The 82,108-nt window shown below is 56.2% G+C and carries 57 protein-coding genes, 5 tRNA genes and 2 rRNA genes (1 of these 64 only partly in view); 55 read left to right on the top strand and 9 right to left on the bottom strand.

The annotated features are described in order from the left end of the window. The 15 genes from BMW84_RS11320 to BMW84_RS11250 all read left to right on the top strand — a co-directional run. Window positions 1–117: ribosomal RNA gene (locus BMW84_RS11320) — 23S ribosomal RNA — on the top strand; the annotation flags it as partial. A 66-nt stretch (window positions 118–183) separates the two neighbouring features. Further along, a 5S ribosomal RNA gene (rrf, locus tag BMW84_RS11315) occupies window positions 184–300 on the top strand. A gap of 167 nt (window positions 301–467) precedes the next feature. Continuing rightward, window positions 468–541, top strand: a tRNA-Met gene (locus tag BMW84_RS11310). An 80-nt stretch (window positions 542–621) separates the two neighbouring features. Next, a tRNA-Asp gene (locus tag BMW84_RS11305) sits at window positions 622–698 on the top strand. A 41-nt stretch (window positions 699–739) separates the two neighbouring features. Further along, window positions 740–814 (top strand) — tRNA-Gly (locus BMW84_RS11300). A gap of 6 nt (window positions 815–820) precedes the next feature. Beyond that, a tRNA-Arg gene (locus BMW84_RS11295) sits at window positions 821–897 on the top strand. Between the two features lie 73 nt (window positions 898–970). Further along, a tRNA-Leu gene (locus BMW84_RS11290) sits at window positions 971–1,049 on the top strand. A 200-nt stretch (window positions 1,050–1,249) separates the two neighbouring features. Then, window positions 1,250–3,004 carry a sensor histidine kinase gene (locus tag BMW84_RS11285; protein ID WP_091067824.1) on the top strand — a complete coding sequence of 585 codons (1,755 nt, stop codon included), beginning with the start codon at window positions 1,250–1,252 and terminating at the stop codon, window positions 3,002–3,004. After that, a complete protein-coding gene (locus BMW84_RS11280; protein WP_091067820.1) occupies window positions 2,991–4,643 on the top strand; it encodes a response regulator in 1,653 nt (550 codons plus the stop codon). The genes BMW84_RS11285 and BMW84_RS11280 overlap by 14 nt, the downstream gene beginning before the upstream one ends. A 106-nt stretch (window positions 4,644–4,749) precedes the next feature. Further along, window positions 4,750–6,168 carry an ABC transporter substrate-binding protein gene (locus BMW84_RS11275; protein WP_091067817.1) on the top strand — a complete coding sequence of 473 codons (1,419 nt, stop codon included), beginning with the start codon at window positions 4,750–4,752 and terminating at the stop codon, window positions 6,166–6,168. Between the two features lie 73 nt (window positions 6,169–6,241). Continuing rightward, complete coding sequence (locus BMW84_RS11270) at window positions 6,242–7,141, top strand: carbohydrate ABC transporter permease (protein WP_091067814.1); 900 nt, start codon at window positions 6,242–6,244, stop codon at window positions 7,139–7,141. A 43-nt stretch (window positions 7,142–7,184) separates the two neighbouring features. Continuing rightward, complete coding sequence (locus BMW84_RS11265; RefSeq protein ID WP_091067812.1) at window positions 7,185–8,087, top strand: carbohydrate ABC transporter permease; 903 nt, start codon at window positions 7,185–7,187, stop codon at window positions 8,085–8,087. A gap of 31 nt (window positions 8,088–8,118) precedes the next feature. Beyond that, window positions 8,119–9,129: a glycoside hydrolase family 130 protein gene (locus BMW84_RS11260; RefSeq protein WP_091067810.1), complete on the top strand. Its 1,011-nt coding sequence runs from the start codon at window positions 8,119–8,121 to the stop codon at window positions 9,127–9,129. A 141-nt stretch (window positions 9,130–9,270) separates the two neighbouring features. Continuing rightward, window positions 9,271–10,644 (top strand): FAD-dependent oxidoreductase, encoded by a 1,374-nt coding sequence (locus BMW84_RS11255; RefSeq protein WP_091067807.1) that lies wholly within the window; start codon window positions 9,271–9,273, stop codon window positions 10,642–10,644. Between the two features lie 11 nt (window positions 10,645–10,655). Further along, the gene (locus BMW84_RS11250; RefSeq protein ID WP_254772923.1) at window positions 10,656–11,633 is read left to right on the top strand and encodes an SGNH/GDSL hydrolase family protein; all 978 of its coding nucleotides are present in this window, start codon (window positions 10,656–10,658) and stop codon (window positions 11,631–11,633) included. 57 nt (window positions 11,634–11,690) lie between these two features. Here the strand turns inward: BMW84_RS11250 and BMW84_RS11245 are convergent, their stop codons facing one another. Continuing rightward, complete coding sequence (locus BMW84_RS11245) at window positions 11,691–13,679, bottom strand: alpha-amylase family protein (protein ID WP_091067803.1); 1,989 nt, start codon at window positions 13,677–13,679, stop codon at window positions 11,691–11,693. A gap of 128 nt (window positions 13,680–13,807) precedes the next feature. Here BMW84_RS11245 and BMW84_RS11240 point away from each other — a divergent pair, with 128 nt between their 5' ends. Continuing rightward, the gene (locus BMW84_RS11240) at window positions 13,808–14,710 is read left to right on the top strand and encodes an AraC family transcriptional regulator (protein WP_091067801.1); all 903 of its coding nucleotides are present in this window, start codon (window positions 13,808–13,810) and stop codon (window positions 14,708–14,710) included. Here the strand turns inward: BMW84_RS11240 and BMW84_RS11235 are convergent. Next, the gene (locus tag BMW84_RS11235) at window positions 14,700–15,590 is read right to left on the bottom strand and encodes a helix-turn-helix domain-containing protein (protein ID WP_091067798.1); all 891 of its coding nucleotides are present in this window, start codon (window positions 15,588–15,590) and stop codon (window positions 14,700–14,702) included. The genes BMW84_RS11240 and BMW84_RS11235 overlap by 11 nt on opposite strands. A gap of 128 nt (window positions 15,591–15,718) precedes the next feature. Here BMW84_RS11235 and BMW84_RS11230 point away from each other — a divergent pair, with 128 nt between their 5' ends. The 9 genes from BMW84_RS11230 to BMW84_RS11190 all read left to right on the top strand — a co-directional run bounded on the left by BMW84_RS11230 (window position 15,719) and on the right by BMW84_RS11190 (window position 34,392). Continuing rightward, entirely contained in the window at window positions 15,719–16,483 is a 765-nt protein-coding gene (locus tag BMW84_RS11230; protein ID WP_091067796.1) for an SGNH/GDSL hydrolase family protein, read from the top strand. Between the two features lie 57 nt (window positions 16,484–16,540). Beyond that, the gene (locus BMW84_RS11225) at window positions 16,541–18,850 is read left to right on the top strand and encodes a helix-turn-helix domain-containing protein (RefSeq protein ID WP_091067794.1); all 2,310 of its coding nucleotides are present in this window, start codon (window positions 16,541–16,543) and stop codon (window positions 18,848–18,850) included. A gap of 268 nt (window positions 18,851–19,118) precedes the next feature. Beyond that, window positions 19,119–20,105, top strand: coding sequence for an ABC transporter permease (locus tag BMW84_RS11220; RefSeq protein ID WP_091067791.1), 987 nt, complete (start codon window positions 19,119–19,121; stop codon window positions 20,103–20,105). A 15-nt stretch (window positions 20,106–20,120) separates the two neighbouring features. Beyond that, a complete protein-coding gene (locus BMW84_RS11215; RefSeq protein WP_091067788.1) occupies window positions 20,121–21,005 on the top strand; it encodes a carbohydrate ABC transporter permease in 885 nt (294 codons plus the stop codon). A gap of 38 nt (window positions 21,006–21,043) precedes the next feature. After that, window positions 21,044–22,588 (top strand): ABC transporter substrate-binding protein, encoded by a 1,545-nt coding sequence (locus tag BMW84_RS11210; protein ID WP_091067786.1) that lies wholly within the window; start codon window positions 21,044–21,046, stop codon window positions 22,586–22,588. Window positions 22,589–22,694: 106 nt separating this feature from the next. Next, complete coding sequence (locus tag BMW84_RS11205; RefSeq protein ID WP_091068304.1) at window positions 22,695–26,468, top strand: Ig-like domain-containing protein; 3,774 nt, start codon at window positions 22,695–22,697, stop codon at window positions 26,466–26,468. 571 nt (window positions 26,469–27,039) lie between these two features. Next, window positions 27,040–27,714 (top strand): hypothetical protein, encoded by a 675-nt coding sequence (locus BMW84_RS11200; protein ID WP_091067783.1) that lies wholly within the window; start codon window positions 27,040–27,042, stop codon window positions 27,712–27,714. Continuing rightward, complete coding sequence (locus tag BMW84_RS11195; RefSeq protein WP_091067781.1) at window positions 27,707–31,966, top strand: glycoside hydrolase family 2 protein; 4,260 nt, start codon at window positions 27,707–27,709, stop codon at window positions 31,964–31,966. Before BMW84_RS11200 ends, BMW84_RS11195 begins: the two co-directional genes overlap by 8 nt. 32 nt (window positions 31,967–31,998) lie before the next feature. Next, on the top strand, window positions 31,999–34,392 hold the full coding sequence (locus BMW84_RS11190; protein WP_175498741.1) for a GH36-type glycosyl hydrolase domain-containing protein: 2,394 nt from the start codon (window positions 31,999–32,001) through the stop codon (window positions 34,390–34,392). 103 nt (window positions 34,393–34,495) lie between these two features. Here BMW84_RS11190 and BMW84_RS11185 read toward each other — a convergent pair whose 3' ends face one another. Continuing rightward, window positions 34,496–35,338 (bottom strand): helix-turn-helix transcriptional regulator, encoded by an 843-nt coding sequence (locus tag BMW84_RS11185; protein WP_091067777.1) that lies wholly within the window; start codon window positions 35,336–35,338, stop codon window positions 34,496–34,498. A gap of 173 nt (window positions 35,339–35,511) precedes the next feature. Next, a complete protein-coding gene (locus BMW84_RS11180; RefSeq protein ID WP_091067775.1) occupies window positions 35,512–36,642 on the bottom strand; it encodes a glycoside hydrolase family 88 protein in 1,131 nt (376 codons plus the stop codon). A 211-nt stretch (window positions 36,643–36,853) separates the two neighbouring features. On the opposite strand from BMW84_RS11180, the gene BMW84_RS11175 reads away from it, so the two are divergent. From BMW84_RS11175 to BMW84_RS11150, 6 genes are all read left to right on the top strand, one after another. After that, a complete protein-coding gene (locus tag BMW84_RS11175; RefSeq protein ID WP_091068301.1) occupies window positions 36,854–37,783 on the top strand; it encodes an ArsR/SmtB family transcription factor in 930 nt (309 codons plus the stop codon). 198 nt (window positions 37,784–37,981) lie between these two features. Then, the gene (locus BMW84_RS11170; RefSeq protein ID WP_254772922.1) at window positions 37,982–39,373 is read left to right on the top strand and encodes an ABC transporter substrate-binding protein; all 1,392 of its coding nucleotides are present in this window, start codon (window positions 37,982–37,984) and stop codon (window positions 39,371–39,373) included. A gap of 90 nt (window positions 39,374–39,463) precedes the next feature. Next, a complete protein-coding gene (locus tag BMW84_RS11165; RefSeq protein WP_091067773.1) occupies window positions 39,464–40,354 on the top strand; it encodes a carbohydrate ABC transporter permease in 891 nt (296 codons plus the stop codon). Then, entirely contained in the window at window positions 40,354–41,160 is an 807-nt protein-coding gene (locus BMW84_RS11160) for a carbohydrate ABC transporter permease (RefSeq protein WP_091067771.1), read from the top strand. Before BMW84_RS11165 ends, BMW84_RS11160 begins: the two co-directional genes overlap by 1 nt. Before the next feature lie 40 nt (window positions 41,161–41,200). Continuing rightward, window positions 41,201–43,645: a family 43 glycosylhydrolase gene (locus tag BMW84_RS11155; protein WP_175498740.1), complete on the top strand. Its 2,445-nt coding sequence runs from the start codon at window positions 41,201–41,203 to the stop codon at window positions 43,643–43,645. 29 nt (window positions 43,646–43,674) lie between these two features. Then, complete coding sequence (locus BMW84_RS11150) at window positions 43,675–45,435, top strand: glycoside hydrolase family 2 protein (RefSeq protein WP_091067766.1); 1,761 nt, start codon at window positions 43,675–43,677, stop codon at window positions 45,433–45,435. Window positions 45,436–46,753: 1,318 nt separating this feature from the next. Here BMW84_RS11150 and fabV read toward each other — a convergent pair. Next, window positions 46,754–47,938: an enoyl-ACP reductase FabV gene (fabV, locus tag BMW84_RS11145; RefSeq protein WP_091067763.1), complete on the bottom strand. Its 1,185-nt coding sequence runs from the start codon at window positions 47,936–47,938 to the stop codon at window positions 46,754–46,756. A 188-nt stretch (window positions 47,939–48,126) separates the two neighbouring features. Between fabV and BMW84_RS11140 the strand changes: the two genes are divergently transcribed. From BMW84_RS11140 to yajC, 11 genes are all read left to right on the top strand, one after another. Then, on the top strand, window positions 48,127–49,092 hold the full coding sequence (locus BMW84_RS11140; RefSeq protein WP_302848098.1) for an ornithine cyclodeaminase family protein: 966 nt from the start codon (window positions 48,127–48,129) through the stop codon (window positions 49,090–49,092). 15 nt (window positions 49,093–49,107) lie between these two features. After that, window positions 49,108–50,271 (top strand): dipeptidase, encoded by a 1,164-nt coding sequence (locus tag BMW84_RS11135; protein WP_091067759.1) that lies wholly within the window; start codon window positions 49,108–49,110, stop codon window positions 50,269–50,271. 12 nt (window positions 50,272–50,283) lie between these two features. Next, a complete protein-coding gene (locus tag BMW84_RS11130; protein ID WP_091067756.1) occupies window positions 50,284–52,413 on the top strand; it encodes a CocE/NonD family hydrolase in 2,130 nt (709 codons plus the stop codon). A gap of 52 nt (window positions 52,414–52,465) precedes the next feature. Beyond that, window positions 52,466–53,194, top strand: a complete 729-nt coding sequence (locus BMW84_RS11125) for a BofC C-terminal domain-containing protein (protein ID WP_091067752.1) — start codon at window positions 52,466–52,468, stop codon at window positions 53,192–53,194. Window positions 53,195–53,435: 241 nt separating this feature from the next. Continuing rightward, complete coding sequence (gene ruvC / locus BMW84_RS11120) at window positions 53,436–53,939, top strand: crossover junction endodeoxyribonuclease RuvC (RefSeq protein ID WP_091067749.1); 504 nt, start codon at window positions 53,436–53,438, stop codon at window positions 53,937–53,939. Then, complete coding sequence (gene ruvA / locus BMW84_RS11115; protein ID WP_091067748.1) at window positions 53,936–54,559, top strand: Holliday junction branch migration protein RuvA; 624 nt, start codon at window positions 53,936–53,938, stop codon at window positions 54,557–54,559. The genes ruvC and ruvA overlap by 4 nt, the downstream gene beginning before the upstream one ends. Window positions 54,560–54,588: 29 nt before the next feature. Then, window positions 54,589–55,596, top strand: coding sequence for a Holliday junction branch migration DNA helicase RuvB (gene ruvB / locus BMW84_RS11110; RefSeq protein ID WP_091067745.1), 1,008 nt, complete (start codon window positions 54,589–54,591; stop codon window positions 55,594–55,596). A 51-nt stretch (window positions 55,597–55,647) separates the two neighbouring features. Then, complete coding sequence (locus BMW84_RS11105) at window positions 55,648–57,747, top strand: SpoIID/LytB domain-containing protein (protein ID WP_091067742.1); 2,100 nt, start codon at window positions 55,648–55,650, stop codon at window positions 57,745–57,747. 9 nt (window positions 57,748–57,756) lie between these two features. Then, window positions 57,757–58,785, top strand: coding sequence for a tRNA preQ1(34) S-adenosylmethionine ribosyltransferase-isomerase QueA (gene queA, locus BMW84_RS11100; protein WP_091067741.1), 1,029 nt, complete (start codon window positions 57,757–57,759; stop codon window positions 58,783–58,785). 21 nt (window positions 58,786–58,806) lie between these two features. Further along, complete coding sequence (gene tgt, locus BMW84_RS11095; protein WP_091067738.1) at window positions 58,807–59,943, top strand: tRNA guanosine(34) transglycosylase Tgt; 1,137 nt, start codon at window positions 58,807–58,809, stop codon at window positions 59,941–59,943. Between the two features lie 48 nt (window positions 59,944–59,991). Next, on the top strand, window positions 59,992–60,303 hold the full coding sequence (gene yajC, locus BMW84_RS11090; protein ID WP_091067737.1) for a preprotein translocase subunit YajC: 312 nt from the start codon (window positions 59,992–59,994) through the stop codon (window positions 60,301–60,303). 114 nt (window positions 60,304–60,417) lie between these two features. On the opposite strand, the gene BMW84_RS11085 is transcribed toward yajC, so the two are convergent. Both BMW84_RS11085 and BMW84_RS11080 read right to left on the bottom strand, forming a co-directional pair. Then, a complete protein-coding gene (locus BMW84_RS11085; protein ID WP_254772921.1) occupies window positions 60,418–61,257 on the bottom strand; it encodes a phosphatase PAP2 family protein in 840 nt (279 codons plus the stop codon). 87 nt (window positions 61,258–61,344) lie between these two features. Next, a complete protein-coding gene (locus BMW84_RS11080) occupies window positions 61,345–61,737 on the bottom strand; it encodes a TIGR04086 family membrane protein (protein WP_091067734.1) in 393 nt (130 codons plus the stop codon). 201 nt (window positions 61,738–61,938) lie between these two features. Here BMW84_RS11080 and BMW84_RS11075 point away from each other — a divergent pair, with 201 nt between their 5' ends. Further along, the gene (locus tag BMW84_RS11075) at window positions 61,939–62,745 is read left to right on the top strand and encodes a YetF domain-containing protein (protein WP_091067733.1); all 807 of its coding nucleotides are present in this window, start codon (window positions 61,939–61,941) and stop codon (window positions 62,743–62,745) included. A gap of 9 nt (window positions 62,746–62,754) precedes the next feature. On the opposite strand, the gene spoVB is transcribed toward BMW84_RS11075, so the two are convergent. Continuing rightward, window positions 62,755–64,332: a stage V sporulation protein B gene (gene spoVB, locus BMW84_RS11070; protein ID WP_091067731.1), complete on the bottom strand. Its 1,578-nt coding sequence runs from the start codon at window positions 64,330–64,332 to the stop codon at window positions 62,755–62,757. A gap of 171 nt (window positions 64,333–64,503) precedes the next feature. On the opposite strand from spoVB, the gene BMW84_RS11065 reads away from it, so the two are divergent. The 6 genes from BMW84_RS11065 (at window position 64,504) to BMW84_RS11040 (ending at window position 71,304) form a co-directional block, all read left to right on the top strand. Continuing rightward, the gene (locus BMW84_RS11065) at window positions 64,504–64,755 is read left to right on the top strand and encodes a post-transcriptional regulator (RefSeq protein WP_091067728.1); all 252 of its coding nucleotides are present in this window, start codon (window positions 64,504–64,506) and stop codon (window positions 64,753–64,755) included. 184 nt (window positions 64,756–64,939) lie between these two features. Continuing rightward, entirely contained in the window at window positions 64,940–66,190 is a 1,251-nt protein-coding gene (secD, locus tag BMW84_RS11060) for a protein translocase subunit SecD (protein WP_091067727.1), read from the top strand. Continuing rightward, the gene (gene secF / locus BMW84_RS11055) at window positions 66,180–67,082 is read left to right on the top strand and encodes a protein translocase subunit SecF (RefSeq protein ID WP_091067724.1); all 903 of its coding nucleotides are present in this window, start codon (window positions 66,180–66,182) and stop codon (window positions 67,080–67,082) included. Before secD ends, secF begins: the two co-directional genes overlap by 11 nt. Window positions 67,083–67,204: 122 nt before the next feature. Next, a complete protein-coding gene (locus BMW84_RS11050) occupies window positions 67,205–68,167 on the top strand; it encodes a cation diffusion facilitator family transporter (protein WP_091067723.1) in 963 nt (320 codons plus the stop codon). A gap of 31 nt (window positions 68,168–68,198) precedes the next feature. Next, window positions 68,199–70,604 (top strand): single-stranded-DNA-specific exonuclease RecJ, encoded by a 2,406-nt coding sequence (gene recJ / locus BMW84_RS11045; RefSeq protein ID WP_091067720.1) that lies wholly within the window; start codon window positions 68,199–68,201, stop codon window positions 70,602–70,604. Window positions 70,605–70,785: 181 nt separating this feature from the next. Further along, window positions 70,786–71,304, top strand: coding sequence for an adenine phosphoribosyltransferase (locus BMW84_RS11040; protein ID WP_091067719.1), 519 nt, complete (start codon window positions 70,786–70,788; stop codon window positions 71,302–71,304). Between the two features lie 755 nt (window positions 71,305–72,059). Here BMW84_RS11040 and uraA read toward each other — a convergent pair. Next, window positions 72,060–73,364 (bottom strand): uracil permease, encoded by a 1,305-nt coding sequence (gene uraA / locus BMW84_RS11035; RefSeq protein ID WP_091067716.1) that lies wholly within the window; start codon window positions 73,362–73,364, stop codon window positions 72,060–72,062. A 379-nt stretch (window positions 73,365–73,743) separates the two neighbouring features. Between uraA and BMW84_RS11030 the strand changes: the two genes are divergently transcribed. The 6 genes from BMW84_RS11030 to aspS form a co-directional block, all read left to right on the top strand. Continuing rightward, window positions 73,744–75,924 carry a RelA/SpoT family protein gene (locus tag BMW84_RS11030; protein ID WP_091067714.1) on the top strand — a complete coding sequence of 727 codons (2,181 nt, stop codon included), beginning with the start codon at window positions 73,744–73,746 and terminating at the stop codon, window positions 75,922–75,924. 20 nt (window positions 75,925–75,944) lie between these two features. After that, the gene (gene dtd, locus BMW84_RS11025; protein ID WP_091067711.1) at window positions 75,945–76,388 is read left to right on the top strand and encodes a D-aminoacyl-tRNA deacylase; all 444 of its coding nucleotides are present in this window, start codon (window positions 75,945–75,947) and stop codon (window positions 76,386–76,388) included. A gap of 471 nt (window positions 76,389–76,859) precedes the next feature. Then, window positions 76,860–77,366: a type 1 glutamine amidotransferase domain-containing protein gene (locus BMW84_RS11020; RefSeq protein WP_091067708.1), complete on the top strand. Its 507-nt coding sequence runs from the start codon at window positions 76,860–76,862 to the stop codon at window positions 77,364–77,366. Between the two features lie 75 nt (window positions 77,367–77,441). Continuing rightward, complete coding sequence (locus tag BMW84_RS11015; RefSeq protein WP_091067706.1) at window positions 77,442–77,882, top strand: hypothetical protein; 441 nt, start codon at window positions 77,442–77,444, stop codon at window positions 77,880–77,882. A 1,246-nt stretch (window positions 77,883–79,128) separates the two neighbouring features. Next, window positions 79,129–80,355 (top strand): histidine--tRNA ligase, encoded by a 1,227-nt coding sequence (gene hisS / locus BMW84_RS11005; RefSeq protein ID WP_091068293.1) that lies wholly within the window; start codon window positions 79,129–79,131, stop codon window positions 80,353–80,355. Window positions 80,356–80,421: 66 nt separating this feature from the next. Beyond that, on the top strand, window positions 80,422–82,108 hold the 5' portion of the coding sequence (gene aspS, locus BMW84_RS11000; RefSeq protein WP_091067701.1) for an aspartate--tRNA ligase. 92 nt of this gene lie beyond the right edge of the window; only the first 1,687 of its 1,779 coding nucleotides appear in the window; its start codon is at window positions 80,422–80,424; the stop codon falls past the right edge of the window.

Here is an 82,108-nt window from a genome sequence, read left to right as displayed (position 1 = left end):
AAGATGAGATTTCCCAATTAGTAAGACCCCTTGAAGACGACGAGGTAGATAGGTTGGAGGTGGAAGTGCAGCAATGCATGGAGCTGACCAATACTAATCGGTCGAGGGCTTATCCAAAACATCTATGACGCAAGTTTCGTTTCGATCCAGTTTTCAGGCGATCAAGCCTGAATTGAATATCCGTTTGGTAACAATGGCGGAGGGGTTCCACGCGTACCCATCCCGAACACGACCGTTAAGCCCTCCAGCGCCGATGGTACTTGGACCGCAGGGTCCTGGGAGAGTAGGACGTTGCCAAGCACGAAGAGCCATTGCTGTTCACTCAGCAATGGCTTTTTGATTGATTTGCCTCAGCTGAGCTATTGAGGTAGATAAATAATAAATCATATGGAATACTTGCTTATTTGAGTAAAACATGGTATACTCATTGAGTTGCTTCTTCTGGAAGCTGAATTGGTATTAAACGACGCGGGGTGGAGCAGCTCGGTAGCTCGTCGGGCTCATAACCCGAAGGCCGCAGGTTCAAATCCTGCCCCCGCAATTAATCTCCAAAAAGTGAAGATATGCTTTGTAGCATAGTCCGAATACTTTCCGGGGGGCCCAATAACATTTTTCAAATGTGGAACCGTGGTGTAGAGGCCTAACATGCCTGCCTGTCACGCAGGAGATCGCGGGTTCGAATCCCGTCGGTTCCGCCATTATACAATTGCTTCGGAGATTTAAGAAATACATACCGTGTGCGGACGTGGCTCAGCGGTAGAGCATCGCCTTGCCAAGGCGAGGGTCGCGGGTTCGATTCCCGTCGTCCGCTCCATATTTTGCGCCCTTAGCTCAGCTGGATAGAGCGTTTGACTACGAATCAAAAGGTCGGGAGTTCGAATCTCTCAGGGCGCGCCATTATTACAATCTTTGAATGACAAATTGCCCTTGATCAGGGCTATTATTGTTTTTGGAGTAATAATTACATCATGCCGGCGTGGCGGAATGGCAGACGCGCTCGACTCAAAATCGAGTGGGAAACCGTGGAGGTTCGAGTCCTCTCGCCGGTATTTGATAAAAGGCTTATGAATTTGCGAATGACGCAAATTCATAAGCCTTTTTGCGTTTGGAACGAACGAAATGACGACATACGGTAAACCGACGGTCGGGATACGGTTATTTCACTGTCCTAAGCCGTACTTATTGTCGAATCGGAGTACGGAAGCCATAATGAAAGGGCAAAGATTTTTAATGGAAGGCGTGAAAAACGGTGGATTATCTTCTTAGGCAATCGTTCCGCAATAAACTCAAGATCGCTTTTCTGGTAGTCATCGTGCTCTCGGTGCTGATGACCGGGGGATTATCCTATTATATCTCGGCAGCTACGCTAGAAAAAAACGCACTGAAGCTTACGCAAGACACGGTGGCCCGATCCGCTCAAATCGTGGATGAGAAGCTGAACAAGCTGATGCTGATTATGATGACGTTTATGATCAGCCAGCCTTTCCATGACATGCTGAAGGATGCTGCCGCAGGGGATACCAGCAGATATTACATGCACTTGAATAATCTTGATAACGTTTTCTCTCAGGCGCGGATTGCCGAGCCGCTGATTCAATCCATTTATGTGACGACGCCGATCGGCGAGTTCTATCCTTCGTCCATGAACCGCAACCGCAACACCGCGTTCGAGGATACCTTTTTATATGACCGCATTGAACGGGAGAAAAAAAACATCTGGGTGGAAGGGCATAAGGATATGCTTTTTTCCGGAGGGGACCGGGTCATCTCGTTAATTCTGGAACCGATCTTTGACACACCCGTCAGCGGAGTCTATATCGTAGTGAATATTCGCGAAGATGGCTTCCGGAAGCTGGTGCAGGGTGACACCGGAGTAGGAGCATCCAGTTTTCTGCTGAACTCGGAAGGCGCTCCGGTCTATCCGGTGAAGGACCCGCTGGCCCGGCAGGCAGTGGAGGCGGGAAATCTGAGTAGCATGATGCTGCGTTCGGAGGGCAATCAATCCTTTGAGTTGAATGATCAGCTTTATTTGCTTAATTACGCCCACCTTGGCATTGCGGAATGGACGATTACTACCATCCGGTCACAGGCAGTTGTCCTGAAGGACATGGTGTATGTAAAATGGCTGATCGCCGGGATTGCCCTGACCGCTTTTGCCGTGACGACGCTGATTTCCGGAGCGCTTACGCGCTATCTGCTGAAGCCGCTGCAAGGACTGCTGAAGGTGATGAAGCGGGTGGAGAACAATGACCTGTCGGCCCGTTTTGAAAGCAACAGTGGTGATGAGCTGGGACAGGTGGGCTTCCGGTTTAACCGGATGCTGGAGCAGATCGTAGTGTTGATCGAAGAGGTTACGGAGGCGCAATCGCATAAGCGGGCTACGGAGATCAAGGCGCTGTCGGCTCAGATGGACCCGCATTTTCTGTACAACACTCTGAACACGATTTACTGGAAGCTGAATATGAAACAAGTCGAGCCTTCGCAAAAAATGGTTATGGCGCTCTCCCGCCTGTTTCAGCTCGGACTTAACAAGGGGCAGGAGATTACGACATTATCGAAAGAACTGGAGCATGTCCGTCAGTATCTGGAGCTGCAGTCCTACTGTTATGAAGGATTGTTTGACTTTGAGATTGAAGTTTGCGGGACGGATCTGCCGGCGCTTTCGATTCCGCGCATCATTCTGCAGCCGCTGGTAGAAAACAGCATTTTACACGGTTTCCGCGATTGGATGAACGGCGGGCGCATTCAAATCGAGATTGCCGGGGATGCGGAGCACTGGACGATTACCGTGCGCGATAACGGGAGCGGCATGGATGAGAATCAGGTGTGCGCGCTCTTTGGGAAGGAGCCGGAGAAAGGATACGCCGTATCCAATCTGATCCGGAGGCTCCAGCTTTATTACGGGGACCGCGTGGGGTTTCAAGTGAACAGCGCGCTAGGTCGCGGAACGGAAGTAATTCTATTTTTGCCTAAGAAGGGGGAGCATTCGAATGAGCCACTATGAAGCGGAGGCGGTCAGTCTCTGCATAATTGACGATATCAAAAGCGTCGTGGACGGGCTGACAGCGATGAACTGGGAGAAACAGGGGATTCGGGTTGCAGGCGTATCCAACAATGGGGAAGGGGGGCTTAGGCTCATTTATGAACTACGGCCGGATTTGGTCATTACCGATATCCGTATGCCGAGAATGGACGGACTAAGCATGCTGCGCGCTGTTTTGGAGGAACACCGTACCTGCAAGGTAATCCTTATCAGTGGCTATGCAGATTTCGAATATGCGCAACAGGCAGTTCAGCTGGGTGCGTTTGATTTTGTGGTAAAGCCTTTTTCGGAGGAGGATATCCTGTCGGCGGCACTGCGGGCGAAGGCGGAGATTATGGAAGAACGGTCCAAGCGCTTAAGCCTGAGAGATATGGAGATCAAGCTCCGCGAGAGCATGCCCGTGCTACGGCAGGAATACTTCGCGCTGCTTGTAAGCCATCGCACAACATGGGAAGAGGCTGCGGGACGATGGGCTTTTCTGAATATTGAGCTGGAGCCGCGCGGCTTCATCGTAATGCTGATTGAAATTGACCGTTTCCGGGAGCGGGTTGCCGAGCTGTCCATCCGGGAGATGGAGCTGATCCGTTTTTCGCTTCTGAACATTATGCAGGAGACCCTGGCCGGACGAACACGGAGCGTAGTTTTCCGCGCTCGCCATGACCGGTATCTGGCCGTTATGAACGATACGGAAGCGTTCAGCCCGATTGAAATTGCCGAGCAGTGCTGCCGGAATATCGAGCAGTATACCAAATTCACAGTTTCGGTTGGGGTTGGGGGCAGAGTGACGGAGATCAGCGAACTGCCGGATTCGTACCGCCAGGCTCACTTGGCGCTTGCCCATCACCTGTTTACCGAAGGCAACGCCGCCATTGTCTACAACGATATTCACCAGAGCGGAACCCAGGAGCCACTGGCGCTGGAATATAAGGATGAGCTGCTGCTCGCACTACGGTCCGGGAATGTCAGCCGAACGGAGTCGATCTTATCTGCAATTTCGGAGACGCTGCAAAGCCTGGTCTCACGGCAAAATCCGGATTACCTGCTCAGTTTATACGATGAGTTGGCCGCCTCCGCGATCCGTACCTTCTATGAGCTTGTCCCGTATCCGGATATACAACCACTAATCCAGAGATTCAAGGCAGCGCAAGGACCATCGGGGATGCCGCTTGCTTCCCTGCAACGCCAGCTGCTTGCCCTTTGCAAGGAGGGAGCCGGAATGGTGCACCGGAACAGTCTGTCCGAAGGACAGAAGGTGATTTATGAAGCCATCGACTATATCATGAGCCGGCTATCGGAGGAAATAACCGTGGGGCAATGCGCCGCGCATGTCCATCTCAGCGCCAGCTACTTTTCCAGTCTGTTCAAGCGGGTCACCGGGATGACGGTCACACAGTTTACGACCTCGGAACGCATCCAGAAAGCAAAGCAGCTGCTCGTCGAAGGGGCGCCGGTGCAGGAGGTGGCTTCCGCGGTCGGCTATGAGGAACGCCGGTATTTCAGCGAAATGTTCAAGAAGGTCACCGGCCAGACGCCATCTGAGTTCAGGGCAGGCTATCATCCGGACCGGCCGGAGGGAGAGGCGCCTGAGCAGAGACGATAGAATTCTGTCCCTGGAGAGTCAGTCTGCCGCACTCCTTTTCCGGAGGCGGGAGCCTATAATAAAAACGAGCTCACAATTACAAACGTCAATCAAAGGGGTAGAAGGTATGCAAAAAAAATGGTTGGGTCTCGGCCTGAGCATCATGCTGGCCGCAGGAATCGCCGGATGCGGCAGCAACAATAACAACAGCGGAAGCGCAGCGACGGAAGCTTCGGGCGGCGGTACGGCAGCTCCTACGGCAGAAACTGGCGGCAATACGGCCGCAGGCGAGGCAATACAGCTTAAATATTGGACCGACGACCGTCATGACCAGGAATATATCAAGGAATTGATCAACAAGTTCAATGAGACCAACAGTGACAACATTCAAGTGGAACTGACGGTGATGTCCGAGAACTACGCGCAAAGCGTCGATATCGCATTCTCCAGCAACCAGGCGCCGGATGTGCTGCGCCTGAAGAGCGGCAATACGGCCGAGTTTGTCAAAAAAGGCTATCTGGCCCCGATCGACGGTTATCTGACCGATGACATGAAAGCGAAATTCGGCAGCCTGGAGCTCGACAATGTCAACCGTTTTGACGGCAAGCTGTACTCATTGGCCAATACCGGCCTGACGCTGCGCCTTGTCTACAACAAGGATCTCTTTGCCAAGGCTGGTATCGAGAATCCTCCGGCATCGCTGCAGGAAATGGTCGACGACGCCAAAAAAATCACCGAGACCGGCAAATCGGAGGGCGTCTACGGCTTCGCGCTGAATTTCAAGAGTCCGAAATCGGCCTTTGACCGCTCCATCCGTGAGATTCTCTCCTTGAGCGGCTATCAGGGACTTGGCTTTGACATGAAGACAGGCCAATTCGACTTCGCGCCGTACTCGCAGGTCGTTGAATATTTCAAACAGATGTATAAAGACGGAAGCTTTCTCCCCGGCGCGGAAACGCTGGACATCGACCCGCTTCGCGCCCAATTCGCGGCCGGCAAAATCGGCATGTACCTCTCCTTCTCGACGGAGCCGGGCGTGTATAAGGATCAATTCCCGACGGAAATCAATTGGGCGGGCGCACTGGCCCCTACGCTGGACGGGCAGATCAAAGGAACTTCCGAAATCGTATCCGCCGGAACCTGGCTTGGCATCAGCGCCAAATCGGCCCATCAGGAGGCGGCCTGGAAATTTATGCAGTATATGTACGGCGACGAGGTGCTGAAGACTTATCATGAAAAAGGCTTCGGGATCGCTATTGTGCCAAGCATCGTGGAACAAGCCAAAAGTCCGGACATCAAAGGAATGGAGGGCTTCCTGGTCGGCGAGCACGACTCGCTCTGGCCGGCTTCGCCAAACGTTACGCCTGAAGGTTCCAACTACGCGGACGCATTCTTCAAGTATATGATCTCGGGCGGCGACCTGAAGGCGATCACGGAGGATCTGAATGCCAGATACAACGCTGCATTGTCCAAAGCGGCAGAAAAAGGCGAAGTCACCGTAACGCCGGACCCTGCTTTTGATCCGAGCAAACCGCAGGGCGAATAATAACTGGCAAGAATGGGGCTGCCGCGCGCTTCTTGCGGACGCCCCTTATCTTTTCCAGAAGGAGGAACGATTCATGAGTTTTAAATGGAAACGGCTGGGGGAGAATTCTCTGTTTCTGATCCCGAGCATCATCCTGACGGCCTCCCTAGGCATCTATCCTTTGTTCTGGATGCTGCGCTATATGTTCTATGACTATGCCGGCTACGGAGAAGCACTGTTCGTTGGACTAGACAATTTCCGCCGGCTCATGCGCGACGGCTTGTTCTGGGAATCGGTCGGCAACACCTTTATCTTTGCCGGCGGCAAGCTGTTGCTGACGCTGCCTTTGTCCTTGCTGCTGGCGGTCATTCTGAACGGCAGGCTTCGCGGAGGAAATCTGCTGCGGGGAATCTATTTTCTGCCGACGGTGATTAGCACCGCGGTCATCTCCGTTGTTTTTTATACCATTTTCAATTCCTATAACGGGATGGTTAACACACTTTTGATGAAGCTTCATCTGGTGTCGCAACCGATCGACTGGCTGGGTCCGAAGCATGCGATGCTCACGGTGATTCTGGTAGCGGTGTGGGGCGCGGTTGGCAACTATATGCTGCTCTTCCTGGCCGGACTGCAGAGCATTCCGCAGGATTTGTACGAAAGCGCGGCCATCGACGGCGCGAACGCCGGAAGACGGTTTTGGAATATTACCCTTCCGATGTTGGCCCCGGTTGCACAGATGGTCATTATGCTGGCAATTATCGCTTCCCTGAAAGGCTATGAGAGCATTATGGTCATCACGGAAGGGGGACCGATCGGCAAAACCGAGGTCATGTACCTTTATCTGTACAAACTGCTGTTTCCGGTATCCACAGGTTCGCCCGTCTCGCAGCAGGTTGGTTACGGCAGTGCCGTTGGCTTCGCGAGCGCGATCATCGTCGGTGCAATTACAGGCCTGTATTTCTTCCTGAGCCGAAAGATGAGCAAAGTGTATTAATAGCTGTAGCCTTAACGGCTGTAGGCGTAAAGGAGGTCCGGTAATGAACGGACAAGTGTTATCCCAATTGCCGAACAAGCAAGGAAAAATAGCGGCCCGTCCGCTTTCCGGCTATACCGGCAAACTCGTGGCCCGTACGGTTATGTGGTTGTTTTTGCTCGTAACGGCGGTCTTGACCTTATTCCCTCTGTTGATGACGGTATCCGGCTCACTCAAGACCGGGGCTGAAATGATGACCGGCGGCAGCCTGCTGCCCGCCAAGCTGCAATTCGCCAACTATGCGGAAGCCTGGAAGCAGGCCAATTTTGCACGCTATACCTGGAACAGCGCTTTTGTCAGCATCATGGTTACCGCAGGAACTTTGTTGGTCGCCTCCATGGCAGCTTATGTGGTGGACCGACGTGACTTTCCCGGTAAATCCCTGTATGTAGCAGTGCAGGCCTCGATGATGTTCATCTCCGTCGGTGCCATCGTGCTGCGTCCGCAGTTTGACCTGATGGTGGCGCTGCATCTGAACACCTCATTGTGGGGCGTCATTCTCATTCTGATCAGCGCGCATTCCAGCACGTTTTTTATGCTCCAGGGCTTCTTCAAAGCAATTCCCCGCGAGCTGGACGAAGCGGCGATGGTGGACGGCTCCGGGTTCATCCGCACCTTTTTTCGCATTATCCTCCCGCTCCTGACTCCTGGGCTGGGCGTAGCCGGATTGTTCGCCTTTCGCCATGCATGGAATGAATACATCCTGCCCCTGGTGTTCACGATGACCAATCCGAAGCTGCAAACGCTGACTGTCGGACTGGCGAATCTCCGCTACGGGTCTTCCGCGGCGATGCAGATCCATCTGATGATGGCGGGAGCCTGCCTGTCGATTCTGCCGATGCTCCTCGCTTATATTCTGGCGAACAAGACGTTTATCCAGGTGACGGCGGGCTCGGTTAAAGGGTAGTCCGATTCCAAATACAAGGAGTTTTATGCATATGAGCGATATTACTATAGGACCTTTGTTCTCCAGCACGGTAATCACCCGGCACTCCACAAATCCGATCCTGTCCCCTGGTGATGTGCCTTACGGTCCCGCGATGGTTTTCAATGCCGGAGTCGCCAAATTTAAAGGCAGATATGTGATGGTGTTCCGGAACGATTACGGCGATGACCGGAAGGGGATCGTTGCTCCTCATCATACAACCAATCTCGGTCTGGCTTTCAGCAATGACGGAATAAATTGGGAGGTGCAGCAGCAGCCGTGCTGGTCCTGGCATGATGAAGAAGTCATCCGCGTATATGATCCGCGTCTCACCGTGATCGGCGAGCAATGTTATATGTGTTTTGCCGTCGACACGAATCACGGCCTGCGCGGAGGCATCGCCGTAACGGAGGACTTCCACTCCTTCGAGGTGCTGAGCCTATCGCTGCCGGACAACCGCAACATGGTCCTGTTCCCGGAAAAAATCGGGGGCAATTATGTGCGGCTGGAGCGCCCGATGCCCGTATACAGCCGGGGCGGCAAAGACCGCTTCGACATGTGGATGAGCGATTCCCCTGATCTGAAATACTGGGGCAATGCCAAGCTGCTCTTGGCGGTGGAAGATGTGGCTTATGCTAACGACAAGGTGGGTCCGGGCGCCCCGCCCGTCAAAACGGACAAAGGCTGGCTGACTCTGTTCCATGCCGTGGATCTCGACCGCAGCCGTGGAAAAAACGGCTGGGAGGACAGCTGGAAGAAACGCTATACCACGGGCGTGATGCTGCTGGATCTGGCCGATCCCAGCCGAATCATCGGCAGGGCGGCGGCGCCGCTGCTTGCGCCGGAGGCTGCATATGAGATCAGCGGCGGCTTCCGCAATGACGTTATTTTTCCGGGCGGCATGATTCTGGAGGATTCCGGGGAAGTCAAAATCTATTACGGTGCCGCCGATACCGTCGAATGCCTCGCTACCGCGCATGTGGATGATCTGTTGCACCTGTGCCTGGAGAATAAGACGGAGTGAGCAGCGGGAAGGATCGAGGGGGAAGTTTGGAACGGGCGGAGCGTAAACGGCCGGAAGTCCAATCATTCCCCACAGTGACGATGGAGCAAGTTTGTTTTTTCATTCCGGCTTATCCAGCCTATATCTATCAAGGAGGTTTCTATGGATTACGGACATATTGATTTGCCGTCCGCGAGCATACCGGTATCCGCGGACGTGGATGTGCTGGTGATTGGCGGCGGCGCTTCAGGTATTGCCGCAGCGATCGCTGCGGCGAACGGGGGAGCGACAATCATGCTGGTGGAACAGAGAGGGTTTCTTGGCGGCATGGGTACCGTTGCACTCGTCCCGGCATTCTGTCCCTTTACAGATAAACAAAAGCCGATAATCCGCGGCCTCGGTCTTCAGCTGATGGAACGGATGAAGCAGGCATGCGATCCCTGTTACCGGGAGGAGTATCAGGAGGTGCTAGATTGGGTGCCGATCGACCCCGAAGTGCTCAAACGGGTTTATGACGATGCAATTCTGGAGAGCGGCGTGACGCCGCTGTATCATACCTTTGTCTATGATGTAGTTCTGTCCGAAGACCGCAAAACGATAAGAGGCGTAATTATAGTCAATAAAACAGGACGCTCCTTCATTTCCTGCCGGTATATTATCGATTGTACGGGCGACGGGGATATCGCCGCGCTCGCTGGGGCTCCTTTCCAGAAGGGCGGTGAAACGGGCGAACTGCAGCCCGGTAGCATGTGTTATCTGTTGGCGAATGTAGAGCGTCCGAGGTTCCGCCGATTCCTGGAGGACAGCGGGGATACCGGCCAGCTGCACAAAACGGTGGAGCAGGCGATCGCAGACGGCGCGCTGCCGGAGGGCCGCAAGTCCATTTCCGGCCTGGCCTGGATCAGCGATTATCTCGTCGGCGTCAACTTCGGCCACGTGTTCGGCGTCGACGGCACCCTTGCCGAGGATTTAACGAGGGGAGCAATTGAAGGACGCCGCACGGCGGAGCGGCAGCTGCAGTTCTTCCGCCGCTATGTGCCGGGCTTTGAGCATGCCCATATGGTGGCGAGTGGAGAGCAGCTTGGCATCCGGGAGACCCGGCGAATCGAAGGGGACTATATCCTGACGGTCGACGATTTTCTTGCCGCACGCTCTTTTCCCGATGATATTGCCCGCAATGCGTACTACATCGATATTCATCTCGCCAACAGCAAAAGCGACATGACCTTCAATCATTTGCCTCCGGGCGTCTCGCATGGCGTGCCTTACCGGATTATGCTGCCTCTCGGCATCGATAACCTGTGGGTGGCCGGCCGCTCCGTATCCTCGGACCGTGCGGTGCAAGGTTCCCTGCGGGTGATGCCGAACTGCTTCTCCATGGGCCAGGCCTCGGGCACGGCGGCTGCGCTGGCTCTGCAAAGCGGTACCGGCTCTCGCGGCATTTCCGTTGCCGAGCTTCAGCGGCGGCTGCTGGAGCAGGAGGTATGGCTGGGCGAGGATTTCACGCCGGCCGAGCAAGAAGGGAAAATGCCGTGAGGCAGCTTCCCTTGACAGAGGAGTGGTTTCACGGCGCCGTTTCGCTGGAGCGCCGGGAGGGCGGAATCAAGCCGTGGCGCATCCCATACATGGATTACGAACTGTATCCGCCTGAGGGAATCGAAGGCAAAGCGGAGATTTGCGCCGGCGTCCGCCTGCAGCTGCGCACGGATTCCACGGCGGTGGCGGTCGCGTTCGCGCCGCTTGCGGATGACGCCGCCATGGATTGCTTGGCCGGGGAGGAATGGTTTCAGACGGCAAACCTGCCCGCCGGAACAACGGAAGCCTTGTTCAGCGGACTTCCGGGCGGAATCAAGGTGCTGGAGATCTGGCTGCCGCAAAGCATAGGAATGACCGTCACCGGCCTGATGATCGACGATGAAGCTGCCGGGGTTCCGCTGCAGGACGACCGTCCCCGCTGGATCACTTACGGCAGCTCCATTACCCAGTGCGTCGCGGCTTCCAGCCCCTCGCGCGCCTGGCCGGTCATTGCCGCCGCGGCCTGCGGCTTTCAGTTGACCAATCTCGGCTTCTCCGGCAACTGCCATATGGAGCCGATGATCGGGCGGCTGATCCGCGATTTGCCGGCCGATTTCATCTCGATTTGCGCGGGCGTGAACATCTACGGCGCAGCCACCTTAAGCCCGCGAATGTTCAAGCCGCAGCTGATTGGCCTGCTCGAGACGATCCGCGACAAGCATCGGGATACCCCGCTGCTTGTCATTTCTCCGATCTACGGCACCGTCCGCGAAACAGAACCGAACCTGCTGGGCTTCACTCTGCCGATGATGCGCGAAGCCATCCGCGAGACTGTGGCGCTGCTGCGGGAGCGGGGGGACCGCCATATTTACTACCAGGACGGCCTCGACTGGTTCGGCCCGGACGATGCGGCTTTTCTGACGGACGGCCTGCATCCCGGAGCAGAAGGGTACGAACTGCTGGGCAGGCGATTCCGCGGAATGCGGGAAGCGGCGCTCGGAGCGGGATAATCCCCCAAAAAAAACAGGCTTACGAATTGCCCCTAAGCAATCGTAAGCCTGTTTTGCCTATTCCAGCTCAATCACGGCCATCTGGTGATTCTCCAAATATGGAACAACATAAGCGATCTCGCCCTCCTGACCCGCCGTGAATGGCAGCTCCGTCAGGGATGGGGCCAAATAGACGCGGCGGACAGAGGCGGCGTCGGCGGGAAGGCGCAGGCTGACGGGAATGTCCCGCAGCGGCACGAGATCTTCGATGACTTCGATGCGGCCTTTTAAGGCTGGAGCGGCATAAAGCAAATGGTTCACATACCGATTCTCCGTCTGCTGGTATTGCAGGGTTGTAATTCCCCGGGCTGGCAGGCCAGCGCGCAGGGCCGGCTGGGGAAGCAGCCTGGATAAGGCGTGGAGCACCATTTCTTTCGAAATGAGAGGCCCCGCTTCGGCATAATCGCTGAATACGTCCCAGGCGATATAGATTCCGCTGTCCGTTTCGATCATTCCCGGTCCATGATCCTCCCTGGCACTAGGCGTATGCTGATGCGAGCAGAAGGTGAATACATCGCGGTTGAAATAAGGATTTTCCACATGGCCCAGCGATTGTCCTTCTTGTGCCTCTACAAGCTGGCCCTCGCTGTACATGACGTAAGAGGCGGGCTGCAGAGCGCCGGGCGTGAAGTAGGGCCGGAAATAGGACGGACGATACGGGTTTGTTCCGATCCAAGAGAGGCCCATGTTCAGCGCAAAAGCATCGCCGGCCAGATTTAATCCCGAGCGCCCGGTGACCAGCAGTTTGCCGCCGCCTGCCGTAAAGACTTCGATAGCTGCGGCCAATTCAGGCCATACCGGAACCTCATCCGGGAGAATAAGCACCTTATAGGCGGAAAAATCGCTTAATGTATCGATGATGTCGAACAAGTAATGCCCTTCGCTCAGTATGCGCACCGCGCCGGCATCGGCGAGATTTTTACGGCCCTTCAGCTCCTGGTTGTCCGGACAGGCCTCGCGGGCTGCCTCCAGGGATAGAACGGCAATGTCCGCGACAGATTGAACGCCGTCGCACCAAGGCTCCTTCGCCTCCACCTCGGCATAAGCCGCACCGATCAGGGCATACGTGGCTTCATCCATCTGGCCGGAGGGGTGAAGCTGGTCGCCGATCGAGCATTTGGCGCCGTGGGCAAGGCTGAGGCCGGCCTCATAACGCAGGGCGTTCGGGTGTTTGTACCCGCCGAATTCCCCCCAGGAGGTATGGAACTTGCCGGTCATGCCAAGGAAGTCCATGCCCAGTGTCTGGGCGTAACGTGCCGACAACGGGAAATGGTCGTAGCCCCAGCCGCCAGTCGGAAGCGACTCCAGTTCAAGGTGGGTGTTGACATGGGCAAGGTCGCGGCGGCCCCGTGCCTGGTGACCGTTGTTATGATAGACCGGCAAGCCGGGCTTTACGGCGTCGATCGTCTCCCGCACACGGCGTGTATAGTTCAGAAAAGTCTTTTCGCCGAGAGCATGGACAGCCGCGTCATCGCGGGGATCCTGGCCGGCGGCCCGCAGCGTCGCTACGCAATATTGACAGCGGCATTTGCGGATGCCGACGATATCGAGAAAGATGCCGTCCGCATCATAGAGAGAGACGACCTCGTGGATTTGCGCCAGTAAAATATCCAGATAAGGCGTATTGAAGCAGAACTCGTGGTAACCGGGCGTCATGAAGTCTTTGACCCAGCGCGTACGGTCCTCCGCGTCGCGGATCAGCCACTCGGGATGGCGGCGCGCCAGCTTCTCGTCCAGACCGGCCGACAAATACACCGGCGTCCGGACGCCGATTTCATGGGCCGCAGCGATCATTTCACCCAGGAGGTCAAAGGAGAGATGTGGGTGGATTTCATTGGCCTCACTGGGATGGTATGCCCAGCCGTGATGGCATTTGGAGAATACGGTGACCGAATCGACATGCCCGGCGCGCAGCATGGATTGAAACTGGGATCTGGAAAATTCCGCTCCGATGCCGGAAATGGCTTCAGAGGTATGGAAGTCAAGGTGAACCTGACGAAAGCGCATGCAAACAGCCCCTTATCGTTAGTTGTAAAGCAGATTCCAAGCAAATGTACCTCTTTTCGGCCGGGGCGACCAGTGATAATATAGACTTGAACTAGCACAAAATCGACTTTTGACGGGAGAGAGATACGGTGTTGTGTCTGGAATTCGCCATCCCGCCGCTGCCGCAGTTCGTCACGGTAGGTCATGCCATCTGGTCGCCTGGAGACCGGCATTTTGCCCGTACCTTTGGTGTCTATGATCTGCTGCTGGTCAAGCGGGGAACGCTCTACATGACTGAACAAGGAACAGAATACGAGATTGGTCCGGGGAACCTGCTGGTACTGGAGGCGGGGCTGCCGCATGTCGGGCATAAGGCTTGCTCGGAGAATACGGAGATTTACTGGGTCCATTTTATCCATTACGGGAAGCCGGCGCATATCCGGCAGGAGGAGATTTCTTGGCCGGCGCTGCTGATTAAAGGAACGATGGAGGATGAAGTGCCGCCTTCGCAGCAGCGTCTCTATATGCCGAAATTTGCCCCGGTCGATGTAGAGGCGCTGGAGCCGATTTTGCGCGAAATGAACGAAATTCACAGCCGGCTGAACACGGAAAATGCACTCCGGCTTCATGTGCTGCTGGCTGGGCTGATGGCGCAGCTGCAGGCGGAATGCGCGCGGCTGCCGCAGCCGGAGCCGGCCGTCCGGTTGGCGCGGGCTGCGGCAGCTTATCTCGATGCCCACTGGAGGCAACCTTTTCAACTGGCGGGACTTGAGGAGGAGCTGCATTTTCAGGCGGATTATATTACGAGATGCATGAAACAGCATATCGGCACGACGCCGCTGCAGTACGTGCTGCATCTCCGCCTGGAGGAAGCCAAAAAGCTGCTTGGCGGTACGGTGCTGGGCATGTCCGAAATTGCCGAACGGGTAGGGATTCACGATCCCAACTATTTGACGCGCCTCTTCAGCGCCAGGTTCGGCGTAACTCCCGGAGCTTACCGGCGGCGGTTGCGCCAGAGGGGAACCGCCGGTACAGAAGAGCTCAAGGACTGAGCGGGGAGATGTCGCCGGAATTTTGCATCTTCTCGCGGTATGCGCTCGGAGAGCAGCCAAATACTTTGCGGAACTGGCGGGAGTAATAGTTCTGGTCGTGGAACCCGCTGTCCATGGCCACCTGGGAAATGGAGAGATCCGGGCTGCGCAGCAGCGTGCAGGAATAGTCCAGCCGCTTGCGGATGACGTAATCCATCGGGGTGGTCTGATAGTTGCGGGTAAACACCCGCAGAAACTGGCGGGTCGACATATAAGCCATATCTGCCATGGATTGCAGGGTCATCGGCTGCAGGAAATGCTCCTCGATATAGGTCACCGTCTCGCCGATCCGCAGCGCCTTGTTGTCCTCCAGCCCGCTGCTGGTCTGGTAATACCGCGAAAGCATGCCTACGAGTGCGGTAAAATAGCTGCGGATCATCAGCCGGTATCCCTCCGGCCGCCGGTCATGTTCTTCGAGAATCACATCAAGGAGACGCGTGGCCTCGCGGAGTTGTCCGGGCTCCAGGGTTAGCATGCCCTTGAAGTACATTTCTTTCCGGTAGAAAGGCTCGATATAGAAAAGCGCCTGGAAGCCCGGCAGCAGCCGGAGCTCGGATTGCTGCAGCAGCTGTTCGGGCTGGAACATGACGTTCACGTATTCGATGCCGTTCACGTTTTTATAGCCGTGGGAGACATTGCTGTGAATCAGAAAAACCTGGCCGGCGCGAACCGGATATTCCCTCCCCTCAATGATGTGCACAGCGCTTCCCGACAGGATGACGACAAGCTCGGAAAAATCATGGCTATGGACAAAGTAATCATGGGTCAGCGGACATTTCTGGATCCGGAAGGTGAAGCCGGGTTCGAGCCCGATATCCCGGGCAAACAGTTTGGTTGTCATGGCATTATTATGCTAAGGAAGGTCGGGATCGTCAAGGCGCAAAAGACGCTGTGGAGGTACCATTAGGATACGGGTTTCCGCGGGCTTCGGCCGCGCAGGGAATCTTTGCGAGGTCAGGAGGGATCAGGATGTTGAACGTATTTGAAAAAGAATTCAAGGATAATTCAGCGAAGTCCACGGTACTGTTTCTGGGGGACAGCATTACGGCCGACGGCCGGTATATCGGAATGGTGAAGGAATGGCTACGGAAGCATCGCCCGGAATGGGCTTTAGAACTGCTTGCGCGCGGTGTGCCCAGTGAGACGGTTTCGGGCCTCAGCGAGGCGAAGCATCCGTTTCCGCGGCCAAATGTCCTTAAACGGCTGGAGCAGGAGCTTGCCGCGGCCTCTCCGCAGGTGGCCGTCGTATGCTACGGCATGAACGATGGGATCTACCATCCTTTTTCGCAGATGCGTTTCGCCGCCTACCAGGAAGGAATGCGGCGGCTCAGCGAACAGGTTCGCGAGGCCGGGGCCAAAATTGTATTGATGACGCCTCCGCCGTTTGACTCCGCATCCTTTAACGGCCCGCTGCAGGCGGCAAACGCTGCCGATTTCAGCTACCTGGCGCCTTACAGAAATTACGATCAGGTACTGCAGCGTTATGGGAACTGGCTGTTGTCCGGAGGCTGCCCGGCAGACGCTGTCATTGATCTGCATGCGCCCCTGCTCGAGCATATCCGGCGGGAACGGTCGGCGGATGCCGATTATCGTTACGGCGACGGGATCCATCCGGATCTATCCGGCCACCGGGTCATGGCTCAGATTGTCCTTAATGAGCTGTTCGGCGCGGATCCTGAAATGCTGCTGGATTTGCCGGAACCGGGGGAGCTGGCCGGCGATGACGCGGATTGACAAGGAAAACAGGCCGGGATTATAGTTAGGTCACCTAAGAGCAGGGAGAGAGGACCCATGAATGTACTGCAGACGATCCGCTCGCGCAAATATCTGCAGCGGATTTTGCTCAGCTTTATGCTTGTTGTCGCTACTCTGGCCGTCGCCTCGCTGGTCGTGAATTCAAGCGCCCGCGGCAAGGTGCTCAGCCTGCAGAATGAGGCCGACCGCAAGCTGCTGACCCAGATCAACTACAATATCGAGAATATGAACGGTATCGTAAAGGATTTGGCGGTATCCCTGTACAACGATGAGGAAATGATTCCGCTGAAATCCGGCGGCGATTACAGGCAGAGCATTTTGAAGATTGAGCGTCTGAACCATACGGTCGCCTCTTCCCCGTATTTGGATGCTGCCGTCTTTTATAACGGCGCCCAGCACCGCTTTTTCTCGTCGCTGAATCATGAAATCGACAACAACGTCTTTTACAGCGCCCTGGAGGCGTACATGTCCTCGCGGACCGACCTGCCAAAGCTGCAGCTGCTTCCCCTGGACATTGACGGCAAAGCCGAGGGTATCGACGTGTTTGCCTTTTTCGTCTATGACGGTGACGCGCTCGGCTCCATCAATGACAATGTGCTGATTCTGACCGTAAAGCCGGGATGGATGCTTGACAATATGAAAGCGCTTAATCAGGTGGCGGAACGGAAGGATGACGTGCTGTTCGTAACCGACAGCGCCGGCGAAGTGCTGATTTCAACAAGCGGCAAGCTTCCCGAAGGGCTGGACATCAAGCGCGATCTGCTTCCGCGGATCTCCTCCGCGGGTAAGCCGCTGGATTCTTTCAACTACACGTACGGGGACCGGAAATACAAGGTTACTTACTTGAGCAAAGCGCTGAACAATTGGCAGATCATCAGCATGCAGGACTATAATGTCGTGCTCAGCAGCGTCCGGCAGATGAAATGGACGGAAGTGGCGGTCACGCTGTCGGTCGCCCTGCTTGCGGTCCTGCTGTCCATCTTTTTCGCGCTGCGGCTGTATAAGCCGGTGGGCCAGCTGCTGACGCTGGTTCCGCAGGATGAGCGCGGCATGCCGCAGGGCAAGGATGAGTTGTCGCTGATTGCCGACAATGTCACGGAGATGCTCAGCAAGCTTAAGGGGCTGGAGCTGGAGCGGGCGTCGCAGTCGAATATCGCCAAGCTCTATCAGCTCCGCAGCCTGATCGGGTCCAGCGGCGGCCTGGATGAAGGGGCTTTTTTGCAGATTAAAGAACAGTACGGCATTGATATTGCTTATCCGTCTCCGCTCCAGCTGGCGCTGGTGCAGCTTGACGACCTGCAGGAGCTCGCCAAGGGGTCCGGCTCGGCCATGGAATCGCTGCTGTATTTCGCCATCGCCAACATCGGCCAGGAGCTGCTGCGCCAGGGAGGATCCTGCGAAGCCGCGGATATGAAAAGCGGCCATCTGGTCTTTATCGCCGGCGGCGAAGCCGAAACGCTCGCAAAGCTGGAAGAAAGCTTCCGGGAGCTGCAGCAGACGATTCTGGGGTACTACCGGATTACGTTTACGGTTACGCTCAGCGAGATTTTTACGGATTACCGCTGCATTACCCAGCACTATAATCTAGCGGTCCGCCACGCCAACTACCGGATGATATACGGGAAAGGTGCGGTGATTAAGCCCGAGCTTCTGGCGGAAAATGAACGGAACGATTCGCTGCGCATTCCGCAGGAGCTGGAACGGCAGCTGATCGAGGGGGTGAAGGGAGGAGACCTGGCCAAGACGGAGCAGGCAATCCGTAGCTGGCGGGAATTGCTTGGCGGCTTCAGCTATGAAAATATGTACTCCGCCGTGCTCCATTTGGCCGTTACTCTGAGCAACACGCTCGGGGAGATGAACAATCATAACGTCAATCCCGTATCCGTCAACCTGCAGGCCATCAACCGGCGCATTCTCGAAAAAGAAACGCTGGACGAAATCGAAACCGTGCTGCTGGAGGTTGTGCGCGAGGTCGCGGAGCAGCGGCGGAGCGGACGCGAGGACAAAAACCGCCTGCTGGCCGAGACGGTAAAGGAAATTATCGACAAGCATTATGCCGATCCGGACCTCAATGTGCAGCGGATCGCCGACATGCTGAAGATGAGCTCGGTGTATCTGGGCCAGGTGTTCAAATCGCAGGAAGGAATTACGGTGGTCGACCAGATCAACGCCTCGCGCCTGGCCTACGCCAGAGAGTACCTGGAGCAGAAAGACTTAACCGTGACGGAGATTATGGAAAAGGTCGGGTTCGGCAACGAAAGTTATTTTTACCGCCTGTTCAAACGCCGTTACGGGACAACGCCGAAGGAATACCGCCTGAAGTCGGCGATCGACCGCAGCACGTGAAGAACGGTTCAGTTTATACGGAACACAATACGCAATCGCTTCTTGGAAGGGATGGGCAGCTGCCCGTTGATCCAAGGGGCGATTTTTTTTGCGTAAACGCCGGTAGGGCCCAACCCGCAACTGAACAGGAATCCGGGAACTATACAGCCCGTGTTTACAGCAATCCTGCAATTGTACAGTACCGTATAGACCAGATTCCGCGCTATCGTTAGTCATGCAAATCCTCGAACACGGGCAGCAGCTTAGGGAGGAAAGGAAGGAGTTAGTTATGTTGAACAAGGTATCGCTGGCGGAGCAAAGCGCAAAATCGGGAGCGCCGCCTAAAACTCGGAAAAAAACGTGGATCGGAAGAGAGTGGCATCATTTCCGGAATAACCGGGAATTGTTTCTGCTCTCGCTGCCGGGCATCGTGTACAAATTGATTTTTGCCTACATTCCCATGATCGGCCTAATCATCGCCTTCAAAAACTACCGGTACGACCTTGGCATCTTCGGCAGCAAGTGGGTGGGGCTGGATAATTTCCGCTATTTGTTCACTACGGATACGGCGTGGCGGATCACACGCAATACGGTCCTTTATAACACCGCTTACATTGTGGTAGGCACGTCGGCAGCACTGCTGCTGGCGATTCTGATGAACGAAATCAAGGCGAAGTGGAGCAAGTTCTATCAGACGGCGTTGTTTCTGCCCCATTTCTTATCATGGGTGCTCGTCGGTTACATCGCCTATGCGTTCCTGAACCATTCCGACGGCTTTATCAACCGTACGCTGGAATCGTTCGGGCTGAACCCGGTGAGCTGGTACCAGGACGCCGCGCCGTGGCCGTTCATCCTCATCCTAGTGCAATTATGGAAAGTGGTGGGGTTCAACACGCTGATTTATTTTGCCGGCATCATTGGCATTAACAGCGAATATTACGAAGCCGCGCGGATCGACGGGGCGACGAAACGGCAGATGGCGTTCAAAATCACAATTCCCCTGATGACGCCGATCATCATCATCATGCTGATTCTGTCCATCGGCAACATGTTCCGCGGAGACTTTGGCCTGCATTATTTTATCCCGAACAACTCCGGGTTCCTGTACGGCTCAACGGATATCATCGATACCTATGTGTACCGTGCACTGCGTGAAGTCGGCAATGTAAGCATGTCCGCGGCTACGGGCTTCTACCAGTCGGTGGTCGGTCTGGTGCTGGTGCTGACGGCCAACAAGATCGTGCGCAGAATCAATCCCGATAATTCCTTGTGGTAAGGAGGCGCCAAGACAGTGACCAAAAAATTCGAGTTCTCCAAATTGTTCATCAATCTGCTGTTTACGGTGCTTTCGCTGATCGTCATCCTGCCGTTCCTGCTCGTCATTGCAGTGTCACTGACGGATGAAAAATCGCTGAACCTGAACGGGTATCAATTTATCCCGAAATCGTTCAGCCTGGATGCCTACCGGTATCTCCTGGACGCGCCGGATATTTTGCTCCGGGCTTACGGAGTGACCCTTCTGATTACCGTAACCGGCTCGCTGGTCGGACTGCTGCTGACCGCCATGACGGCCTACGTCATTTCGCGGCAGGATTACCGCTATAACCGGGTGACGACGTTTTACGTATTTTTCACGATGCTGTTCAGCGGGGGACTTGTTCCCTCCTACATTCTCATTACGCAATACCTGCATTTGAAAGACAGCCTGCTGGCGCTGATTCTGCCGATCCTGCTGTCGCCGTTCAACATCATGGTCATGAAAGGCTTCATGTCCAAAATTCCGCTGGAGATCATTGAATCGGCCAAAATCGACGGGGCACGGGAATTCCGTATTTTCTTCCGGATCATCCTGCCGTTATCCACGCCTGCGCTGGCTACGCTCGGTCTGCTGATTTCCTTTACGTACTGGAACGAATGGTTCAATGCGATGCTGTACATCGACGATCCGAACAAGGTACCGCTGCAGCTGCTGCTGGTGCGGACGCTGAACAGCATTGAGTTTCTGACCACGAACTCGGAGTTTACGCAGCAGCTGGGCATCGACCTCTCGAGTTTCCCGAACAATTCGGCGCGGATGGCGATTGCCGTGCTGGCGGGCGGACCGATGCTGGTAATTTTTCCATTCTTTCAACGGTTTTTCGTTAAAGGGCTTACGGTTGGCTCCCTAAAGGGTTAACATACAATTACATGTACAATGTACAGGAGGTCACGCGAATGAAAAAGAGGTTGTTTGGGGTTCTGGCATCCGTATTTCTCGCATCATCCATGCTGGCAGGCTGCGGCGGCAACAATGACAACGGCAATAGCGCAAACGGCGGGAAAAACACAGGTGCCGAAGCAACGCAGGCTGCCGCTACGGATTCGTCCAATTCAGGCGAACTGAAGCCGGTGGAATTAACCTGGTATTACCCGCTGTCCCAGCTTCAGGCGGATCAGGAGAAGGTGCAGGAGGAAGTCAACAAGATCGTCAAAGAGAAGATCAATGCCACGGTTAAGCTGATGCCGGTCGCAGTCGGCGATTATGTGCAAAAAATGAACACGGTGCTGGCGGCGGGCGAGAAGTTCGACATTCTCTGGACCGGATACATGCTGAAGCCGGAGGAACTGGTGCGCAAAGGCGCCATTCAGCCGATGGACGAATTGCTGGACAAATACGCGCCGGAGCTGAAGGCCGATGTGCCGCAGGTCATGTGGGACGCTCTGTCCGTAGACGGAAAAATTTACGGGATTCCGAACCAGCAGATCAACGGCTCCCGTTACGGTTTTATCATCCAAAAACGGTTTGCCGACAAGTACAATCTGGATACGGCCTCGATCAAGAAGATCGCGGATATCGAGCCTTTCCTCGCTCAAATCAAGCAAAACGAACCGGATATCATCCCGTTTGGCGTATTCGGCACTTCGTTCATCAATCCGCAGTCGCATGACGACCAATATTGGGTCGTTCCGGGCCTGGATGACCACTTCTATATCAAAACGAACGATCCGACATATACGCTGTACCGTTATCCCGAAGAAGAGCTGGATAATTTCCGCCTCGCGAGCAAGTGGTACAAAGCCGGTTATATTTTCAAAGATGCAGCTACCGAGAAGATGAACGATTATCTGAGCAAAGGCCAGATCGCGGTTGATTTCAACGTCACGCTGAAGCCTGGCGTCGAAGCGGAAGTCAAAGCGAAAAACGGCGGCAATGACGTCATCACCGTACCGCTCAGCGACTGGTTCTCCAACGGCTACTCGGCAACGACCAACCAGTCGATCAGCCGTACGGCGCCGAACCCGGAACGGGCCATGATGCTGCTGAATCTGGTGAATACCGACAAGGAGCTGTACAATCTGCTCTGCAACGGCATCGAAGGCGTTCACTACGAAAAGACCACCGGAGACTATATCAAAGCTCTGCCGGATTCCCGTTACGTGCCGAATATGGACTGGGTTTTTGGCAGCGTATTCAATTCCTACCTGAAGGAAGGACAGCCGGAGAACGTCTGGGAAGAGACCAAAAAAATCAATTCCGATTCCGAGGTTAACCCTGTCGGCGCCTTCAAGTTCAATTCCGAGCCGGTAAATACCGAAATCGCCAACCTGAACGCGGTATGGGGCGAATACAAACGCGGCCTTGTTACCGGCACCCTGGATTTCGACGAAACCTGGCCTACCCTCTACGGCAAGCTGAAGGAAGCGGGCGAAGAGAAATACGTGGCCGAAGTAACCAAACAATTTGAACAGTTCCTTAAGGATAAAGGGTTGAAGAAATAAGTTTTTAAGGGAGACAAGGGGAACCTGCTGCTCACGTAACGGCTTCGTCAAGGCTTAGGCTTGGCGGAGCCGTCCACATTCCCAACCGAAAGGAAGAGGAGCTTTGGTGAAAAAAAGCTTGCTTGCAGCGCTTATGGCGGGTCTGTTGCTCATGACCCCGCCCAGTCCGACGTTTGCGTCTTCGGGATCTGCGGAAAAAGGGCCTCACGTAAAGGTGTTTTACATCGCAACAAATGGAAGCGATTCCAATAAGGGGACCCTAAAGGCTCCGTTTCGGACGCTCGAAAAAGCGCGGGACGCCATCCGCGCGCTGAAAACGCGGGAAGGGCTGCCGGAGGGCGGCGTTACCGTGTATCTGCGCGAAGGCCGGTATGAACGGACGGCCAGCTTCGAGCTGGGCCCGCAGGATTCGGGCCAGGCCGGCAAGCCGGTCACCTACACGGCTTATCCCGGCGAGTCCGTAACGTTGTCGGGGTCGGAGCAGCTGGCGAAGTCGGCGTTTGCGCCGGTTACGGACGCAGCGATCCTTAGCCGGATCATCAGCCCGGAGGCGAGAACCAAAGTACTCGTAGCCGATCTGGCCGCGCTCGGCATTACCGATTACGGCCAGCTCAGCCGCCATGGCTATTATCTGGCCAATGACCTGAGCCAGGTTCCGCCGATGGAGCTGTACGTGAACGGACAGGGGATGACGCTGGCCCGCTGGCCGAACGAAGGCACCGTCCAGATGGATGAAATTATCGATCCCGGCCCGACGCGGAAGGACCCGAACGGGGAAGTGCATACGCGCGGCGGCACCTTCAGCTATTCGTACGACCGGCCGCAATATTGGACGCAGGCGGATGATATTTGGCTGGACGGCGTGTTCGGCTATAGCTGGGAGTGGTCCTACAACAAGATCGCGTCCATCGATACGGCCGCCAAAACGATCACGCTCCGGTACGGGGAAATGAGCGGGCTGTTCAAAAACTGGTATCCCGATTTCCATTTTGCGCAAAACCTGCTGGAAGAAATCGATATGCCCGGCGAATATTATATCGACCGCCAGGCCGGCAAGCTGTATTTTCTGCCGAATGCCGAGTTTGCGTCAGCCGACCCGGATATCGAAGTGACGATGCTGAAGACGCCGATGATCAACGCGCTTAACGCCTCCTACATCGATTTTTCGGAGCTGGTGCTGGAGAACGGCCGCGATTCGGCCGCCGTATTTATGGGAGGCAGCCATATGCGCATCCTGAACAGCGAGATCCGCAACTTCACCAACAGCGGCGTGCTGGTCAATACGCAGAGCCGGTTCTATTACAATAATTTCGCCGGCGCTCCGGGCACGGACCACGCGATCCTGAACACCCATATCCATCATATCGGCGGTACCGGCGTCACGCTGGCGGGCGGCGACAAAACGACCCTGGAGCCGGCGAACAACATTGTAGAGAACTCGCATATCGAGGATTTCGCGTACTATCACAAAGTCTATAATCCCGGCGTGCTGCTGTCGGGCGTCGGCAACCGCATGTCGCACAATGAGCTGCATGATGCGCCGCATCCCGGCGTGCTGATCTTCGGCAACGACCATGTTGTGGAATACAACGAAATCTACGATGTCTGCACGACCTTCTCGGATCTTGGGGCCATCTATATGAATGCGGGCGAACAGCCCCAGGAGCGGGGCACGGTCATCAGGCGCAATTATTTCCATAACATCGGCGAGAACAAAGCGGGCGTGGAGGGCGTGTACCCCGATAATTTCACGATGGGGCTGACGATCGACGAGAATATCTTTTACAAAATGGGCAACTCGGCCATCAAAAACAACGGCGGCGCGCATATCCAGGCCCGCAACAACATTTTTGTCGACAGCAAGGTGCCTTATGACTACGCGGATCTGTATCTCGGCGACGAGCCGGACGATCAGGTGCCGCTGAATTACATGCCGAAATGGCAGGCATTGTTCGCGGCGAACAACAACTTCGTCGGAACGCCTTATTTGACCAAATACCCCGAGCTGGCGGATTTCTTCACCGAGAACCGGTATTATCCGGACACCAATTCGTTCCAGGGGAATGTGGTTTACAATCCGCAGATTGCTCGAAGCGTAACGACCAATGTATACGGTGCCTACGACAAATTCGGGCTGCTGCAATATGCGAATAACTGGGTGACGACGACGGATCCCGGCTTCACCAATCTTGCGGGAGGCGATCTGTCGCTGCGGCCGGATGCGGCGGTATTTAGTGCCATACCGGGCTTCCCCAACATTCCGTTTGCCGCCATCGGCATTACCGGAAAGGCGGGCACGACTGCAGCGCCGGACCATTATCCTGTGCAGGGCGTTGTGGCCTATGACAGCGACATTACGGTCGACCGCTGGAAAACGGTGAAATTGCGGACGGCGGTGCTTCCCTGGAATGCGGATAACCCCGCGTTGACTTACGTCTCAGCGGATCCGGGCATTGCCACGGTCGATGGGGCGGGCCTCATTACGGGCCAAGCGGTCGGAAGCACGGCAATTACCGTAGCCTCAGCGGAGAACCCTCTGCTTACGGCTACAGTTACAGTCACCGTAGAACCTGGCGACGGCGTGATGGACTATACGGATTTCGAGTCGGGCGCGAACGGTTGGCCCCAGGATGTGAACCGCAGCATCGTAAAAGTGGACGGCAACCGCTGGTATAAGGTACTGAACGGAGCATCGGCGCTCAGCCCCAAGGAATTCTCCGATTACGAGCTGAGCTTCCGGCTGAAGACGCCGGAGACGATGGGGAACAATGTAACGCTGTATGTGTTCGACCGCCAGGCCGGCAGCGGTTCCAGCCGGATCGGCTATAAGACGCGGGCCGACGGCAGCTCCGCGTGGCTGCTGTACAATTCGGCATGGACCGTGCTGAAAGAGGTCAAACTGCCCGGCCATGACCTGCTCCCGAATACGGAATACACGGTCAAAATGCTCGTAAAGGGCGGCGACGTCAGCGTTTATCTTGATGGCGCGTTCCGGTTAAAGGGCAATGATCCCGGGCATAACGCTTCCGGCAAGGTCGGCTTCTACGTCAGCAATGTCAGCCATATGCTGTTCGATAACATTCAGTTCAAGGCTTTGACGACGGATTTGGCCGGGATAATACCTGCGGAGAATCAGGTGCGCCTCGCCGCCGGCGAACAAAAGCAGCTGCAGCTCGGCTTCGATCCGTCGGATACGCCGCAAACATCGGTGACCTGGCAGTCAGCCAACCCGGCGGTGGCCACGGTAGACCCGGCGGGCGTGGTCAGCGCGGTGTATGAAGGAACAACGGTCATTACAGCGACATCGGCGGTAAATCCGCTGATTAAAGCCGAGATTACCGTCACGGTATCGAATATCATGCATCAGACGGACTTCGAGAACGGCGGCAACGGCTGGCCGGTGGACCCCAACCGCAGCATCGTGGCCGATCCGGACGGAAACCGCCGGTATAAGCTGCTGAACGGCGCCACGGCGCTGCTGGACCGCAGCTTTACGTCCTACCAGCTCGACTTCAAGCTGAAGACGCCGGCCGTGATGCCGACCGATGGCACGCTGTATATCTTCGATCGACAGGACAGCGCAGGCTCCACCCGGATCGGCTACCGCGCGCGGCCGGACGGCACTTCATCCTGGATCCTGTATAACACGGCTTGGCAAAAGCTTGCCGAAAACGTCCTGCCGGGATATGACCTGCAGCCGGATACGGAATATGCGGTGAAGGTGACGGCGAAGAACGGCGATCTCTCCGTAGCCGTAAACGGTTCGCCGAGACTGTCCGGCAGCGATCCGGGCCACCGGCCGTCCGGCAAAGTCGGCTTCTATACCAGCGGGTTCTCCTACCTGCTGTTCGACGACATTGTCTTTACGGTGATGCCTTAAGGGCGGATTGGCGCTTTCCATGCGGGGAGCGCCTTTTTTAACAATATCGGATATATAAATTTCCGGGGCTCCGCAAAGTACCTGAGTAACATCGATGCCAAAGCCCCGCTTTGCGGGGTTATTTTGCGTTCAGGGGGCAAGATTGAAGCACAACGGCCGGTTTAAAGCCGGGGCTTGAGACTGCAGCGGATCTGAGAGGAGTTATTTTGGCAAATTTGCCGAATAAGCCGCAGTTTGCGCGGACAACAGCGCCGTTATTTGCTCCAAAATGGGTTATTTCCCAGCCTTACGGACCCAGGAGCCGTTATTTCGGGTATTTGGTGTGTTTTAGGGTGAGCGGGGAGGCAATAGAGGCGTTCAGGTCCGTTAGATACGAAAAGGGGCCTTTTTCAGTGAAATAGCGGCGCTCAGGTCCGTAAGCCGTGCAGAGCAAAATTTATCCGCGAGTTCATGTAATGGCGCATGTCGTTATCATGCTAAACATGGTCGCCATCGTCAAGGCGGGGATCCGGTGTATGCGGTACCATGAAAGGGAATCAAACCATTAGGTCAAACCATCAGGAGGTGCGCCATGAAGCGCTGTTTATATAGGGCGGAGATGCTTGAAGAGCAAGAAGCCGTTTTTTTTCGGAGTGAGGCGCTTTCCGCTTCGCTGGCTGAAGCGATGAAGCGGCTCAGCGTGGATTATTTAAGCTTGTTTAACTGCGGCGGGCAGCTTTTTCTGTATTACGAATGTTTGGAATCGGAGATTACGCCGGAAAACCTGCTCCCGCAGGCCGCTTCCCGGCTTGCGGTCTGGCCGGGAGGCGAGCGGGGACGCCGCTGGGCGCCGCTGACCGATATTTTTCACTACCAGCAGCCGGTGTCCGCGGAGCATTGGGAGCGGCATGCGGCCACCACACCGTACGGCCGGATTGCCAGGCTGAAGCCGGAAGCGGCGGCCAGCTATATTTATTACCACTACCAGTACCAGGAGGAGCGCCCGGGGGACGGCGATAAATACGGAATCATCGGGCAACACGAAAATATGCTGTTCTTTTATGCGGAGCGGCCGGACACCCGTGAGCCTGCGCCGTATGCCGGCAAGCTGCAGACCTCGCTGCGTCCGGACAACTGGGCCGAGGTGATGGAGCCGCATTTTATCAAATGGGCGGGAGCGCCTGCCGGACAGGAGCTGTGGCGTCCGCTGGAGCTGGTGCTTGAGCAGCGCGCCTGCGCCGGAAAGCTGGGGACAAGAAATGCGTGATCAATTTTGCCTTAACGGAGAATGGGATTTCATGCCTCTGTACGACCAGCCGCAATGCCGCAAGCTGCCGGAAAAAATCGTGTATGAGGCGCGCAAAGTACAGGTGCCTTCCAGCTGGAGACGGACCTATCCGCAGCCGGATGGCAAAACCTTCGGCAAAATTCCCGAGTATGAGTATGCGCCGTTCGATCTTTACGGTTACCCGCAGCAGTGGGATGACGCCGAAGCGGGCATCCTTCACCGGAGCTTCAGGCTACCGGAGCGCATGGCCGGCCGGCGGATCGTGCTACGGCTGGACGGAATCATGCAGAAGGCGGTCATCTATCTGGACCGCCAGGAGATCGGCGTATGGGAAGACGGGTATTTGCCGCTGAGGCTCGATATTACTTCGCGGGTCGAACAGGGGCGAACACATCACCTGCATGTCGTCTGCAGCAGTTTTGATACGGTGACGCTCCCGAATGGGCAGTCGAAGATTACCGGACTCATGGGCTCCTGGTATGGACGGATCAGCCGCGGAATCTGGCAGGACGTGTATCTGGAAAGCTATCCTGCGCTATCGCTGGAGGATGTTAACATCCGCACGTCCGTCAGGGAAGGGCGAATAGAAGTGAAGGCGTTAGCCTGCGCGGCGGGAACCGATGCTGCCCACGGACCACTTACAGTAAGGCTGGGCGTTTGGGAGAAGGGCGTGCTTCGGCAGCCGGAAGGGGAAAAGGAAGGGATGGCGGCCGAGGTTCCGCGGAGCCCGGCAATGCCGGAAAGCGGCAAAGCCGAGGAATCCCGGGAAGCGCTGGCTTCGGCGGCTGATCATGAAGGTGCAGGAACAGGGGCGGAACGTTTAGCGACGCCACTGGCGTCGGCAGAACCGCAATACTGCGGAATTACCGCGGGTTCCAAGCGGGTTCTGTCCGCCGAATGTACGCCTGAGCCTGTTGATGCCGCAGCTGCTGACAAACCTAGACGATGCGAGAACATGGTGCAGGGTACGGCGTACAGCGCTTCGTTTGAAATCGGCTGGAGCGATGCCAGGCTGTGGAACCCGGATGCGCCGTATCTGTACACGGCGGTGCTGGAGCTGCTCCAAGATGGGGAAGTCATCGACCGGCTTGTGCAGGATTTCGGCTTCCGCGAATTCTGGTGCGAAGGCCCGCAGTTCATGCTGAACGGCATCCCGGTGAACCTGCGCGGCGACTCCTGGCATTTCCAGGGTGGCCTCCAAATGACGGATGCCTATATCCGCAACTGGTACCGTATCTGCCGCAGCATCGGCATCAATAGCATCCGGCTGCATGCCGAGCCTTATCCGGCCGCGTATCTGCGCATCGCCGACGAAGAGGGCATGCTGATTGTCGATGAGACGGCCATCTACGGCTCGGGCAAATCGATGCTGGCCGACCATCCCGACTATGTGGAGAACTGCCGCAAGCATGTGCGGCGGCTGGTGCAGCGCGACAAAAACCATCCGTCCGTCGTGCTCTGGAGCCTGCAGAACGAAATGCGCTGGGTGGACGGGCGGGACGGCTTCAAGCAGCATATGCCCGGCCTGATGGCCGAGATCCGCGAACTGGATCAAAGCCGTCCAATCATTGCCGAAGGCGACAACCGGCTGCTGGGCAAAGAGCATACCGAGGTGGAGAGCCGCCATTACAACATTGACGGCACAATCAGCCAATGGGACCGCAGCGTTCCGCTGACCTTCGGGGAGCATGGCGGCTGGTGGTATATCTGCCCGCAGAACAGCAGCATGTACAGCGGGCTTGAGGTTTACCGGGGCACCGATGAAAGCGCGGCGGGACTGGCGCAAAAGGAGCGGTTGTTTGCGGAATACGCCAGACGGCAGGGAGTATCGGGTCTCTCCACCTTCAATTTCGCCCATTATTTCATGCGGGCGATGCCGGAGCAGGAGATCATCCTCTCGCCCGCCGAACCGGGTACGCCGGGAACGAAGCCGGCAAAGGTACCGGCCTATTCGCTGACCATCCATAACGGACTGCTGCCGGAAGCGTATCCGCTGTACCGGCCCAATCCGGCTTTTGCCATCATGGCCGAGGCATTAAAGCCGGTGACCCTCATCGCCGCGGAATACAACAGCTGCTTCTATGACCATAAACGGATGAACCGTACCTTCGACGTGTATAACGATACGTTATCCTCTCAGGAGGTCCGGGCGGAATTCGTTATCCGTCAGGGGACAAAGATTGTCCATGAACAAAGCTTCAGCTTCCGCCAAGCCCCGGCGGAGCACGTGGTTCTTGCACTGGACTGGATGCCCGCTCCCGCAACCGAAGGGGAACAGGCCGTGCTGACGGCGCTGCTGTTCCACGGCGGACGGCAGATGCACAAGCTGCGCAAGGAATACCGGATTCTGTCCGCTAGCCTTCTGGACCGACCGGTACCTGTACAGCGGCAGGCAGCCTATTATGGACCGGACCGCGACTATGAATCCATCCGCCGGCTGGTTCCGGGTTGTTCCAGAGTCGAGCGGAACGAATTGCCCGGGCTGGCCGAAGGTCTTCTGCTGATTGTCGGCAGCCGGGTGGAGGATGCGGAAGGCATCCTGGAGGAACTGTTGAACGCCTTCGTTGCCCGGGGCGGCCGCGTGCTGCTTCTGGAGCAAAATCAGCTTTCGCTCGCCCGGCTGCCGCTCTCGCGGAGGCCGTTCCTCCGCGCGCATGCCGGCAGCTACAAGCATCCGGCGCTGCAAGGGCTGGGCGACGGCGACCTGATGTTTTGGCATGAAGGACTCAACGAAGAAGGTCCGCTGCCGATCATCCATGCCGCCTTCGAGAAGCCGGTGACCGGAGATTTCACCCTGCTGCTGGAATGCGGGGCCGGCGATTTCGGAGACGGCGGGGATCTGTGGTCGCCGCTGCTGGAATACCGCAGCGGCGCGGGAGGGTTCCTGGCCAGCCAGCTGGAGCTGATGGCCAACCTGGAGCAGGTTCCGCAAGCCTGCCTGCTGCTGCGGAACCTGCTGGCCTGCGCCGGCGCGGCGGATGCCGCCGGCGCCCCGGCCCGGCCGGCGGCCGCGCTGCTGCGCCGCGGCGGGGAAGCCGCAGCTTTCTTCGAGAAGCTGCGGCTGCGGTACACGGCGCTGGATGCCCCAGCGCCGGCAGACCCGGGCGCGCCTGGCGCAGCGGCGCGCCCGGGCATGCAGGACTTCGGCCTGGTCGTGGCCGAAGCCTGCATGCTGGAGGCGCCGGGAGCCGCCGAGGCGCTCCGGCGCCATGCCGAAGCCGGCGGGCAGGTGCTGCTCCTGCCGGCGGAGGGCCGTCAGCAGGCGGCGCTGGCGCGCCTGCTGGACCGCCCCGTGCGCGTGCTGCCGCACGAGGCGTATCATTTGGCGGCGGATGATGTGGATGCCGCCGTCCGCGGATTCAGCCCTGTCGACCTGTTCGGCTTCGACAAGGTGTTCCTGTCCCCGCGGGAGGTCAAGAACCATGTGCTGGCTTCGCACCGCCTGGAGATTCCGGGCGCGGCCGGGCTTTGCACGAGCGTGGAAGGCACCGCCTGGAAGGACTATTTCGTCCATGGCTACACGGCGGAATACAGCCGCCTCGCGCTGGTGGAGCTGAACCGCAAACATGCGCGTTCGCCCGGAATCTTCCTGACCGAAATGAAGATCGGCGCCGGCTCCGTCCTCTGCTCGCAGCTGCTGACGGATGCCGGAAGCGACAAGGCGGTACGCCTGTATACCCGCCTGCTGGCGAATCTGGGGGCATCGTTTGCCGATGCCCTGCTGGATACCGTCAAAGGGGACGGCGAATGGGCCGTGGAAACAATGATGGCGCTGCCTTGTCCGCCGCATGTCGATTACGGCGAGATGAAGGCTTATTATATCGATCCGGAATTCTCTTTGAATAATTTGGGCGAAGGCCTGTACGGCTGGATGCAGAAGAAAGAGCGCCGGTCCGGCGACGGCGCCCTGCGCATCGCGAATGCGGGCAGCGCCCCTTGGTTTCTCAGCTGTTTTGTCCAGGTGCCGGAAGAAGCGGGTGCAGCCGCACGTCTGCGCAAAGGGCGTATGCGGATCCATACGGATGCGGCTTACGAGATTTATTTGAACGGCGCCCCGGTGCCCGAACCGGAGCGGGAGCTTGCGCTGCAGGCCGGGCTTAACCGGCTGATCGCCATCGTCCGGGGGACGGGCGGCGACGTGAGCTTCGGCCTGATGTTTTTGCACCCCGACGGCAGTTATATGAAGGATTTGGAATACCGGCTGACGTTGGACGAGGTCGAGCCGAAATGAAACCGATACCTACGCAAAGGAGCTGGAGTCCAGTGAAAGCAGGGCCGATCCGCGATGATGATCCGAAGAATTACTACACCTTCCGGGACGAGGAGAAGGAGGTGGAATTTGGGCGGCATGATATGCCGACGCCATGGATGAACTATCTGTCGAACGGCACCTTCCACACGATGCTGTCGCATGCCGGGGGCGGGGTCGCTTTTTACAAGTCGCCTCAGATCTGGCGCATTACGCGTTACCGTTTCTTCCACCTGCCCATGGACCGTTCCGGTCCCTACATTTATATTCAGAATGCCCAAAACGGCAGCTACTGGTGCCCGACCGCCGAACCCGCTTCCGATAAACCGGAGGCGTGGAAAAGCGCGCACGGAATGGGATACACCCGCTTTGAAGCGGAGCGCGGCGGGATTGCCGCGCGGACCGTCTATTTTGTCGGGCCTTACGAAAATTCCCTGATCTGGAATCTGGCTTTGACCAATCACGGCAGCGAACCGCAGGAGCTCAAGGTCTACGCCTACGCCGAATTCGGCATGATGGAGTTCATGCGCGAGCTGCAGTGGCAGTGCTACAACAAACATCAGGTTTCAGTGCAATACCATGAAGCGGAGGCACTGGTATACCGGTACGGCGTCGAAAACCAGCCGAGACCGGACGAGACGCCGCTTGTCTATTTGGCTGCGGATACGCCGCTTGCCGGCTACGACGGCGACCGCGAGGAGTTTATCGGCAGCTACCGCAGTGAATCCAATCCGGCGGCGATCGAAAGCGGCGGCTGCACTGGATCGACGCTGATGGGCGGCGACCCGTGCGGCGCGCTTCAGTTCCAGGTGACGCTGCAGCCGGGCGAAAGCCGCACGATCAACATCTTTTTGGGAACCGGGGCGGATGAACAGGATGTTGCGCGCGCCATCGCCCACTCCCGGGAGTCCGGATTCGTGGAGTCCTCTTTCCGGGCCTTGAAGGAGAATTGGGCCGCTTACCTGGGCGCGTGGGAGAGCCGCTTGCCGGACAAGGATGCCGAGCGGATGGTCAACATCTGGAATCCGTACCAGGCGCACCGCAACTTCCTGTTCTCGCGCAATATCTCCTTCTATGCCACGGGGACCTTCCGCGGCGTTGGCTACAGGGATACCGCGCAGGATATCCTGGCCGTCGTGCCTTTTGATCCGGAGCTTGCTTACGACAAACTGCGGCTGCTGCTGGGTCAGCAGTACAGGGACGGACACGTAAATCATTATTTCTTTCCGAACGAAGGCTGGGAACCGGTCACAAGCATCCATTCCGACGATCACTTGTGGACGGCGCTGGCGGCATGGGATCTGCTGGCGGAGACGGGAGATGCCGCATTCCTGAACGATGAGGTGCCGTATTATGACGGCGGCGGAGGAACGGTGTATGAGCATTTGAAGGCGGCGATCGGGTTTACCGCATCGCAGCTTGGTTCGCGCGGTTTCCCGCTGATGCTGCGCTCGGATTGGAACGACCAGCTGTTCCGCGTATGCCGCGAGGGGAAGGGCGAAAGCATCTGGACGGCGATGCAGCTGGGGACGGTACTGCGGCGGATGACGGATCTCGCCGCTGCCGCCGGACATCCGGAGGATATCGCGCAATATGAAGACATGTACGAAAGCCAGCGCCGACTGGTCAACGGCATCGGCTGGGACGGCCGCTGGTTCCGGCGGGCCATTATGGACGACGGACGGTTCCTCGGCAGCGATGAACACGACGAAGCGAAAATCTGGCTGAATGCCCAGACCTGGGCGACGTTGTCCGGAATGGCCGACCCGGATAAAGGCAAGCAGGCGATGGACAGCGTGCGCGAGATGCTGGACACGGAGCTTGGGATCAAGAAGATCCATCCTTCCATCTCCACCTTCCCCGATCCGGCCGACCCTTTGACCAATTACAACAAAGGGACCGGGGAGAACGGGGCGGTCTTCTGCCACGCCAACACCTGGGCGATCATTGCGGAATGCATGCTGGGCCGGGGCGATTTGGCCTATAAATATTACCGCCAGCTGCTGCCGAACGTGGCGATGGACAAAGCGGGGTTATGGCGGTATAAAGCCGAGCCTTACGTGTATGCCTCCAACCTGTTCGGACCGGAGTCCGATAAGTTCGGCCTTGCCAACGTCTCGTGGCTGACCGGAACGGCCGCCTGGATGTATGTTGCCGTGACCCAATACATTCTGGGCGTGAAGCCGGTGCCGGAAGGGCTGGCCATCGATCCTTGCATTCCCGCGGAGTGGGAAGGGTTTTCGGTGAAACGCCGCTTCAGAGGCTGCGTCTATGACATTGCCGTGACGAATACAGGCAAGGTCAGCAAAGGCGTGAAATCCATCCGTGTCGACGGTGAGCTGGTGGATGGCAACATCCTGCCTGCTTACCCGGGGCGCTCGTCCGTCAAAGTGGAAGTGATCCTGTAGTCCGACAGTAAAATACGTAAAACTTAAATCGCCCTTGGATCCATGGAGGCTTACCGCTTCCAATGGATCCAAGGGCGATTGTTATGAAACGTGCCGACTGAAGTCAGCGGATGCTTTTCCGGTATTGCTCCGGTGAAATTCCTTTATGCTTTTTGAACATCTGGCTGAAGTAGGAAGGGGTATAGCCGCCCACTTCCGCCGCGATTTCCTGCACGGATCTGGTTGTATTGGCAAGCAGGATGCAGGCCTCCCTGATCCGCAGCTGCATCAGGTACTCGGACAACGTGATGCCGGAAAATTGCTTGAACACATGCGACACATGGTACGGCGACAGATGCAGGCTGCCGGCCAACGCGTCGAGACGAAAAGGCTTTTTGTAATGCGCATCCAGCCATTCGGTGATCCTCTGCATCTGCGATCCGCCAGGCGAATGCACCGGGTCCGGCTCATCCAGGAGGCCTGTCCCGTGTATTTGCAGCAGCCGAAGCAGCTGAAGCATCAGGAGCCCGTTATTTTCGGCTGCGACGGCGGCGGGATGGCCAGCATGATGGATGGAATTATTCAATTCCTCCAGCATGCCGGGAATCGGAGTGGCCTGCATATCATACAGCACCGGCTGCTGCAGATGGCCCTTCCACATCCTGCGGAAAAACGCATCCAAAGAAGGGAACACGGAAAGAAACCGCTCCAGAAATCCGGGATCAAAGGTCAGATTCGTCCGGACATAAGAACGGCCCGGGGCGGGTGGAATGGCCACACGATGCAGCTGATAGGGCTGAAACCAGACCAGCGTATGATCCCGGATCGGGTAGGTCCGGCTCTCGGCCATGATTTCTCCGCGGCCGCTGTAAATATACAGCAATTCGATTCCCCGGTGCGCATGGAAATAATGGGCTTCCTCGTCTTCATATTTATATTTGTACATCAAAAGATCGTTCCCGTTCATGAAACGCTCCTTTATCAACCGTTGTTAATTACAGTATATCCGGCACTGTGTCCATAATAAAAGCCTTCATTTGCCTATGCAAACCGGCAGGACTCCACGCGAGAGTGCCTGCCGGTCAGGGAGGAGATTGTATTGGCGCTGCAGCGCCGGCTTTTTCGTTCGTCCCAGCCGGCTTATCGCTCGTACCAATAACCGGGAACGGCTTTCTCCAGACGCATTAGCGCTTCGAGGAAAAAGTAGTCGCCCCAGATCATGAAGTCGTCTGGGGATGAGTTGCCCCGAACCGAATAGGAGCCATGCCGCAGAAACCCCTCTTCGGAGGGATGGCCTGCGGTAAAATAATACTTCAGCAAGGAGTCCATGCAATTATGCGCGGCTTCGGCCAGCGTGTTCCGTTCCGGGTCTCCTTCAGGCAAGTGCTCCAGCAGCTCCAGCAACCCGCATGCCATAATGGCGGAGGCCGAACTGTCGCGTGGAGCGGGGCTTTCCTGCGGGACATCGAAGTCCCAATACGCCACCAAGTCTTCGGGAAGATGCTCCAGAAAATAACGGGCCATTCGTTTCGAGGTATCCAGGTAACGGGGGTCCCGGAGATAACGGTAAGCCAAGGAAAAACCGTAGACACCCCAGGCCTGGCCCCGCGTCCAGGTGGAGCCGTCCCGATACCCTTGTCCGGTTCCGCCGCGAACGGCATCGCCGGTCTGTTGGTCGAAATAAAACGTATGGTAGGAGGAGTCGTCTCCCCTCACCAGAAAGCGGCGGCTTTTTTCGGCCTGAATGGCGGCGCATTCCGCATAACGGCGGTCGCCTGTCTGCTCCGTCGCCCAATAGAGCAACGGGAGGTTCATCAGGCAGTCGATAATGATCCGGCCGCCGTCGTTCGCGTCGCCTTCGGGTCCCCAGGCCTGAAACAGCTGCGGGCCGGAGCGCCAGCGCTTCATCAGGATGTCCGCTGCCTGCAGAGCAAGCCCGCGCGAGGCATCATCCCTGTCGACGATCCAGCGGGCCATGGCGGAAGGCGTATAAAGAAAGCCGACGTCATGATGGTCAAGCGACTGCTCCGCTTCCAGGCGCAGCCGGAACGATTGCGACGTCCGGACCGCTGCGGCATGGATGTCCGGATCGCCGCTGTATTCGTAGCTGAGCCATAAAATGCCGGACCAGAAGCCTTCCGTCCAGTTATCGTGTGCGGTCAAATGATATTTGCCGTCTCCCATGCTGACGATGGGGAATTTTTCGCCAAAACGTCCGATATTAAGGCGGGTGGTCGTCAAGATGTGCCCAATTGCCGTTTTCCAGTCCATAGTATCCTCCCGGTATCGCTGAATTGTGATTATATTCATTATAGGGCGGATAATCTGTTGATGGGTTGCGGCAATCCATCGTTCTATTGCGGTGTTGGGAAGCAAAGTGCGATTTGTTACAAAAAAGTTGATTAAATACATATATATTGATTTTATAGACCTGCGGAAGTAAAATCATTGTAATGATAGCAGGAAAAAGGGAGTGCTTCTGGTGCTGGAACTTAGTTTCGACGATCCGGACCGTCTGGTCACGGTGACCCATGCTTTATCAACACGCTCGCGCATCGATATTCTCAAGTTATTGATCACCAGAAACTTGAATATCGTGGAGATTGCCGAGATCCTGAAGCTTCCGGTTTCGACGGTGGCCAGCAATGTGAAGGTGCTGGAAGCCGCGAAGCTGATCAATACGGAGCTGCTGCCGGCGTCGCGCGGGGCGATGAAGGTCTGCAGCCGGAATTACGACGATATCCATATTGCGCTGAATATTAACCGGGCTATACCTAAAGGCAATGTGGAGGTTTATGAGGTGGAGGTGCCGATCGGCCATTACAGCGATTGCGAGGTCGTGCCCACCTGCGGCATGGCCAACGCCGACGGGATGATCATCCGCGAGGACGAGCCGGCAAGCTTTTACCATCCCAAGCATATCAGCGCCCAGATCATCTGGTTCCGCAAAGGGTTTCTGGAGTATTTGCTGCCGCTGGAGATTCCTGCGGGGGCGAAGATCGAATCGCTGGAATTGTCGATGGAAATCTGCTCCGAGGCGCCGAATTACGACAATAACTGGCCTTCCGACATTTCACTCTGGGTGAACGGCGTCGAGCTCGGCATGTGGACGAGCCCGGGGGATTTCGGGGACCGGCGGGGGAAGCTGAATCCGTCCTGGTGGTTGGACTGGTCGACCCAATACGGCCTCCTGAAGACCTGGCGGGTGGACAACGAAAGAACGACGCTTGATATGGAAAAGGTATCGGATGTGACGCTGGGCCAGTTGAACATCAATCAGAGCCCCAAGCTGCGCATGCGCATCGGCATCAAGCCGGATGCCGTTTATCAGGGCGGCGTGAACCTGTTCGGCCGGCAGTTCGGCGATTACGAACAAAATATCATCCTCAAAGTAAACTATACGCTTGATTAAAACAAATAGAACCTTTAATTGCAGATAGTCTGTAATTAAAGGTCTTTTTTTTTGCTTATAATTACAAAAAAGATGTATGAAAGCGTTGACAGTGTGCATATGCTGACTTATAATCAGGCTAAAGATACAATAATAGTGTAACAAAACAACATTATTGTTCCGTGTCTTTGCAAATTTATGTTTAAAGGGGAGAATTGCATGAAAAAGAGAAGTGCCGGCCTTACCTTTATGACCTTATTGCTATCATTCTCGATGGTGCTTGGCGCATGCGGAAACAACGGCAACAACAATGCAAACAGCGGGACGAACAACGGTGCGGGAAGCGGCGGCAATGCAGAAGCTACTGCTGCTCCGGCGGCCAATTCCGGAAGCGATTCCGCGGCAGCGCCGGACGACGGCAGCGGAGACCCGAAAGTGAACCTATCTTTCTGGACGCTGTTTGACGGCGGCGACGGCGCGAATATGCAAGCTTTGGTGGATGAGTTTAACAAGACCCATCCGAATATTCAAGTGAAAAATACGAAGCTCGTATGGGGCGAGTATTATACGAAGCTGATCACGGCCGTCGGCAACGGCAATGGCCCGGATGTCGGCATCTCCCACGCCTCGCGTCTTCCTGACCTGATCGACCAAGGCGTAGCTACCCCGCTCGACGATGCCGCTGCCGAGGCCGGCGTGGACTGGAACAGCTTCAACCAGAACCTGCTTGATGCCGATACGGTGGACGGTCAACATTATGCGGTTCCGATCGATACCCATGCCTTCATTATGTTCTATAACAAAAAACTGCTGAAAGACGCCGGACTGCTCAGCGACGACGGCAAGCCGGTCATGGAACAGTCGGCCGATGGCTTCCTGGCCTTCCTCAAAACGCTGAAGGAGAAACTGCCAAGCAAAGTCACTCCTTTTGCCCTCTCCAATGCCAATGACGACCCTTACCGGCTGTGGTGGTCCCTGTATTCGCAGCTCGGCGGCAACGATTTGATCTCTGACGATCTGAAATCGGCGGCCATCGACAAAGAAAAGGGCATCCAGGCTGCGGATTATATCCAAAAGCTGTATACCGAGGGTTACATCAAGAAAAACGATCCGGACTTCTATAAAAACTTCCAAAGCGGCACCGCTGCCATCATGATGACCGGCGTATGGGCAACCGGCACCTGGGAATCGACCAAAGGCTTGGACTTCGGCGCCATGCCGATTCCGAAGCTGTACGATCAGGAAGCGACATGGGGCGATTCGCACACGATCATTTTGCCGACAACCTCCAAAGAAGATCCGGCGAAACGCAAAGCCGCAATGATTTTTGCCAACTGGGTAGCCGACAACGGACAAATCTGGGCGAAAGCCGGCCATATTCCGTCCAAACCTTCGGTCATTGAAAAACAAGAATTCAAAGATATGCCGTACCGCAGCGATTATGCCGCTGTAGCCAGCTACGTTAAATTCAGCAAGCAATCCACCAAGACCTGGCAGATTCGCGACAACGCGTCCTTCAAATTCCTGAACGAGGTATGGGCGAACAAGATGACGCCGGCGCAGGCCATGGACAAAATGCAGGATGCCGTCCAAAAGATCCTGAACGAGTAGTCTAAAGCAACCTAAAACCAGCACAAAAAAGACTGGCAGGTCTCCGGCTGCATGCCGCGGGTCTGCCCGTCTATGAATGGGGAATCGCAAATGAAAACGAAAAAGCTCAGGGCGGATATTCAGGCGCTGCTCTTTCTCCTTCCCTTCTTGGCGGTGTACTGCCTATTTACCATTTGGCCTATGCTCAAAGGCGTGCAAATGACCTTTTTTAAGTGGACGCTGATCAAGAAAATGCACTACATCGGCTGGGATAATTACCGGCAGGTTCTGCATGACCGCGAGATGTGGTCCGCGCTGGGGCACTCGGCATTTTTCGTCATCCTGACCACGCCGACCATGCTGGTACTGGCCATTTTGCTGGCCTTGATCGCCAACCGCAGATCGTTTTTACAAAAATTTTACCGCAGCATCTTTTTCATTCCCAGCGTGCTTTCCGTTGCCGTGGCATCCTACCTCGGGTTGTTCGTGTTCCAGCCGTATACCGGTCTGGTCAATTCGGTGTTGCATTTGATCCATCTTCTTCCCGAAGGTACAGAAATCTTCTGGCTGACCGAAACGGGCCTGGCCTGGATCGCCATTACGCTCATTACGCTGTGGTGGACGGTCGGCTTCAACTTCATTCTCTATTTGTCGGCGATGCAGGAAATTCCGGACGAAATCTACGAGGCTGCCCGTTTGGACGGAGCAGGCGATTCGCAGATCTTCTGGAGAATTACTTTCCCGTATTTGACGCCGATTACCAAAACGATCACGATGCTGCAAATTATAGCTTCCTTTAAAGTGTTTATGCAGATCTACATTGTTACGGGCGGCGGTCCGCTGGATCAGACCCGGCCGATCATTCAACTGATTTATCAAACCGGCTTCAAGAAAAATAATCTCGGTTATGCCGCGACCATGTCTTACGTGCTGTTCATCGTGCTTCTGGTGCTGTCGATCCTGCAGTACTGGGTCAATAACCGGAAAGGAGCGGATAACTGATGAAATGGCTGTACCGCATATTTTCGGTATTTATGGCTTTTCTGTTTGCGGCCCCGCTGGTCTGGATGCTGGTGGTCTCGATCAAAGAGGAAGGCATGAAAATCATCACGGTTGCGGACTGGTTCAAGCCGCCGTTTTCGTTTGCGGTCTATAAAGAAGTGCTGATGGGCACGAAGCTGACGAACTGGATTGGCAACAGCATTCTCGTCGCCGTGATGGTTACGGTGCTGACGGTCATCATCGCCGCTATGGCCGGGTTCGCTTTATCGAAAATTCCGTTCCGTTACCGGGCGGTCATGTTCTTCTTCGTCCTGGCCGGCCTGCTGATTCCGGGAGAAGCCACGATCATCCCGCTGTATCAGGTGGCCAAGGATATGAGCCTGCTGAATTCGTACCGCGGACTCGTCATTCCTGCGCTGGCTTCGCCGGTGGCGGTCATCGTGCTGAAGAGCTTTTTTGACGGCATCCCCAATGATCTGATCGAAAGCGTGCAGATCGACGGAGGCGGCGTCTGGAAAATCTTCACGCGGATCATGCTGCCGCTGACCCGTCCGGCGCTGGCGTCCATGGCGATCCTGACGTTCATCGGCTCGTGGAACAACTTCCTTTGGCCGTTCCTGTCGATCACCGACGATAACCTGTTTACGCTGCCGATGGGGATTCCGACGCTCATGAGCCAATATTCGGAGGACTATGTTAAACCGATGGTGGTCAATGCCATCGCTTCAGTACCGATCATCATCTTGTTCGTCATTTTTGAGAAGCAGATCGTCAAAGGCATCAGCATGTCGGGCATTAAAGGATGACCGGTGGAATAAGAAAAGAATGCGCAGAGGAGTGCAAACCATGGGTCTAGGCAGGAAATGGTGGGCTGGGGTGCTGATTCTGGGTCTATCCTTAAGCGCCGCCGGCTGCGATTCGGCCGGTGAAGCAGTTCCGGACCCCGCGGAGCATACGTATGCCAACCCGATTACGCTGGCGGACGAATGGGGCGAATACGGGCTCGGGGATCCCTTTATTTTCTCGTTTAACGGCTACTACTACCTGTACGTCAGCACACGGGATACGGATACGGGGATCAAGGTATGGCGCTCGGAGGACCTGGCGAACTGGACCTATGAAGGATTGTGCACGGAGGAAGCGGTGACGGCGGCAGCTTATGCGCCGGAGGTGCGGTACTGGAACGGCAAGTTCTACATGTACACTTCGCCGGCGGGTCAAGGCCATTACGCGCTGACCAGCGACAGTCCTACCGGACCGTTTACGGTGGCGACGGATAACTTTGGCCGCACGATCGATGGATCGACGTTCGTCGACGATGACGGCAAATGGTATTTCTACTATGCAGGAAGCCAGGGAATCCAGGCGGCGCCGATGACCGATCCGCTGACCGTGGGGCCGGAAGAAGTACAGACGGGGGCCTATATGGGCGGCTGGACGGAAGGACCGACCGTGTTTAAGCGCGGCGGCAAGTATTACATGACGTATACCGGAAATCATGTGTTCAGCACCGGCTACCGCGTGGATGCGGCGGTCAGCGGACAGCCGCTGGAAGGATTCGCCGGCTTCGCCGGCAATCCCGTCCTGCTCCGTTCGGAAGGCGCGACAGTCGGTCTCGGGCATAATTCGATCGTTACGGGGCCGGATCTCGATGCCCAATACATGATCTACCACAATCTCGAAGGGCCGGGCGTGGTTGGGCCGCTGCGGCATATGAACATGGACCGGATCGTCTGGAACGGGGAGCGGTTCAGTGTCTGGGGACCGACCTCGGGGCCGCAGCCGGCACCGCAGTTGCCCGCATTCGCCGACCGTTTCGAGCGGGCGGAGCTTGGCGGCGATTGGAACAGCAGCGGCGGAGGTTCATGGACGGTCAGCGCAGAGCAAGGGCTGCAGGCGGACTCGCGCGGCGCGGAAGGCTCCGCGCTGCTGTTGACCAAAGCCGAAACAGGCGGCAGTTACACCGCCGAATTCCATGTGCAGGTGCAGGAGGGCAAAGCCGCCGGAGCGGTCTTCTCGTATAAGGACAAAAGCAATTACGGAATCGTGCTGCTGGATCGGGCGGCCGGGGAGATCAGAGCTGAAGTGTTCCGAAAGGGGAAGTCGGCGCAGTCCGTATCGGCTGTGCTGCCGGCAAATTTCGACCCCGGCCAGCTGCAAAATCTGCGGCTGGAAGTGAGCGGCAATATGGCGCGCGTTTATGCCGCAACGATGCATTTGCTAGATCTGAAGCTGGATGATGCCATCGGCGGCGGAAGCATCGGGTATGTCGCTGCGGATGCACAAGCGCGTTTCGGCTATGCGGCTATCAGCAACGAAGTCGATGGCAGCAGCGCCCGTGAAGCCTATGCTCCGCTCCCGGGTACCATCGATGCGGTGAACGTTGCGGCCACTGGGGAAAAAGGAGATAACGATGCGATCACAGCCAGCGAGGATGGAACGCAAGTACGGAAATTAAGCAAAGGCGCCGAATTAAGGTACCGGGTGAATGTGGAGGAAAGCGGAGCCTACAATCTTAACTTCCGACTCTCGCCGGGCGCTGACGGTGTCCGGTTCAGCCTTTGGGACGGAAAAACCCGGATCATGCCCGCCCTCACGGTGACCGCGGAGCCGGGAGCGCAGCCGTGGCAGATTGTGACCGCTCAGGATGTGAAGCTGGAGCAAGGATTTCACCAGTGGAAGCTGAAGGTGGAGCAGGGAGAAATGAAGCTGGACTCGCTGAAAGCGGCAGCCTATGCTCCGGTTGAACCGGAAACCGCCGAATTCGAGACGAAAAACGATTTCCGCTGGACGCGTTACGAAGGCGAATGGTCGTTCAAGGACGGCCAGCTGCGGTCATCGTCCGTAACGCCGGCCAAAATTCTGTTTGGCGATTACGGCTGGACGGATTATACGGTGGACGCGGATTTCACCGTGCCTGAAGCCAGCGGACAGACCGGCATCCTGGTCAGGGCCTCGGACCCGTCAAACGGGCTGGAGCTGAACCAGAACCGGGATGATTTTATCCGCGGCTACTACGTTTATTTGGATGATCAGGGGATTCACCTAGCTAAACTTAATTATGCCACGCAGCCGCTCGCGGATATCCCGTATGATCTGCCGCAGGCCGGAGAGATGATGCATCTCAAGGTTATGGCAGAAGGCGCCCGGATCACCGTGTATGCGGATGGCGGCAGTACGCCTGTCCTGGATTATACGGATCGCGGCGTTAGCCCGCTTTTGCAAGGAAAAACCGGATTCAAGTCTGCCGGGACCGCCGCGCGGTTCGAACGGATGACGGTTGAAAAGTAATTTTACAGAAAAGGATAGGTGCAGAATTTATGACAACGAAATCATACAAGAAACATTATCCAAGACCGCAATTCGTGCGCAATGACTGGCTAGATTTTAACGGGGAATGGGACTTCGCCTTCGACGACAAGGACGCCGGGGAAAGCGAAGAATGGTACCTCCATTTCCCTGAGGGACAAACCATCCTCGTTCCGTTTACGTATGAAACCAAAGCCAGCGGCATCGGCGAGGAGACCTTCCATCCGCAGGTCTGGTACCGCAAAAGGGTCTCTTTGCCCGCCGGGACCGATGGCAAACGAACGATCCTGCATTTTCAAGGCGTCGACTATCTGGCTAAACTGTGGGTGAACGGGCATTTTGTAGGCCAGCATGAAGGCGGTTATGCCGCATTTTCCTTCGATATTACGCCATATTTGCGTACGGGAGCCGAGAACCAGCTTGTGCTCAAGGTCGAAGACAGCCAAAGCTGCACGCAGCCGCGCGGCAAACAGCGCTGGGTCAACGATAATTTTGAATGCTTCTATGTTCAGTCCACCGGCATTTGGAAAAGCGTCTGGCTGGAGCATGTCCATGAAACGCGGATCGACGCGGTCAAAATGACCCCGGATGTCGACCGGCAAATGATCCGGTTCGATTTCCGTCTGCTCGGCGTGGAGCATAAAGAGAATCTCCGCCTGGAGTCCAGCATCTCGCTGCACGGGCAGCCGGTCAAACAGGTGAGCCTGTCCGCCGACAGAGCCTGGATTACGGTGGAGGTCGGGGTACTGCATGAAGCGGGCGGTCCGTGGAAGCAAAGCCTCTGGTCGCCGCAAAACCCGAACCTGTTCGACGTGGAGTTTGTGCTGTATGAAGGAAACGAAGCGGTGGACCGCGTGGAATCGTATTTCGGCATGCGGAAAATCTCCATCGAAAACGGCCAGATTCTGCTGAACAACGGTCCGCTGTATCAACGGCTGATTCTCGATCAGGGCTACTGGACCGAGAGCCATCTGACGGCCCCGTCCGAGGAAGCGCTCATTCAGGATATCGAGCTGATCACCGCGATGGGCTACAACGGCGTTCGCAAGCATATGAAGCTGGAGGATCCGCTGTTCCTCTACTGGTGCGACGTCAAGGGCGTGCTGGTCTGGTCGGAAATGGCCGCCACGTACGAGTTCAACGACCAGGCGGTGGAGCGGTTTACCCGGGAATGGCTGGAGGTCGTGCCGCAGCAATACAACCATCCGTGCATTATCACTTGGGTGCCGTTCAATGAATCCTGGGGCATTCCGACGATTGCCCATGATGTCCGCCAGCAGAAATTTACGGAATCCATCTATCATCTGACCAAAGCGATCGACCCGTACCGTCCGGTCGTTACGAATGACGGCTGGGAGCATACCGTGTCCGATATCCTGACCCTGCATGACTATGTGGAGGCGGGTGAAGAATTTCTCAAGCGGTACCAGGACAAGGACGCGATCGTTAACAATAAAATTTCCTTTAACCAGTGGAAATACGCTTTTGCGGAAGGCTATGCCTACAGAGGCCAGCCGGTGATCATCAGCGAATTCGGCGGCATCGCCTTCCAGAGCGAAAGCGGCTGGGGCTACGGCAACCAGGTCAAGTCGGAAGAAGACTTCATCGAACGGTTCCGGGCGATCACCCAAGCAATCCAGGCGGTTCCTTATATCTCCGGCTACTGCTATACGCAGGTGACGGATGTGCAGCAGGAAGTCAACGGGCTGCTGCAGGAAGACCGCACGCCGAAGGTTCCGCTGGATGTGATCAAGGCGATTAATTTGGGCTAAAGCCTGCACGTAACCTGCTGCTCTTGAAGCCGTCCATCGGAGTTTGACCCGCCCCGCCCTGTTAGCATGGGGCGGGTTTGCTTCGTTCAAGCCTAGCAAGAGGGCGGATCAAGGCAAGGCAAGTTAGGGCAGTCAGGTGAAAGCAGGCAGAGGAAGCAGGCGAGGGCGAGATGAAGCTAACCAGGGCAAGGTAGGCCAATAGGCAAGGCGATCGAGTAATGTGAGGCGGATCAAGGCGAGAAAAACCACATCAGATGAAGCATTTAGGAAAGATAGGGCAAGGCAAAGCAGACCTGGACAATATGGGCCAACACAGGAAAGGCGATAAGGTAGGGCGAGGCGGATCAAGGCGAGAAAGACCACATCAGATGAAGCATTAGGAAAGATAGGGCAAGGCAAAGCAGACCTGGGCAATATGGGCCAATACAGGAAAGGCGATAAGGTAGGGCGAGGAGGATTAAGGCGGATTATTGCGATGTGGTCTAGGCGGGCTGCCAGCCAAACTGCAAAACTAGTTAGGTAAAATAGGTTTTGTAGGTAAGGAGGACGGTGCAGGTAAGTTTGGTCAATGCAGGTAAGGTGGGTCAGCGCAGGTATGGTAGGTTAGCGCAAGTAGCAGACAGGTAACAGACAGGCAGGAGTTGGGCAGGCAACAGGTGGGGCGAGGCTATGCGTCTATCTTACGGACACAGGAGCCGTTATTTGGCGAAAATACGGCGAAATATTATTTTAACGGACCTGAGAGCCGCTATTTCCGGTTGGAAGCGTATACAAATTTGTTTTGACTTGCAATAACGGCCCTCATGTCCGTTAGATTGGGAAATAGGGTATTTCCCCATAAATAACGTCTCTCAGGTCCGTTATTAGGCCCTCTTGCCCGAATTTAACGCTCAGGTCGTATAGTGGGCGCTCAGGTCCGAACTGAACGCTCATGACCGATAGTGGCGCTCAAGTCCGAAATGGGTGTTTTACACCGAATTTGGTGCTCTGGTCGAAATTAGCGCTCACATTGTCCGATAGATTTGCCAAATGCCTGATTTTTCGCAATAAACGACCCCCATATCCAATTTTTGGCGCTTAAGTCCGATATACTATACTGCATTGCGCCTGCATTTCTAAAGGTATCATCTGCGTGTACTCCTCCCGATGCGACAACTGGCACAGTATCGGTCTCCAAGCGTGAAGGATTCCTCAATCGAAGATGAGGACGCCGCAAGCTATATTCGCCCTCACAAAAAAACAGGACAGCGATGCTCCCCTAACGGGAGGTTGCTGTCCTGTTCCTTTTACGCTTATGCGGCGTATTTTTCGCGGGTAATTACACCAGATGTTTGATATCCACGGCCGGATCGGTGTCTGCTTCATAGTCGACGCCTGCGGTCTGGAATCCGAACAGGTTGAAGAAGTCTTCGCGGTAGCCGACCAGATCGGCCAGCTCGTCGATGGTATCCGTCTCGATGGCCGCCCAGCGCTTCATGACTTCCTCCTGTACATCCTCGCGCATTTCCCAATCGTCGATGCGGATCAGATGGCCTTCATCTGCACCTTTCTCCGAGTAGAGATGTTCGCTGAACAAGCGATACATTTGCTCAATCGTGTTCTCATGCAGGTCTTTGTCCTTCATGACGCGGTACAACGCGGAGATGTACAGGGGCACAACCGGAATGGCCGAGCTGGACTGGGTCACCAGCGCTTTGTTGACCGACACGTAAGCGTGTCCGCCGCTGGCTTGCAGTTTTTCGTTCAGGGCGATGGCGGTCTTCTCCAGGTCGATTTTAGCCTGGCCGATCGTTCCTTCCTTATAGATCGGATGGGTCACTTCCGGTCCGATGTAGGAGTACGCGACAGTGATCGCGCCGTCAGCCAGCACGCCGGCTGCGCTCAGCTGGTCGATCCACATGCCCCAGTCTTCGCCGCCCATGACGGCGATCGTTTGACGGACTTCGTCGTCGGTAGCCGGTTCGATGGTCGTTTGCGTTACTTCGCCGGTGTGGAAGTTGACCGTTTTGTTGGAATAAGCTTCGCCTACCGGCTTGATGACGGAGGAGAAGGTTTCGCCGGTCACCGGATGGGTGCGGCGCGGGGAAGCTACGCTGTATACGACCAGATCCACCTGTCCGTATTCGGCTTTAATCAGCTCGATCGTCTTGGATTTGATCTCGTCAGAGAAGGCATCGCCGACGATGCTGTGCGATTTCAAGCCCTGCTCTTCGGCAGCGCGCTCTAGGGCGGCGGAGTTGTACCAGCCCGCGGATGCGGTGCGGGCGCCTTCGGCCGGCTTGTCAAAAAAGACGCCGATCGTATTTGCGCCGGCGCCGAATGCCGCGGTAATCCGCGAGGCCAGGCCGTAGCCGGTCGATGCGCCGACAACGAGAACGTTGACCGGACCGCTCAGTTTCTTTTGCGCTTGTATGTAGTCAATTTGCTGCCGGACTTGCTGGGCGCATCCTTCAGGATGAGCCGTTGTGCAAATAAAGCCGCGGGTTTTTGGCTGAATGATCATCAGGGGGATCTCCTTTATCGTTGATTTAACTTTTTTGCTATATAAGAGTATAACAAATGATGGGACAGAAAGATAAGCTTGATTATCGGTTAACGCCAAGATTTCTCAAATTGCGGATATTTACGGTATGATAGAAACGGAGCTTACAGGGTATTCCACAGAGAACGGAGGGCAAGCAGTTGAGGATTGTGAATCGAAAAGAAGTGGAAAACATCTTGAGCATGGAGGCATGCATCGGCGTGATGGAGGCTGTCCTGTCCGAGCTGGCCCGGGGCGAAGCCGTGCAGACGCTCAGACAGGTATTGCCGCTTGCAGGCGGCAATCTGATGGGCCTAATGCCGGGGTATCTGGCAGGAACCAAGGTAGCCGGAGCGAAGCAAATTACGATTTTTCCGCGGAATCATGAACGCGGGCTGCCCTCCCATCAGGGGGGCGTCACGCTGTTCGATGCCGAGACGGGTACCCTGACGGGAATCGTGAACGGACAGGCCATTACCGCCATCCGCACAGCGGCAGTCAGCGCCGTAGCCACGAAGATTCTGGCGCTGCCGGATGCCCGGCGATTGGCGATCCTGGGTACAGGCGAACAGGCGGCAAGCCATCTGGAGGCCATGCTGCTCGTGCGGGACATCCGGCAGGTGCACGTCTGGAGCCGGAATACGGAGAAAGCGCGGCATTTTGCTGCAGAGATGAGCGCCAAATGGAACGTTGAGATCCATGCGGCCGAGACCGTAGAGGAAGCGGTGCGGGAAGCGGATATCATCTGCACGGTGACGGCGGCAACGGAGCCGGTGCTGCGCGGGGAATGGGTGCAGCCGGGCGCCCATATCAACGCGGTCGGTGCCTGCCGTCCGGGCGACCGTGAGCTGGATACGGCGCTGGTCAAGCAGGCGCGGCTGTATGTCGACCGGCTGGAGTCCGCGATGAACGAAGCAGGCGATTACCTGCTCCCGTTGAAAGAGGGAGCCATTACGCCGGGACATATCGTCGGGGAACTCGGCGGCCTGCTGCTGCGCTGTGTGGAGGGCCGGGGCTTCGGCGAAGAGATTACGCTTTTCAAAAGCCTCGGTTTGGCCATCGAAGATCTGGCAGCGGCGGAGTATATTTACCGCAGGGCGGAAGAATTACATATCGGCATTGAAGTCGAATTCTAGAGGAGGCAACGGGCTGTGGCACAACATCGGGAAGGCCTGTATCCCTTCGGGCTAAGCGAAGCGCAGGAAGCAAGAGCGCTCCGGCTGCATGAAAAGAATATCAACATCGATTTATTGTTTCAGGGGCCGCTGTCGCCTTCGGCGATCCCCGCGGAAATCTCGGAGCGAATCCAGGCGGAATGCGAGCCGTACAAAGACGAGCCGATGGCGTACAGCGCCATGCCGGCCAAGCGGATCCTAAAGCTGGTGGCGGAAGGGCAAATTCCGGCTTACCGGGAGGAATGGTATGCTTCGGGGATTACCGCCGGCAACCGGGAGCTGCATCTGAACGATGAGGAAAGCATCATTACCAGCATGGGCGAAGTGCAGAGGCAGTTCGACGGCGCCGAATGGCTGATCAAGGCGCTGACCGCGGAAGACATCCGGCGGGCCAAACGGGAAGGCAAAAAGGCGGGGATCGTCACCGCCCAGGAGACGGACGGCATCGGCCGCAACCTGGAGCTGCTGGATGCGCTGCATGCCTTTGGCTTGCGGATTCTCCAACTGACCTACAACAACCAGAACCTCGTCGGCTCCGGCTGCGCCGAGCAGGCGAACGGCGGGTTGTCCAATTACGGCCGGCGATTCGTTGAGCGGCTGAACAAGCTTGGCGTAATCGTCGATACCGGCCATTGCGGCAAGCAGACGACGCTGGATGCCTGCGCGCTGTCGCAGGCGCCGGTCATCGCTTCCCATACCGGAGCGGAGGCGGTTTATCCGCATATGCGCTGCAAAAGCGACGAGGAAATCCGGGCTATCGCCGCAACGGGTGGCGTCATCGGCGTATTTGCCATGCCGTGGTTCGTGCATCATGACCCGCAGCACACGACGCTGGATCATGTGCTGGACCATATCGATTATATGGTCCAGTTGGTCGGGTCCGACCATGTCGGGATCGGCACGGACTGGCCGATGAGCGATACGCTATGGTCGCTGATCTACTTCAAGGAGCATGTCGCGCCGAAGCTCGGTTTCGCCAAAGGGGACGGTCCGTCGAGCGAGACGGTGGCGGGGCTGGAGCGGTACGGCCATTTTATCAATTTTACAAGAGGGTTGGTGGCGCGCGGGTATTCGGACGGCGATATTGCCCGGATCATGGGCGGCAACTGGCTGGGGGTCTTTGAACAAATTTGCGGATAGGGGAACAGGCAGATGACATCATATTTAACAGATACGGTTTTCCGGTTCTATTGCTCGGGCATTGATTATGGAAAAATCCGCTTTACCGCTGACCGCAAGGTTATGCACGCCAAGGTGGAATTGCGCCGCCGGACCCAGCTGCAGGAGAATGCGCTGGCTGCAGGCGCAGGTTATGTCCTGCCGCTGGAGGCCATCGCCCGCAATCTATCCGCATACGAGCAGGCGCAGTGGACAGGGGATAAGGTAACACTAAGCAGCGGTGAGTGCTATGAACGGCATATCGCCTATGAAGCGGAAATTGCCGGAGCGCCGAAGCGCTCCCAGGTATGGGCGCTGCGCGGCGCAACCGCGCTGGATATCGTTACGTTGGACGGCGAGGTGATCGCCTTCCTGACGCCAAACCGGTATGGCATCGAGCTGATCGTCAAAGACGGGTATGAGAAGCTGACGCCGCTTACCGTGTATGACGAACCGCTCCTCTCGAAGCCGGAGTATGGCGTTAATGATCTCGGCACGTATCTCGTTCCGATGCGCGATGGCGTGCGGCTCGCCACGGATGTTTATTTGCCCGAAGGCGTCCAGCCCGGCACGAAGCTGCCGACGATCCTGGTTCGGACCTGTTACGACCGGAACGGCAAAAAGCCGAATTTCATCCGATGGGCCAATAAGGGCTATGCCGTCGTCAACCAGGATGTCCGGGGCCGCGCCGACTCCGAGGGCGTGCTTGTTCCTTTTTATCATGAGCGTGAGGACGGCTACGATACGATCGACTGGATTATTCAGCAGGACTGGTCCGACGGCAATGTCGGCATGTGGGGGGCGTCTTATCTCGGTTATGTCGTGGTTGCCGCCGCGACCAGCGGGCATCCGAACCTGAAGGCGGTGGTCAACGAGGTGAACGTCGGCTCGCCGTTCGTGGATACCGCGCGCAAGGGCGGAACATTATGCTCCTGGCCGCTGCTGTCCTGGACGCTTGCCCAATCGGTAGGCACCCGAACCGACTTCGACATCTTCGGCGGCATTACGGTCGATCCGGTCAAAGCGGTCGAAGCCCGCCCGATCAAGGATATTCCGCAGCAGATGATCGGCAAACCCTCCGGACCGTGGGCGCTGTGGAGCGAGCATCCGGAGTACGACGATTTCTGGCGCAACTGCACGTTCAGCGAGCGCGGAGACCAGGTGAACGTACCGATGTACGTCATTTCCGGCTGGTATGACGGCGACAGTCCGGGCGTTTCCGAGACATGGCGGATGCTTACCGAGCATGATGTGCCGAATCGAAAAATCCGCCTTGGGGCCTGGGAGCACGGGCCGAACCGGGCCAGGGATCTGCTGTCCGAAAGCTTCGGCAACGATGCGGTCGTCTACGATTACGACGTGTCGGTGCTGCGCTGGTTCGACCGTTTCCTGAAGGGGATCGCGAACGGGATCGACGAGGAACCGCGGGCCGAATATTACGTGGTCGGCGAAAACCGCTGGCGGACCTCGGAGGATTGGACGCCTGCGGAAGCGGCGGTCACGCCGTTTTATCTTGGCGGGGCCGGCCGGGCCAATTCCGCGCTGGGCGACGGGCGGCTTACGGCTGCACCGGTTGCGGATTCTCCGGCGGATACCTTCATCTATAATCCAGCCGATCCGGTCTGCGACAGCGGCGAACGAGAGCCGGAGAACATGCGGAAACATGAGCTGCGCGGCGATATTCTAGTCTATACCAGCGAGCCGCTGGAGGAGAAGCTCACGGTGGCCGGGGAGTTGTCGGCGGTGCTATATGCGGCAAGCTCCGCCGTCGATACCGACTGGGCAGTAACGCTTAGCGACGTGCATCCCGGCGGCGACTCCATCCGCCTGTCCAACTACATCGTCCGCGCAAAATACCGGAAAGGATATGACCAGCCGGAGCTGCTCGTTCCGGGGCAAGTGGAGCGCTACGATATTTTTATGCAAAACATTGCCCACTGCTTTGCCGAGGGCCATCGCATCCGCTTCACGGTCACCTCATCGAGCAAAATGGTCTCGTTCCCCAACACCAATACGGGGAATAACCCGTACGAGGAAGAAGAAAGCATCGTTGCGGTGCAGACGATCTGGCATAACGAAACATACCCGAGCCATATCAACCTTCCGGTCATTCCGAACGCATAAAACCTTCCACTGCAGGCCACAATAGCAAAAAAAGCAGAATGAAGGGATTAACGTGAATGCTTTTCGTTTGAAAAAACAATTGTGGCGGCGGTGGAGACGGTGGAAAAAAGCACTGTGGGCAGGCGCAGCCTGCCTGCTTCTGACAGTGCTGGCCTGGCGCAGCATGCAAGTGCCGCAGGAGCTCAGCGGCCTGCTCAAGGGATCGGCCTGGAACCTGCCCGAATCCCTCGACAGCCTGCCGGCGGTGGCGGCACTGCCTGACGGCAGCGGAGGCGCGGATGACGCGGCGGCGCTGGCCGCGCGGGCGCAATTGCTCAAGACGGTCCGGCAGGAGGGGCTCAGCCGCAGAGTTCATTTGAAGACGACCTATGTCACCGGTGAGGAAGTGCAGACGCTGCAAGGCCTCAAAACAGCCGCCGAGCAGCAGCGGCTTATCGCCGGGCATCCGGACTGGACCGGCCGGATCGATGCCGATGGCAGCCTCTGGCTCGAACGCGAGGTCAACGATCTGTCTCCGCTGACGAAGAAAGACGCTTGCTTCGGCATCGATGCCCACGGCAACCTGACCTTGTTCAAGGGGCCGCCCGGGGAGGATCAGGTGCTCCGCACCTTTTTCCAAATGGACATGGGGTCGATGAAATCGTCGCTTCCGGAGGAAATCTTGAAGCAGCTGCATGAAGGCATCCGCGTGCAGGACATCGAGGAGTATAACAGCGTCCTGTCCACGTTCAGCGACTACGCGCGCGATTCGGCGGAAGCGGCTGTGCAGGATAAACAATAATGAGGTTCGGCGGCAAGGTTGAAAGAAGGACAGAGCAGGAATGATCCCGTTAGCGGGGGTTCCTGCTCTTTTTGCGTTTACGGACTTTTCGGCGGTTTTGTTCCTGCTCACATGAGGGCATTTTGTTGTGCCCCCCTAGTGATTTTTTTGCTATAATGGGAAGAAGGAATACATATGTTCGCTTTCAGCGGGACATAGCAGGAATCAGGCGGGAAGACGCCTGCTGAAGGGGAGAGGGCTTTTGCGCATTTTGGGAATTGACCCGGGGCTGGCGATCGTCGGCTTCGGTTTTGTGGATAAGCAGGGAAATAAATTAACGCCGGTGCAGTACGGCAGCATCCAGACCGAAGCGCATACGCCGGAGGCGGAGCGACTGATGCATGTGTATGACGGGATCGTACAGCTGATCGACCGCTACGAGCCGGAAGAGATTGCGCTGGAGAAGCTGTTCTTCAGCCGCAACGTGACGACGGCGCTGCCGGTCGCCCAGGCCCGCGGGGTGGTCGTGCTCGCCGCCGTGCAGCGCGGCCTGCGGATCTCGGAGTATACGCCGATTCAGGTCAAGCAGGCGGTAGTCGGCTACGGCAAGGCGGAGAAGAAACAGGTGCAGGAAATGGTCAAGCTGCTGCTCAAGCTGTCGGCAGTGCCGAAGCCGGACGATGTGGCGGATGCGCTCGCAGTGGCGGTCTGCCATGCCCATTCGGTCAGCCTTAATTCCAAATTAAACGAGGTATTGCGAAAATGATCGATTTCTTGAGAGGACCGGTTGTCCATCTGGAGCCGGAATATGTTGTTGTTGACGTGAACGGGGTAGGCTACCGCGTCTTTTGCCCGAATCCGTATGCATTTGCCAAAAGCGAAGGGCCGGTCACGATTTATATCCATTATCAGACGCGCGAGGATGCGACCCATCTGTTCGGATTCGTCACCCGCGAGGAGCAGCGCCTGTTCCGCAAGCTGATCGAGGTATCCGGCATTGGGCCGCGCGTCGCGCTCGGCATTCTTACCGGCGGCACGCCGGACCAGCTGATCTCGGCGATTTATCAGGAGAATATCACGTTCCTGACGAAGCTCCCGGGCATTGGCAAAAAAACGGCGCAGCGCATGATTCTCGATCTGCGCGACAAGCTGGACGGTCTCGGCTTCGCCGCGGCGATGCAGACCGGACTGTTTGCGGTTCCGGAAGAGGAGAAAAGAGGCGAAGGCCTGGCCTGGCAGGAAGCCAGAGACGGCCTCAAGGCGCTCGGCTATACGGAAGCGGAGCTGGATAAGGTATGGCTGACGATGAAGAAAGAGGGCACGGACACCGGTCCGGTGGACGTGCTGATGAAGAAGGCGCTGGGCCTTTTGTATGTGGCGAAATAAAGCCTTCGGGGAATTGGGAGTGAACAAACATGGATGAGCGGATCATCTCGGCAAATCTGATGATGGACGAGCAGGCGGCGGAGCTGAGCCTCCGTCCGCGTTATCTTGCAGAATATATCGGACAAAACCAGGTGAAGGAGAACCTGAAGGTCTATATCGAAGCGGCCAAAATGCGCAGCGAAGCGCTGGATCACGTGCTTCTGTACGGTCCGCCGGGGCTAGGGAAAACGACGCTGGCGAATATTATCGCCAACGAGCTTGGCGTCAACCTTCGGACCACCTCCGGTCCGGCCATTGAACGGCCGGGCGATCTTGCCGCGCTGCTGACCAATCTGCAGGAAGGCGACGTGCTTTTTATCGACGAAATCCACCGGCTGCACCGTACGGTGGAGGAGGTCATGTATCCGGCGATGGAGGATTCCGCGCTGGATATCATGATCGGCAAGGGACCGAGCGCGCGCTCGGTCCGGCTTGACCTGCCGCCGTTCACGCTGATCGGCGCCACGACGCGGGCCGGGCTGCTGTCCGCTCCGCTGCGCGACCGCTTCGGGGTTGTCAGCCGGCTGGAGTATTACCGTGTCGAGGAACTTAGCTTCATCGTATCCCGCAATGCCGAGCTGCTTGGCATCGAAATTCTGGGCGATGCGGCGGAAGCGATCGCCCTGCGTTCGCGCGGAACGCCGCGGATCGCCAATCGCCTGCTGAAGCGGGTGCGCGATTTCGCGCAGGTGCGCGGCGACGGCATCATTACGCCCGGGCTGGCCGAGGAAGCGCTGAAGCGGCTGCAGGTGGACCCGCGCGGCCTGGATAGCATCGACCACAAAATGCTTCAATCGATGATTACGGTATTCCGCGGAGGTCCGGTCGGGCTCGATACGATTGCTGCGACCATCGGCGAAGAAAGCCAGACGATCGAGGATGTGTACGAGCCGTATTTGCTGCAGATCGGCTTTCTGCAGCGGACGCCGCGCGGCCGGGTGGCCACGCCGGCGGCTTACGCCCACTTGGGGCTGCCGCTGCCGCCGGCGCGCGAATAGGTTACCGCAACCGAACTCATAATCCAACTTACGATCAGGAGGAACATGGGCATGAAGCAAGCGAAATGGACAGTAACTGGGTGGGGGCGCCTTGGCCGCGGGCTGCTGGCTGCGGCCCTGCTGACGGGAAGCCTGCTCGTTCCTTATGGACAATCCCGCGCCGACTCGGCGGCGACGATCCGTGTTGCACTGTACGCCGATATCGGCAGCAAATATAAATCGACGACGCCGCAGGTGACGCTGCAATCGGCGGCGCCATTTAATCTGGCGGCGGTTCAGGGCGGCACGGCGCTTGCCGCGGTTCCCGCCGGTGACCGCATCCGGGTCAGCCTGGACGGCTACAAGGTCAAGGTGATGGACAGCCCGACCTGGCAGGCGGCGGCCGACGCTGCAAAGAAACTGAACGCCACCGCGGACAAGCCGCAGCTGTTTGTCGCTTCGCGCGGCGGAAGCAGCGTGTACCAGCTGTATACCGGTCCGTATGCGAGCGAAAGCGCGGCGAAGGACGGACTGGCCCGCGTGCTTAAAGCGGGCCTAACCCTGCCGGCGGAGCAGACGCCGGCGGTGAGAGGCGTCAAACACCTGGCCGCCGGGCCGTTTGCCAGCGCGCAGGAAGCCTCTGCCGCGCTTGGCGCCATTACGGCGGCCGGCTTCGACGCCTGGAAGGTCATGGCCGCCGGCGCGGACGGCAGCGCGGTGACCCAAATATGGGTCGGCGACGCCGCCAGCGACAGCGAGCTCGCCGCTCTGCAGACGGCAGCCGCCGCGGCGCTGCCGCAGTATGCCTTCGCTCCGGTCGCTGCCGGCACGGCCGGGCTGATACTCCGCACCGATGCCGGGATGGACTGGACCAGCGAGGGTCAGGCTTTCCACTACAGCGTATCGGGTACGGGGGCCAAGTTCTTCGCTTCCGGCAACGCTGCAGGCATTAAGATGGAAGAACGATCCAAACGGACGTACCGCGGCGATCTGGAACTTAGCAGTTTGAATGGTTCCTTGTCGGTCGTAAATATCGTGCCGCTGGAACAATATTTATATTCGGTAGTCGGGGGAGAAGTATCCTCAAGCTGGCCGGAAGCGGCGTTGAAAGCACAGGCGGTTGCCGCCCGCAGTTATGCACTGGCCCAAGGCAACCGGTTTGATATCGCGAGCGTCGTCGACACCACGCTCAGCCAGGTTTATAACGGCATCGGCACCGAAGCCCCGTCCATCACGAAGGCGGTCGACGCGACCGCCGGCGAAGTGCTGCTCAGCGGCGGCAAAGTGGTTGAAGCCGTCTTCTCCGCCAATGCCGGCGGCGTAACGGCCGATCCAACCGAAGTATGGAACGGCGGGGGGACTACGTTCGTAAGCGTGGACAGCTCCGGAGATGCCGCAGCTGCAGCGACCAAGAAATGGTATTACCTGCAGTTATCCGGCGGCGCTTCCGGCTATGCCAGAGAGGATAATATCAAATTGACCGGCGCCAAAAATTCGGGAGGGCTGGCGCTTGCCATTGCCACGACCTCGGACGTGAACGTCCGTCCGCTGCCGATTATCGACAATTCGGCGTCTCCGGTCGGCAAGCTCAATACGGGTGAACAGGCTGTGGTGCTGGATACGGTATTCGAATCCGGCAGCTACAGCTGGATTAAAGGTCCCTATTCTTCCGCCGATCTGCTGAAGAGCCTGTCCGGCAAAGTATCGGGCACGCTGCCTTCGAACATTGCCACGCTGCAAATCACCCAGCGCGGCCCGTCTGGACGGCCTACGCAAATCAAGGCCAACGGAGAGATTTTACAGGTAAAATATCCGGATTTGTTCCGTTCCGCCTTCGGCGGCCTGCCTAGCACCTTGTTTGATATTGTGCCGGCCGGCAGTTATACTGTACTAGGCGCGGGAGGCACTACCGCATCTGTGGGCAGCGCCCAACCGGCCGCCGTCCTGTCCGCTGCGGGCAAAGTATCCGCTTCGGCAAGCGGAACCGTGGTCATGGGGGCAGATTCCGCCAGAGCTGTAACCGGCGCGGCCGGGTTCTATTTCATCGGCTGGGGGAACGGCCACGGCCTCGGATTATCGCAATGGGGCGCCAAAGGCATGGCGGATCAGGGGTATGATTACAAGCAGATTTTGCAACACTATTTTAATAACGTTACTATAAGTAAGGAATGAAGATACACGATGAACGTAGATGATTACGATTTCGAATTGCCGGAGGAGCTGATTGCCCAGACCCCGCTTCAGGAGCGCAGCGCTTCCAGGCTGCTGATGCTGAACAAGGCGGACGGGCAGCTGCGGCACGGCCATTTTACCGATATTCTGGATCAATTTCAGCCCGGCGATACGCTGGTGCTCAACGATACGCGGGTCATACCCGCCCGGCTGTTCGGCGTTAAGGAAGATACCGGGGCGAAGGCGGAGGTACTGCTGCTCAAGAATCTGGGGGAAGACCGCTGGGAAGCGCTGGTCAAACCGGGGAAAAAGCTAAAAACCGGCGCGGTCATCGTTTTCGGCGACGAACTGCGGGCCGTTATCGAGGATGAGTCCGATATGGGCGGCCGGACGCTGCGTTTTATCTACCAGGGAATCTTCCAGGAGATTCTGGACCGGCTCGGTACCATGCCCCTGCCGCCTTACATCAAAGAGACGCTGGAAGACCGCGAACGGTATCAGACCGTATACGCCCGCCAGGAAGGTTCGGCCGCCGCACCGACTGCCGGGCTGCATTTTACGGAAGAATTGCTGGCGCAGATTGCGGACAAAGGCGTTAACATCGCCTATATTACGCTGCATGTCGGTCTGGGGACTTTCCGGCCGATGTCAGTGGACAAGGTCGAAGAGCATGTGATGCACGCCGAATATTTCGAAATTTCGCAGGAGACGGCGGATATTATTAATGAAGCAAGGGCGAGAGGCGGACGGATCATTGCCGTCGGTACTACGTCTTGCCGCACGCTGGAGACGGCGGGGCAGCAATTTCAGGGCAAAGCGCTGGAAGCCTGCAGCGGGTGGACGGATATCTTCATTTATCCCGGATATGACTTCACCGTAGTCAACGCTTTGATTACGAACTTCCACCTGCCGAAATCGACGCTCGTGATGCTGGTTAGCGCTTTGGCCGGCCGGGAGCATGTGCTTGCGGCTTATCGGGAAGCGATTGCCGAGAGCTACCGCTTTTTCAGCTTCGGCGACGCCATGTTCATTTATTAAGCAGGAGGAAGGGATTACACAGTGGCAGCAATTACTTACGAACATATTAAGACCTGTAAGCAGTCGGGGGCGCGGCTTGGACGCGTACATACCCCGCACGGCGTGATCGAAACGCCATGTTTCATGCCGGTCGGCACGCAGGCTACCGTCAAAACGATGAGCCCGGAAGAACTTAAGGAGATGGATGCGCGGATCATTCTGAGCAATACGTACCATCTGTTCCTGCGGCCGGGCCATGATATTGTACGCGAAGCCGGCGGATTGCACAAATTCATGAACTGGGACCGGCCGATTCTGACGGACAGCGGCGGTTTTCAGGTGTTCTCGCTCAGCGAGATGCGCAAAATCAGCGAAGAAGGCGTACATTTCCGCTCTCACCTGAACGGCGACGCGAAGTTTCTCTCTCCGGAAGTGGCGATGGAGGTTCAGAACGCGCTGGGCTCCGATATTATGATGGCGTTCGACGAATGCCCGCCTTATCCGGCTGAATACGATTACGTCAAAAAATCGCTGGAGCGCACGACCCGCTGGGCGGAACGCTGCCTCAAAAGCCATGCCCGTCCGAACGACCAGGGCCTCTTCGCGATCGTCCAGGGCGGCATGTATGAAGACCTCCGCCGCCAGAGTGCGGCTGATTTGACTTCCATGGATTTCCCGGGGTATGCTATTGGAGGACTCAGCGTCGGAGAGTCCAAGCAGCTTATGTATGAAGTGCTGGATTATACGGTTCCGCTTCTGCCGCAGAACAAGCCGCGTTATTTGATGGGCGTGGGCTCGCCGGATGCGCTGCTGGAGGGGTCAATCCGCGGAGTGGACATGTTCGACTGCGTGCTGCCGACCCGCATCGCCCGGAACGGAACGACGATGACCAGCCAGGGAAGACTTGTTGTGCGCAATGCCCAGTATGCCCGCGACTTCGGGCCGCTTGATCCGGAATGCAATTGCTATACTTGCCGGAATTATTCGCGCGCTTACTTAAGACACCTGATCAAGGCCGATGAAACCTTTGGCCTGCGGCTTACAACATACCATAACTTACACTTCCTGCTGGATTTGATGCGCAAAGTGCGCGAAGCCATTATGGAAGACCGGCTGCTTGATTTTCGCGATGAGTTTTTTGCACAATACGGACTTCACGATAATCTCAAAGGCTTCTAGAATACGGGGTTGTGCTTGATTGTATTTTTTGAAAGGGGGGAAAGCAACATGTTTCAATTTGCAGCAGCCAATTCGGGCGGCACAGGCAGCATTCTCGGCCTCGTAGGTCCGTTTGTCCTTATGTTTGTGGTGTTCTACTTCCTGCTTATTCGTCCACAGCAAAAGAAGACGAAAACCCGGAACTCGATGCTCAAGGCTTTGAAAAAGGGCGACAAGGTGGTAACCATCGGAGGCCTGCACGGCACGATTATGGAGATCTCGGACGACATCTGCGTGCTCCGCGTCAATGACGTGACAAAGCTGACGTTTGACCGCGGCTCCATCAGTCACGCGGTAGTGCAAGAAGCCGCCAAAGAGTAACCGCATAAACCCAAAAGCAGCCGACCCGGATCATCCGGATCGGCTGCTTTTTTGCGGTTCCCGTCATTTTATGAATGTACAAATGAATGAATGTACAAACTTTTACGGAGCTATTCAGGAAGCATCCGTTGCACGCTGGCGCAGGGTAAGCGTCTCTTCTCCGCCGCGCAGCGTCCGTCTGGCAAGCGGTACGGCGACGGAGGTTGACAACACGGCCAGGAGCAGACCGCCGATCATATCGCCCAGCCAGTGGATGCCGAGATAGAAGATGCCGAATACGATCATTGAAGCAGAGAGAGTTGCAATGGCCGCCCAGCGGCGGTTCCCGGAACGCCAAGCCAGAATGGCCGTGGACACCGAAATGGCCGTATGCAGGCTCGGAAAACAGTTATCCAGACCGGACAGCGGCCGGTATTCCTGTTCGAAACGCGGGAAGACATCGAGCATCACGAAGCGGACGCCCGCAGGCGCATAGGACCATACCTCGTTCACCGGATAATATAGAAAGAACGGAATCGCGATGGCATAGTTGAGAATAATCGCATAACAAGTTGCGTACAGCATTACGCGGTTCTGGTCAAGCAAATACACGCCCAGCGAGGCGGCCAGTACCGACTGAAGCATATAGATGTAAAAGAAGACGATAATCGGCGTCAGCCATGGGGTAACAAACAGTTCCTGGACTGTGCGGACAAAATGCCCCTCAAGGCCGAAGACAAATGGCGTAAAGTCGGATGCGAGATGCATTTTCCGTTCGATCGTCATCTCATATTTGTTGAACGCGAGCACGCTCACCATTCCTGCAGCGACCAGAAGAAATTTGTAAGAACGCAGCAGCTCCCGCAGCAGCTCCTTAAGCGCTAGCAGCGGATTGCGCCGTGCGCCGATCCCGATCAGCAGCGTAACGGTAATGACGGTGAAGATCACGATCATATTCATAGAATGATACAGCAAAACCAAGCCCCCCGGAGGTACATGTAATAGAACTATCCCCAGTGTAACATATTTTCAGAGCCGGTTCATGGGCGGGACATTCCGTTTCTAGTATTTTTGCAAATTTACCCCAAACATGCCGCCGAGCGCAGAAATCCCCGCCGCAGCCAGCACCCAGAGCAGATCCATTCCCGCCGGAGAACTGTCCAGCGCGAGGAAGCCGACCAGAAGGACGATGATGCCGTACAAAATACCGGTCAATGCGCCTTGATACCAGCCCCGGCTCGACGCCTTGCGTCCGGCAGCCAGTCCGCCGAAAGCGGCGGCGACACCGTGAACGATATAAGTGTACGTCGACAAATCCTGTTCGCTCATTCCGCTTCCCCAGAGCAGCAACGAAAGCACCAGCGCTCCGAGCAGCATCCACATAAAAGCGCGAAGTAATCCGGACAGGACAGGACTGGAGAGCTTCCAGGAGAACAGATTCCGGATGAATTGCATGGCATGACCTCCTAATAATATGTGATAAGCTTGATCCATTTATTTCATTGTATGGGGGGGCTTGCCCCAATAGTACCGGATGGGAACCTTGCCATTAATTTATAGCCGGCTTGCCGAATGTTCCCTTGGCAGGCAGGCCAGAATAGGGTTACATTCTTCCGCCCGCCGGAGCGGAATACGGAAAGGGAGTGCCCTGAAAATATGTTCCAGCATATTACAGCCCATATCTTTCTGACCGTGCTGATGTACATTCTGATTTTTCTGAGCATGCGGATTATGGGGAAGCGGGAGATCGGCAAGCTGTCGGTGTTTGACTTGACGATCTCCATTTTAATCGCGGAAATCGCCGTCTTTGTGATCGAAGATATCGAGCGGCCGATTTATGACGGTCTGGTGCCGATGGCTACGCTCATTGTCATCCAAGTGGCGGTCGCGGAGATCAGCCTGAAAAGCCGCAAATTGCGGCTGCTTATCGACGGCAAACCCAGCGTGCTCATATCGGACGGCAAGCTGCACCGCAGAGAAATGCGCAGACAGCGCTACAATATCGATGATCTTTTGCTTCAATTGCGCGGACAAAATATCGACTCGCCGGCGGATGTGGAATTTGCCATTCTCGAAACCAGCGGACAGCTCACCGTCATTGAGAAAAACAAAGGCGTCTCCTCCTCGAATCAAAGCGGCAACAGCAGTTCTGGCGGGGAAAAGAACGGGCAAAACGGCGGCGGTTCCTCGGATAAAAGCGGTTCATCAGGTTCAGGCTCGGGTTCAGGAAAATCAATGGCTTCCGTCAAGCTGCCCAAGCATAAAATCCGCTATGAAGGCTTGCCGATTCCGCTCATTATGGACGGCAAAGTGCAGGATGACAATCTGGAAATGATTGAAAAAACCCGGTTTTGGCTGCGCAGCCAGATCCGCCAGAGGGGGGTCACCGATTTCCGTGACGTGTTCCTCTGCTCCATCGACCATAAAGGAAAAATTTATTTGGATACGCGGAACGACCGGTAGTAGTCCTCTTCACCGCCGCCGGAAAGGAAAACGGTCCAGATCGCGTACCGAAATCAGCCCGGACAACAGGCAGATGCCCAAATAAACAGCAATCCCGCAGGCTGCGGCAAACAGGAACTGTATCCAAGCCGCGCCTTCGACGGGGTTGTGCGCATATACATAGGTCATTCCTGCGGACATAATAATCATGGCGGCGATGGTTTTGATCGGATCGCCGATTCTTGGCGCGAAAGCGATCAGCCGGGTTACGCTGGCGCCGTGCAGGAGCGTGACCAGCACGCTGTTGACGATAATGGCAATGATCGCGCCGTAAATGCCATATTCAGGGCGGGAAGCCAGGGTCAATATCAATGCGATCTTCACAACGGCACCGATCAGTGTGTTGACCAGTGCCCTTCCCGGGCGGTCCATCGCCTGCAGGGCAGCCTGCAGCGGGGCCTGTACATACAGAAACAGCGCAAACGGAGCCATCAGCCGCAGCATCGGTGCGGTATCGGCGTTGCCGTACATGAGCGTGCACAGCGGCTCGGAGAGAATGTACATGATGGCGGCAAAAGGGGCACCGCTGACAAGCGCAAGCCGCATCGCCTGATGCATCCGCTTGTGAATGGTCGGAAGATCCTTTTTGGCGGCTGCTTCCGACAACGACGGGACCAGCGAGACGGCTAGCGATGAGCTGAGCACGCCGGGCAGCATCAAAAGCGGGATAACCATGCCCTGCAGTGACCCGTATTGTGCGGTGGCCGCGGCGGTAGCGATACCGGCCAGCGCCAGACTTCGTGCGGTGATGATGGATTCCAGCAGGTAGGAGAATGAGCCGACCAGCCGGCCTGCCGTCACCGGAATGGAGATGGCCAGCAGCCGCTTCAGCAGGGAACCCTGCCCGGCAGGCGCTTTTTCCGCAAATGGGGCGGAAGAATGGGTATCAGATGCGGGACGGGTTCTCTTGTCCTTTTTGACGATAAAAAAATATTGCAGCAGCAGCACCAGCATCCCTGCGATCTCGCCCACGGTCACCCCGAGCATCGCCCCGGCGGCAGCGTAAGCCATGCCTTTCGGGAAAAGCAGCCAGGAGAACCACAACATGAAAAAGATGCGGATCAGCGACTCCAGCACCGAGGACAGCGCGGACGGGATCATGTTTTGCCGGCCCTGGAAATATCCGCGGTAAACGGCGGAGACGGCGACGATCGAGAGCATCGGAGTCATACTGATGAACGTGTAATACACCCGGCTGTCCGTCAGAAGGGTTTGCGATACCCAGGAAGCGCCAAGCAGCGCAATGATGGTAAACAGGATCCCCAGCGACAGGCTGACAGCCAGCCCGATGCGCAGGATCCGCCGGGATTCCTCGGGCTTGTTCTCGCTCTCCGCTTCGGCGACCATTTTGGCAATGGCGAGCGGAAGCCCCCCGGTAATGATCGTGACCAGTACGATAAAAAAAGGATAGCCGAGCTGGTACAGCCCGACGCCCTCGGCTCCGATTATGCGCGGCAAAGCGATCCGGGGAATGAACCCGAGCATCCGGTTGACGATGCCTGCGGCCAGCAGGATCAAGGTTCCTTTGATAAAACTCTGTTTCTTCAAGGGGCACTCCCTCTTCCGCAAGATATAATAGTAATGGATATGCGAGGTTGGGGGGAGTCCATGACAAGCTTTCGAATCTTACAAGTTTTTGACGGGAAGAAGGAAAGCGGAAACGCAGGGCGAATAGGTAAAGGAATACGCATTTTCGGGCAACTTTGGAGGTGGCATGATATGGAATCGGAAACATGGGATTATGACGAGCTTAGCGAGGACATCGAGGCCATGTGCCGCAGCAAAGCGGAGGAATTCCGGCTGCTCGGCTATGAGTACGTCACGGGCAAGGAGATTTGGGAATGCGTCAGCCATAAATATGAAAAGGAAGGCAAACCGCCGCTGTACAAGCTCGTCAATGACATTTATTCGCTCAAAGCAAGCGCGTACATGAATTATTTGACGATTTCGGCATACCGGGGAATGAAATGAGGGTGGAATGTTTTTCTTTTGCAAATGGCTTGAATTCGCAGTAAAGTAAAGGAAGACCATTGAAACTTTTCCTATTCGGACGGATGGCGCACTGCCAGCCGTTTCTTTGTGTGTGAAATTGACGCTGATTTCGCACGTGGCTATAATAGGAATATTGAGTCATGAAAGGGGAACTAGCAAGAGCATGAAGAGACTGTTAAGCTTTATCATTACCGTGCTCGTTTTGGCAGGCGTCATGGCGGTATCTACGCCCGGATTGCTGGACAAGGTACGGCTCGGGCTCGACCTGAAAGGTGGCTTTGAGATTCTGTACCATGCCGAACCAACGGAAACGGGCGCAGAATTGACCAAAGCTTCACTGCAAAAGACGGCGGAAAGCCTGGAGAAACGTGCCAACGCACTTGGAACGAGCGAGCCTGAAGTAACTACCGAAGGCACCGACCGTATCCGCCTCAAAATCGCCGGCGTGACGAACGAAGCCGAAGTCCGCAAAAAAATGAAGGAGCCGGCCGTACTGACCTTCCGCAGCGCCGCTGATGGAGATCCTGCCGGAACCTACAGCAAAATCGAGATGGTAGGCAGCGATTTCGTCGAAGGCGCAGCCAAAATCGAGCGTGACAATCTGAACCAGCCGATTATCACGATCAAGGTAAAAGATAAAGACAAGTTTGCCGAACTGACCAAACGTCTGATCGGAAAGGTTCTTGCCATTTACCTCGACGATACGATGCTCTCCGATCCGGTCGTCCAACAGGAGCTGACCGATGGAACCGCATCCATCTCGGGACATTATACGATTGATGAAGCTCGCGAGCTGGCCGATACGATTAACCTCGGGGCCCTGCCGCTGAAGCTGACCGAAAAATATTCCCAAAGCGTAGGGGCAACCCTCGGTAAACAGTCGTTGGATCAAACCATTAAAGCCGGCCTGATCGGGTCCGTCATTATCCTGATCTTCATGATCTGGATGTACCGCCTGCCTGGCGTCATTGCCAGCTTTGCGCTGATCGTGCATACATGGCTGTTGATTCTCGTCTTTGTCATAGCGGACTTTACGCTAACGCTTCCGGGTATAGCAGCCTTTATCCTCGGGATCGGGATGGCGGTCGACGCCAACATCATTACCAATGAACGCATCCGAGAGGAAATGCGCAACGGCAAGAGCATTATGTCCTCTGTAAAAGCCGGTAACAAAACGTCCTTCCGGACCGTTATGGACGCCAACGTAACCACCATTATCGTTGCGGCTGTTATGTTCGCTTTCGGTACAGGTTCGGTTAAAGGTTTTGCCGTAATACTGATTGTGGAAATTCTGCTCAGTATCCTCACGAACCTTTATTTTGCCCACTGGCTGCTCAGCTTGCTGGTCAAGGCCGGCACCCTCAAAACGCCTAAGCAATTCGGGGTAAAGGAGAGTGACATCCGTGCGCTTTAAGAAAGATTTGGATTTCGTACACCTGAGTAAATATTTCTATATTTTTTCGATTACCGTTACCGTGCTCGGCATCGTGTTCCTGGCCACGCTCGGCCTGAACTACAGCGTTGACTTTAAAGCCGGTTCCAACGTGGACGTGTCGCTGTCCAAGAACATTACGCAAGAAGAATTGAAGCCTGCGCTCGAAGGCCTCGGCATCTCCCATGAGCCTGAAATCACGCTCGGCGAGAAACGGGTGAATATCCGTTATGACGAAGTGCTGGACAGCGATCAGGATGCTGCGCTGCAAGCTGCAGTAACCAAGCTCGACGACAAGGCGTCCTTCGAGGTGAACACCGTCGATACCGAAATGGCGAAGGAATTGGCACGCAACGCGATTTATGCCGTACTCCTTTCCTGCCTCGGAATTATCGTATACGTCAGCATCCGTTTTGAATGGCGTTTTGCGCTTGCCGCCATCGTGGCGCTGATGCATGACGCGTTTATCGTCGTGGCGATCTTCTCGATCTTCCGTCTGGAAGTGGACTTGACCTTTATCGTCGCCGTGTTGACGATCATCGGTTACTCGATTAACGATACGATCGTTATCTTTGACCGAATCCGCGAGAATTTGCGGTTCGGCAAACAGAAGACTTACGAGGACCTCAAGCAGCTGGTCAACCACAGCGTGGCCCAGACCTTGATGCGTTCCTTGTACACTGCATTTACGGTATTCATTGCCGCGTTCTTTCTGCTCATTCTCGGCGGAGAATCGATCAAGATGTTTTCGCTGGCCATGGTTATCGGTCTCATGTTCGGCGCTTACTCTTCCATCTTTATCGCCAGCCCGCTGTGGCTTGTCTTGAAGAAACGCCAGAAAACCGCTGTAAAGAACAAACCGGCCAAAGCTTAAGTTCAAGCTTCTTTGAAAAGCCGCGTCAAAAGCGACGCGGCTTTTCGAACTCTTTAGGAATGCGCTGTTCCCGTGTGCTGCATCATCATGGGATTACTTGCTAGTGGTAAGGGGGCCTCGTAATGAATGACAAACCATCACCGCAACCGGAGACGGTCGTCTGGAGCGGCGTTGTCAGCGATATGGCGCTGGCGCTGGCAAAGGGGGGCGTCGGTTACATTTCCGGAAGCAAGGCGCTGATCGGCGATGCCCTGTATTCGGGGGCGGATGCCGCAGCCAAGCTGGCTGAAGTGCTGCCTTGGCGTTCAAAGCAGCCTCAGGCGGGTAAAACTGCACACAAGGCGAAGAATAGGCAGGAAGGCAAAGAGCCGATTCTCGCCGTCCTTTTTTCCGTGATCATTCTGATGGGCGGGCTGCAAATCGCATTTTCGGGCATCCGCAACCTGACGAGCGGCCATCAATCCGCTCCGGGCCAAGCCGCGCTTGCCGCCGTGCTGTTGTCCATCGTCATCAAGGAAGCCGTTTTTCAATACCAATACCGCTTCTTTAAAAAAGTGGGAGACGGCAGCCACGCCGCTTACGCAGACAGCCACCGCTACAGTCTTTATACATCCATAACCGTATTTCTCGGCATCACGCTATCCATGGCAGGCGGTTACTTCAACCTTCACCCGCTGCTATATATGGACCCGATCAGCGCGCTGCTTGCCGGGTGCCTGATCCTTCGCAAAGGTTACGTGCTGATTATGAGTTCGGTCTACAGCAAAAAACCGCAGGAAATTCCTTCCGAGGAAACAACGAACTTTATTGATACCGTTCAGCGTGTGCACGGCGTGATCCGTGTAGAGCAAATGAAAGCACTGGAGCAAGGCCGTTATGTCAATCTACAGGTGAAGATCAGCGTAAATCCGCGGACGACCGTCCTGGAAGCGCAGGATATATCCGAATGTGCAAGAAAGCTGCTTCAGCACCGTTTCGTCCATGTGGGCGAGGTGCATATCGATGTTGTGCCTTATGATCCGGGGTATCCGTATAAAAGCAATCACGAGTTGGCCGATAATGATGTTCCTACGCTGCTTCAGTAGTCCGGAAGGACTGAGAGAAAGGTGAACCGATTTGCTTCAATCTAAAACCAAATGGCATTCTCCGGCAACCGATCCGCAAACCGCTGCGGAATTGGCCCGGAGCCTTTCTGTTTCTCCGCTTCTTTCATCCCTGCTGGTGAACCGGGGGTTTACCCGGCCGGAAGCGGCGCTGCTGTTTATGGACGGCGGAGAAGGAGAAAGCTATGATCCCTATCTGCTGAAAGGAATGGCGGCAGCCGTTCCGCGAATCCGCAAAGCACTGGAAGAGGAAGAGCATATTCTGGTCTACGGCGATTACGATGCCGACGGGGTATCCAGTACGACGCTTATGATTTATTTGCTGCGGCACCTGGGCGCTTCCTTCGATACCTACATTCCGCATCGTTCGAACGAAGGGTATGGCCTGCACAACCATGCGCTGGATTTTGCCAAGCAGCAGGGAGTTACGCTGGTCATCACGGTCGATACCGGGATCAGCGCTGTTTCGCAGATCGCATATGCCACAGAGCTTGGAATCGATGTCATCGTGACTGACCATCATGAGCCGCCGGAACAGCTCCCGGAAGCCTATGCGCTGATCAATCCGAAACAGCATGATTGCCCTTATCCGTTCAAAGGTCTGGCCGGCGTCGGCGTTGCCTATAAGCTGGCGGAAGCGCTGCTTGGCGGGGACGTTCCTCCGGAATGGGCCGAAATCGCGGCCATCGGTACCGTGGCCGATCTGATGCCGCTGCTCGGGGAGAACCGTTCCCTTGTCCGCAAAGGGCTGGTCAGCATGCGTCAATCGCCGTTTCCGGGCGTTCGCGCGCTGCTCGGCGTGAGCGGCGTGACGGCAGGCGCGGTGAATGCGACGAACATCGCCTTCGGCATGGCGCCGCGGATCAATGCTAGCGGCCGGCTTGATCATGCCGGCCGCGCCGTGGCGCTGCTTACGACAAGCGATCCGGTAGAAGCCGAGAAGCTGGCCGATGAGCTGGATTTGCTGAACAAAGAGCGGCAGCAGATTGTGGAGCGCATCGTCGAAGAAGCAACGGCTATGCTGGAGCGGCAGACCGCGGGGGGAACCCTCCCGGATATCATCGTATTGGCTGACCAGGGCTGGAATGTCGGAGTAGTCGGCATCGTTGCTGCCCGCCTGCTGGAGAAATATTACCGGCCGGTCATTATTCTCGATATCCACCCGGACACGGGGATGTGCAAGGGCTCGGCCCGTTCCATCCCCGGTCTCGATATCTACGAGGCGCTTACTTCCTGTGCCGAACTGATGGATCATTACGGCGGTCATCCCGCGGCTGCAGGCATGAGCCTGCATAAAGACCAGCTTGAAGCCTTCGCTGCGGCGCTCAACCGATATGCCGCCGGCGTGCTGAAGCCGGAGGATTTCGTAGCCTGGACGGCGGCGGATTTTGAAGCGGAGCTGTCCCAGCTGACGCTGAACGCCGCCGCCGAGATCGAACGGCTGGCGCCGTTCGGCATGGCCAATCCGCTGCCGCGGTTTATTGTCCGCGGGGCGGAGGTCAAAGAGACCCGTAAGCTCGGGCAGGAAGGCAAACATCTCAAGCTCGTGCTGCAGCAGGGAAAAAGCTCGCTGGAGGCCATCGCCTTTGGCAAAGGTTCCCTTGCCGAACTGCTTCCGCCCGGAACGAAGCTGGACGCGCTTTGCGAGTTGACGATAAACGAGTGGAACGGCAGCCGCAAGCCGCAGCTGATGCTGCAGGATGTTGCGGTGCCTCAGGTTCAGCTCTTTGACCTGCGCGGCACCAAGGACGCGGTCGGGAAAGCGGCCGAGCTGCGTGAAGCGCTGCTGCCTTATCAAGGACAGGCACCATTCCAGGCGGCCGCCGTGCTTGCGGCGAGCCGGATGACGCCGCTCGCTCCGCTGAAGGATATGACGCTGTGGGTGTACGAGGATAGCGGCGGTATTTCAAAGCTGCACGAAGGGGCAACGGTCCGCGAGGATGGCCGCCTGTCGCTGCTTTGCTTGATTGACCTGCCGGATACGCCCGAGCAGCTGGAAGCCGTACTTGCGGGATTGCCGCAGGCCGACAACATCGCGCTGCTGCATCCGGCCCGAAGCGGGGTGAAGGAGCGGCTGTTCAAGCCGACTCGCGAGCTGTTTATTTCCCTGTACAAAATGCTGGCCGCAATCGCGGCTTCGCCGGTCAAAGAGCAGGAAGCACTGCTGCGGCTGTGCCGGCAAAGCGAGCTCTCGCCGCGGATGATCCGCAAAATGCTTGATGTCTTTGAAGAACTGGAGTTTATCGAGCGCAGTCAGGGCCAAGTGGTATTCGTAAAGCAACCGCAAGCGAAGAACCTGACCGCGTCGCTGAATTATATCCGACTCAGCCAAATCGCCGAGATGGAGCAATATTTGCTTGACGGCAGCTCCAGCGACATCCACGAATGGATGTTTACCCGCCGTACCGGGGTATCCTAGGCTCGAGGCAACACAGATGTGTGTTTAACCCGAAAAACGAAGACTATGCTTTCGAAGCGAGTTTTGCTGAAGTACTAGCGCGGGTCTTTACCCCGCAAAACTAAGACTATGCTTTCGAAGCGAGTTTTGCTGAAGTACTAGCGCGGGTGTTTAACCCGCAAAACTTTTAGGAGATGATATCATGAATTTTAAAGACAGCATCCGGGTTATTCCGGATTTCCCGCAACCGGGTATCAGCTTTAAAGATATAACAACGCTGCTCAAGGACGGCGAGCAGTACCGCAGCGCCATCAATGAACTGAAGGCATTGGTTGCACACATGAAAATCGATGTGATCGCCGGTCCGGAAGCCCGCGGATTTGTCGTAGGCGCGCCGCTTGCTTACGCGCTGGGCGTCGGCTTCGTGCCGATCCGCAAGAGCGGGAAGCTCCCTTCGGAAACGATTGAAGTCGGCTATGATCTGGAATACGGCAAAGACAAACTGGCCGTACATACAGATGCCATTCAGCCGGGTCAAAACGTGTTGATCGCCGACGATCTGCTTGCTACTGGCGGTACGATCTCCACAGCGGTTAACCTGGTGCAGCAGCTTGGCGGCAATGTGGTCGGCGCTGCTTTCCTGATCGAGCTGGAGCAATTGGCCGGACGCAACAAACTGCCGGATATCGAAGTCGTATCGCTGCTTACCTACGAAGACTGATTTCTTGGCGAGAAAAGCTTTTCCCGGGAAATAACGAGTAGGGTTGGCTTCATTATACGCAGGGCCGCGATTCTTCCCTTGATGGAGGATCGCGGCTTTGCGTTTTTTGTTGGTAAAAATGTAATTCAAGAGAGTGACATTTCAACTCCGCTGAGAACGTTCAGCAGAATCGCTCAGCAGAAACGCTTTGGAGAAACATACTACAGGGACACACTCTAGGAAATCTCTGTAGGAAGACACACTGAAGGAAGACACTGAAGGTACACACGAGGAACGTTTTGAAAAACGCTCTGCAGAAATGCTCCCCCAGGAACTTTCACCAGGAAGCTAACGGACATGAGCGCCCTTATTTGGGTGAAAAACTTGATATTACAAGTGCTAACGGACCTCAGAGACCTTATTGCTGTGCAAATGGAGCATTTTAGGCTCTATGGCCAGCAATAACGGCGCTCATGTCCGTTAGGTTGGGAAATAGGCCTATTTCCCGAAAATAACGGCGCTGAGGTCCGTTAGTCATAGGCAGTCCAACCGCCGGAGCAGCGCAGCGCAGGCCACAGCCAACCGCCGGAGCAAGTCCAGCGTTGGCCCCGCCAACCGCCGGAGCAAGCGCAGCGCAGGCCACCATTCCTCCTAACGCCTCACCCCCCCAGCACTGCATCGGAACTACGCTTTTTCCTATGTTGCCCGAGCCCGCCTCTAAAAAAGCGTCCCGTCACCACTTGCATGGCGAGGGACGCTTTCTTGTTCATATCGGATTAATGCGCGGACTTTTCTTCTTTTTCGTTGGACAGACCGAGCACCTCAATCAGTTTAAAGAACAGGGACAACACGATGCCGACGATGGTGGCCAGCGCCATGCCTTTCAGTTCAACATTCCCAAGATCAAGCTTTATGCCGCTGATGCCGACAACGAGCACGAGCGTAGCGAGCAGCATGTTGGTCGGTTTTGAGAAATCCACCTTTTGCTCTACGAAAATCCGTAAACCGGAAGCCGCAATGACACCGAACAGTAGGAGCGACACGCCGCCCATTACCGGGGACGGAATATTGGAGATGACCGACGAGAAGGTACCGGAGAAAGACAGGATAATCGCGATGACCGCTGCGCCGCCGATAACGAAGACGGAATATACTTTGGTGAGCGCCATCACGCCGATGTTTTCGCCATAGGTTGTGTTAGGCGTCGAGCCGACGAAACCGGAAATAATGGTGGAAATGCCGTTGCCGAAGAGGGAACGGTCCAACCCTGGATCCTTGGCCAGGTCTTTGCCGACGATGTTGCTGGTTACGAGCAGATGCCCGATATGTTCAACGATTACGACCAGGGATACCGGAATAATCGTTAGAATAACTTGCCAATCAAAGGAAGGGGCAGTGAAGGTAGGATGGGAGAGGAAGCTGGCATCCGAAATCGCTCCCGTATTCACCTCGCCCATGATGTAGGCCAGTACATAGCCGGTTACGATCCCGATCAGGATATGTATGATTTTGGGGAAACCGCGGAATAGTACTGCGCCGATAACGGTGACGCCGAGAGTAACCAGGGAAAGAGTAATGGCTTTGCCGTCCGGGCTCCAGTCAGCCGCTGCGCCGGAAGGGGCAATAAAACCGGCCATTTGCGCCGCTACGGGGACAAGCTCAAGGCCGATGGTGGCAACGATGGCACCCATAACTGCCGGAGGGAAAACGACGTCGATCCAGCCGGTGCCGGCAAAACGGACGAGCAGGGCGACAAGAACGAAAATAACGCCGGTTATGATAAACGCTCCAAGCACCAGCGAATATCCGTGCTGATGATCGTTTGCGTGTTTGCCCAGTACGGACAGCACCGGGGAGATAAAGGCAAAGCTTGATCCGAGGTACGCCGGGATTTTGCCTCGGCAGATCAAGATATAAAGCAAGGTGCCGATACCGTTCATCAGCAGGATGGTGCTCGGGTCCACCCCGAACAAATTAGGGACAAGCACCGTGCTGCCAAACATGGCGAACAAATGCTGCAGACTCAGCAGAAAGCCGGGGCCCAAAGGGAGTCTTTCGTTAACTTGAATTTCGCGTTGCAATGGAGTTCACTTCTCTTTCTTTGTCAGAATTATGGGAGGGTCCGAAAAACCGCCTTTACTAGATTAAATAGAAAGGTCAAGTTTGACAACAACAAATTTGCAAGTGCCACGAAATCGCCTTTACTTTCCTTTTACATGGCGGGACATTCCGCAGCCCGTCAAGTGTTGACGTAATCCCTCGCAAGCGTCATAATTATAGACAACTTTAAACTGCATGTAGTGCAGCCAATGGACAACAGGTAACCTGCAATTGTTTTTGTTTGCGGGTTCCTTTTTTATCTTACCCAGAACCAGCAGCATTAAAAGGGGAGCAGGGTCTATAACTTCGGGAGCCCGGTTAACGGGGCTTTCAAATAGAAAGGGAACGGATACGACGAGAATGGGCATAGAGCAATTAATCGAAAAGGCCGGCGCCTATATTAAAGAAAAAGATCTTTCCCGCATCCGGGACGCCTACGAGTTCGCCGATCAGGCACATCACGGGCAGGTCCGGAAATCGGGTGAACCTTATATTCTGCACCCGCTGGCGGTTGCGGATATTGTCGTAAACATGCAGATGGATGTCATTTCCATAATCGCCGCGCTGCTGCATGACGTCGTTGAGGATACGACCGTGTCGCTGGAGCAGATCCGAGGGGCTTTCGGCGATACCTGCGCCATGCTGGTCGACGGGCTGACGAAGCTGGAACGCATCCGTTTCCGCTCGAAGGAAGAGCAGCAGAACGAAAATTACCGCAAAATGTTCATCGCCATGGCCCAGGATATCCGGGTTATCGTGATCAAACTGGCAGATCGCCTGCACAATATGCGTACGCTGAAATATCAGTCGGAGGAATCCCAGCGCCGCATTTCGTACGAAACGCTGGAGATTTTTTGTCCCATCGCCGACCGCCTCGGGATTTCCGCCATCAAATGGGAGATGGAAGATATTGCGCTCCGCTACCTGAATCCGCAGCAGTATTACCGGATTGCCAATTTGATGCACAAAAAGCGGGCGGAACGGGAGCAGTTTATCGACAGCGTCATCGGACGGATTCGCGCCAAGCTGGACGAAATGGGGATCGAAGGCGACTTGTCGGGCCGCCCCAAGCATATTTACAGCGTCTATAACAAGATGAACACCAAAAACAAGCAGTTTAACGAGATCTATGATTTGTTGGCGATCCGGATTATCGTGGACAATATCAAGGACTGTTATGCCACGCTTGGAATCATTCATACCCTTTGGAAGCCGATGCCAGGGCGTTTCAAGGATTATATTGCTATGCCCAAAGCGAACATGTACCAATCGCTACATACAACCGTGGTTGGTCCGGGAGGCGAGCCGACCGAAGTACAGATCCGTACCTGGGAGATGCACCGTACCGCGGAGTTCGGGATTGCCGCCCACTGGGCGTATAAGGAAGGCACAGCCAACAACGTGAACCCGGAGAACCGGATGCCGTTTTTCCGCGAAATTCTGGAGCTGCAGCATGAGGCTAAGGACGCAGAGGAATTTGTCGAATCGCTGAAGATGGACTTTTTCTCCGACCTGGTATTCGTATTTACGCCAAAAGGCGAAGTGGTAGAGCTGCCGGCGGGATCGGTTCCGCTGGATTTTGCATTCCGCATCCATACCGAAGTCGGCAACCGGACGATTGGCGCCAAGGTTAACGGCCGGATCGTACCGCTGGATCATAAGCTAAAGACTGGGGATATTGTCGAAATCCTGACCTCCAAAAACTCGTACGGACCAAGCCGCGACTGGCTGAAGATCGCCCAATCCTCCCATGCGCGCAGTAAAATCAAGCAATGGTTCAAAAAGGAAAAACGCGAAGAGAACGTGGAGAAGGGCCGGGAAGCGGTCGAACGCGAGCTGAAGCGCCTGAACTTTGATCCTACTGAGTGGGTAACCGAAGACAAACTTAACGATGTGGCGAAAAAATTCGCTTTCGGCGATATCGACGACATGCTGTCAGCGGTCGGATTCGGAGGCATTACAGCGGCGCAAATCGCGAACAAGCTGACGGAAAAAGTACGCAGGGAACAGGAAGAGTCAGCCGGACATCTGGAGCTGTCGAATTCCATGAAGGAGATCAAACCTGCTCCTGAAAAACGAAGCCAGCCGACGAACGGCGTGCGGGTCAAAGGGATCGACAATCTGCTGGTGCGTTTCGCCAGATGCTGCAATCCCGTGCCGGGCGACGACATTATCGGCTATGTAACGCGCGGCAGAGGCGTGTCGGTGCACCGCTCCGACTGTGCGAACATCCCGCTTGACGGCGAAGGCGAAGAGGCGGCGCGCGTCATTGAGGTGGAATGGGAAGAGAGCATGGACGGCAATTACAGCGTCGATATCGAAATTACCGGCCATGACCGCAACGGGTTGCTGAATGAAGTACTGCAGGCCGTCTCGGAGAGCAAGACCAATATTTCGGCGGTTACAGGCCGTTCGGACAAAAATAAAATGGCCATGATCCATATGACCATCCTGATCCGCAATACCGACCATCTGCAATCGGTGGTGGACCGGGTGAAGCGGGTCAAGGATGTCTATACGGTGAACCGGATTATGCAATAAGCGCAGGAGCTGAAGAAGAAGTGAGAGTTGTAGTACAACGCTGCAAGGAAGCGAAGGTGACCGTGGACGGCGAAATCGTCGGGGCCATCGGAGAAGGTTTGTTGCTGCTGGTCGGCGTAACCCATGGCGATACGGAGAAGGATGCGCAATATTTAGCCGATAAAGTCGCGGGATTGCGTATTTTTGAAGATGATGCCGGGAAAATGAATCACAGCGTCACCGATATCGGCGGCAGCATCTTGTCGGTTTCGCAGTTTACCTTGTACGGCGACTGCCGCAAAGGCCGCCGGCCGAATTTTATGGCTGCCGCCGCCCCTGACGAGGCACTCGGACTTTACCGGAATTTCAACGAGCGGATCGCGGCGAATGGGCTCCCGGTCGAGACCGGCGTGTTCGGCGCAATGATGGACGTGTCCTTGATCAATTGGGGTCCTGTTACTCTAATTATCGACAGCAAAGAATAAAATCCGACCCGCTAAATATTAGCAGGCCGGAGTAGTAACCGCCTTTTCACAGTTCGCTGTGAAAGGCGGTTTTTTGTTTATGACCCTTCAGCTTATCCGTGTTGGGACAACAAGAATGCAGCACCGCCGCAGGTTTGTTTGCGCAATGCAGCAATCCTGGGGATAAAGCAACTGCGGACCGGAAACAATATTGGGGATAAATTTACAGCATAGGACGGTAAAGTGCCATGAGACGTTCGCCAAAAGCATGGATGTGGAGCAAGCTGAACCTTAATCCCTCCGGAAGCTTCAGGGAGACATATGCATGGAACGGCGCAGAGCTCCGTGAGGACTATTCCGCGCGCGGCCGCGGCGGCCGCGGTTATTTGCCGCGCCCATAGTTTGCGGACGGTCGTTAGAAACATGATCGTTTGGGGTAATAACAAGACGAGTACAACGTCTGCAAATGTGACAGAGAGGAGCGTGTATTCCATGAGCAAAGTAGCATTTCTGCTGGCAGAAGGTTTTGAAGATTCCGAAATGCAGGTGCCTTACGATGAAGTGATCAAGGCAGGGCATCAAGCCGACATTATTGGCCTGAAGAAACATGAGACCCTGCTCGGCAAAAAAGGCAGCGTATCCTATGCTGCGGATAAAGCCGTTTCCGAAGTACACGCAAACGAGTACAACGCCGTGGTGATTCCGGGCGGCTCTTCCCCGGAGAATCTGCGGCTTGATCCCGATATTCTAACCTTTGTGCAGGAAGCGGACCGGGCGGGCAAGCCGATTGCGGCGATCTGTCATGGCCCGCAGATTCTGGCCAGTGCCGGACTGCTGAAGGGACGCAACATCACTTCCTATCCGCCGCTGCAGGACGATATGGTGAATGCAGGCGCGATTTTTGATGATAAGGAAGTGGTGGTCGACGGCAATTACATTACTTCACGGACGCCGAAGGATGAACCGGCTTTTGTCCGGGAACTGCTGAAGGCGCTTTAGAATGATAGCTTTGCACGGCGTTGCGCGAAGGATGAATTATACTCCAATGAAATATATCTTGAGGAGGGAAAACAAATGAGCAGAAGAATTCAAGTGTATTTCAGAAATGAAGACGAGGCGGAAGGCGCAAAAACCGCGCTGATCCCTTACGGTGTGGAAAATATTGAATCTTCCGCGCTGACCGATCCGCTGGATGCGGGCGGCCGGCCGGCACGCATTTTGATCCCCTTTATTCCGTATAACAATGCCGCTTCGGCAGCCTCCGGAGTAGCCGTGCCCGGCGGCATCGGACCGTTGTCCGGCGGTGCGGTCATCACGAGCGTCGACGCCGATGATCCGGTGGTTGACGATGCGGATGGCCCGCAGAACACAGTCACCCGCGGCGACGACGAATATTTCAACGGCGACTACAAGGAGCTGCGCTACGTGATGGAAGTCAAGGTTCCGGACGAGCGCTATCATGAGGTGGTTGAAGTGCTGCGCGGCAAACACGGATATGTTGAGGTTTTTGAATAAAACGGCAAAGGGAAGCCCCGGCCCAAATCACAATCCTGGATTGCAGGATCCGTTTTCGGCCCGATCCCCAGCGGTCTCTTAAACAGCCCAGCCCGGTGTTTTTTCTCCGGGCTGGGCTGTTCGTCCAATTACGGCAGCTTGTCATAAAACCGCTTTCATTTTTGTAATATAGTCGTAATAATACATTCATGATTCTTTAATATAGCCTGCTTATAATAAAAGCATGACCCCCTTTTTTATAATAATATTTTGGACCTGCAGACGATAAGCTGCAGGTCATTTTTTTGTTCGGCAGGAGGAAGCGAAGTTTCAGGTCTGAGGATCTCAGTGGGGAACGACGTGAGCGCCAAGAACGCCAAGAGCGCCAAGAGCGCCAAGAGCGCCAAGAGCGCCAAGAGCGCCAAGAGCGCCAAGAGCGCCAAGAGCGCCAAGAGCCCAAGAGCGCCAACAGCGCCAAGAGCGCCAACAGCAGGCAGCCTTTTAACGGACCTGAGAGCCGTTATTTCAGGGAAATAACGGTATTTCCTGCAGTATCGAACCTGAGCGCTTTTATTGCCCGTAATTTCGCGGATTTCAGGTCTTTTCGCTGAAATAACGGCTCTGGTGTCCGTTAGAAATAAAAAATGGCTGTATTCCCGCGAATAAGGGCTCTTGTGTCCGTTAACTAAGCGATGGGACGCCCAGCATGGGTGAAAGAGCCGGGCCGCATAGTTTCCAGCATCCGATATTACAGAAAATGATGATGTTTGTGAAACTTCGCCGTTTTTTTCATTCCTTCCTTGACTTTAGCGCAGTGGTTCAGTAGAATCTAACAATATACGGAATGTTATACACGTTTTGATGACGGGAAGAAGTAATCCGCCCACCACAACCCCAGAGAGGAATCCCCGCGGAAGCGATCAACGATCCGCATGGCTGTAAGGATTCTGTTGCTGAACGGATGAATGACCTCCCCGAGAACGCACGGCGAATGCTGGCGGCTGACCAAGCCGCGGATGTGAAGTAGCCGGTGCGCGTAGGCGGGCGTTAACCGCTTAGAGCGAAGCTTCGTTTCATGGGGGCTTCGGAATGTGGGTGGTACCACGTGGTGTATTATCGCTGATGATAATCCCTCGTCCCTGTTTGCTTCAAGCAAACGGGACGGGGGATTTTTTGTTGCCCAGGCGGAGGATTCCGCACAAGACGCAGATAGAGCAGTATTTTCCAGGAGGGATTGGCAGTGGCCAAAGAAAGATTCGAGAAACCGATGGGAACGCAGGACGTGCTTCCCGGCGCGGTAGAGAAATGGCAAGTCGTGGAGGCTAAGGCGAGAGAGCTGTGCCGCCGCTTTAATTACCGGGAGATCCGCACCCCGATGTTTGAGCATACGGGATTATTCGAGCGAGGCGTCGGCGAAACGACGGATATCGTCGAAGGCGAAATGTATACCTTCAAGGATAAAGGAGACCGCGATCTGGCGCTGCGTCCGGAAGGCACGGCCGGCGTCGTGCGGGCCTACGTGCAGAACAAGCTGTACGGCGAGCCGGATGTCAGCAAGCTATATTACATCGGGCCGATGTTCCGCTATGAACGTCCGCAGGCGGGCCGGTACCGCCAGTTCCATCAGTTCGGCGTAGAAGCTTTCGGCGCCGTTGACCCGGCAATCGACGCGGAAGTGATCTCGCTCGGCTTCCAGTTCTACAAGGAGCTGGGCCTGCAGGATGTGCGCGTAGAGCTAAACTCCGTCGGCAATGCGCCGAGCCGCGCGGCTTACCGCGAGACGCTGCTCTCCTTCCTTCGTCCGATGAAGGACAGCCTGTGCGCCGATTGCCAGCGCCGGATGGAGCGCAATCCGCTGCGCGTGCTGGACTGCAAGGTGGACCAGGACAAATTCGGCGGCGCCCCGTCGATTCTGGACAGTCTGGACGAAGAATGCAGCACGCATTTTGCCAAGGTTAAAGCGCATTTGGACATCATGAATGTGCCGTACAGCATTAATCCGCGGCTCGTGCGCGGGCTGGATTATTACACCCATACCGCATTTGAGTACAAGGCGGCCGGCATCGGCTCCATCGATACGGTAGGCGGCGGCGGACGTTACAACGGGTTGGTTGAAGAGATCGGCGGACCGGATCAGCCGGGCATCGGCTTCGGCATCGGGCTGGAACGGATCCTGCTCATCCTGGAAAATCAGGGCGTGGAGCTGACCGAAGCCAAACCGCTGGACGTGTACTTCGTCGCTCTCGGCGAAGCGGCCGACCAGGAAATCACGAAGCAGCTGTTTAACCTGCGCAGCCTCGGCTATGCCGCCGAACGCGATTATCTGGGCCGCAAAATGAAGGCGCAGCTGAAATCGGCCGACCGCCTGGCGGCGCGGTTTACGGCGATTCTTGGCGAAGACGAGCTGAACGCCGGGGTCATTACGTTGAAAGAAATGGCGACGGGCGAACAGCGCACCGTGAAGCTGGAAGAACTGGCAAGCTCGCTGGGATAAGAGGCTGGCGGCACGTAGCTTTCGGATTTGGATGTTCACACTTTTATAATAAAGGGGTAAAAAATCATGACTAGAAGCCATCACTGCGGGAAGTTGACGCCGGAACACATCGGCCAGACCGTAACACTGAACGGTTGGGTGCAAACCCGCCGGGACCTTGGGGGCGTGCTATTCATCGACCTCCGCGACCGAAGCGGGATCGTGCAAATCGTGTTTAATCCCGACTATTCCGGGGACGCACTGCAGGTAGCCGAAAAGGTGCGCAGTGAATACGTGCTTGAAGTTACGGGTAAAGTTGTAAAAAGAGATGCAGAAACCGTCAACCCGAACCTGCCGACCGGCGACATCGAAGTCCGCATTACTGAAATCAACGTGCTGAACAGCGCCAAGACGCCTCCGTTCTTCATCGAAGACGGCGTGGAAGTGGATGAAGCGCTGCGCTTGAAATACCGTTACCTCGACCTGCGCCGTCCGGAAATGCAAAAAACGCTGCTGCTACGCTCCAAAGCGGCTAAGGTTTTCCGCGATTTCCTCGACGCCGAAGGTTTTATCGACATCGAAACGCCGATCCTGACCAAAAGCTCGCCGGAAGGCGCGCGCGATTACCTGGTGCCGAGCCGGGTGCATGAAGGCGAATTTTTCGCCCTGCCGCAATCGCCGCAAATCTACAAGCAGCTGCTGATGGTGGCCGGTATTGAGCGCTACTACCAGATTGCCCGCTGCTTCCGCGACGAGGATCTGCGCGCTGACCGCCAGCCGGAATTCACCCAGGTCGACATCGAGACCTCTTTCGTCTCCCAGGAAGAACTGCTGGGCTTGATGGAGCAATTGATGCAGCGCCTGCTGAAAGAAACGGTCGGCGTTGAGCTGGCTCTGCCGTTCCAGCGCCTGACATATGCCGAAGCCATGGGCAAATATGGCTCCGACAAACCGGACCTGCGCTTCGGGCTTGAACTCGTTGAAATGAACGACATCGTTGCAAACAGCGGCGTGAAAGTCTTCGCTTCCGTGATCGAAAAAGGCGGAGAAGTGAAATGCCTTAACGCCAAAGGCTGCGGCACCTGGCCGCGTAAGGAAATCGATGACCTCGGACCTTATGCCGCACGTTACGGCGCGAAGGGCCTGGCCTGGATTCAGGTGAAAGAAGGCGAATTCCGCGGCCCGATCGTGAAATTCATGACCGAAGATGAAATTGCGGCGATCAAGGAACGCGCCGGCGCCGAAGAAGGCGACCTCCTGCTCTTCTCCGCCGACACCAAAAAGGTCGTTGCCGACGTACTCGGCGCCCTGCGCCTCAAAATCGGCCGTCAGCTCGGCCTGATCGACGACAGCGTGTTCAAGTTCGCATGGGTTACCGACTTCCCGCTGCTCAGCTACGACGAAGAGCAAAAACGTTATGTGGCGGAGCATCATCCGTTCACCCGTCCGCGCGAAGACGATCTGCATCTGTTCGACAGCAACCCCGGCGCGATTCGCGCCCAAGCGTATGACCTCGTGCTTAACGGCTACGAAGTCGGCGGGGGCTCCCAGCGGATCTACAAGCGTGACGTTCAGGAGAAAATGTTCGACGCGCTCGGCTTTTCGCAAGAGCTGGCTTATGAGAAGTTCGGCTACCTGATGGACGCCTTCGAATACGGCACGCCGCCGCACGGCGGGATCGCCTTCGGCTTCGACCGCCTGGTGATGCTGCTGGCCGGACGCACCAACCTGCGCGAAACGATCGCGTTCCCGAAAACGGCGAGTGCAACGGACC

The organism is Paenibacillus sp. NFR01, from assembly GCF_900111565.1.
Taxonomy (GTDB): domain Bacteria; phylum Bacillota; class Bacilli; order Paenibacillales; family Paenibacillaceae; genus Paenibacillus_AQ.
Note: the sequence above shows the minus strand (reverse complement) of the source record. Positions and strands in the feature narration are given on the sequence as shown.

Bases quoted from the DNA above. Each gene is read 5' to 3' on its own strand.
- BMW84_RS11280 (WP_091067820.1), top strand. From the start codon at position 2,991: ATGAGCCACTATGAAGCGGAGGCGGTCAGTCTCTGCATAATTGACGAT.
- BMW84_RS11275 (WP_091067817.1), top strand. From the start codon at position 4,750: ATGCAAAAAAAATGGTTGGGTCTCGGCCTGAGCATCATGCTGGCCGCA.
- BMW84_RS11270 (WP_091067814.1), top strand. From the start codon at position 6,242: ATGAGTTTTAAATGGAAACGGCTGGGGGAGAATTCTCTGTTTCTGATC.
- BMW84_RS11265 (WP_091067812.1), top strand. From the start codon at position 7,185: ATGAACGGACAAGTGTTATCCCAATTGCCGAACAAGCAAGGAAAAATA.
- BMW84_RS11260 (WP_091067810.1), top strand. From the start codon at position 8,119: ATGAGCGATATTACTATAGGACCTTTGTTCTCCAGCACGGTAATCACC.
- BMW84_RS11255 (WP_091067807.1), top strand. From the start codon at position 9,271: ATGGATTACGGACATATTGATTTGCCGTCCGCGAGCATACCGGTATCC.
- BMW84_RS11245 (WP_091067803.1), bottom strand. From the start codon at position 13,679: ATGCGCTTTCGTCAGGTTCACCTTGACTTCCATACCTCTGAAGCCATT.
- BMW84_RS11235 (WP_091067798.1), bottom strand. From the start codon at position 15,590: ATGACAACCAAACTGTTTGCCCGGGATATCGGGCTCGAACCCGGCTTC.
- BMW84_RS11230 (WP_091067796.1), top strand. From the start codon at position 15,719: ATGTTGAACGTATTTGAAAAAGAATTCAAGGATAATTCAGCGAAGTCC.
- BMW84_RS11225 (WP_091067794.1), top strand. From the start codon at position 16,541: ATGAATGTACTGCAGACGATCCGCTCGCGCAAATATCTGCAGCGGATT.
- BMW84_RS11220 (WP_091067791.1), top strand. From the start codon at position 19,119: ATGTTGAACAAGGTATCGCTGGCGGAGCAAAGCGCAAAATCGGGAGCG.
- BMW84_RS11210 (WP_091067786.1), top strand. From the start codon at position 21,044: ATGAAAAAGAGGTTGTTTGGGGTTCTGGCATCCGTATTTCTCGCATCA.
- BMW84_RS11200 (WP_091067783.1), top strand. From the start codon at position 27,040: ATGAAGCGCTGTTTATATAGGGCGGAGATGCTTGAAGAGCAAGAAGCC.
- BMW84_RS11195 (WP_091067781.1), top strand. From the start codon at position 27,707: ATGCGTGATCAATTTTGCCTTAACGGAGAATGGGATTTCATGCCTCTG.
- BMW84_RS11185 (WP_091067777.1), bottom strand. From the start codon at position 35,338: ATGAACGGGAACGATCTTTTGATGTACAAATATAAATATGAAGACGAG.
- BMW84_RS11180 (WP_091067775.1), bottom strand. From the start codon at position 36,642: ATGGACTGGAAAACGGCAATTGGGCACATCTTGACGACCACCCGCCTT.
- BMW84_RS11170 (WP_254772922.1), top strand. From the start codon at position 37,982: ATGAAAAAGAGAAGTGCCGGCCTTACCTTTATGACCTTATTGCTATCA.
- BMW84_RS11165 (WP_091067773.1), top strand. From the start codon at position 39,464: ATGAAAACGAAAAAGCTCAGGGCGGATATTCAGGCGCTGCTCTTTCTC.
- BMW84_RS11160 (WP_091067771.1), top strand. From the start codon at position 40,354: ATGAAATGGCTGTACCGCATATTTTCGGTATTTATGGCTTTTCTGTTT.
- BMW84_RS11155 (WP_175498740.1), top strand. From the start codon at position 41,201: ATGGGTCTAGGCAGGAAATGGTGGGCTGGGGTGCTGATTCTGGGTCTA.
- BMW84_RS11150 (WP_091067766.1), top strand. From the start codon at position 43,675: ATGACAACGAAATCATACAAGAAACATTATCCAAGACCGCAATTCGTG.
- fabV (WP_091067763.1), bottom strand. From the start codon at position 47,938: ATGATCATTCAGCCAAAAACCCGCGGCTTTATTTGCACAACGGCTCAT.
- BMW84_RS11130 (WP_091067756.1), top strand. From the start codon at position 50,284: ATGACATCATATTTAACAGATACGGTTTTCCGGTTCTATTGCTCGGGC.
- ruvA (WP_091067748.1), top strand. From the start codon at position 53,936: ATGATCGATTTCTTGAGAGGACCGGTTGTCCATCTGGAGCCGGAATAT.
- ruvB (WP_091067745.1), top strand. From the start codon at position 54,589: ATGGATGAGCGGATCATCTCGGCAAATCTGATGATGGACGAGCAGGCG.
- BMW84_RS11105 (WP_091067742.1), top strand. From the start codon at position 55,648: ATGAAGCAAGCGAAATGGACAGTAACTGGGTGGGGGCGCCTTGGCCGC.
- queA (WP_091067741.1), top strand. From the start codon at position 57,757: ATGAACGTAGATGATTACGATTTCGAATTGCCGGAGGAGCTGATTGCC.
- yajC (WP_091067737.1), top strand. From the start codon at position 59,992: ATGTTTCAATTTGCAGCAGCCAATTCGGGCGGCACAGGCAGCATTCTC.
- BMW84_RS11080 (WP_091067734.1), bottom strand. From the start codon at position 61,737: ATGCAATTCATCCGGAATCTGTTCTCCTGGAAGCTCTCCAGTCCTGTC.
- BMW84_RS11075 (WP_091067733.1), top strand. From the start codon at position 61,939: ATGTTCCAGCATATTACAGCCCATATCTTTCTGACCGTGCTGATGTAC.
- BMW84_RS11065 (WP_091067728.1), top strand. From the start codon at position 64,504: ATGGAATCGGAAACATGGGATTATGACGAGCTTAGCGAGGACATCGAG.
- secD (WP_091067727.1), top strand. From the start codon at position 64,940: ATGAAGAGACTGTTAAGCTTTATCATTACCGTGCTCGTTTTGGCAGGC.
- BMW84_RS11050 (WP_091067723.1), top strand. From the start codon at position 67,205: ATGAATGACAAACCATCACCGCAACCGGAGACGGTCGTCTGGAGCGGC.
- BMW84_RS11040 (WP_091067719.1), top strand. From the start codon at position 70,786: ATGAATTTTAAAGACAGCATCCGGGTTATTCCGGATTTCCCGCAACCG.
- BMW84_RS11030 (WP_091067714.1), top strand. From the start codon at position 73,744: ATGGGCATAGAGCAATTAATCGAAAAGGCCGGCGCCTATATTAAAGAA.
- BMW84_RS11020 (WP_091067708.1), top strand. From the start codon at position 76,860: ATGAGCAAAGTAGCATTTCTGCTGGCAGAAGGTTTTGAAGATTCCGAA.
- BMW84_RS11015 (WP_091067706.1), top strand. From the start codon at position 77,442: ATGAGCAGAAGAATTCAAGTGTATTTCAGAAATGAAGACGAGGCGGAA.
- hisS (WP_091068293.1), top strand. From the start codon at position 79,129: ATGGGAACGCAGGACGTGCTTCCCGGCGCGGTAGAGAAATGGCAAGTC.